This window comes from Candidatus Hydrogenedentota bacterium (assembly GCA_013359265.1).
GTDB lineage: Bacteria > Hydrogenedentota > Hydrogenedentia > Hydrogenedentales > SLHB01 > JABWCD01.
The window spans coordinates 115,344-230,686 of sequence record JABWCD010000003.1 but is presented as its reverse complement, the minus strand read 5'-3'; the positions used below and the strand labels follow the sequence as shown (position 1 = coordinate 230,686).

105 protein-coding genes and 1 pseudogene (1 of these 106 only partly in view) are annotated in these 115,343 nt (G+C 60.8%); 58 read left to right on the top strand and 48 right to left on the bottom strand.

Features of this window, described 5'->3' with window-relative positions:
• The 3 genes in view from HUU46_03225 to recQ are tightly spaced (at most 6 nt apart) and all read left to right on the top strand, a layout consistent with a single transcriptional unit that may run on beyond the window.
• Positions 1-111, top strand: partial view of a hypothetical protein gene (locus HUU46_03225; protein ID NUM52635.1) — the final stretch only. 1,251 nt of this gene lie to the left of the window's left edge; the window shows 111 of its 1,362 coding nt (coding positions 1,252-1,362); the start codon falls outside the window, past its left edge; it ends in the stop codon at positions 109-111.
• 6 nt (positions 112-117) lie between these two features.
• Positions 118-1,176, top strand: coding sequence for a DUF2920 family protein (locus HUU46_03220; GenBank protein ID NUM52634.1), 1,059 nt, complete (start codon positions 118-120; stop codon positions 1,174-1,176).
• On the top strand, positions 1,169-3,319 hold the full coding sequence (gene recQ, locus HUU46_03215; protein ID NUM52633.1) for a DNA helicase RecQ: 2,151 nt from the start codon (positions 1,169-1,171) through the stop codon (positions 3,317-3,319). The genes HUU46_03220 and recQ overlap by 8 nt, the downstream gene beginning before the upstream one ends.
• 83 nt (positions 3,320-3,402) lie before the next feature.
• Here the strand turns inward: recQ and HUU46_03210 are convergent, their stop codons facing one another.
• Complete coding sequence (locus tag HUU46_03210) at positions 3,403-5,415, bottom strand: right-handed parallel beta-helix repeat-containing protein (GenBank protein ID NUM52632.1); 2,013 nt, start codon at positions 5,413-5,415, stop codon at positions 3,403-3,405.
• 2 nt (positions 5,416-5,417) lie between these two features.
• The gene (locus tag HUU46_03205; protein NUM52631.1) at positions 5,418-6,689 is read right to left on the bottom strand and encodes a Gfo/Idh/MocA family oxidoreductase; all 1,272 of its coding nucleotides are present in this window, start codon (positions 6,687-6,689) and stop codon (positions 5,418-5,420) included.
• A gap of 255 nt (positions 6,690-6,944) precedes the next feature.
• Between HUU46_03205 and HUU46_03200 the strand changes: the two genes are divergently transcribed.
• Positions 6,945-7,295, top strand: a complete 351-nt coding sequence (locus HUU46_03200; GenBank protein NUM52630.1) for a hypothetical protein — start codon at positions 6,945-6,947, stop codon at positions 7,293-7,295.
• Between the two features lie 121 nt (positions 7,296-7,416).
• Here the strand turns inward: HUU46_03200 and HUU46_03195 are convergent, their stop codons facing one another.
• The 4 genes from HUU46_03195 to HUU46_03180 form a co-directional block, all read right to left on the bottom strand.
• Positions 7,417-8,202, bottom strand: a complete 786-nt coding sequence (locus tag HUU46_03195; GenBank protein NUM52629.1) for a hypothetical protein — start codon at positions 8,200-8,202, stop codon at positions 7,417-7,419.
• Positions 8,192-8,986, bottom strand: coding sequence for a hypothetical protein (locus tag HUU46_03190; GenBank protein NUM52628.1), 795 nt, complete (start codon positions 8,984-8,986; stop codon positions 8,192-8,194). Before HUU46_03190 ends, HUU46_03195 begins: the two co-directional genes overlap by 11 nt.
• A gap of 13 nt (positions 8,987-8,999) precedes the next feature.
• Positions 9,000-10,748, bottom strand: coding sequence for a carbon starvation protein A (locus HUU46_03185; GenBank protein NUM52627.1), 1,749 nt, complete (start codon positions 10,746-10,748; stop codon positions 9,000-9,002).
• A gap of 62 nt (positions 10,749-10,810) precedes the next feature.
• Positions 10,811-11,734 carry a redoxin domain-containing protein gene (locus tag HUU46_03180; protein NUM52626.1) on the bottom strand — a complete coding sequence of 308 codons (924 nt, stop codon included), beginning with the start codon at positions 11,732-11,734 and terminating at the stop codon, positions 10,811-10,813.
• 267 nt (positions 11,735-12,001) lie between these two features.
• Between HUU46_03180 and HUU46_03175 the strand changes: the two genes are divergently transcribed.
• A complete protein-coding gene (locus HUU46_03175) occupies positions 12,002-12,616 on the top strand; it encodes a TetR/AcrR family transcriptional regulator (protein ID NUM52625.1) in 615 nt (204 codons plus the stop codon).
• A gap of 40 nt (positions 12,617-12,656) precedes the next feature.
• On the opposite strand, the gene HUU46_03170 is transcribed toward HUU46_03175, so the two are convergent.
• The gene (locus tag HUU46_03170; GenBank protein NUM52624.1) at positions 12,657-12,911 is read right to left on the bottom strand and encodes a hypothetical protein; all 255 of its coding nucleotides are present in this window, start codon (positions 12,909-12,911) and stop codon (positions 12,657-12,659) included.
• A 275-nt stretch (positions 12,912-13,186) separates the two neighbouring features.
• On the opposite strand from HUU46_03170, the gene HUU46_03165 reads away from it, so the two are divergent.
• Together HUU46_03165 and HUU46_03160 are read left to right on the top strand one after the other, a co-directional pair.
• Positions 13,187-13,534 (top strand): hypothetical protein, encoded by a 348-nt coding sequence (locus HUU46_03165; protein ID NUM52623.1) that lies wholly within the window; start codon positions 13,187-13,189, stop codon positions 13,532-13,534.
• Between the two features lie 143 nt (positions 13,535-13,677).
• Positions 13,678-15,051 carry a sigma-54-dependent Fis family transcriptional regulator gene (locus tag HUU46_03160; protein ID NUM52622.1) on the top strand — a complete coding sequence of 458 codons (1,374 nt, stop codon included), beginning with the start codon at positions 13,678-13,680 and terminating at the stop codon, positions 15,049-15,051.
• A gap of 6 nt (positions 15,052-15,057) precedes the next feature.
• On the opposite strand, the gene HUU46_03155 is transcribed toward HUU46_03160, so the two are convergent.
• Positions 15,058-15,441 carry a DUF721 domain-containing protein gene (locus tag HUU46_03155; protein NUM52621.1) on the bottom strand — a complete coding sequence of 128 codons (384 nt, stop codon included), beginning with the start codon at positions 15,439-15,441 and terminating at the stop codon, positions 15,058-15,060.
• Between the two features lie 344 nt (positions 15,442-15,785).
• On the opposite strand from HUU46_03155, the gene HUU46_03150 reads away from it, so the two are divergent.
• Entirely contained in the window at positions 15,786-16,961 is a 1,176-nt protein-coding gene (locus HUU46_03150; GenBank protein ID NUM52620.1) for a hypothetical protein, read from the top strand.
• A gap of 15 nt (positions 16,962-16,976) precedes the next feature.
• On the opposite strand, the gene HUU46_03145 is transcribed toward HUU46_03150, so the two are convergent.
• Positions 16,977-18,170 (bottom strand): hypothetical protein, encoded by a 1,194-nt coding sequence (locus HUU46_03145; GenBank protein ID NUM52619.1) that lies wholly within the window; start codon positions 18,168-18,170, stop codon positions 16,977-16,979.
• Between the two features lie 958 nt (positions 18,171-19,128).
• Between HUU46_03145 and HUU46_03140 the strand changes: the two genes are divergently transcribed.
• Both HUU46_03140 and HUU46_03135 read left to right on the top strand, forming a co-directional pair.
• The gene (locus tag HUU46_03140) at positions 19,129-20,289 is read left to right on the top strand and encodes a hypothetical protein (protein ID NUM52618.1); all 1,161 of its coding nucleotides are present in this window, start codon (positions 19,129-19,131) and stop codon (positions 20,287-20,289) included.
• 186 nt (positions 20,290-20,475) lie between these two features.
• On the top strand, positions 20,476-21,057 hold the full coding sequence (locus tag HUU46_03135; protein NUM52617.1) for a hypothetical protein: 582 nt from the start codon (positions 20,476-20,478) through the stop codon (positions 21,055-21,057).
• Here HUU46_03135 and purU read toward each other — a convergent pair whose 3' ends face one another.
• A complete protein-coding gene (gene purU, locus HUU46_03130) occupies positions 21,058-21,909 on the bottom strand; it encodes a formyltetrahydrofolate deformylase (protein ID NUM52616.1) in 852 nt (283 codons plus the stop codon).
• On the bottom strand, positions 21,909-22,178 hold the full coding sequence (locus HUU46_03125) for a hypothetical protein (protein NUM52615.1): 270 nt from the start codon (positions 22,176-22,178) through the stop codon (positions 21,909-21,911). The genes purU and HUU46_03125 overlap by 1 nt, the downstream gene beginning before the upstream one ends.
• A gap of 155 nt (positions 22,179-22,333) precedes the next feature.
• On the opposite strand from HUU46_03125, the gene HUU46_03120 reads away from it, so the two are divergent.
• Together HUU46_03120 and HUU46_03115 are read left to right on the top strand one after the other, a co-directional pair.
• A complete protein-coding gene (locus HUU46_03120) occupies positions 22,334-22,954 on the top strand; it encodes a hypothetical protein (GenBank protein ID NUM52614.1) in 621 nt (206 codons plus the stop codon).
• Positions 22,929-23,486: a hypothetical protein gene (locus HUU46_03115; protein ID NUM52613.1), complete on the top strand. Its 558-nt coding sequence runs from the start codon at positions 22,929-22,931 to the stop codon at positions 23,484-23,486. Before HUU46_03120 ends, HUU46_03115 begins: the two co-directional genes overlap by 26 nt.
• 307 nt (positions 23,487-23,793) lie before the next feature.
• Here HUU46_03115 and HUU46_03110 read toward each other — a convergent pair whose 3' ends face one another.
• The gene (locus tag HUU46_03110; GenBank protein NUM52612.1) at positions 23,794-24,753 is read right to left on the bottom strand and encodes a hypothetical protein; all 960 of its coding nucleotides are present in this window, start codon (positions 24,751-24,753) and stop codon (positions 23,794-23,796) included.
• 217 nt (positions 24,754-24,970) lie between these two features.
• Here HUU46_03110 and HUU46_03105 point away from each other — a divergent pair, with 217 nt between their 5' ends.
• The 8 genes from HUU46_03105 (at position 24,971) to HUU46_03070 (ending at position 30,618) form a co-directional block, all read left to right on the top strand.
• Positions 24,971-26,302 (top strand): sulfatase, encoded by a 1,332-nt coding sequence (locus HUU46_03105; GenBank protein NUM52611.1) that lies wholly within the window; start codon positions 24,971-24,973, stop codon positions 26,300-26,302.
• Positions 26,303-26,322: 20 nt separating this feature from the next.
• On the top strand, positions 26,323-27,300 hold the full coding sequence (locus tag HUU46_03100) for a Gfo/Idh/MocA family oxidoreductase (GenBank protein NUM52610.1): 978 nt from the start codon (positions 26,323-26,325) through the stop codon (positions 27,298-27,300).
• 15 nt (positions 27,301-27,315) lie between these two features.
• Positions 27,316-28,293 (top strand): Gfo/Idh/MocA family oxidoreductase, encoded by a 978-nt coding sequence (locus tag HUU46_03095; protein NUM52609.1) that lies wholly within the window; start codon positions 27,316-27,318, stop codon positions 28,291-28,293.
• Positions 28,294-28,377: 84 nt separating this feature from the next.
• Positions 28,378-28,575 carry a DNA-binding protein gene (locus HUU46_03090; protein NUM52608.1) on the top strand — a complete coding sequence of 66 codons (198 nt, stop codon included), beginning with the start codon at positions 28,378-28,380 and terminating at the stop codon, positions 28,573-28,575.
• Positions 28,575-28,967 (top strand): type II toxin-antitoxin system death-on-curing family toxin, encoded by a 393-nt coding sequence (locus HUU46_03085; GenBank protein ID NUM52607.1) that lies wholly within the window; start codon positions 28,575-28,577, stop codon positions 28,965-28,967. Before HUU46_03090 ends, HUU46_03085 begins: the two co-directional genes overlap by 1 nt.
• A gap of 6 nt (positions 28,968-28,973) precedes the next feature.
• Positions 28,974-29,186, top strand: a complete 213-nt coding sequence (gene thiS, locus HUU46_03080) for a sulfur carrier protein ThiS (protein NUM52606.1) — start codon at positions 28,974-28,976, stop codon at positions 29,184-29,186.
• A complete protein-coding gene (gene thiE, locus HUU46_03075) occupies positions 29,186-29,836 on the top strand; it encodes a thiamine phosphate synthase (GenBank protein NUM52605.1) in 651 nt (216 codons plus the stop codon). The genes thiS and thiE overlap by 1 nt, the downstream gene beginning before the upstream one ends.
• 17 nt (positions 29,837-29,853) lie before the next feature.
• Complete coding sequence (locus HUU46_03070) at positions 29,854-30,618, top strand: class I SAM-dependent methyltransferase (protein ID NUM52604.1); 765 nt, start codon at positions 29,854-29,856, stop codon at positions 30,616-30,618.
• Between the two features lie 29 nt (positions 30,619-30,647).
• Here the strand turns inward: HUU46_03070 and HUU46_03065 are convergent, their stop codons facing one another.
• From HUU46_03065 to ftsY, 4 genes are all read right to left on the bottom strand, one after another.
• Entirely contained in the window at positions 30,648-31,661 is a 1,014-nt protein-coding gene (locus HUU46_03065) for an HDOD domain-containing protein (GenBank protein NUM52603.1), read from the bottom strand.
• A gap of 10 nt (positions 31,662-31,671) precedes the next feature.
• Entirely contained in the window at positions 31,672-33,567 is a 1,896-nt protein-coding gene (gene tadA, locus HUU46_03060; GenBank protein ID NUM52602.1) for a Flp pilus assembly complex ATPase component TadA, read from the bottom strand.
• A gap of 128 nt (positions 33,568-33,695) precedes the next feature.
• The gene (locus HUU46_03055; GenBank protein NUM52601.1) at positions 33,696-34,721 is read right to left on the bottom strand and encodes a diguanylate cyclase; all 1,026 of its coding nucleotides are present in this window, start codon (positions 34,719-34,721) and stop codon (positions 33,696-33,698) included.
• A gap of 647 nt (positions 34,722-35,368) precedes the next feature.
• On the bottom strand, positions 35,369-36,298 hold the full coding sequence (gene ftsY, locus HUU46_03050; protein ID NUM52600.1) for a signal recognition particle-docking protein FtsY: 930 nt from the start codon (positions 36,296-36,298) through the stop codon (positions 35,369-35,371).
• 140 nt (positions 36,299-36,438) lie between these two features.
• Between ftsY and HUU46_03045 the strand changes: the two genes are divergently transcribed.
• The 4 genes from HUU46_03045 to HUU46_03030 all read left to right on the top strand — a co-directional run bounded on the left by HUU46_03045 (position 36,439) and on the right by HUU46_03030 (position 40,047).
• Positions 36,439-37,485 (top strand): prolyl oligopeptidase family serine peptidase, encoded by a 1,047-nt coding sequence (locus HUU46_03045; protein ID NUM52599.1) that lies wholly within the window; start codon positions 36,439-36,441, stop codon positions 37,483-37,485.
• Between the two features lie 167 nt (positions 37,486-37,652).
• The gene (locus tag HUU46_03040; GenBank protein ID NUM52598.1) at positions 37,653-39,266 is read left to right on the top strand and encodes a long-chain-fatty-acid--CoA ligase; all 1,614 of its coding nucleotides are present in this window, start codon (positions 37,653-37,655) and stop codon (positions 39,264-39,266) included.
• A gap of 89 nt (positions 39,267-39,355) precedes the next feature.
• On the top strand, positions 39,356-39,670 hold the full coding sequence (locus HUU46_03035; GenBank protein NUM52597.1) for a nucleotidyltransferase domain-containing protein: 315 nt from the start codon (positions 39,356-39,358) through the stop codon (positions 39,668-39,670).
• Entirely contained in the window at positions 39,667-40,047 is a 381-nt protein-coding gene (locus tag HUU46_03030) for a HEPN domain-containing protein (protein NUM52596.1), read from the top strand. Before HUU46_03035 ends, HUU46_03030 begins: the two co-directional genes overlap by 4 nt.
• A 38-nt stretch (positions 40,048-40,085) precedes the next feature.
• Here the strand turns inward: HUU46_03030 and HUU46_03025 are convergent, their stop codons facing one another.
• Positions 40,086-41,408 carry a hypothetical protein gene (locus HUU46_03025; GenBank protein ID NUM52595.1) on the bottom strand — a complete coding sequence of 441 codons (1,323 nt, stop codon included), beginning with the start codon at positions 41,406-41,408 and terminating at the stop codon, positions 40,086-40,088.
• 92 nt (positions 41,409-41,500) lie between these two features.
• Positions 41,501-43,333, bottom strand: coding sequence for a hypothetical protein (locus tag HUU46_03020; protein ID NUM52594.1), 1,833 nt, complete (start codon positions 43,331-43,333; stop codon positions 41,501-41,503).
• 100 nt (positions 43,334-43,433) lie between these two features.
• Between HUU46_03020 and HUU46_03015 the strand changes: the two genes are divergently transcribed.
• The 4 genes from HUU46_03015 (at position 43,434) to HUU46_03000 (ending at position 49,298) form a co-directional block, all read left to right on the top strand.
• Positions 43,434-45,734, top strand: coding sequence for a hypothetical protein (locus HUU46_03015; protein ID NUM52593.1), 2,301 nt, complete (start codon positions 43,434-43,436; stop codon positions 45,732-45,734).
• A gap of 83 nt (positions 45,735-45,817) precedes the next feature.
• The gene (locus HUU46_03010) at positions 45,818-46,771 is read left to right on the top strand and encodes an SDR family oxidoreductase (protein NUM52592.1); all 954 of its coding nucleotides are present in this window, start codon (positions 45,818-45,820) and stop codon (positions 46,769-46,771) included.
• Positions 46,772-46,917: 146 nt separating this feature from the next.
• Positions 46,918-47,682, top strand: a complete 765-nt coding sequence (locus HUU46_03005; protein ID NUM52591.1) for an ABC transporter ATP-binding protein — start codon at positions 46,918-46,920, stop codon at positions 47,680-47,682.
• Positions 47,679-49,298, top strand: a complete 1,620-nt coding sequence (locus HUU46_03000; protein NUM52590.1) for a hypothetical protein — start codon at positions 47,679-47,681, stop codon at positions 49,296-49,298. Before HUU46_03005 ends, HUU46_03000 begins: the two co-directional genes overlap by 4 nt.
• 101 nt (positions 49,299-49,399) lie before the next feature.
• Here the strand turns inward: HUU46_03000 and HUU46_02995 are convergent, their stop codons facing one another.
• The gene (locus tag HUU46_02995; protein ID NUM52589.1) at positions 49,400-49,615 is read right to left on the bottom strand and encodes a hypothetical protein; all 216 of its coding nucleotides are present in this window, start codon (positions 49,613-49,615) and stop codon (positions 49,400-49,402) included.
• Positions 49,612-49,935 (bottom strand): annotated as a pseudogene (locus HUU46_02990) (DUF4258 domain-containing protein). Before HUU46_02990 ends, HUU46_02995 begins: the two are co-directional and overlap by 4 nt.
• Before the next feature lie 103 nt (positions 49,936-50,038).
• On the opposite strand from HUU46_02990, the gene HUU46_02985 reads away from it, so the two are divergent.
• The 9 genes from HUU46_02985 (at position 50,039) to HUU46_02945 (ending at position 60,035) form a co-directional block, all read left to right on the top strand.
• Complete coding sequence (locus HUU46_02985) at positions 50,039-50,848, top strand: RDD family protein (GenBank protein NUM52588.1); 810 nt, start codon at positions 50,039-50,041, stop codon at positions 50,846-50,848.
• A 12-nt stretch (positions 50,849-50,860) separates the two neighbouring features.
• On the top strand, positions 50,861-51,457 hold the full coding sequence (locus HUU46_02980; protein NUM52587.1) for a hypothetical protein: 597 nt from the start codon (positions 50,861-50,863) through the stop codon (positions 51,455-51,457).
• Positions 51,458-51,459: 2 nt separating this feature from the next.
• On the top strand, positions 51,460-52,500 hold the full coding sequence (locus tag HUU46_02975; GenBank protein ID NUM52586.1) for a hypothetical protein: 1,041 nt from the start codon (positions 51,460-51,462) through the stop codon (positions 52,498-52,500).
• On the top strand, positions 52,497-52,829 hold the full coding sequence (locus HUU46_02970; protein NUM52585.1) for a rhomboid family protein: 333 nt from the start codon (positions 52,497-52,499) through the stop codon (positions 52,827-52,829). The genes HUU46_02975 and HUU46_02970 overlap by 4 nt, the downstream gene beginning before the upstream one ends.
• Positions 52,826-54,610 carry a DUF4129 domain-containing protein gene (locus HUU46_02965; protein NUM52584.1) on the top strand — a complete coding sequence of 595 codons (1,785 nt, stop codon included), beginning with the start codon at positions 52,826-52,828 and terminating at the stop codon, positions 54,608-54,610. The genes HUU46_02970 and HUU46_02965 overlap by 4 nt, the downstream gene beginning before the upstream one ends.
• Positions 54,594-56,069, top strand: a complete 1,476-nt coding sequence (locus tag HUU46_02960) for a DUF4350 domain-containing protein (GenBank protein NUM52583.1) — start codon at positions 54,594-54,596, stop codon at positions 56,067-56,069. Before HUU46_02965 ends, HUU46_02960 begins: the two co-directional genes overlap by 17 nt.
• A 330-nt stretch (positions 56,070-56,399) precedes the next feature.
• Positions 56,400-57,365 carry a MoxR family ATPase gene (locus HUU46_02955; GenBank protein NUM52582.1) on the top strand — a complete coding sequence of 322 codons (966 nt, stop codon included), beginning with the start codon at positions 56,400-56,402 and terminating at the stop codon, positions 57,363-57,365.
• Positions 57,362-58,708: a DUF58 domain-containing protein gene (locus HUU46_02950; GenBank protein NUM52581.1), complete on the top strand. Its 1,347-nt coding sequence runs from the start codon at positions 57,362-57,364 to the stop codon at positions 58,706-58,708. Before HUU46_02955 ends, HUU46_02950 begins: the two co-directional genes overlap by 4 nt.
• Positions 58,709-59,030: 322 nt before the next feature.
• Positions 59,031-60,035 carry a stage II sporulation protein M gene (locus HUU46_02945; GenBank protein NUM52580.1) on the top strand — a complete coding sequence of 335 codons (1,005 nt, stop codon included), beginning with the start codon at positions 59,031-59,033 and terminating at the stop codon, positions 60,033-60,035.
• A 46-nt stretch (positions 60,036-60,081) separates the two neighbouring features.
• On the opposite strand, the gene HUU46_02940 is transcribed toward HUU46_02945, so the two are convergent.
• Entirely contained in the window at positions 60,082-61,005 is a 924-nt protein-coding gene (locus HUU46_02940; protein ID NUM52579.1) for a sugar phosphate isomerase/epimerase, read from the bottom strand.
• Between the two features lie 234 nt (positions 61,006-61,239).
• On the opposite strand from HUU46_02940, the gene HUU46_02935 reads away from it, so the two are divergent.
• The 5 genes from HUU46_02935 (at position 61,240) to HUU46_02915 (ending at position 68,905) form a co-directional block, all read left to right on the top strand.
• On the top strand, positions 61,240-63,609 hold the full coding sequence (locus tag HUU46_02935; GenBank protein NUM52578.1) for a hypothetical protein: 2,370 nt from the start codon (positions 61,240-61,242) through the stop codon (positions 63,607-63,609).
• Between the two features lie 76 nt (positions 63,610-63,685).
• Complete coding sequence (locus HUU46_02930) at positions 63,686-66,034, top strand: protein kinase (protein NUM52577.1); 2,349 nt, start codon at positions 63,686-63,688, stop codon at positions 66,032-66,034.
• Between the two features lie 137 nt (positions 66,035-66,171).
• Positions 66,172-66,615 carry a hypothetical protein gene (locus HUU46_02925; GenBank protein NUM52576.1) on the top strand — a complete coding sequence of 148 codons (444 nt, stop codon included), beginning with the start codon at positions 66,172-66,174 and terminating at the stop codon, positions 66,613-66,615.
• A 132-nt stretch (positions 66,616-66,747) separates the two neighbouring features.
• Entirely contained in the window at positions 66,748-68,259 is a 1,512-nt protein-coding gene (locus HUU46_02920) for a carboxypeptidase M32 (protein ID NUM52575.1), read from the top strand.
• Between the two features lie 340 nt (positions 68,260-68,599).
• On the top strand, positions 68,600-68,905 hold the full coding sequence (locus HUU46_02915) for a hypothetical protein (GenBank protein NUM52574.1): 306 nt from the start codon (positions 68,600-68,602) through the stop codon (positions 68,903-68,905).
• A gap of 158 nt (positions 68,906-69,063) precedes the next feature.
• Here HUU46_02915 and HUU46_02910 read toward each other — a convergent pair whose 3' ends face one another.
• Positions 69,064-70,659 carry an alginate export family protein gene (locus HUU46_02910; protein NUM52573.1) on the bottom strand — a complete coding sequence of 532 codons (1,596 nt, stop codon included), beginning with the start codon at positions 70,657-70,659 and terminating at the stop codon, positions 69,064-69,066.
• Between the two features lie 494 nt (positions 70,660-71,153).
• Positions 71,154-71,771: a class I SAM-dependent methyltransferase gene (locus HUU46_02905; protein NUM52572.1), complete on the bottom strand. Its 618-nt coding sequence runs from the start codon at positions 71,769-71,771 to the stop codon at positions 71,154-71,156.
• A gap of 1,675 nt (positions 71,772-73,446) precedes the next feature.
• On the opposite strand from HUU46_02905, the gene HUU46_02900 reads away from it, so the two are divergent.
• From HUU46_02900 to HUU46_02885, 4 genes are all read left to right on the top strand, one after another.
• Positions 73,447-74,202, top strand: coding sequence for an HD-GYP domain-containing protein (locus HUU46_02900; protein NUM52571.1), 756 nt, complete (start codon positions 73,447-73,449; stop codon positions 74,200-74,202).
• 127 nt (positions 74,203-74,329) lie between these two features.
• Entirely contained in the window at positions 74,330-74,749 is a 420-nt protein-coding gene (locus HUU46_02895) for a hypothetical protein (GenBank protein ID NUM52570.1), read from the top strand.
• A 1,485-nt stretch (positions 74,750-76,234) separates the two neighbouring features.
• A complete protein-coding gene (locus HUU46_02890) occupies positions 76,235-76,621 on the top strand; it encodes a hypothetical protein (protein NUM52569.1) in 387 nt (128 codons plus the stop codon).
• A 1-nt stretch (position 76,622) separates the two neighbouring features.
• A complete protein-coding gene (locus HUU46_02885; protein NUM52568.1) occupies positions 76,623-77,156 on the top strand; it encodes a hypothetical protein in 534 nt (177 codons plus the stop codon).
• Positions 77,157-77,277: 121 nt separating this feature from the next.
• Here HUU46_02885 and HUU46_02880 read toward each other — a convergent pair whose 3' ends face one another.
• Entirely contained in the window at positions 77,278-78,834 is a 1,557-nt protein-coding gene (locus HUU46_02880; protein ID NUM52567.1) for an alginate export family protein, read from the bottom strand.
• An 832-nt stretch (positions 78,835-79,666) separates the two neighbouring features.
• On the opposite strand from HUU46_02880, the gene HUU46_02875 reads away from it, so the two are divergent.
• The 3 genes from HUU46_02875 to HUU46_02865 all read left to right on the top strand — a co-directional run bounded on the left by HUU46_02875 (position 79,667) and on the right by HUU46_02865 (position 81,996).
• Positions 79,667-80,485, top strand: coding sequence for a flagellin FliC (locus HUU46_02875; GenBank protein NUM52566.1), 819 nt, complete (start codon positions 79,667-79,669; stop codon positions 80,483-80,485).
• A gap of 267 nt (positions 80,486-80,752) precedes the next feature.
• Positions 80,753-81,568, top strand: coding sequence for a flagellin FliC (locus HUU46_02870; GenBank protein NUM52565.1), 816 nt, complete (start codon positions 80,753-80,755; stop codon positions 81,566-81,568).
• An 86-nt stretch (positions 81,569-81,654) separates the two neighbouring features.
• On the top strand, positions 81,655-81,996 hold the full coding sequence (locus tag HUU46_02865) for a flagellar protein FlaG (protein ID NUM52564.1): 342 nt from the start codon (positions 81,655-81,657) through the stop codon (positions 81,994-81,996).
• Between the two features lie 75 nt (positions 81,997-82,071).
• Here HUU46_02865 and HUU46_02860 read toward each other — a convergent pair whose 3' ends face one another.
• From HUU46_02860 to HUU46_02845, 4 genes are all read right to left on the bottom strand, one after another.
• A complete protein-coding gene (locus HUU46_02860; GenBank protein ID NUM52563.1) occupies positions 82,072-82,794 on the bottom strand; it encodes a CDP-alcohol phosphatidyltransferase family protein in 723 nt (240 codons plus the stop codon).
• A gap of 9 nt (positions 82,795-82,803) precedes the next feature.
• Positions 82,804-83,079, bottom strand: coding sequence for a SelT/SelW/SelH family protein (locus tag HUU46_02855; protein ID NUM52562.1), 276 nt, complete (start codon positions 83,077-83,079; stop codon positions 82,804-82,806).
• A 122-nt stretch (positions 83,080-83,201) separates the two neighbouring features.
• Positions 83,202-83,828: a hypothetical protein gene (locus HUU46_02850; protein NUM52561.1), complete on the bottom strand. Its 627-nt coding sequence runs from the start codon at positions 83,826-83,828 to the stop codon at positions 83,202-83,204.
• Positions 83,829-84,072: 244 nt separating this feature from the next.
• Positions 84,073-84,564, bottom strand: a complete 492-nt coding sequence (locus HUU46_02845; protein NUM52560.1) for an RNA methyltransferase — start codon at positions 84,562-84,564, stop codon at positions 84,073-84,075.
• 171 nt (positions 84,565-84,735) lie between these two features.
• Between HUU46_02845 and HUU46_02840 the strand changes: the two genes are divergently transcribed.
• The 4 genes from HUU46_02840 to argS all read left to right on the top strand — a co-directional run bounded on the left by HUU46_02840 (position 84,736) and on the right by argS (position 89,157).
• Positions 84,736-85,737 (top strand): type II secretion system F family protein, encoded by a 1,002-nt coding sequence (locus HUU46_02840; protein NUM52559.1) that lies wholly within the window; start codon positions 84,736-84,738, stop codon positions 85,735-85,737.
• 102 nt (positions 85,738-85,839) lie between these two features.
• Positions 85,840-86,886, top strand: coding sequence for a type II secretion system F family protein (locus HUU46_02835; protein ID NUM52558.1), 1,047 nt, complete (start codon positions 85,840-85,842; stop codon positions 86,884-86,886).
• Complete coding sequence (locus HUU46_02830; protein NUM52557.1) at positions 86,876-87,421, top strand: peptidylprolyl isomerase; 546 nt, start codon at positions 86,876-86,878, stop codon at positions 87,419-87,421. The genes HUU46_02835 and HUU46_02830 overlap by 11 nt, the downstream gene beginning before the upstream one ends.
• Positions 87,422-87,450: 29 nt before the next feature.
• Entirely contained in the window at positions 87,451-89,157 is a 1,707-nt protein-coding gene (gene argS / locus HUU46_02825; GenBank protein NUM52556.1) for an arginine--tRNA ligase, read from the top strand.
• A 101-nt stretch (positions 89,158-89,258) separates the two neighbouring features.
• Here argS and HUU46_02820 read toward each other — a convergent pair whose 3' ends face one another.
• The 14 genes from HUU46_02820 to HUU46_02755 all read right to left on the bottom strand — a co-directional run bounded on the left by HUU46_02820 (position 89,259) and on the right by HUU46_02755 (position 104,240).
• The gene (locus HUU46_02820) at positions 89,259-89,963 is read right to left on the bottom strand and encodes a M50 family metallopeptidase (protein NUM52555.1); all 705 of its coding nucleotides are present in this window, start codon (positions 89,961-89,963) and stop codon (positions 89,259-89,261) included.
• 18 nt (positions 89,964-89,981) lie between these two features.
• Complete coding sequence (locus HUU46_02815; protein ID NUM52554.1) at positions 89,982-90,692, bottom strand: hypothetical protein; 711 nt, start codon at positions 90,690-90,692, stop codon at positions 89,982-89,984.
• Positions 90,693-91,137: 445 nt separating this feature from the next.
• Positions 91,138-91,887: an LPS export ABC transporter ATP-binding protein gene (lptB, locus tag HUU46_02810; protein NUM52553.1), complete on the bottom strand. Its 750-nt coding sequence runs from the start codon at positions 91,885-91,887 to the stop codon at positions 91,138-91,140.
• Positions 91,888-93,831: an LPS export ABC transporter periplasmic protein LptC gene (lptC, locus tag HUU46_02805; GenBank protein NUM52552.1), complete on the bottom strand. Its 1,944-nt coding sequence runs from the start codon at positions 93,829-93,831 to the stop codon at positions 91,888-91,890.
• Positions 93,828-94,604, bottom strand: a complete 777-nt coding sequence (locus HUU46_02800) for a type III pantothenate kinase (GenBank protein NUM52551.1) — start codon at positions 94,602-94,604, stop codon at positions 93,828-93,830. Before HUU46_02800 ends, lptC begins: the two co-directional genes overlap by 4 nt.
• Positions 94,605-94,607: 3 nt before the next feature.
• A complete protein-coding gene (locus HUU46_02795) occupies positions 94,608-95,348 on the bottom strand; it encodes a biotin--[acetyl-CoA-carboxylase] ligase (protein NUM52550.1) in 741 nt (246 codons plus the stop codon).
• Positions 95,341-96,174, bottom strand: a complete 834-nt coding sequence (nadC, locus tag HUU46_02790) for a carboxylating nicotinate-nucleotide diphosphorylase (GenBank protein NUM52549.1) — start codon at positions 96,172-96,174, stop codon at positions 95,341-95,343. Before nadC ends, HUU46_02795 begins: the two co-directional genes overlap by 8 nt.
• 121 nt (positions 96,175-96,295) lie before the next feature.
• Entirely contained in the window at positions 96,296-98,935 is a 2,640-nt protein-coding gene (locus HUU46_02785; protein ID NUM52548.1) for a hypothetical protein, read from the bottom strand.
• Between the two features lie 594 nt (positions 98,936-99,529).
• Positions 99,530-100,231, bottom strand: a complete 702-nt coding sequence (locus HUU46_02780) for a hypothetical protein (protein NUM52547.1) — start codon at positions 100,229-100,231, stop codon at positions 99,530-99,532.
• A gap of 137 nt (positions 100,232-100,368) precedes the next feature.
• Complete coding sequence (locus HUU46_02775; GenBank protein NUM52546.1) at positions 100,369-100,560, bottom strand: hypothetical protein; 192 nt, start codon at positions 100,558-100,560, stop codon at positions 100,369-100,371.
• A gap of 6 nt (positions 100,561-100,566) precedes the next feature.
• Positions 100,567-100,953 carry a hypothetical protein gene (locus tag HUU46_02770; GenBank protein NUM52545.1) on the bottom strand — a complete coding sequence of 129 codons (387 nt, stop codon included), beginning with the start codon at positions 100,951-100,953 and terminating at the stop codon, positions 100,567-100,569.
• A gap of 116 nt (positions 100,954-101,069) precedes the next feature.
• The gene (locus HUU46_02765; protein NUM52544.1) at positions 101,070-101,768 is read right to left on the bottom strand and encodes a hypothetical protein; all 699 of its coding nucleotides are present in this window, start codon (positions 101,766-101,768) and stop codon (positions 101,070-101,072) included.
• Positions 101,769-101,969: 201 nt separating this feature from the next.
• Positions 101,970-103,244: a hypothetical protein gene (locus HUU46_02760; protein NUM52543.1), complete on the bottom strand. Its 1,275-nt coding sequence runs from the start codon at positions 103,242-103,244 to the stop codon at positions 101,970-101,972.
• 132 nt (positions 103,245-103,376) lie between these two features.
• Positions 103,377-104,240 carry a tetratricopeptide repeat protein gene (locus HUU46_02755; protein NUM52542.1) on the bottom strand — a complete coding sequence of 288 codons (864 nt, stop codon included), beginning with the start codon at positions 104,238-104,240 and terminating at the stop codon, positions 103,377-103,379.
• Between the two features lie 78 nt (positions 104,241-104,318).
• Here HUU46_02755 and HUU46_02750 point away from each other — a divergent pair, with 78 nt between their 5' ends.
• From HUU46_02750 to HUU46_02740, 3 genes are all read left to right on the top strand, one after another.
• Positions 104,319-104,732, top strand: a complete 414-nt coding sequence (locus HUU46_02750; GenBank protein ID NUM52541.1) for a YjbQ family protein — start codon at positions 104,319-104,321, stop codon at positions 104,730-104,732.
• 169 nt (positions 104,733-104,901) lie between these two features.
• A complete protein-coding gene (locus HUU46_02745) occupies positions 104,902-105,849 on the top strand; it encodes a glycosyltransferase (GenBank protein ID NUM52540.1) in 948 nt (315 codons plus the stop codon).
• A 30-nt stretch (positions 105,850-105,879) separates the two neighbouring features.
• A complete protein-coding gene (locus tag HUU46_02740) occupies positions 105,880-106,869 on the top strand; it encodes a GNAT family N-acetyltransferase (protein NUM52539.1) in 990 nt (329 codons plus the stop codon).
• A 207-nt stretch (positions 106,870-107,076) separates the two neighbouring features.
• Here HUU46_02740 and HUU46_02735 read toward each other — a convergent pair whose 3' ends face one another.
• Together HUU46_02735 and HUU46_02730 are read right to left on the bottom strand one after the other, a co-directional pair.
• Positions 107,077-108,393 carry a glucose-1-phosphate adenylyltransferase gene (locus HUU46_02735; GenBank protein ID NUM52538.1) on the bottom strand — a complete coding sequence of 439 codons (1,317 nt, stop codon included), beginning with the start codon at positions 108,391-108,393 and terminating at the stop codon, positions 107,077-107,079.
• Between the two features lie 66 nt (positions 108,394-108,459).
• On the bottom strand, positions 108,460-109,371 hold the full coding sequence (locus HUU46_02730) for a decaprenyl-phosphate phosphoribosyltransferase (GenBank protein NUM52537.1): 912 nt from the start codon (positions 109,369-109,371) through the stop codon (positions 108,460-108,462).
• Positions 109,372-109,434: 63 nt separating this feature from the next.
• Between HUU46_02730 and HUU46_02725 the strand changes: the two genes are divergently transcribed.
• Positions 109,435-110,364, top strand: coding sequence for a tyrosine recombinase XerC (locus tag HUU46_02725; protein NUM52536.1), 930 nt, complete (start codon positions 109,435-109,437; stop codon positions 110,362-110,364).
• 14 nt (positions 110,365-110,378) lie between these two features.
• Complete coding sequence (locus HUU46_02720; protein ID NUM52535.1) at positions 110,379-111,473, top strand: hypothetical protein; 1,095 nt, start codon at positions 110,379-110,381, stop codon at positions 111,471-111,473.
• Between the two features lie 117 nt (positions 111,474-111,590).
• Here HUU46_02720 and hemH read toward each other — a convergent pair whose 3' ends face one another.
• The 4 genes from hemH to ndk form a co-directional block, all read right to left on the bottom strand.
• Positions 111,591-112,616 carry a ferrochelatase gene (hemH, locus tag HUU46_02715; protein NUM52534.1) on the bottom strand — a complete coding sequence of 342 codons (1,026 nt, stop codon included), beginning with the start codon at positions 112,614-112,616 and terminating at the stop codon, positions 111,591-111,593.
• A 183-nt stretch (positions 112,617-112,799) separates the two neighbouring features.
• Positions 112,800-114,089 carry an adenylosuccinate synthase gene (locus HUU46_02710; GenBank protein ID NUM52533.1) on the bottom strand — a complete coding sequence of 430 codons (1,290 nt, stop codon included), beginning with the start codon at positions 114,087-114,089 and terminating at the stop codon, positions 112,800-112,802.
• A gap of 11 nt (positions 114,090-114,100) precedes the next feature.
• Positions 114,101-114,547, bottom strand: coding sequence for a DUF1844 domain-containing protein (locus tag HUU46_02705; GenBank protein NUM52532.1), 447 nt, complete (start codon positions 114,545-114,547; stop codon positions 114,101-114,103).
• 199 nt (positions 114,548-114,746) lie between these two features.
• A complete protein-coding gene (gene ndk / locus HUU46_02700; GenBank protein ID NUM52531.1) occupies positions 114,747-115,202 on the bottom strand; it encodes a nucleoside-diphosphate kinase in 456 nt (151 codons plus the stop codon).
• Between the last annotated feature and the right edge of the window lie 141 nt (positions 115,203-115,343).

The window sequence follows — 115,343 nt, the reverse complement described above, 5'->3', positions numbered from 1 at the left end:
TTTTCGTCGAGCGAAGGGTTCAACGACGCGCAGGACTGGTGCTGGGTCGCGCCGAACGTGGAAGAGCCAATGAAGCGCGCGATGGCGGAAGCGCTGGGCGTAGCGAAGTAGACCTCTATGCTGGCCGAGATCGTCGTCGCGTGGATTTGCGTGAGCGCCTTTCCGCCATTGCCCGTCCACGACGATACAGTTACGTTGCCCGCGCAGAATTGGGAATTCGCGCCCGGCCCGCGTGAGATTGCGGTTTACATTCACTATCCCGGCGGTGGTCTCCGGAATGTAAATCCGTCGACCGGCTTGATGCTTTGCCTGCACAATTGGGGCGGCAGTGGATCGGATGGCGCGCCGAATCCTGCGCAGGTTGCGGATCGGTACGATGTGATCGCGATCGGTGTGGATTATCTGCAGAGCGGGAAGTGGGACCCGGCGGCAGGCTTGCCGTACGACTTCGGCTATCTGCAGGCGCTCGACGCGTTGCGCGCGCTGCACTACGTGTTCCAGTCGCTCGACGACGCCAAGACGCCGTTCGCGCGCGGGCGCATCTACGCGACGGGCGGGTCCGGCGGCGGCAACGTGGCGTTGATGGCGAACAAACTTGCGCCGCGGACGTTCGCGTGCGTGGTGGACATTAGCGGCATGGCGAGACTGACCGACGACATAGCGTTTGGACTGCCGGGCGGAAGCGAACTGAACGCGGGGTACTCGCGCGACCCGAACTCGATCGCGTACCTCGCCCGGCACGCTCAAGAACTGCGCGACATCGGAAATCCACAGCACCTCGCTGATACGGCGCGACTACGGACCCATACAAAGGTAGTCATCGTGCATGGCGCGGACGATGCGGTTTGTCCGGCGGAAGACGCCGTTCGAATGGCGAAGAACTTCGAGAGCGCCGGCGTGAGCGTCGATCTGCGCGTCATAACGCAAGACGATATTGATGGTGATGCAATCACGGGCACGGGCCATGCACTGGGCGATCGCACGAAACTGTTGTTCCGGTTTGGCGATTCATACATGCGTCCCGAATCGAAGCACATGCGCGCGATAGGGGGAAAAACGGACTTTGAACTTCGCGACGTTGTGCGGCTCTCAGTGACAGGCGGCACATACACGATCGATTATGCCGAGGGGTATCCGGTCTCCCGGTTTAATCCGTCGAAGGCTAACGGTGAATGAGCGCGCCGTGTTGATCAAAACGCTAAAACGCTACTGGGGCTACGACACGCTGCGCCCGTTGCAGGGCGACGCGATTGCGTGCGCGCTCGACGGGCGCGACTCGGTCGTAGTGCTGCCGACGGGTGGCGGCAAATCGCTTTGTTTCCAGTTGCCGGCGTTGGTGCGTCCGGGCATGGCGATTGTCGTGTCGCCGTTGATTTCGTTGATGAAGGACCAAGTCGACGCGTTGAAGGGGAATGGCGCGCCGGCGGAGTGCATTCACAGCGGCATGACGCTGGGCGAGAAGCAGGCGGTCGATCGCGCGATACGCTCGGGCGCGGTGAAACTGCTGTACGTGTCGCCGGAACGGCTGGTGCAACCTCAATTCATCGAATACGTCCGGGCGTTCGGCGTGTCGTTCATTGCGATCGACGAGGCGCATTGCATCAGTCATTGGGGCCACGACTTTCGTCCGGAGTACCGTCAACTGCGCGTGCTGCGCGACGCGTTTCCGGGCGTGGCGCTTCATGCATTCACCGCGACGGCGACACCGCAGGTACGCCGGGACATCATTGTCGAACTCGCACTGAAAGACCCGCACATCATCGTGGGGTCATTCGATCGGCCAAACCTCGTGTATCGTTCGGTGCGGCGCGAGGCTTTGATCACGCAGGTGCGCACCGTGATCGACAACCGCGCCGGCGACTCGGGCCTGATTTATTCCATCAGCCGCAAGAGCGTCGACGATCTGTGCGCGAGCCTGCGCGGGCTCGGGTACAAGGCGCTGCCGTATCACGCGGGGATGACCGATGCGGACCGCAAGCGCAATCAGGAGGCGTTCTCGCGCGACGAGGCGAGCATTATCGTCGCGACGGTCGCGTTCGGCATGGGGATCGACAAGTCGAATGTGCGGTACGTAATTCATGCGGGCCTGCCGAAATCCATCGAGCATTATCAACAAGAGACGGGCCGCGCCGGGCGCGACGGTCTCGAATCGGAATGCTGGCTGTTCTATTCGTACGCAGATTTCATGCTGTGGAAGAACATCATCGAAAAGGAAAACGGCGAAGGCGCGGCAGTGGCGCTGGCGAAGCTGGAGGATATGCTGCAGTTCGCCAAACGCCATCAATGCCGCAGACGAGCCGTGCTCGCGTATTTTGGCGAACGGTACGAGAAGTCGAATTGCGGCGCGTGCGACGTGTGCCTCGACGACACCGAGGCGGACGCACAGTCCGCGGACATTGCACGGACGATTCTCGGTTGCGTACGGCAGATCGGGGATTACGCGGGGCCGACGTTCACAATGCAGGTGCTTGCGGGGTCGAAGGAGGATCGCGTGGTGTCCAGCCGTGCGTCGCGGTCGCCGTCGTATGGTGCGCTGCGCAACGATACGGAAGCGACGATACGCAACTGGATCGAACAATTGGTGGACCAGGGCTACCTCGTCAAGTCTGGGCAGTACAATATTTTGAGCGAAGGACCGCGCGCGGCCAATGACCCGGAGCTTGCAGGTGCGCGGTTGACAACGGCTGCCAAGCCCGCGGCGCGCCTCCGCAAGCAGGCGGCGAAGCCGGGGCATCCGGTCGATCGCGAGTTGTTCGAGCGGTTGCGCGTGTTGCGCAAGTGCATCGCCGACGAACGGAGTGTCGCGGCGTTTCTCATTCTGAGCGATGTGTCGCTGAACGACATGGCCGTGAAGAAACCCGTCACGCTCGCGGCATTGCGCAATGTGAGTGGCCTCGGCGAGCGCAAGGCCAAGGATTTTGGGTCGATGTTTGTCGCGGCGATTCGAGAGTTTTGCGAGGCGCGGGGAATCGAGGGAGGCCAAACCGCTGCGCTGCCGGCGCGTGCGCCAAAGCCGGCGAAGCTGAATTCACAGGACGCCGCGAACAGGCTGTTCGCCCAACGGCGGAGTATCGAGGACGTATGCGAGGCGATGCAGCGCGCGCGGACGACCGTCGAGGCCTACCTTGCCGTGTACGTGGACTCGGCCGGGATTTCCGACCCCGAACCGTGGGCCAGCGTCGAGACGCTCGAGCGCGTACGCGCGGCCGCGGCGGACTCGGAGGACGGACGGCTCAAACCGATTTTCGACAAGCTGAACGGGGAGGTGCCGTACCTGCAGATTCGGGTATGTCTGGCGTGCATCCGGAACGGCGGTTGAAATTCTTGGGCGCAAGAGAATACAAGGCTCGCAAAGAGGAGGAATCCACAGATCCTGCCATGCGTCGTGTACGGCTTTATGGGTTAGTTCTTGCGGCCGATCTTCTCAATCGGAATCGGTTTGAAACCGAGCGCGATGACGGGCGAATCCGGTTTGAGCGTGAAGTCGAGTTTCGCAGCGTCTACGAACCCGGGGTCGCCTTCGGTGAAGTTGTCCTTGATTTCGAGGTAGGGCGTTTCTTCGGTGAGGCCGTCGGTGAGATCGAGCCAGTTGGAGCCGACGTTGATGTTGCGAACGACTTTGTTCCCTTTGGCGAGGGCGGGTTCGTCGGTCAGGAGCGTTTTTAGTTCGGGGTACTTGTCGGTGTAGGGAGGCAGATCGCCGTTGACGTCCTTCATGCGGTCGAAGAGCGTCGTGGTTTCGCCGTTGAAGTAATTCTTCGCCCAGCCGATCCCGCGCTGATCGATGTGTACGCCTGTGCCGCAGTCGATGAAGATGTTGTTCTCGATCGTGTTGTCGCGTCCGCCGCCGACGAGGACGCCGCGCCGCGCGCCTTGGCAGATGTTTCCGTAGACCATGACGCCGCTGGTCCAGTCGTCGAGGTAGACGGCCTGCACGTCGCCGTGGCCCAATTCGTGCATGAAGTTGTATCGGACGATGTTTCCGCGCTGCGTCCAGTCGCGGCCCATGTAGAACGCGCCCGCGTCGTGCGTTTCCATGCAGACGTGGTGAATTTCGTTGTACTCGATGATGTGATCGTTTCCGCCAAGGCCAATGGCCATGTGCGGCGCGTTGTAGATGAGGTTGTGCGTGACGGTATTGCCCACGCCGTTCACGTGGACGGCGGCCGTGTAGGTGCGCGCGCGGCGCCCGAAGTCGTGAATTTCGTTGTTGTCGGCGAAGAGCCGCGCGGGCGTCAGCGTGGCGCGGTCGCCGCCGGAGATCGAGACGCCGCCCGCGCCGAGGTTGTACATCACGCAATTCGCCACGCCGTTGTCCGTGCCGCCGCCAATACTGATGCCCGAGTCGCCGAGATTCGCAAAGGTGCAATTCTCGAACCGCACGTGGTTGCTGTTTTGCACCACCGCACCCTCGCCCCGCGTAAACTCGATCGCGAAGCCGCGAATGGCGAGGTGGCTCGCGCCCTCGATTTTGAAGATGGGTTGCTCGGCGAGGGAGACGTTTAACACGTCGTCATCGTTGGGAGGCCAGACATAGAGCATGCCCGCCGCACGATCAACGAAGTACTCGCCGGGCCTATCCAGTTCTTCGAGAACGTTCAGGACAAAGTAGCGCGCGCCTTCTTTATATCCGTAGACACCGTGCGGAGGGACGGTCGCGATTTCTTTCGTTTCCAGATTGATTGACGCGACTCTCTCGCTCGAATCCGCCCAGTCCCAGGTCCAATACCCATGCACCCAGATGTCGTCGTGAATCGTCCAATTCTTGGGGCGATCGCCATCGTAGGTGAACTTGCCGCCGTCTTTTCCCGCGGGCACAGCGGCGATCTTCGCCCAGTCGTCGTTAGGCCACCGTGCAAGCGTGAGGGGCTCACCGTCCGCGAACACTTCGAGCGGGGCAATGCCCGCGCCAAGACCGAAGCCGATCCGCTTGAGCGTGCCGTAGTCCGAAATCCCGGCAGTTTTCAAATCGTATTGGCGCACTTTTCCGCGCGCATCGTCGGAGGGCAGTCGCCGCGCAATGTCCTCGCCAAGAGGCACCGGCGCGGAAAGTGCGCGGCCCCCGGAAAGGACTGAAGCGCCGTCGCCGTAGGCCGTGTACACAACTGGCGACTGTTCCGACCCGCCATCCTGCGCACTCAGGTCGAACGATGCCGTGCGCTCATACGTTCCCGGAAGCACCCGGACCTCGATCCGTCCCGGTTTCAGCCGCGCGCGCGGGCGAATGTCGCGAAGGAGGTCGCGGGCGCGTTCGAGCGTGGCGACAGGGCCGTCGGAATTCTCGGCATTTGGCGCCTGCGCCGTTCCGGACCACGCATCGTTTCCATTCGGCGCTACGTAGACCACGAGCGCCGGTTCATCGGCCACACAACACAATGCAAAAAGACAAAGCCCAACAACTGCGGCAGATTTCATTACTACACCTCGACCAATTCGTATCCCTTGCGGTACTCGCGCGTGAAAAGTTTGTTCGCCTCGTCGTCATTGATACATTCGACTTTCTCGGTGTCGAGATTGAGCTTGCGCCCGACGCGGGTCGCGACGTTGCCGAGCAGCGACAACTGCGACGACAAGACGCCTTCGGAAATCGGCGCGTTGAGTTTCGAGGGGTCGTTCGCTTTGACACAATCGAGGAAGTTTCGGACGTTCGCGGCGAGATCGGGCCCCGTTCCGAAGAGTTTTGGTTCCGCATCGATCAGTTTAACGGTCGTGCCGTGGCGCCCGATTTCGAGCGTTCCCTTGTCGCCGTAGTACACGACCCCGTTGTCGTGGCCTTCGAGCAAGTAATCCGTCCAGAGACGCATTTCGAAGATGAGGTAACACTCGTCGTATTCGTAGGTGACGATCTGCGTGTCGGGGGTTTCGTGATCGTCGTCGTAAAACAACTGGCCGCCGGACGCGCTCACCGCTTTTGGCAGGCCAACGCCGAGGCCCCAGCGGGCGACGTCGACCTGGTGCACGCCGTCGTTGCCGATGTCGCCCGTGCCGTAGTCCCAGTGCCAGTGCCAATTGTAATGAAAGCGGTTCTCGGAGAATGGCCGCACCGGGGCCGGGCCGAGCCACATGTCGTAGTTGAGGCCGGCGGGTGGATCGCTGTCGGGCTTGCGCCCTATTGACCCGCGAAACTGGTGGTTGATTGCTTTGGCCACGCGCACCTTGCCTATGACGCCGTCGCGCAGCATCTTGACGCCCTCCTGCGTGGACGGCGTGCTGCGGTATTGGGTGCCATGCTGCACGCAGAGGCCGGTTTTTTTCTGCGCGGCGGCGAGGAGCACGCCTTCGCGCACGTTGTGGCAGCAGGGTTTCTCGACGTACACGTGCTTGCCCGCCTTCAATGCCGCAAGGGCAACGGGCGTATGCCAGTGATCGGGAGTGGCGATGCTGACGCTGTGAATGCTCTCATCTTTCAGCAGTTCGCGAAAGTCCTCGTATTGTTTTACGGGGGCCTTTCCGGACAGCGCTTTTGCGATCTGCTCGCGCCGCGCCGTATCAACATCGGCAATGGCAACAACGTCGCAATCGTCCATCGAGGAAAACACCTTTGCATGGCTTCCACCCTGCCCGCCCGTGCCGATGACGGCGTGCCGCACACGATCGCCCGTTGCGGCCTGGGAGACGGCGGAAGCCGCGTACATCGCCGCTGCGGCGCCGGACGACTGAATGAAAGAACGGCGAGATAACATTGGCATGACACAGTGCTCCTTTAGATAGAGTTGGCTGCAAGCCCGAACCACTATACGACACCAATGGCGGGGCGTGCTACGTACATTTTTCGGAGGGGAAAGTCGTCTGATTTCGGTAGTCCATTGTCACGAATCGCTATCGTATTAATGAAACTCGAATTGATAAACGGTAACCTGCTAGGCTTGCGCTATGAGACGTGACGGTTGGGCAACGTCGCACCGAGTTTTCAACGTGGTAACTTAAGAGCGGGAGTAACAATCATGGCAAAGAAGGCGAAAACTTCCAAAAAGCGGGCCAAGCGCCGCAGCGGCGAACAGGTGCAAGAATTGCTGTCGCAAGTGGAGGTCCTGAAAAAGGCGGGTGAGCCGTTGATGAAGGCGCTTGCGAAACTTGGCATATCGTACAGCAACTACAACTACTGGGTGAAGAAGCGCGGCGGGACGGGCGCGGGCCGCGGTAAAGGGCGCGCCGCGGGCGGTACACGAGGCGGTGTATTCTCCGTGCTCGATGAAATGCGCGCGAACCGTGCCGCGCGACACGAGTTGGAAAAGCAGATGCGCGCACTCGATACGAAGTTCAACCAGCTTAAGTTCAAACTCAGCCGCAGTTAGTATGGTCATTCCATAGGCCGTTTCAGCGCCCTTGTAGGGAACGCAGGGGCGCTGTTCTTTTGAAACTGGAACTCGACACAAGTAACGGGAGATGTCGCACAGCCGAACACGCAAAACGTAGTTACAGTTTTCCTTCGCGCTTCCACGCCGCGACGGTGCGTGATCGGCGGACGGCCTGCGCGGCCTTCACGCGGGCGAACCAGACATCGAACGGGGTATCGTTGCCGGGAAGCATCGCGCGCACGAACGGGGCAAGGTCATCGTCGCCGCAGCGATCGATAAATGAATCGTACAATTGCACGTGTAGCTGGAACCGGCGTGATTCATCCAGGTCCTCGCCCAAGACAATTCCATCCAGGTCGATGAAAAAGAACTTCTCTCCGTCGGGGGTAAGTATGTTTTTCCCCGCCAAGTCAGTATGAATTGCGCCTGTCGCGGTTAACGCGTTCACGGCATCGGCAATTCGCTTCAAATATTCGTTCAGGACGTCGGGCGCCCCGCCGCGGCGCACCAATTCATCGTAGTAATGTTCGACATCCCGGCAACCGCCGATGTACTCGGTGATTGTTGCGTGCCGCCAGATTAGTCCCGCGCTGCCCCACTCGACGTGCGCGACCGGCCGCGCCGCGGGGATTCCGTGGTCCGCGAGGAAAAGCGCGGCGCGCCAACCGCGGCGATATCGGGCGCGCTGGGCGGTGTGTTTAATCAATTGAACAATGATCGGGCCTTCACTCGATTTGATGACGAATGCCCCGACGCGTTTCGTGCACGACTTCTCGTTGCGCTTCAATATTTCGCCGGGCTGGTTAACGACATCGCGCACGGCTGCAAGCGGAACGTCCACGCGGCGCCATACGCGCATCCGGCCGGTACGTTCAAAGACAACGCTGTCCGTTTCAGGTGACATGTGCGCCCGCGCGACGGTTCAGCGCGTCCGACAGCGCGCCCTTGATCTCGTATGCCGTCTCGAGCCAGGCGGGCACGTCAAGTGGTCCGTACCCGCGCAGAATGTGCTCGAAGTCTGTCACGCGCAGTCCGCGTTTCAGAAAGGAGCGGCGCAGCCGCAGCATGTTGCGCGCGCGGTCGAGTTGCGATACTGCGGTCACGCGCGCGTTGTCGAAGTCAACGAAATAGATCGATGGTCCGCCGGAGGCGTCGCGCGCAACCAAGATATTCCCAACATGCAGATCGGCGTGGTACACGCACAGGTCGTGCATGCGGCGAATGAGTGCGCCGACGGTTTCCAACAGTTTCGCGCTCGATTCATCCTGATTCGCCAAATACTCGGCAAGGTTTCTGGCATCGATGTACTGGGTCGCGATCGCGCCGGTGTACAGAAGGCTTCGCCGCTTCCACACGACGCCCAGCGGATCGGGCACGGGAAAATCCGCGTTGAATAGACGGTTCAGGATGTCCCATTCGTGCAGGGGCCGGTTCGTCAACGTGCCTTCGCGGAAGTGGCGCCCCACGATGCCCCCGCGACGGTATTCGCGCAGAATCCCCTTGCGGAGCAGCACGGGGAACGTGTAGAGCCCGCCGCGCCCCATGGCCTTCATGGGTTCGCAGCGCCATCGGTCCAACAGCGCGCGCATAACGGTGGCGTGCTGTGCGCGAGTGGCGAAGCCGCGCTCGTTGCCGCGCTGAAACGTGCAGTATCGCTCGAAGGTCTTGTCGCCGGGGGAATCGGCCACAGTGCGCGGCCCGTCACGCGCCGAGCGCCGGCGCGGGTTGCGGCGAAATTGGCGCGCCCGGCGTCGCGCGGAACGACCGCGCCGCCTCGACCAGTACGAGCGCGGCGAGTGCTACGAGAACGAGCGCGACCCACGGCACGGGATCGCTCGGGATGCCCTTCGATTTCCAGTCCGGCGTGAAGAAGCCGTTGCGCACGAATATGAGTAGCGCCCATGTGCTCATTACGTACATGAACGCGGTCGGCGCGCCGACGACCCAGAACACCCAGCGGGCACGGTAGGTGCGCCACAACCACACGGTGATGCCGATGAGCGTGAGCGCGGCGAGCAGTTGGTTGCTCGCGCCGAAGAGGCCCCAGAACACCTGCCAGGCGGGCTTGGCCTTGCCGCTCACGGGATCGACGTGTGACTGCATGACGAACAACATCGGCGTGCCCGCGGTAATCGCGGTAGCGATCCAGCGGCCCGCGCTGTCCTTCAAGCCGGTTAACTCTTGAAGGATGTATCGGCCCAGCCGCGTGCAGACGTCGAGCGTGTCGTACACGAACGTGGTGAACGCGAGCATACCGAAGGCGAGACCCACGGATTCCGGAATGCGCATCACGCCAAGAAACGATGCGAGCCCCTTCGCGTAAATGAAACTTGGCTCCTTGATGCCCGCGGCCTGTTCTTTCGTCAGCATCATCACGCAGCACAGCGACACGACAGCGACCATGCCTTCGAGCAGCATCGCGCCGTAGCCAATTACCTTTGCGTCGGTTTCCGCGCGCAACTGTTTCGACGTGGTGCCCGAGGCGATGATCGAGTGGAACCCGGAACACGCGCCGCACGCGATAGTAATAAACAGGACCGGCACGAGCATTGAGCCGTTCGCGGCAGTCCACCCGATGAATGCGGGATACTCCGTCGATTTGCCGCCGAGCAGCAGGCCCAACGCGCCGCCGCCCAGCGCGAAGTAGAGGAAATATCCGCCCAGGTGCCCACGCGGTTGCAGCAGGAACCACAGCGGCACGAGCGACGCGACGAAACAATACGCGAGGAGGATTACGTCCCACGCCTTGTGCGCCTGGTCCTTCGACAGATTCAGCATTTCGCCGAGATCGAAGGGAATGCTTTGGCCCAGCACGATGGACAATGCGACCAGCGGAAGGAAGATAATTGTCGCCCACCCGAGCGACAAGCGCGTGTAACGCAGCAGCAATCCCATGACGATCGGCAGCGCCAAGTACATGAGCGACGAACTGGCGACACCTGCGCCGCTGAACGTCTGGTTATTGTCCAGCGTCAGATCGTTCACAAACGACGCCGCAACGATGTCCGTGAACGCGACGACAATGTACACCAACGCAATCCAGATGAACGTGAGAAACAAGACGTAGGACCGGCGCGACATGTGGACGCGGACGACTTCGGCGATGCTGCGCGCCTTGTGCCGCACGGACGCGACGAGCGCGGTGATGTCGTGCACACCGCCGATGAAGATGCTGCCGAGAAGAATCCAGATCAGCGCGGGGACCCAGCCAAACATGATCCCCGCGAGAATCGGCCCCACAATGGGACCGGCCGCCGCGATCGCGGAGAAGTGCTGGCTCATGAGGAACTTGGGCTCGATGGGCGCGTAATCGATATCGTCGCGCAACTCGACGGCGGGCGTCACGGCGTTCGCGTCGAGGCGCAGCAGGCGCGCGAGCATGCCGCCGTATACGCGGTAGGCAACCACGAGCAGCACGCCGGAGAAGAGCACTATGGGCAGCAGATACATCGAGATTCCCAATCGAACGCCGAATCTCGAAAATATAGCACTCGACTACGCGGGCGGCAAAGTTACTTGGGCGCCTGGCCGTTCTGATACGAATCGAGCGTCTTCTGCAACTCGGCTTTCATCTGCTCCGAACTCGCCAATGCGACCGCTTTCTGCTGATGCGAAATCGCGCCCTTGACGTCGCCCGTTTCGTACAGGGCCCGCGCATACGTATCCATTATCGCCGCGTCCTTTTCCTTCGAACCGTCAACAGCAACCTTCGCCATCCGCAGCGCCAGCGGATAATTGTGCAGCGACTTGTTCTCGTACGTGAGCAGCGTCCAAGCGACGGCGTTGAGCAGCCGCGGCTCATCGGAGTACGTCTTCAGAATCTCTTCGGCTGACGCGTTTAGTTTGTCCTTGTCGCCGGCGTTCATGGCCGTCTCGAACCGGCCCATCGTTTCCATCATCTGCGCGCGCCGCGCCTCGCGCTGCTTGGCTTTCTCGACGGTGTACGACCCGTCGAGCACGCCCTCGATCACTTCCTCGAGTTCGGCCATGGGATGGCCCACCCACACAATACGCGCCTGTTTGTCGATCACAAACGCCGTGGGAATTCCCCGTTGGTCGAACGCGTCCATGTACTTCTCGTGCGTCTTCCGCGACGGATCGATCGCTACGGCATAGTCCATCGCCGCGCCCTGCTGCTCGACGAACGGACGCACCGTATCGGCCTCCTCATCGCTCACTCCGATAAACACCACGCCCTTGTCCTTGAACTTCTTCTGCAGTTCAGTCAGGTGCGGGATACTCACCCGGCACGGCCCACACCACGTCGCCCAAAACTCAACCACGTAGATTTTGTCCCCGGGCGCGATTGTCACGGGGGCGCCCTTCACCCATTGATCAATGGAAAGCGCCGGGGCAGCCATGCCCAGCTCGGCGGCCATGGCTGGCGCCGCCGCGGCGAACAGTGCGGCAACCAATGTCGAGATTCGGATTCGCATATCGAAAGTGGCCTCCATAAGTGGAAACACCCGTAGGGCGACAGTGCTACCCCGCGGGATATGCTCCATCGGATCATACATTCTGGGCACGATTCGTTCCATGTCGGCCGTAATTCGCGATCCTGCCGCGTGCAAGCCCGTCCTGGTTCGGCTATAATGGCGGCGGTTGTGCAGGTTGGGGTGTACGTATTCATTTCCACGTTTCGGACGAATTGGACGAGGGATAGACGGTCGAGTCTATCGACTGGTCGGTCTACAGGAGTATCGATGCCCACACGCGTAGTGAAAGTACCCGATGAAGTGAGTTCCGCGAACGAAGCCGAGCGCAGGTTGTTGTCGAGCGCATTGGGCCTGTTTTCGGAAAAAGGGTATGAAGGCACCAGCATCCGCGAAATCATCGAGCGCGCCGGCGTCACCAGGCCCGTGCTCTATTACTACTTCGAGAACAAAGAACACCTGTTCCGCCGCCTTGTCGAATCGTGGTTCGCCGAACTTGTCGAGGACATGGACCGCGCGTTGGACGGCGTCACGGGCCTGCGCGAACAGTTGAAAACCCTCATCGTCAACGTGTTCGAGCACGCGGAGCGATCGCCGCACGTCGTCCGACTCATCTTCCACACGTTTTTTGCGCCGCGCCACGGAGCGCCCAAACTCGATCGCGACGGGTTATGGGAGTCCCGCTATACGCGCATCGCTAGAATCATGCAGGCGGGGATCGATTCCGGCGACTTCGCCGGACGCGACCGCGACACCCTCGCGATGGCGTTCTGCGGCATGATGGACATGCACATCATGGTGAAGATCAACCGGCCGCACACCACACTGTCGAATGAGTTGGGCGAGGCGCTCGTCGATCTCTTTCTGGAAGGCGCCCGTTCGTAATCGCCGCGGCAGCGCCGCTATCCGCGTAACGGTCGATACGTCACAACTGGTTTAGTGGAATCGCCTCGTCGATGAGCATGATCGGGATGTCGTCGCGGATGGGGTACATATAGGCGCGGTCCTCGCGCACAAGGCCGGCATCGATACGCTCCTCGATGGTTTCGCCGGCCCGGTTCTTCAGCGTGCGCCTTTCGATTGCGGCGTTGGCGCTCGCGACCAGGGCATCATCGGCCAGGGCCACCGGCGTCTTGTTTTCCGGGCATACGAGAATACTCAACAATTCAGCATCGACCATGTTCGTGCACCTTCGTTGATCTTGCCGGATCACGCAGCCGCACAATCCCAATCGTGCTCGTGCTCGTAATCGTGCTAGTAATCGTAATCGATCGTTTCGACCGCGCGCCAATATCAGTAAGCCGTAACGACCGCCCAACTAGCAGTTGACGATATTCACGCCCCACTCAAACTAGACGGGAGCATCGATTACGATTACGATTACGATTACGAGCACGAAGAATGCAGGTTCCATCGTGGCTTCGGCCTTACGTGCTCGGCTGCGGGGTAGGTCCTATGCGTAAATGCCATCGGTGCGGGGCGGAATGGGACAGCATCAAACGGGTGCCCGGGGTGAAGGAGTTTTGCGAGAAGTGTTCCGCGTATCTTCATTGTTGTCTAAACTGCAAGCACCATAATCCCGCCTACCACAACCAGTGCGCCATCCCGAATACCGACTGGGTTGGCGATAAGGCCGGCGCGAATTTCTGCGATGAGTTCGAGTTCAAAGACGCGACGGCGCCCGCCCAGTCAACTTCAGCGACCCAGACCGCCCGAAACGCTCTCGATGGGTTGTTTGGAGATACGGCGCCACCCAGCGAAGCGGAGAAGTTGGATCAGTTCAAGAAGCTGTTCGGAGATTGAGCGGGCCGTCAGAATTAGCATTTTATAGAATTGTTTTTATTGTTTTATTGAATGTGCGAACCTATTTTTATGGAAACAGTTGACAGAATTCCGGTGCGGTGGTAAAGTCACGCGGGGGATTGTGCCCTGGGAGATGGATGACCGTGGCGACCGTAACTTCGCGCCGACATATGCTCGTCGTGGACGATGAGCCGGGCATGCGCCAGATGCTCGAAGGCACCTTCAAGGATCGGGGGTTTGCCGTCACCACCGCGTCGAACGGCAGCAAGGCAATCGAGGTCATTAAGGAGCAGCGGTTCGACGTCATCATCACCGACCTGAAAATGCCGGAGCGAGACGGCTTGGCGGTGCTTCGCTCGGCGCGGGCGTCCGCCTTCGACAGCCCCGTCATTATCATCACCGCGTACGGCACCATCGACACCGCGGTCGAGGCCATGCGCTTGGGGGCGCGCGATTTCATCGCGAAGCCGTTCAAGCTCGCGGAAATCGAGCTTAAGGTCGACAAGATTCTCGGCGAGCGCCCGGTGCGCGAATACGAACAGCGCACGCCGCTCACGCCGACCACCGGCCGCCAGATCGTCGGATACAGCAAAGAGACAAAGCAACTCCTGAAGATGATTCAGAAGATCGGGCCGAGCCGCAGTTCGGTCCTGATCACCGGTCCGAGCGGCACGGGCAAGGAGTTGGTGGCGCGCGCGATCCACGACGCAAGCCCGCGCAAGGACCTGCCGTTTGTCGCGTTGAACTGCGCCGCGCTCGCGCCGGGAGTGCTCGAGAGCGAACTCTTCGGTCACGAGAAGGGCGCGTTCACCGGCGCGCTCAGCCAGCGCCAGGGACGGTTCGAGCGCGCGCACACGGGCACCCTGTTTCTGGACGAGGTCGGCGAAATCGATCCGAACATCCAAACGAAACTGCTGCGCGTCTTGCAGGAAGGCGAATTCGAGCGCGTCGGCGGCAATCAGACGGTCCGCGTGGACACCCGCATCATCGCCGCGACCAACCGCGACCTGCGCGAAGCGATCCAGTTGGGCACGTTCCGCGAAGATTTCTATTACCGGCTCAACGTGTTCTCGCTGCGCGTCGAACCCTTGCGCGCGCGGCCCGACGATATCCCCGCCCTGATCGATCATTTCCTGAAGAAGTTCAGTTTCGAGCTGGGCAAAGAAGTAAGCGCCGTCGAAGACGATGTGATGAGTTTCTTCATGCGTTATCCGTGGCCGGGCAACGTGCGCGAGTTGGAGAACGTGCTCGAGCGCGCGGTCGTGCTCGCGGAGGGCGCGACCATCACGCGCGAAGTAATACCCCCGGACATGTTCTTCATGCAGGAAGAACTCGAACCCGATGCGAACGCGCTGCCGGAGACCGCCTCGCTCGTCGAACGCACCGACCACCTCGAATCGGAGATGATCGCCGCCGCGCTCAACCGGTTCCACTGGAACAAGACCAAGGCCGCGGACCACCTCGGCCTGAAACGCACGACGCTTCAATACAAGATCAAGAAGTACGGGTTGAAGTAGGCCGTTTCATTTTCGCCGCTTGGGTTGCGGTTCGTCGGTGCTCTCTTCCGGAACATCATCCTCGGCGAGTGTCACAAAAATGTCCGAGACAATTTCCTGCCCCGCCATGCGGTTAATGCGGCCGATGATGTCCCACTTGAAATAGGCGAACTTGCTGACCCAGACGGAGCTGTACGCTTCGACGTGTAGCGTCCTGTCCTTTACGGCAACGGGATGGCCGTGGGTACACAGGCGTTTGCCGGCGAGGCTTGGCCACTCCTGCCAGATTTGCGCTTCCTTGAGGCGCTTGCCGAGTGCCGTGGATTTCTTCAGCGACGCCAGAATATCGGCGACGCCGGTTGGTTTCGAGGTTTCTCTCGGAGTCAAACTGCGTTTTCGTTTTGCGGCCACGTCCGCCCCCCTCGATTCACGGTCATTGAATGCAGCAGTTCTGAACACGATTGCACGGCGAAGATTCGGTTGCACCGTTACCGCGCTCGTATTCCGGAAGAATTGTATATGAAATGTTCCGCCGAGTTCCGGCAATATGCAGACAAGAGGTCACGAGGCGTGGCGTAGCACGAGCGTGATTGAGATTGGTCGGGGTGAAAGGACGTAACCGGCCAAAGCGACCGCGTTGGTGAAGGGCGTGGTCGATGATTTCAAAGGTAGCTGGATTGCGATGACGATTATGAGCACGAACGCAATTACGTGACTTGTCAATTTTGGAACAGTTACGAATGGGAGCGGCCCAAATGTCGGTAGTCAGCGCATGCCACATGGATGACGCGGCCGCATTCGCGGCGCTGTGCGCCGACTTGCGTTCAGCCCACCCCGAACTGCGTTTCGATCGGTTTGAGCTTGCGGGTGGGGACGCCGAACTACGCGTGGCGCACGGTGGGGCGCGAGTCTATTGGATATACCGCGGAGAGGGCGAGGTGTTCCTTCCCGGCGGATATTGCACGAAAGAAGGCGATGGCCATCGCCTGCCGGGAGTGTACCGTCCGGAACCTGTCGACCCGGTGTTTGCGGCGGTGTTGAATACGGTGCGCGCCAACCTCGGCAGCGTGCGCCCGGAAGCGCGGCCCGCGATAGATGCGATCCTCGCGCGGCAGACAGACACGGGGTACGTCGGGGATTACGCGAACGACTTGTGGAAACTCGAACACGCGCCGCGCCCGTGGAGCGACGATAACGTGGTCGAGCGCGCAATCGAGTCGCTCTGGAAACACTGCGCGAAGGCGGGATACTCGCGCAAGACGGGCGGCTCGTACGAACGGGTCATGGAAGGCGACCAACTGGCCGTGTCGGGCAATAGACCGCTGCGCGTTCGCGGATCGTTCGCATGTCTGACGGTGGAAAAACCGGACACCCAGGCGAAGCACATCCCGTCCGTCATGCGGCTTCGCTATCTCCGCGACAGTTCCGGCGGCTGCAACTTCGACTTCGATCCGTTTCGCCGGTTGCCGCTGACGTGGCATATGACCAAACCGGGCGAGCGCGGCGACGGCATCAACTTTGTGAACAGCCACGTTGTGAACATCGCGAAGGAAACGTCGCCATCGCATTTCCACCCGCCGACTGCGACCGGCGGCGGCAAACCGCAACACGAAATCTATCTCGTGCTCGATCCCGGCGCGTACGGGTTGAGCACGTACGGCCGGCAGGCGCAACTCTACACGTGGCCGAGTTTGCGCGAGTTGGACCGCATGGTCGCGTATGACCTGAGGCCCGGCGACTTCGTGCACATCCCCCCGGGCGTCGGTCACAGGGGCATCGACGTCTTCGTAAACGTCATCACCGTCCCCGGCTTCAAACCGCACAACGAGTACTACATCGATGCAGACTTGCGGGATTGCGCAGCAGCGTCATACAACGCCGATCTGGCGGGCCTGAAGAACTACGACGATCTGCTCACGCTGATCGCGTGAGTCGCAAATGCGCGTCTACTGCGACTGTCCGCCCCCCGCCTGTGCGCGGCGCTGAAGCAATTGCTCGAATTGCCTGATGCGCGTGTCGAAGAAGCTGAACAGTTTTTCGTACAGTTCCTTGTTCGCGGCGGCAATGAGCGAGCGATGGTTCGCGACGCTGCTGTCGAGCAGCAAGACGTCGTCGAGACTGTTGCCGAACGCGTCTGTCACGACGCAACCGGCTTCGCGCGCGATGAGCAACGACGCGGCGATGTCGTATGGAGCGATGCCGAGCACGGCGCCGCGGCCCGCGTTGATGAACGCGTCCTCGACGATATTGGGAATGTCGCGCAGGAAACGGTTCGCGAAATCCACGCACGCGTCGTACTGGCACGTCAACAGCCGCGTCAGGCTGTACGACGTGCTGTTGCACGCGAAGAATCCGCCCTTCAGGCTTGTGAGATCGATCAGCTTTGCCGCGGTCGGGAAGATCAGTTCCGCCGGGCGTGCGGGCACCGTGAGCGACCACGACATGGTTTCGAGATCGGCGCTCTTCGACAGCTTCGGTTTCTTGATCGCTCCGTCGGCAAAAATCTTCGCGCCCTTGCCGCGTTCGGCGTAGAACGTACGCTGGTGGAGAATTTCCATCACGCAGCCGTTGTCGATATCGATGATGCGCGGACGTTCGATGACGCGCGTGCTCGCCACGGAGATGACGCAACCCTCGAACCCGCTTTTCGCCGCGCGCGACCCGTCGATCGGGTCCACGACGAGCAGGTGCTGCGGCTGGCCGGTTGTGAAGGTTGCGTACCCCGCGTCTTCCGAGTAGTACGCGACCGGCATTTTCGCCTCGCGCAGAAAGGTGAGCAGCGCCTTTTCAGCGACTTTGTCGAGTCCAAAGGTCGTATCGCCGCTCTGGGCGCTGCCGACAATCTCCCGGCCTTTGGCCTGGCGCACCAAGGGTTCGACGGCGACGCGCACGGCGTTGGCCACGTCGAACAGGAATTCGCGGGACAGTACCTTCGCCCGCGGATTGGCCGGGCGGCCCGGGGTGATCAAGGATGGGCGCGAAATCGGCGTCGCGGCGCGCGGTTTCGGCGGTTCGAGTTTTGGGATGGGGCGAAGCTGCAACGACCCCTTTTCGGTCTTGGCCGCCGGCTTTGGCGCCGCTGCTTTGGCTGACTTCTTCGGAGCGGGTTTGGAGACTTTCTTCGCGGATTTCTTGGCCACGTTCTTGCTCAACTTCTTTACAGGTTTAGACTTCGAGTTCTTGCCGGGCTTCCTTGCGGGGGCCTTCTTTCTGGGTGGCTTCGACTTCCTGGCTGCTACCTTCTTTATTATCTTCTTCTTCGGTCTCTTCGCTGCCATGGCTTCTGTGGGGGCTCCCTCTGTACGTTGGCTACCGGAATGTACGCGTTGCGCGTGGCGACTTGCTAAGGCGCCGGCCGCCTGAACTGCCCGTGATTGCGGTGCCGCGATTTATATATTCCCATTCGCACCCTTCCCGCACGCCGCGCTCCCCCCAATAGGCAGGTCAGCCAGACCCTGCTCGCCGCGATGCGTCCCGAATGGCGTAATGCATTTGTTTTCAGATACTTCCAGTCTAGATCGTACCAGTAATCCTTCACACACGTGCTTAAGACCAAAGTGGCCCTAACGCCGACCGCTCCATCCAGATCCCATTAATTCAACCAAAAGCGAATGATTCACCCGACTGGGTCCCGAAACCGAGGCACACGTCGCGATAAACGCCTTTGCACCAAGCGTTTGCGACGCATATCCCAAGACTCCCCAAACGCGGCGCGCAGCACGCCGATGGGGTCTCATATCAACGCAACACATTGCAAATACGCGAGTTACGATACGAGAACAGTTCGCGGCAGTGTCGAACTGCTTGATGACCGATTGTGAGACGGTCAAGACCGGCCTCCAACGTGTAAAGAGAGTACTGCTCGCGTATCACCCAAACTCGCCCTAGTTTAGCAGTTTTGTTTGGGGTTGTCTACTCAGCTTCGTGCCGAGACCTCTCGGAAAGTGGCGCAGCCCTCCGATTACCGCGTCGCGTAATCGATTACTTTTCCTACACTTGCGTACACACGTCCGATTCGGCGCCGATGGACAATCGCTTTTTCAATGGCGCAATCCGCGGACGAAAAGACATAATGCGTTTACAAAGCAGGTGTGGCCATTGAAGTCACTTTGGGAAAGAACGAACGCGCCGATCTACGTCCTCGCATTCACGATGATTTCGTATGCCGTCTTCATCGCGGTTCGGCTGGCGACGCACGATTGGGATGCGTCCTACTTTGTAACGGCGGGTGACGCCGCAACGAATCCAAAAGACGCACCGAAGGCCTTATACGTCCAGCGCGATTCCGCCGGCCACGATGGCCAGTTCTACTACCGTCTCGCGCTCGATCCGCTCACCGATCGCGTCACCGACTACGGGATTACCCTTGACCTCCCCGCATACCGGCAGCAACGCATCCTGTATCCGGTCATCGTGAATCTTCTCTCGCTGGGTAATGTATCCGCCGTACCGTTCTGGATGATCGCGGTGAACTACGTGGGCATCTGCGTCATCGCATGGGTAGGGAGCAACTACGCGCGCGCGTTGGGGCTGCACGCGGGGTGGGGACTTGCATTCGCCTGCTACCCCGGTTTCGTGTTGTCGCTCGCACGCGACTTTGCAGAAATCATCGCCGCGGCGCTGCTACTCGCGATGCTGTGGCTCGTGCGGGCGCGACGCCCCGCGCGCGCGACGCTGTTCGGCGCGCTTGCCGTTCTGGCGCGCGAGACCACCGCGCTGACTTCCGCGTCGATTGCGTTGGCCGGCGGATGGCGCTCGTGGAAGACCCGGTCATGGGACGCGCGCCTTTGGTTGGCCGTACCGATCGTGGTTGGCGTGGCTTGGCAGGTGTACTTGCGATTCAACTGGGGGCACTTCGCGTCGAGCGATTCGGGAACCTTGAGCCTGCCGCTGGTCAGTTTCGTGACCAGCCTTGCCGACAAGATGTCGTTTTCAACGGGACAGGAGATTGCGGGCTTTGTTCAAATGCTGCTCGTCGCCGCGTTCGCCGTGGCAGCCGGCTTCGCGCTGAAGGGGGCAACCGCCGAGCCGCATGAGAAGATCGCCTGGATTCTGTACGCCGCACTAGCGTGCGTGGTGAGCGGCAATGTCTGGTCCGAGGACTGGTCGTTCCTGCGCAATCTCTGGGAACTCTATGTGTTCGGCGCGATCATCCTGATGACGTCGAATTCCCGGGCGAAGACGCCGCTGTTCGCGTGCTGGGGCGCGATGTGGGTGTTCGAGTACGCGCTGCGGCTGGATTTGCACAAGGCGATCTAATCGGTCGTGCAAACTGGAATGCTCGAGTCGTCGTGAAGGGGAGCTTTTCGGAATAGCTCGATCACGGAGGCACTGTGCTATAGTCGTTGCGCGATCAGGGGTGGGCCGGCAACCAGCCGGTGACGGCAGGGTAGAGTTTTCCGTGTGGCTATTACGGGGATCGAACCGCGCAAAGGGGACCACGCCATGAACGATAACGAACCTCGTCCCTCGCAACTTGAACTGCCCGACGCGCCGGACACCGACGCAGGGCCACCATCGCTCGAGGCGAATGCACAGCCCACAAATGACCCGGCGGTCGCGTTTCACAACCGCGTTGCGGCATTGAAACAGACCGGCGACAACGGCGCGAACTGGTTTTATTGGGTCGCCGGGTTGTCCCTCGTGAACACCGGAATCAATCTCTTCGGCGGCGGAATCTATTTCGTGGTCGGTCTGGGCGTGACGCTCATCGTCGACGTCTTCACCATGGAAGCTGTAAACCAAGAACCGGAAATTGCGGTAGCGGCGAGGGCGATCTCGATCGGGTTCACGTTGTTTGTTGCCGTGGTCCTCTGCGGTTTCGGTTGGTTGTCACGCAAACGCATCCTGCCGATATTTGCCGTCGGCATGGTGTTATACGTGCTGGATGGGTTGTTGTTCGTCCTGTTTCAGGATTGGATGAGCGTCGCGTTCCACGCGTTCGCGCTCTACTCGATGATCGGCGGTTTCATGGCCTACCGCCAGTTGAACATCCTGCAGCGGGAGATCGCGCGCGCCAGTACGTAGCTACTGAAAAACGATCGTCCGGTTTGCGTCGAGAATGATGCGGTGCTCGACGTAGGCCTGTATGGCATTCGCGAGCGCGAGCTTCTCGAGGTTCCGGCCCTTGCGGCGCAGGTCATCGATGGTGTCTTTGTAATACACGCGATCGACCATCTGTTCGATGATCGGCCCCTCATCCAATTCCCGCGTGACGAAATGCGCCGTCGCCCCAATGATTTTCACGCCGCGGTCGTGCGCCTGGCGGTACGGGTCCGCGCCTTTGAACGACGGCAGGAAACTGTGGTGGATGTTAATGATGTCGCGGCCGTAAACCGTCAAGAAGTCGTCGGACAACACGCGCATGTAGCGGGCGAGCACGCAAAAGTCCGTTGCGCCGCGCAGCAGCGGAAGCATCTGCCGCTCTGCGATGCGCTGCGTCTCCGGCGTGACGGGAACGTGGTGGAACGGAATGCCGTAGCGCTCGACCAACTCGCGGCAGTCGGCGTGGTTGCTGATGACGAGCGGAATGTCCACGCGTAATTCGCCGCTGCGCTGCCGGTGCAGCAGATCGAACAGGCAATGGTCCTGCTTCGACACGAGGATGCCCATGCGCATGCGTTCCGTGCCGTAGTGCAGGGACCACGCGGCGCCGAGCTCTTTCGCCACCGCCGCCCAATCCTGCTCGAACTGCGCGCGCGGGACCTTGTCTTCGTTTAGTCCGAATTCGAGGCGCATGAAGAAGCGCCCACCCTCGGGATCGGTCGAGTGCTGATCGCTGTTGATGATGTTCGCGTCGTGCCGGAACACGAAGTCCGACACGCGCGCGACAATGCCCTTTTTGTCGGGACATTGAATCAATAGGACGGTCTGCGTCATCACGGCTCCGTCGGTTGTTTGCGTCGTTTGCGCGCGCCTGTTGGGCGCTGCTTTGGATGAGGGTATCGTTCGGGCGCAAGCTCGTGCTGGCGCAAACGGATCTCCCCCTCGATACGGTACGCTATTGCGCCGAGCGCCGCCGCGCCGAATTCCTCGTCGCTCTTCCTGCACGACGCCGCCAACTCCATGCACTCGTCCTGAATGTCGTAAAGGCGTTTCAAAGCCGCGTCTCCAAGAGCGTCGCGGTTTGTGTCATTGGGCTTGGTCATGGGTGCGCGTCAGTCCTGCTCGAAAAAAGGCTCGTCCTCTATTCTAAACACGTCGCATATGGCGATTCACCGCTGAATTATCGCGCTACCACCCATGTTATACTTAAACGGCTTGAATCGGAGACATTTGCCAGATTAGGCTTTGCGGGCCGAACATGAGAATCCCCAATCTATCTACGAGTGAATGCCTGAATCTGACCGCTTGCGGTGAGCTTGCCGAGGACCGTCCGGAACTCGCCAAATACCTTGCGAAAAAGAGTCGAATCGTCGCGACCTTAATGCAGGGCGAGACTCAAGTCCTCGTGGGAGTGATTTCTGGTGGATATAGCGAAAAGCATTTTCACGTCGACATTGCTCGATCTAGCTTCTTCCCGGCATCCCGCATCCCAAAGGCGACTACTTCGATTGAAGAAATCGAAGAGCTCTATCGGCGATTTGAAGGAGTCAAGGTACAAGTCTCCATAATCGCGACCTTTGAAGTGCCAATAGCTGACCTTCCGGAGAACGGATTGATTCGAGGTTTGACTCAGGATTTTCGATCCGGCGATCTTGGAATGCGACTACTAAGAGGCGGAATTGACATACGCGGTGGAGCGCTCGAATCCTTTGATTGGGAAGTGCAGCGCGGTCTCGAAAGGGTGCGCGTAACTATAGAAGCGCAGCGTTCGGAAACGATCGATGATAACTACTTAGTTCGGCTAGTGGAGTGGTCTGAGATTCAATTTGGTTTAATGGTCAAAGGTGTTAGCAGTGGCAAGACCAAGACACATAGCTGAATTCTTCCATCCAGAACCTGAGAATCAAGACGACTGGCTTGCCTCCGATGAGTGCAAAGAGCCGGAGGAACTCTTTCCTCAATCGAGATTCTTGTTGGTGAATCCCGTAACCGAACTTGAAATTCCGGGATTGTTGCAAACAATGGCCCAGACTCTACTCAGCGAGTGGCAGAGTAGGGTGCCGATGCACGTTCTCTCGAATGATGTGGCCATGCTTAAGCGCGAAGTTGCGGAACTTCGGAATAGCGCCCAGATTTCGTTAACGATTCAATCGCTTGTTCCGGAGGCTTTCGAAATAATCGCTCCTATTCCAGTAGTCGTGCGAAATTTCGATGAAAGCTACGTCGCAACATTTTTCGACGCCAATGTAAATGCCTCCGGCGATACGGATGTCGAATCGGTGCAGAATCTGAAAGATATGCTGGTGGCCTCATACGAACTTCTGTTCAGCCATGATGATGACGATTTGGGCGCAGAGATGTTGCGAAAGAAGCAAGTTCTTGCGAATTTCATGCGGCCGGTGAGCGAATGAGTATTTCCAAAGATGATGCGGAAGCGATCGCAAGGAAACTTCACGCTGTTTTGGATTCACGAAAAAACCGACCCCACGCGCTTGCAAAGATTTACCACGAAAATCGACTAATCGCGCACTTTGGCATTAGGCACGGGTCTTCAAGAAACGCCGGTCACGGTCACATACCTAATGATCTTCATGTCTCGTTTCGCGACGTAAAGATGCTAGCTCAATGCCCAATGTCCCGTGAGCAATGGATTGAAAAGCTGCGGGAAAAAGGCAAAATCTAGTCCTGCTATCCAGGTTTTCGTTTCGTTAACTTACCCTACCCTACCCGCCGGAATTTCGTGACGCGGCCCTGCGGAATCCATTCGACGCAGTAGAGGTTGCCGTCGTGGTCCCACATCGCGTCGTGCGGGGACGTGAACTTGCCTGGCACGCGCTTCTTCATCGCGATGTCGGGCCACTTGTCGATCTTGTTTGCGCCGGGTGTGACGCCGATGTGCGTGATGAGGTTGTTGTTCTTGTCGAAGATCGTGACGCGGCCAAAGAGATCGGGAACTAAAAGATCGTCGCCGCGTTGATCGAAGTGGCAGGGGAAGAGCAGATCGTTTGTGACGAACTGGAGGTGCTTGCCCTTCAGGTCGAAATACTGCAGGCGCACATTCGCGCGGTCGGCGACGACGATCTCCGGTTTCTCGCCGCGCGTGTCGACGTGAATGCCGTGACAGCAGTTCATTTTGCCGGGTTCACTCCCCTTGCCGCCCCACGAGCGCACGTATTTGGCGTTCTTCTTGTACTGATGAATGTAGCTCAGGCCGTATCCGTCGGCGATGTAGAAGTCGCCATTCGGCGCGATCGCAATATTGGTCGGCACGTACCGTTCGGGGCGATCGTACACGCCCGCCTCCTCGGGATACGGCAATTCCCACACTACTTCGCCGTCCAGTGTAGTTTTCACGCACCGGTGTTCGTCCGTGAGCGCGAGATACAGAAACTCTTCGCTGCCTTCGCGATTCAGTTCCAGCCCGTGAGCGCCTTTGCAGAAATCCGCACCCCAGGCCTTGACAAATTTGCCCTTGCCGTCGAACACGACCATCGAATGACCGGTCGGACTCTGATTATGAACGTAAATACGGCCGTGCGAGTCCTCGACGATGCCGTGCGTATTGCCGAACTTTATCTTGTCCGGCAGCTGTCCCCAGCCTTCGACCAGTTCGTAGGTGTGGTTGCCCACGCCCTGAATCTTGCCCGCCGCCCGCAACGCTCTCTCGGTTTTCGCCACCGTATTTCCCCTTCCGCAAAGCTACCCTGCACCGCCGTCAATTGTATGGGGCGCAGTCCGCAGGCCGCAAGGATCGCGCGGGTCGATTGATCGCGGGCGCGGTTGCTTGCGATACTGCTCGAATATCCGCGCCGAATGGGAGGGAAGGGCCATGCTCACGCGCCGAGCGTTTTTGAACAACGCGTCTGCAAGCGTGGCCGCGACGGCATTCGCTTCGATGCGGGGTTACGCTGCGGCGACGAAGCGCCCAAACGTGCTTTTTCTCCCCGTGGACGATTTGAACGATTGGATCGGTTGTCTCGGCGGGCACCCCGACGCGAAGACGCCGAACATTGACCGGCTGGCTTCGAGGGGCGTGACCTTCACGCGGGCGTACTGCGCCGCGCCGCTGTGCAACGCGTCGCGCACGGCGATCATGACAGGCCTGCGCCCGTCGACGACCGGGGTCTATTACAACAGCCAGCCGTGGCGGCCGGCGGTGCCGGACGCGGTGACCCTGCAGCAGCATTTTCGCGCGAACGGGTACCGCGTATTCGGCGGAGGAAAAATCTCTCACGGCGGGTATGAAGAACCGCAGCATTGGGACGAGTACTTCAAGCGGCCGGGCGACCCGGAGCCGCCGAAGAAATTGAACGGGTTCGCCGGCGAGAAGTCCAACTTCGATTGGGGCGCGCTCGACGCCGCGGACGAGGACATGGGCGACAGGAAGCTGGCGGACTGGGCCGTTGGCAAGTTGAGGGATAAACACGAGCAGCCGTTCTTCCTTGCGGCGGGGATGATTCGTCCGCACTTGCCGTGGTACGTGCCGAAGAAGTATGTCGATATGTTTCCGCCGGACAAGGTCACAATTCCAAAGATTTTGGAGAACGATCTGGATGACGTGCCTGCCACCGGGAAAAAGTTCGCGCGCGTTGGCGATCACCGCGCGGTGATCGAGGCAAAGCAATGGACCAACGCGGTTTCGTGTTACCTCGCTGCAATCGCTTTCGCGGACGCGTGCGTTGGCCGCATACTCGATGCGCTGTACGACAGTCCGCACGCGGACAACACGATTGTCGTGCTGTGGGGCGATCACGGCTGGCACCTCGGCGAGAAGACGCATTGGCGCAAGTTTGCGCTGTGGGAAGAAGCGACGCGCAGCCCGTTTATCTGCGTTGCGCCGGGAATGACCACCGCGGGGTCGCGCTGCGATCGGCCGGTCAGCTTGCTGGACATCTATCCGACGCTGATCGATGCGTGCGGGCTTCCCGGCAAGGAAGGTCTTGACGGAAGGAGTTTGGCACCGTTGTTGCGCAAGCCGGACGCGCCGTGGGAACGCCCCGCCGTGACGACGTACGGTCGCAACAATCACGCCGTGCGTTCGGAGCGGTGGCGCTACATTCGCTACGAAGATGGCGGCGAAGAACTGTACGATCACGAAAAAGACCCGCTCGAGTGGACGAACCTGGCAGGCAAGCCTGAGTCGGCGGATGTGAAGAAGGACTTGGCGCGATGGCTTCCGACGGTGAATGCGCAGGACGCCGCAAAGGGAAGTGGCGGTAAAGAGTAACTATTGGCGAAAGGGTAGCTATGCGGTTGGGAATTATTGGTTGCGGCGTGCTGGGAAAATTTCACGCGCCGTGCGCGGACAAGGCGGGCTTTCGGATTGTTGCGTGCTCGGACCCCGTGCGCGAGAACGCGGTGGCCTTGGCCGGGCAGTACGGCGCGAAGGTCGTGGACGATTCGCCCGCCTTGTGCGCGTTGCCGGACGTCGACGTCGTCGCGATCTGCACGCCGACGCCGTACCACGCGGCCTATGTCGTCGAAGCGGCGAAACACGGAAAACACATTTTCTGCGAGAAACCGTTCTGCCGCACGCTGGCGCAGTGCGACGAAGCGCTTGCCGCGGCGACGAAAGCCGGCGTGAAACTGTTCGTCGGTCACGTCGTGCGCTACTTCCAGGAGTTCTGCCTGATCAAACAGCAGATTGAAGACGGCAAGGTTGGGAAAGTAGGGACGATACGGACGTTCCGCGGCGGGCAGAGTCCGCTTGGAGAGGGTGCGTGGTTCCGCGATTTCGAGAAGAGCGGGGGCGTCACGCTCGATTGCATCATTCACGATTTCGACTGGCTGCGCTACGTCTTCGGCGATCCCGAACGCGTGTTTGCGCAGGACCTGCGCGAGCGCATTGACGAGGGCATCGACTACGCAATGGTCACGTTCCGCATGAAGAGCGGCATCATCGCAACGGTGACGGGATCGTGGGCGCACCCGAGCGGGTTCAAGGTGAAGGTCGAAGTGTGCGGCGACAACGGCATGATCGTGTTCGACAGCAGCGAAGCGCCCGTCGCGTCGCAACTGCGCGGCGAAGGCGGCATGGCGCCGGGCGTCGTGCTGCCCGCGAGTCCGGTGAACGATAGTCCGTACTACCTCGAATGGCTCGATTTCCACGGTTGGCTCGAGGGCAAACACGAACCGCGCGTTACGCCCGAGGACGCCGTGTGGGCCGTGCGTATGGGCCTCGCCGCGATCGAATCCGCGGAAAAGCGGCAACCGGTTACGTTCTAGGGGAAAGGCACAATGATCAAACTTGGCATCATGAGCTTCGCGCACATGCACGCGTACAGTTACGCAACGAGCATTGCGCTGGTAGACGGCGTAGAACTCGCGGCGGTGTGGGACGATGATGTCCCGCGTGGCATGGCGGCGGCGGAACAGAACAACACCATGTTCATCGTGGATCGCGATGCGTTTTTGAACTCCGATATCCACGGCGTGATTGTCTGTTCGGAGAACGTGAAGCACCGCGAGATGGTCGAGGCGGCAGCACGCGCGAAAAAATGGATACTGTGCGAGAAGCCGCTCGCGACAACCGTCGAAGACGCACAGGCGATGATTGACATCTGCAAGAAGGAAGGCGTCGGGCTGGGCACGGCGTTTCCGTGCCGGCACGTGCCGCCGCTGGTCGCGGTGAAGAACGACATTGCGGACGGAAAATACGGCGCAATCTATGCCGCGTCGTGCACAAACAACGGCAGCTACCCGGGCGGTTGGTTTGCAGACGAGACGCTCTCGGGGGGTGGCGCGACGATGGATCACACCGTGCACGTCGCGGACGTGTTGCGCTGGATGCTCGGCAAAGAGTTCACGCACGTCTACTGCGAGAACGGCAACCTCATCCGGCACGGCATCGGCACGGACGATTTCGGCAGCCTTCACCTCGAGATGGAAGGCGGCATCAAGATTAACCACATTGCCAGTTGGAACCGCGCGAAGAGTTTTCCGACCTGGGGCGATGTCACGATGGAGATCATCGGCGAAAAAGGCGTCGTCTCCGTGGACGCGTTCAACCAAAAGATAAACCTCTACAACGACGACGCGATGAAGGGACAATGGGTGGGCTGGGGCGACAACTGCGACGTGGGCCTCGTCCGCGATTTCGCCGATTCCATCCGCGAACGCCGCGACCCCGCCGCCTCCGGTTACGACGGCTTGAAAGCCGTGGAAGTCACCGTCGCTGCCTACAAGTCGGCGAAGAGCAAACGGCGGGTTACGGTATAATAAGAAAGGACGATTCAAGTCGCTAGTGGTCGCGCACGGGAGTGCCAGGCCAATTTTCCTGAATTGAAAGAGGCACGAGAGCAGATGACAGAGCTTACAGTAACTTTGACCGATGAATTTGCAGATCGACTGCGCGCGCGTTCAGCAGAGTTGGGAGTCACGCCCGAAACGCTTGTAACTGCGAGTGTCGAAGATCTGCTTGATCGCCCGAGCGACGAATTCCGCGAATTAATGGACTATTTGATGGCAAAGAATATTGAATTGTACAAGCGCCTCGCATAATGCGGTTGCTCACGTTTGATGAAGTATTGTTGCTTTACTATCGCATTATGCGCGAGACCGGAGGCGCAGCGGGTCTACTCAACGAAGGTGCCGTAAAGCTCGCTCTTGCCCAGCCCAAATTGACGTTTGACGGCGAAGACTTATACCCGACTCTTGCATCAAAAGCGTCGGCAGTCGGACATTCTCTAATCGCCAATCATCCATTCATGGATGGGAACAAGCGGATTGGTCACGCCGTCATGGAGGCGGTGTTGCTTCGAAACGGATACGAGATCACGGCGTCTGTCGGAGAACAGGAACAGGTGATCTTAGAAGCTGCGCAGGGAACCTTAAGCCGAGTTGGTTTGTCCGAGTGGCTCGAAACGAAGATGCAACCGCGCAAGAAGAAATGATTTGCCGTGACGTCTCTGCTTGACATCAACGTTAACGGAGAAAAGCGAAGTGTAGCTTCCTCCGTTACCATACTGCATCTGATAACCGCCGCCGGCCTCAATCCCGAATCTACCGCCGTACAGCGCAACGAGGAGATAGTCCCGCGATCCGCGTATGCGGAGACGATCCTCCAAGAGGGTGACGTGATCGAATTGGTCCGCTTTGTCGGGGGCGGGTGATGACACACGCACAGCGCATGGCGCGGTTCGCGGAAGCGGATTTGTACGTCGTGATCACGGAATCGTTCTGCGCGGGACGCGCCGCGCTTGACGTGTTGGACGCGGCGCTCGATGCGGACGTGCGATTGATTCAGTTTAGGGAGAAGAACCTCGGTGACGGCGAATTGTACCGCCGCGCAACGGCGTTTCGCGGGCGGACTGCGGCGTACGGAGCGTTGTTGATCATCGACGATCGCGTCGATATCGCCCTGGCCGCCGGCGCGGACGGCGTTCACCTCGGACAATCGGACTTACCCGTGGCCACCGCGCGTTCGATAGCGCCCGAGTTGATCATCGGCGCCTCGACCCACAATCTCGACGAAGCGCTCGCCGCGCAGGACGCCGGCGCGAGCTACGTCAACATTGGCCCGATCTTTTCGACGCAGACGAAAAGTGTGTCCGGCGGCGCGATCGGGCCCGAAGCGATCGACGCCATTCGTCCGCATCTGCGAATACCGTGGACAACGATGGGCGGCATCAAGCTGCACAATGTTCATCAGGTGATTGCGCGTGGCGCGCGGCACATCGCCGTGGTCACGGCCGTGACGGAAGCGACCGACGTGCGTGAGGCCGTGCGCGCCTTGCGCGAATCAATCGCGCGGGCGCGCTGACCCGAGGCGGTCCGAAGATGGCAGGCGTCTATGATTCCCCGGAGTACTACGAGATCGCGTTCTCGTACCGCGATATTGCGCGCGAGGTGGACGTCTTCGAAGAATGCACCCGCCGGTACTCGCGCGTGCGTGTGTCGCGGGTGCTCGAGATTTGTTGCGGTCACGCGCCGCACATGGAGGAACTATCCCGGCGCGGATACCACTACATCGGCCTCGATCGCAGCGAGACCATGCTTGCGCGCGCCACCGAGCGATCGCGCCTCTGCGACTGCCGCGGCGAATTCCTGCGCGCAACGCTGACGGACTTTGCGATCGAAACGCCCGCCGATTTCGCGTTCGTCGCGCTTGCGTCGCTCTACGTGACAAACACGGCGGAATTGCAGGCCCACTTCAATGCAATGACGGATGCGCTTCAGCCGGGCGCACTGTACCTGCTTGAATGGTGCGTCGACTTCGACCCCATGGTGGACGTGGTGGATTCGTGGGAAGTCGAGCACGACGGCGTCCGCGTGCGCGCGAGCTACTGGTCGCGCAGCGTAGACCGCATCGAGCAACTGTACGAAGACACGCTGCACCTGGAGGTGGACGATTCTGGGCGCCAATTCACGTTGGAAGACAAATCATTGCGGCGGCGCATCTTTCCGCAAGAATTCTTGGCGTTCGTTCGCGATCGAACGACATTCGAATTTGTCGGCTGGTGGAACGACTGGAACCTGGAGCAGCCGCTCACCGGGGAATTCGCGGTTGATCGCCCGATCATCCTGTTGCGGCGCAGGCCGTAGGGAACTGCGCGCAGCCCCGTACGCGCGCGTCAGGCGGCCTGGCCGCTGATCTCGAGAAGGGCCGCGAGCTTGTCGTCGAGATCGGCGCGAACCATCGCGAGCTTCATGTCGGTCATCCCGAGCGCCCGTGCGCACGGCAGGCTCAACATGGACGATATCTGCATGCCGAGCCCGTACCCCGACGCTTCGGCGACAGCCTCGGCAAGCGCAACAATATTCGCAAGCACACGCTCCGACTCGTCCGGCACGTTCTCAGCGTTGCGCAGAAAGTAGGTCGTCATGCGGAACTCTGGAGGCAGGTTCCACTTGATCACGACGTGCAGTCCAACCAGCGGACTGAAGCCGGCAAACACCTCCTCCAGGAGTTCCGGCGAATTCCGCAGGTCGGCGAGGACGCCGCGATACTGGTTCACGATGATATCGAGCAGGACCACGCGGCCGATGTCATGGATCAGGCCCGCGACAAATAATTCATCGGCGCGCGGCTCCGCCAGGACGTTTGCGATTTCGTACGCGCAATGGGCAGTCGCCACGGCATGCCGCCAAAGTTGCCGCATGTGGTCGCGAAACGCTTCGTTGCCCGTGATATACAGGTTGCCGTTCGCCACGGCCTGGACGGCGTTTGCGATCGTGCGGGTGCCGAGCCGAGCGCACGCGGCGTTCAGGTCCTTGATCTCCTGCAAGCCGCCGTACATCGCGCTGTTGGCAAGCTGGAGAATGCGAATCGCGATAACCTGATCCTGGCGGATGATATCCGCGAGGTCCGACATCGACATATTGGGATCGCGCAGCATCTTCATGACCCGCTGCGAAATCTCGGGCAGGACGGGAAGTTCTTCGAGCGATTTCGGAAGCGCCGCGAGAATCTCGCCGCCTATCGATCCGGGTTTGGCAATATCGCGCACGTCCTGTGCGCCATTCGGTGCGTGCGCCTTCGCGCCGTGCGATTCGGAAAGGTATGGATTCATGCACACCGGGCAAATCCCAAGCCCGGCCGGCGGCGGGTTATCGATTGGCGCGCTGCAGAAAGGACATGCAATCATCGGGGCCGCCTCATTGCGTCATTTGAAGTATCTGCCGCAGCGACCGCGTGTCGAACGTGCGTGGCGTCTGCGACAGGACTTCGTCAAATGTGGTAAAACCGCGCACTACTTTTGCGATCCCGTCTTCCCGCATGCTGACAAGCCCGGTCGTTTCCGTGCTGATGCGGCGGATGACGTGGGCCGGGCGCTTGGCAAGAATCGCTTCTTTCACTTCGTCGTTGAGGATCAGCAGTTCGTACACGGCGATGCGCCCGAAGTAACCGGTGTAATTGCAGGTTTTGCAGCCACGTCCCTTCTTCATCTCGAGGTCGCGCACGTCCTCGACTTTCAAACCGACCCGCTCGACCTCGGTCTGTGTTGGCGAGTACGGCGCAATGCACAAAGAACAAATCCTGCGCAGTAGACGTTGGGCGACGACGGAGATAACGGTCGAACTAATCAGGAAGGTCTCGATCTGCATGTCGATCAGACGCAACAGTCCGCCGATTGTGTCTTCCGTGTGGAACGTCGAATACACCTTGTGCCCGGTGAGGGCCGCCTGGATTGCGGTTTCCGCGGTAATTCTATCGCGGATTTCGCCCAGTACGATAATGTCCGGGTCCTGGCGCACGATTTCGCGCAGCGTCGTCTCGAAAGTCCGCCCGATCTTGTCGTAGATCGAACATTGAATGATCCCGTCGATCATGTACTCGACGGGGTCCTCGGCGGTGATGATCTTCGTATCGACCGTGTTGCTGTACTCGAGGCTCGAGTACAGCGTCGAGGTCTTGCCCGAACCCGTCGGCCCGGTAATCAGGACAACCCCGGTCGGGATGTCCAAAACATCGCTGCGGTACCGTTCCCGCATGGAGGGACACATTCCCAGGCTCTCGAGCCCGACGATACCGGTCTGTTTGTTGAGAATGCGCATGACGATCGACTCGCCGTGCACGGTAATGTAGATCGACAACCGCAGATCGTATTCGCGCTGGCCAATCTTGAAGAAGAATCGCCCGCCCTGGTGCCGTTGGTGCTCGGTGATGTTGCACTCGGCGAGCACCTTGATGCGCGAGTTGATCCGCGGCAAGAGGTCCTTGGGCAGGTCCGTCTTGTACACCAACACACCGTCGATGCGGTACCGCAAGCGAATCTTTTCCGACATCGGCTCGATGTGAATGTCGCTGGCGCGATCGTCGATCGCGCTCGAGATAATGTGTTCCACGAGTTGGATGATCGAATCTTCCTGCGATTCGACCCGGGGCTTCTTGCCGTCGGTCTGCCGTTCCGTGCGAAAGCGCCGGTAATCCTCGATGGTTTGTTTAATCGCGTCCTTCGGCCCGAGTGCAACATCGAACCGGCCCTTGAACAAGTCCTGCACCGCGTGGAGCGCGGTTTCGTCCTTGGGATCGTTGATGATGACGGTCACGCGCCCGTCCTCGCTCTTGCTGAACGGCACGAACAGGTTCTTGTCCATGTAGTCCGGCGAAATACCCTGCAGGACCGACGCCTCGATCATGGCGAACACCGGCTCGATGTAGGGTATGCGCGCCTGGCTGGCGAGGTTTTGCAGCAATGTCCGCTCGTTGACCGCGCCCATTTCGATGAGCGCCTCGCCCAACTTGAGCCCGCGGTCCTTCTGCATGCGCAACGCGAGCGTGAGGTGTTCCGGCGTAATGAGGCCCTGCTCGACCAGCATGTCGCCGATGCGCATGCCGCTACCGTGCTTGTTGATGGCGTCGCGGATGGCCTGCTTCGTGGCGTAGCCGAGTTCGATGAGCACGTCGCCGAGCTGGCGCTGCTGTTCGAGGTGCTTTTGGATGCGCAGCGCCCGATCGAGTTGCTCGGGCGTAAGGACACCGTCCTTGATCAGCGCTTCGCCAATCAAGGAGCGCGACTGCTTCTCAACGGTAGCCCGCGAACTGCTCATACCACACTAACCACCGTGGGTTTGACCGGGTCGGCCCAACGTTCGAATTGCGCGGACCAAGCTCCACTCCTGTTCAAGATTATGAAGGAACCTGCTACTCAGCGCGACGTTTACACGTTGGCGCTGACTTAATTTGCTATTTTGACTCTGTTTCTACCCGTATGTTTTGCCAAGTAGAGCGCCTTATCGGCGCGTTCAAACAACGAGCTTGCGTTATCGTGCTTCTTTGCGGACGTGACGCCAATGCTGATTGTGATTCTGGGCAACAACTCGCTGCTGCTCACAACCTCCAGGCGGACGTTTTCAATCGCCGCGCGAATGTGTTCGGCTACGATAACCGCTTGATCCGTCGATGTTTTGGGCAGTAAGACCGCGAACTCCTCTCCGCCGTATCGCGCGGCGAAATCGGCCCCTCGTATCTGTTCCGAGATCGAGCGGGCCACGATTCGCAGTACCGCGTCGCCCACCAAATGGCCGTGCTGGTCATTCACCTTCTTGAAGTGATCGACGTCCAACATCAGTACGGAAAAGCTGTCTGCCGTTTCGCGAAATCCCTCGAGCGTTTCCTCAAGCCTCTTGTCCAGCGCCTTTCGATTGAACAGCGCTGTCAGCGAGTCTTTTAGGGCCTCCTTTTTTGTATTCTCCAATTGGGTCTGAAGGCTCTCCGCACGGGCCGATTCCGCTTCCAGCCGTTGCTGCAACTCCTTGGTAGAACTCACCATCGTTTTCGTATGCTGCATGAGTTCGCCGATTACGAGCTGTACCGCCGAGAGGTCCTTCGTGCCTTCCAACTGCGCGTACAGCGCGTTCAATTTGTCGTGATAGCCTGCCGAAGAACTTGTCGCTTGCAGTAAGCTGCCAAGAATGTTCGTCACGATGGTCCGCGCTTCATCGGTAGCGCGCTCGACAACTTCCGGGTCGTGTTGACTCGCAAAGTATTTGTCATACAACGAGTCATGAACTTGGTCCGTTAGAGGACGGTCCAGTTCCATGAGGCGGTTTATATCTCGCACAAGGTCTGCATTGTTGCCCTGAAAGTATCCATACCACACAGTGTAGTTCTTTGGGTGCAGCGCGATGCTGCACTTCGCCATGTGTGACAGGGCGTTCTTGGCGCTAGACGCGACCTCTGCTTCCGCTTTGCCCGTGGTCATTCTCCGCTCCCGTTTCGATGATCCGAGCCAGTTGGACGCGCGAAACATATACCATACCGGGAATAAAGTCCAGTGCGCTAACTCCGCTCCGTTATTTGAGTTACGTAGTATAATTCTAAATGTGTAATTTTCGGCATGTTTAGATGCTTTACATGGTGCGCAGGCGGAATCACTCACCGTACAGACCCCGAACCGCGCTATTAGTGACAATAATGTAGAAATCGGGCGTATTCTGGAGTAGGATTAGTGCTAAAAGACACAGAATCGTGGAGGATACGTCTGGAAATGGTAGATCCGGCGCCAGACAGTGGCGTGGTCAAGGTGAGGCCAGTCGAACGCCCGATTGGTATGCATCTCGCGAACCAATACGCGCGTCACACCGGACGCAGCGAGGCCTCGATGACCGGTCAGGGAGAATGCTCCTCTCTCCAAGCTTTTTCCCGCAACTACATAGACACGGTACGGGCAATCTTTAACGGCGAGACGGAAGCGGCAATTGTCGCGCTTGGACTCGAGGGTGAGGACTGTTTATATCCGGCAGAGGCGTGTTGGTGTGGGTGCAAGAGCCAATTGCGGTTGTTTTGCGATCGGTAGTCCACACGCAATCGACGAAAGGGCTTCGTTCACGCGTGTACCAGCCGGCGAATCTAAGCGAAGAGCGCTTCGACAAATTCTTTGGCGTTAAAGGGTTGCAGGTCGTCGATCCCCTCGCCAACGCCTATCAGCTTTAAGGGTATTCCGAGTTGCTTCTGTATCGCCACGGCAATCCCGCCCTTGGCGGTGCCGTCGAGCTTTGTGAGCACAATGCCGGTCACGTTGAGCGCCTCGGTAAAGACCTTCGCCTGCTGCAACGCGTTCTGGCCGGTGGTCGCATCGAGCACGAGCAACACCTCGTGCGGCGCGCCCGGTATGCGCTTCGCCATTACCCGCTGCACCTTTTTCAATTCTTCCATCAGGTTCACTTTGGTGTGCAGGCGCCCTGCCGTATCGACCAAGAGACAGTCGATGCTGCGCGAGACGGCGGCGTCCGCGGCGTCGAACGCGACGGCCGCCGGGTCCGCGCCGTCCTGATGTTTGACGATGGGCACACCCGCGCGCTCACTCCAGATCGTTAATTGCTCGACGGCCGCCGCGCGGAACGTGTCCGCCGCGCCGAGCATCACGGACTTGCCCTCCGCCTTCAGTTTGGACGCGATCTTTCCCGTAGTGGTCGTCTTGCCGGAGCCATTGACGCCCGCGATAAGGGTGACGTGCGGGCCGTCGCTCGAATGCCAGGTCAGGGTGTGGTCGCCCGGGTCGAGCAGTTTCACGAGTTCGTCTTTCAGGAGCGCAACGAAGGCGTCCGGGTTCGAGACGCGCTGTTCGCGCGCGAGCCGGCGCATGTCCTCGATGATCGTCAGAGTGGTTTCGACACCGATGTCAGCCTGGATCAGAACTTGTTCAAGTTCTTCCAGGAGGTCGTCATCAATAGCGGAGCGCCCCGCGAAAAGTCCGCGCACGTTCGCCACGAAACTTTCCCGGGTTTTGGACAACCTATCGCGCAAGCGGCCGAAGAAGCCGCGCTTTTCTTCAGACATGTGCCCCCAAGGACGTCCCCGAAAACGCGAGCAACGTACATTCCAAAGGATTGGATAGTCAAATGTTTACTAAGCATACAGGGATTGACGCACACTCCCCGCTCTGGTAGAACCCTCTCACGAAACTGGGGAGACTGTACATGTCCCTGACCGCCTTAATCCTGGCAGCCGGCCTTTGCGGCGGACCCGCTCCATTCTACGCGGACAAACTCGATCTATCCATCTACGAAGACGCCGCCGGCGCCCATGCCATCAAGTCCCCGCAGGATTGGCGGATTCGGCGTGACCACCTTATCGAGAATATGCAACTCGTCATGGGCTACCTGCCGCCCGACCGGGCGAAAGTGCCGCTGGATATCCAGATCGAGTCGGAAGCGGACACGCCGAAATACGTGCTGAAGAAGCTGTCGTACGCGGTGGAAGCCGGCGACCGTGTTCCCGCCTACCTGTTGCTGCCGAAGGACATTACAGGCAAGGTCCCCGCGATGCTATGCCTCCACCAAACCAACAAATTCGGCAAAGGCGAACCGGCGGGGGTCGATGGGCTTGCCAATCTTCACTATGCAAAAGAACTGGCCGAACGCGGCTACGTCTGCCTTGCGCCCGATTATCCCCGCTTCGGCGAGTATCAGATCGACGTGTACCGCATGGGCTACGCGAGCGCCTCGATGAAAGGCATCTGGAACCACATGCGGGGCGTTGACCTCTTGCAGAGCCTGCCTGAGGTGGATGGCGATCGCATCGGCTGCATCGGGCACTCGCTCGGCGGGCACAACACGCTCTTCGTGAGCGTGTTCGACGAGCGCATCAAGGTGGCGGTCACGAGTTGCGGGTTCACGCGATTCGCAAAGTATTACAGCGGCGATTTAACGGGCTGGACCCACCGCGGCTACATGCCCCGCATCGACGCCGTATACGGGAAGGACCCCGCGCGGATGCCGTTCGATTTTCCGGACATCCTTGCGTCGCTTGCGCCGCGGTATGTGTTTATCAACGCCCCGACGCGAGATGCGAATTTCGACGTGACGGGCGTGCAGGAAAGCGTCGATGCGGCCAAGAGGATTTTCGCTCTGTACAAGGCGGCGGATCATGTAGTCGCCGTGCATCCCGATTGCGAACACGATTTCCCGGAGGACGTGCGGGAACAGGCGTATCGGTTCATCGACGGCGCACTGAAGTCGAGGTAGTTTCGACAGGCATACGAACGGGTAGGTCGCGGCAAAATCCAGGCAAGGTGTGTCTATTTCGACCGCAGTTGTGACGAAACCTCGCCCGACGCTCGCGCCGATTGCTCAGGAGGCCCGCGTATCTTATAGTGACTCCCTCACTACGGGCTGCTGCAAGGAGTCGTTTCATGACAGGCTACGAGCATGTCTGCCGGACTCATCTCACGCCGCTCACGTTCATCGAGCGGAGCACGGCGGTGTATCCGGACAAGGTGGCGATTGTACATGGGAACAGGCGCTACACGTACCGGGAATTCGGCGAGCGCGTCAACCGGCTGGCGTCGGCATTGCGCAAGGCGGGACTGAAGAAAGACGACCGCGTCGCGTTTCTCTGCGCGAACACACCGCCGATGCTGGAGGCGCACTTCGGCGTGCCGCTGGCGGGCGGCGTGCTGGTGTGCATCAATACGCGTCTCGCGCCGAACGAGATCAAGTATATTCTCAACCACTCCGGATCGAAGTTTCTTTTTGTCGATACGGAGTTCACGAACCTCATCCTTCCCAATCTCGACAAACTGGAGACGGTCGAGCGCATCGTCAATTGCGCCGATCTGCCGCACACGACCCGTATCGACGCTCCGGAGTATGAGGAGTTCATCGCGGCGGGCAGTCCCGAGCCTGTGCCATGGGTAATCGAAGACGAGATGGACAGCATCTCGATCAACTACACCAGCGGCACCACGGGCATGCCGAAGGGCGTATTGTTCTCGCACCGCGGCGCGTACCTGAACGCAATCGGCGTGGGTCTCGAGTCGGGCCTGCGCCATGAGAGCGCGTATCTCTGGACGCTGCCGATGTTTCACTGCAATGGTTGGTGCTATACGTGGGGCGTCGTGGCGCTCGGCGGTACGCACGTGTGCATGCGCAAGTTCGAACCGGAGCAGTCGTGGAAGCTCGTGAAATCCGAGGGCATCACGCATTTCAACGGCGCGCCGGTCGTGCTCATCGCGCTCATTAACTCGCCGTCCCGCCCAGCGCGCGTCGAAAAACCAATCACCGTCACCACCGGCGGCGCGCCGCCGTCGCCCACGCTCATCGGCAACATGGAAGAAATGGGCGTCAAGCTCGTCCACATCTATGGCCTTACGGAAACCTACGGGCCGTATACCATCTGTGCGCCGCAGGAAAACTGGCGGCACCTGTTCCTCGACAAACGCGCGAAACTCATGGCGCGGCAGGGCGTACGGTTCGTCATCGCGGACGGCCTCCGCGTCGTCGACGAAAATATGAACGATGTGCCCGCGGACGGGCAGACGATGGGGGAGGTCGTCATGCGCGGCAACCTCGTGATGAAGGGGTACTACAACGATCGCGAGGCGACGGAGAAAGCGTTCCGCGGGGGATGGTTTCACAGCGGCGACGTCGCGGTGAAGCACCCCGACGGCTACATCGAACTGCGCGACCGGAGCAAGGACATTATCATCAGCGGCGGCGAAAACATTTCCTCGATCGAAGTCGAGCAGACGCTCTACCGCCATGCCGCGGTGCTCGAATGCGCGGTCGTCGGCGTGCCACATGAGAAGTGGGGCGAAACGCCGAAGGCGTTTGTCACGTTAAAAGACGGCAAGACCGCGACTGCCGACGAACTGATTGCGTTCTGCCGCGGCGAGATCGCGCACTACAAGTGCCCGACGGCCGTCGAGTTTATTGCATTGCCCAAGACGAGCACCGGCAAAATCCAGAAGTACGTCTTGCGCGAGAAGGAATGGAAAGGCTACGACACGCGCATCAAGGGGGCGTAAACCATTCCCGGGTAAACCTGCACGCACGATTGCCAATCGGTATTATTGCAACTGCGCTAACGTCGTGAGACCCACATGAGGACGTACCGATGAAGACGGCCGAGCTACACGCGCGAGTACGAGTGGCATTGCGCCATTCGTTTGGAGATCGCCTGCGTCAAGTGGTCCACTATGGGTCGACGGCCCGTGGAGATGAGCGATCGGACAGCGATGTGGATTACCTCGTCGTGATCGAAGGGCCGGTGCGCCTAGGCGACGATCTCGACAAGATTGTGCAGTCGTTGTACCCGATTCAATTAGAAATAGATAGACCGATCCACGCGATGCCCGTGGACGAACTGGATTTCGAGGCTGGTGCATACGGACTGTATCGGGCAGCGAAACGGGACGGCGCTGCGATATGACCGAGGAGGCGGCAGAGTTATTGGCTCGGGCCAGAAAAGCCCTGGAAACCGCGCATGCATACACCGCCGCCGTCGCTGACGCCGCGGCATCGCGAGCATATTATGCGGCCTTCTATGCAGCGTCTGCTTGGCTTGCAGACCGCCAAGAGTCGTATTCAAAGCATTCCGCTGTCGAAGCAGCGGTTCATCGGGATCTTGTGCGACCGGGACATTTGCCAGCCGAATTAGGCGCTCACTACTCGTGGTTGAGCGCGCTGAGGAACACTGACGACTACGGCGTAAAGCAGCATGTGAGCGCGGAGGAAGCGAATACGGCAACTCGACGGGCGAAGTTGATCGTAGAGGCAATAGCCGGTCTAATCGACTCCCACGCGTAAACTGCGGATCCGTTACCGGTGACTGAATACACTCTAACTCACCCGAAATCGCCATGGCGGTGTTCGAGCCGCGCTTGCAGTTCGTTGTAGCAATAGGTCCAGCGCCGCGCGTAACCGCTTTTCTGGATTGAATCGTCCAAGATGATCGCGGGGTCAAAACGAAGATTTCCTTCGGAGATCGTGAAGCCGGATTTTCGGAAGTACTGGAAGAGCCCATCCAGCCGCTCTTTCCACTCCGGCGCATCGCCCGGGTCGGGAACCACGCTGTATCCGTCGCCCGCGAGTTCGCGCGCGCGATGCGTAAGGGCGTCGCGAAACGCCTGAACGCCGATGGCCGATTCCGATCGCATGGCGAGCGCGCGCAAGGCTTCCGCGGCGATTTGGCTCACGGGCACCGGCGCGTCGCAGTGGATCAGGTGCTCGATCCGCGCGTTGAACGCGTCCTTCGGTCCGCCACGCTCGGCGGCGACGGTCCTGCCGAACGTGACGTACGCGAGTGCGCGGCCAGCGCGCATCGGATCGTACGTGATGTTCATCGGGATCAGTTCCGCGTCGCGTTTCATCGCGTTCACAATCTGAAACACACCGGAACGCACGCCCGCGGGTGTGCCGTCGCGCGTGATGATGCCCTGCGGCGCGATGAACACGGGCCGCCCGCTATCGGCGAATGTGGCGAAGGTCTCGACGAACAGTCGTATGCGCTCCCTGTGCCGTCCCCACGCTTTCTCCAGATAAGGCTGCCGAAGAATCGAGAATTCGTGAGACTGGTATAGCGCGTTGCGGTGGCGAAACGTCAACACCGATCGGATGCGCGCGTTCGCCTCCGCTCCCGGCAGGTACGAACCGATGTCCCCTCCCAGCACATCGCGCAACGGGACGTTTCCGTGGTGCCTGAGGACGTCGTAGAGGTGCGCGATCAGCAGCCGCGTCCGCGCGTGTACGACGGGGTGCCCGCCGATCCACGGCATGAACGGCGCGATGCGCGTTTGAAAGAGCAGGTAGCTGAGCCAGCTCGGTTGCTTCACTACGTACGCGCCGAGAAACCCCGGTTGAAACACGTGCTCGCCCATCACATGCACGCACGTCCGCAAGATGGGAATCATACCGGGAATGGCAAGGCACGCGGCAAGGATTACGACAGGGTCATCGTCCGTGAGATGGTTCACGGCGATAATGGGAATTGCGCTCGTCGATGGCGCTGACACGCCGCGCAGGCGGATGTCGAAGCGTTTCCGAATTCCCGCGGCCAGCCGGTAGCCGATGAAGCGCCGGTACGCCAGCTTCCAGGAAGGGATGGACGCAAGGTAGTCCGCCACGACGGGGTTCAGCGGTACTGCGGTGTTCGACTCGGTTTCGTTCACCGTGACTCGGGCCCTTGGTATCGAGCGTGCCTTGCGAAGAGAGAACTATGAATGCCCGCCCGCCGGGTGTCAAACGAAGGCTGGGAGCGCGTTCACGACTCTGGCGACATTGCCAACCGAAACATCGCGCGGATGCCCTCGACGATGGTCCGCCCCGGCAGTGTCACCGTTTCGCCGACGGCCGGAAGCGGGAACGGCTCGAGGTTGCGTTCGCCGAAGCAGAACCAGCGGTACGACGGGTCCTCGAGCGGCCGGTTGAACACAAACCGGATGCGCCTCGGCCGTGCGTCTTCGGTCAATTCGAGCACCGTCGCTTCGAAATCCGCGTTCCGCGCGATTCGGCCCACCCACCACGGATCGCTCGGCCCGTGAAATGCAACACCGAACGGTTTCGGGAAGAACCCTTCCGGCACGCCAATCTCCAAGGTAGTTGCGTCCGTTCTACGGACGATCACTTCGCCGAGGCCCGCGTTGAGTCCCCAAATGTGCCGCGGCACAGGCGCGCGCCGCGACGACTGGACCGCGGGAATCGTGATTGTATACGCGTCGACTTTCGGGTTTACGACGATGATGCTGTCGTCCTGAATCGATTCCTCCAGCGGCAATCGCCTGATTCCGGAGTCCACGAGCAGTCCGAACAAGCGCACGCTAGTCGAGTTGAACGGAAGGCTCAGCGGCCCGATGAACGCGTGTGTGAAGATCAAGAAGATCGCCATGCCGCGCACGAATCGCAGCCGGCGTGTTCTGGGCTGTTCGTTCCAACGCGCAAACGCATACTCGAGGAAATGCCCGACCAGTGCCATGCCGCCGATACCCGCGGGGCATAACAACCGGTCGTTTGGCACTGTCGCGCACACGGGCGGCAACGACAGCACCATCCCCAGCGCCCAGAACCGCGCCAGCTTCGACTCGCGCAGGACGGGAAAAAACGCAATCGCGAACAACACGATCATCACATAATCGAACGCGTGCAGAATGTATTGGTAACGCTGCGGCACAACCACGTATGCATTCGACGAGAGGATGCCGAGTTGCGCCTGCACGAGCGCGGGCAGATTCAGCGCGATGTCCATGGCGAACCCCGCCGGGTTGCGGAACGGATCGGAGTAGAGTCCGCTGTGGCGCGTGCCGTACCCCTGCGTCACGTAGATCGCGAGGTACGCGGCGAATATCACACCGTAGGGGACGAGCGAAAGCACGCGCGTACGGAGCGGCCCGGAGTCACTACAAAACGCGTACGCAACCAGGTATCCAAACACAAACACCGTGGCTTCGCCGCTGGCGAACCCCGCGACGAGGGTAATCACCGCGCCAATCACCGCGCGCGGCGATCCGCTGCGCCGCCACGCGTCGTGCGCCAGCAGCGTGAGCACGCCGAACAGGCACGTCAGCACGGCGTTGCGCCCGGAGAGCCATCCCGCGGGAATGCCGTGCGTGTCGTCCGCGGCGTACATCAGCGCGGCCAGGCCGGCCACCCAAGGCGTCATGCCGAAACGACGGTACGTCAGCGCGACGCACGCGCACAGTGCCGCATACATCAGCATGTTCTCGACATGCATCAGCCACCAGTGCGGCTCGAGGTACCAGTAGTCCAGTGCATGCGTCAGCGACGTCAGCGGGCGGAGAAAGGACAATCGCAAATCCGGCGTGGACCACCACGGGAGTAGTCCCCAATCGATGCGCATTGCGTTTCGGTCCACGTCGCCGTCCGCGAACGTAAATACGCGCCACCACGAACTGCCAAGATCGGGAATGCCGGGCTCGGCATGCGCCGTCATGCGAAGGAAATGATCGTCGGCCTGGAGTCCCAGAAACAACGACGGAGATATGAGCAGCACGCCAAGCAGCGCCGCCCACACAACGATGCTTCGCCGCTCGAGCAGCGGCTTCAGCGCGCGGACACGCGTGAGCGCTTTCGCAATCATAGGCAAATCCGTGGGAGAATCGGATTCATCGGGCCGTTTCCATTCACCGTGCAACGTTGGGCCGCGCAGCTACACCACGAAACAAGTTGAGGAGTGTACCATGAAGTCCAGACGATTCGGTCACCGCCGGAATGCAGCGCGAACAGCGTGCGGCGTGATGGCGTTCGTACTTGCGTGCGCCTGCCGAGCGGAGTTTGCGATACCCGTCGTTGACGCGCTCACGCTCGAGCACGGCCGGTCGCAATCGTTTAAGGCCGCCATCCCCGCGCCGCCGGAGGGCAGGCGCATCCTGCTTACGCTCTTTGCGCGCGTCGATTTCGAGAAGGTCGCGGGGTACAACAACGCGATGCGCATTGTCGTCAACGGGAAAGCGTTGACGGGTGCGCAGCTTGTCAACAAACCCGCGCGCGTCAAGGCGCGCTCCGGTGATGTCTACTCGATGGCTGCGGGCGAATTGTTCTCCGTCTACTACAGCCCGGACTTCACCAGCCCGGATACGGACCCGCACTACGGCCTTGCCGCGGACATCCGCCCCTGCGTGTTCGAATTCGACATCACCGATCTCGCGAAGGAGGGAGAAAACGAGATCACGTTCACGCGCGCCACCGGTCCAGTGACGAATCCGCTGGTCATCGGCACGGCGCAGATCACATGGCGTGATGCGCAACAGGCCAAACCGCCGCGCCGCCCCGCACCAACGGGCCCGCTACCCATCTACGAACCTCAAGCGGAGCACAAGACAGGGTTCGAAATGATCGATGAGAAACCCGGAACTATTGTCGTTCGTGTTGGCGGCGATTCGTTTACGGTGCAAAGCCGGTTCTCGGTACCCGGCGGCGGTTGGGCGTCCGGTGTGAACGAAGCGTTCGACTATTCGCGCAACGTGGAGCAAAAGGCGGAGACAATTGTCGTGAAGGAGACCTTCACCAACAAGACCGGCAAACCACTCGGCATTATCCAGCAACACACCTGCTCGCTCGGCGGCGCGCTGAAACGCGCCTGGCTCTCCGGTCTCGAACAGCCCGACCTCGCGGGAACGATGACGCAGCCCACGAACCCCACAACCTACGGCGCGACAGACAGTACGGGCATCGGCTTCATTCCGCTCAGCGACGCGTTTCGCGTGCACGCAACGAACGCCATCGAGAATGGAACGCTTGCGCTGTCGGACAACTTTCTCGTCATCGCCCCCGGCGCCACGCACACGGCGGAATGGGCGATTGTGCCAACCGCCACGCCCGATTACTGGGCCTTTCTGAATGCCGTGCGCCGCCTTATCGACGCAAACTTCACCATCGACGGGGGTTTTGCGTTTCTGCGCAGCGGCCCGCCGGTGATGCAATGGACGGACCAACAGATAGCGGACTTCATTCGCATGAAGGACGTGAAATACACCTGCGCCTCCAACGATTATCCGCGGTACAACGGGCACTACGCGCACGGCACCGCGTTCCAACGCCTCGACCATTCCCAATACATTGTCGCGCGGGATCAACGCCGCCGCGTCGCGCCGAACTCGAAGTATCTCGTCTATTTCCATTGCTTCATTGATGTGGCGGAAGACGCGCCCGAACTCTTTCCCGATTCGCGCCTGATCATGCCCGACGGCGCGCACGCGACCTATGGCGAACCGCACGACAAAATCTATTTCCCGACCGAATCCAATTCGTTCGGGAAGGAGATTGGGAAGAATGTCGATGTCATTCTCGACAAGATCGGCGCGGACGGCGTGTATTGGGACGAACATGAGTACAGCCGCTACCACTACCATTACGGCGAGCCGTGGGACCAAGTCTCCGGGGACATCGATCCGACGACACATGAGGTCACGCGCCTAAAGTCTTCCGTGACGTTGTTGACGGAGCAGTGGCGGCTCGCGCTTGCGAAGCGGATCCTTGCGCGCGGACCTATGATCGGCAACGGCCCGGCGGTCACGCGCGCTCGCGCCGCACTGAAGTTTCCGTGCTTCGTGGAAACCGGCAGCATCACCAATTGCACCCAGGCGCACCTGCACTCACCTATCGCGCTTGGCGATCATCTCACCGAGTACAGCGAGCAGGACGCCTACGCGACTATGGCCGCCGCGCTCGATTACGGCTGTGTCTACCACTGGTACAACGACGTGACGGTTGTCCCCACGCACCACACCCTTACGAAATACATGTATCCCTTCACGCCCATCGAACTGCACGAGGGATACGTCATCGGGCGGGAGCGCATCCTCACCAACCGCAGCGGCCTGTTTGGCTGGGGCGACAGTGCGAAGCACGAAGTCCACATCTTCGACGACACCGGCAGCGAGGTCGAATCCTTCACCGCCCCCCTCATCGAACGCGACGGCAAGACCTTCACCGAACTCCGCCTCGCGGAAGGCTGGACCGCGGCAATTGTAAGGCGTTGATAATGCATCTTATGTTGCATCCTAACTACCTCGCTTCCTAACTACTCGTTACCTGGCTATAATCCGCATCCGGAGGGCCATTCGTGTCGCGCATTCTCGTTACCGGCGGGGCCGGTTTCATCGGCAGTCATCTTGTGCATGCGCTTGTTGGGCGCGGCCACGACGTCCGCGTGCTCGACGACTTTTCGACGGGCCGCCTGTCCAACCTGTTCGGCATCGTCAATTCGATTCACCTTGTCGAAGGCAGCATTACCGATCGCGAAATCGTGCAGAAGGCCGTGGACGAGATTGACTACTGTTTCCACTTCGCCGCGCTGCCGTCCGTGCAACGATCGATTGCCAGTCCCGACGCCACGAACGGCGTGAACGTCACCGGCAGCGTCAACTTGTTTCTTGCGTGCCGCACCGCCGACGTGAAACGGATCATCTACGCATCGTCGTCATCCGTCTATGGAGCGGCGAACGCCGGGCCGCTCGCCGAAGACCGCCCCTGTGCGCCCATGTCGCCCTACGCCGTCTCCAAATTCGCCGTCGAGAACTACGCGCGCGTATTCGCGGCACTGTACACCATGGAGATCGTTGGGCTTCGCTTCTTCAACGTTTTCGGCCCCAAGCAAGACCCGAACTCGCCCTACGCCGCGGCGATTCCGCTATTCATTAGCGCCATCCGCGCGGGTCAGGCGCCCATCGTATTCGGCGATGGCAAACAGTCGCGCGACTTCACCTACATCGACAACGTCGTGGATGCGAACATCCGCGCGATGGAAGCGCCGAGTCCTCTGTCCGGTATTTTCAACGTCGCCTGCGGCGCGAGCACCAGCGTGCTAGAGATTCTGCGCATGCTTGGCGAAATTATGAACGTTACCGTGCAGCCCTCCTTCGAGCCCCCTCGCCCGGGCGAGATTCCGTGGTCGCAGGCGAGCATCGCCAGGGCGCACGATGCGTTCGGTTACACGCCGGCCGTCGGCGTGCGCGACGGTTTGTCGCGCACAATCGAATGGACCACCGGCCAAGGCGCGGAAGAACCGGCCAAGTAACTTCGCCTTTTATGTATTCGCGCGCGACACCGTGGGGCGCGGAACGGTAATTCCGCTTCTACTGTGCCCGTGACTCGATCCGCGCAAGCTTGTGTTAGCGTCACACGCAATGGCACCATACTTCGATTCTCATTCTCCGTTATTGGGTGCGCACTACCGTGATCCACGTCCAAAATTTCAACAAAACGTATCGCGACACCGTCGCGGTCAACGATCTCAGTTTTGAGGTGAACCCCGGCGAAATTCTCGGCCTTGTCGGTCCGAATGGCGCCGGTAAGACGTCCACGCTCCGCAGCGTCGCGGGCATCATTCCGCCGACGAGCGGCACGCTCACCGTGGCGGGGCACGATATTGTGTCCGACGCCATCGCGGCGAAGCGCAAGCTCGCCTACGTACCGGACGACCCGAAATTGTTCGACACCTTGACGATTTGGGAGCACCTCGAATTCGTCGCGATGGCGTATCGCGTGGCGGATTGGCGGGAGCGCGGCGAGGCGCTCCTGCACCGGTTCGACCTCACGGCGAAGCGCAGGACCGTCGCGCAGGAGCTCTCCCGCGGCATGCGGCAGAAAGTCGCGATCTGCTGTGCGTATCTTCACGACCCGCAGGTCATCATGTTCGACGAACCGCACGTGGGCCTCGATCCGCGCGGCATCCGCACGATGAAGGACTCGATCCTCGAACGCGTGCAACTCGGAGCGTCCGTCGTCGTCAGCTCGCACCTGCTCGAACTCGTCGAAGATATGTGCACGCACCTGCTCATCCTTCACAAGGGCAAGCGCATCTATTTCGGCAGCATGAGCGGCGCGCGCACCGCGTTTACCGGAGTCGGGGGCGACGCGTCCCTCGAAGAAATTTTCTTCCACGCCACGGAAGGCAGCGCCGAAACGGCCGAATCCGGCGTCTCATGATCGATCCCGCGCTGCTCTTTCTTATCCGCTTGCGCTGGCGCGCCATGCTGCGCAAGACCGTGCGCGGCGCGAAGTCCCGCCGCGGCATCGTCATGTTTATCCTCGGCATGTTGCTGGTCGTGCTGTGGATTGCGCCCGCCGTGTTTCTCGCGATGCGCGGCGAGAAAGGCGACGTACAACAGTTCAGCGCGTTCGTTCCGCTCGGCTTGCTGGGCATGTGCATGCTCTCGCTCATGACCTCGACAGGCGAACGCGCAATCTACTTCTCGCCCGGCGAAGTCGAATTCCTCTTCCCGGGGCCGTTCGGCCGCCGCGAAGTGCTCGCGTACAAGCTCCTTGGCACGGTGCTGAACGTAATGATCGGCGCGCTCATTTTCTCGGTCATGGCGCTGCGATTTACGTCCACGTGGATCGCCGCCTACGTCGGCGTCGTCCTTTCGCTGGTGTTCATACAGTACTTCACGATGGCCGCGCTGCTCGTCAGCGAATCCTTCTCGCAGCGCGCGTACACCCGCGGCCGCAAACTTCTTGTCTATGCGGTCGGCGTAATCGTGGCGGCCGCGGCGGGCCGCGTTCTTGCGGCGCGCGGCGAGGCGGGCCGCGAAAGTTTCGTCGTGTTGCTCCGCGAATCGCCGTGGCTGGGCTACGTGCTCGCGCCCTTCGAGCCGTTTGCGCGCGTCATGACCGCAAACGCGGTCTTCCCCGACATGCTGCTGTGGGCGGGCGTCTGCGTGGCGATGAACGCCGTGCTATTTGCCATCATCGTTTTGATCGACGCGGAATACCGCGAGACCGCCATTCGCGTGAGCCAGCGCATCTACACGCGCATGCAGCGCGCCCAACGCAGCGGCATGGCGCAGACCAACGTCACCGCGGGCGGCCGCCGCGTGCCGCACCTGCCGTGGCTCGCGGGCGCCGGCCCCATTGTGTGGCGCCAATGCACGAACGTCGTGCGCAACGGCCGCAGCGTGTTGCTCATGATGGTGCTGTTGAGCGTGGCGATTGGCGTGCCCGCCATGCGCGGCGCGGAAGAGCACAAGAACCTGCTGCTGCTTTCCATCGGCATGTTCGCATGGCTCACAATTCTGCTTTCGATGATGGTTCGGTTCGATTTCCGCACCGACATCGAGCAGATGGATTGGCTCAAAGTGCTCCCGATCGCGTCCACGTCGCTCGCCGTTGGCCAGCTTACCGTGCCCACGCTGCTTTGCACGGTCATGCAGACGCTTCTCGCCGCGCTCGCCGCGTATTTCATGAAGATGCCGGAGATTGTCCCAATCGCACTTGCGTTCGGCCTGCCGACGAACCTCATGCTCTTCGGAATCGAGAACACGATGTTTCTGCTGATGCCCACGCGCACCGCCGCGTTCAGTCCCGGAGACTTTCAGGTGTTCGGACGTCAATTGCTGTTCATGCTGGTGAAAGGAATCTTCATCAGTATCGCCTGGGTCATCGCGTTTTTTGCCGGCGCCGCGGTCTCGCTGCTGCTCGGCGACAACCGCATCGTCGGCGCCGCCGTGGGGTGGGTAGTTCTAATGACGTTTGCTATCGCGACAGTTCCCTGCGTGGCCTGGGCGTTCCGCCGCCATGACGTAAGCTTGGATACACCGGCGTAGGCGTACTGCGTCACCGGTAGCTTGGGTTAAGTGCCTGGTGGAGCGAAAGGCGCGGATAGATTAGTGACGCCACTGAAATCGACGGCGTACAGCCAAAGGAACTACGACGCCACCGGTGTCAGCGTGTACACGCGCGCGCACGCGGCCGCGGCGCGAACATCTCCGTTGCGAAGTGCGCTGCGTACCGAATCCAGCTTGTTCGCGTCCTCAACGGTCAAACAGGGCGACCAGCCCTCGTCGGTTTCAATCAACTCCACGTCGACCTCGGCCACGTAACGACCTTCATGCACCAACTTCGTATGTTTACGCGTCTTCATAGTTTTCTCCGGCGAAAGTCGTCAGTCCACTTTATCGGGTCAGGCCGATACGCCGTCACAAGCACTACGGGCGAACTCGTCCCACGCGGTATACCCCACACGGCATGGACCGGCTGGCCGGCGTGGTCCCGCTGCAACACAAGTATACACGGTCATTTCGGGTACGTTGGGTACTCCTCGATCACGTGCGCGCGATCGACTCCGTCCAGGAGTTCTGCAACCAGAATTCCATCTTCGGCCAACTCAACGTAACCATGCTCCGAGATGCGCACGTCGCCCGATGCTACCAACTGTTGAATCGTAGCGAGGAAGTCCTGCATGAATTGAACCTGCCAAGATTCTACCAGACCGTGAGTATCGCGCGCCCGCTTGAGCGCCCAATCCCGCTTCGCTATGCTGGTGGTGGTGCATGGCGCAGGGGCCATGCATAATCCGCGAAAGGACGCCACGCCCATGCCTTGGTACTACGCGCAAAACAATCAACGGTTCGGTCCGTATACCGACCAGGAATTCTCCAATATGGTCGTGCAGGGAACTGTCACGCAGGACATGCTCGTCTGGCGCGACGGCATGGCGAACTGGCTGCCCTTGAGCCAGGCGCAGCCCGCGCCGGGAGGCGGGATGGCGAGCGCGCCCTCCATGGGCGCGGAGGCCGCCATGGGCCAGTCGGACCGGCCGATGGTCGTGTGCAGTTCGTGCCACCGCGCGTTCCCCGAGGACGAAGTCATCCAATACCAGGGCGCGTACGTGTGCGCCGCGTGCAAACCCGTCTTCGTGCAGCGCCTGCGCGAGGGCGCGCCCATGGTCGGCGAGATGCGCTACGCCGGGTTCTGGATTCGGTTTGCCGCGTACTTCCTCGATGGAATTATCCTCGGCATCGTGAATTTCATCCTCGGCATGATGGTCGGCCTTGGCGCCGCCGTCGGCGGGGACAACAACGACGCCGTGGTCGGCATGCAAATCGTGCTGAACCTCGTTAGCTTCGCACTTGGCATAACCTACTACACCTTCTTTAACGGACGCTTCGGCGCCACGCCGGGCAAGATGGCGTGCGGGCTCAAAATCGTCACGGCCGAAGGGCAACCCATCACATACCTGCGCGCCTTCGCACGATACTGGGCGCTCATGCTTAGCGCGCTTACCCTGATGATCGGGTTCATCATCGCGGCGTTCGACGACCAAAAACGCGCGCTGCACGATCACATCTGCAGCACCCGCGTCATCCGGAAATAGTCCGGGCTGCGTATGGGCGCCGCATCGCTCACGTGTGATCGCTGCCGCACGCGGCTGCCGGCGACTGCGTTGAACACGCAGGACCTCGTCGCGTGCCCGGCATGCAGCACGCCCCTTCGCTTCCTCGTGTTCCCCGCGTACTACCGCGCGCACGCCCCCGCGCAAAAGGGCGAAACGCTGATGGTCGAGGGGGAGAGCAGTTGCTTCTACCACCCGACGAAAAAAGCCGTGGTACCGTGCGACGGATGCGGCCGGTTCCTCTGCGCGCTGTGCGACGTAGAACTCGACAACAAACACCTCTGTCCAAAGTGTCTCGAAGCCGCCAAAGAGAAGCGTACGATGGACTCGCTTGAGCACGAGCGGTATCTCTACGACGCGCAGGCGCTGACACTTACGGTAGCCGGCGCAGTTGTGTTGCCGTGCATGCCATATGTGACGGTTTTCTTGGCGGCAGCCGCTTTGTACTTGTGCATACGATATCGACACAAGCCACGGAGTATTGTGTCACCTGGAAGGGCGCGGACAGTTGTAGCTCTGGTTCTCGGGATTGTAGAGCTTCCAGTTGCGGTTGCCTACTTGGGACTCATGTTTTATGGGGTCTTCTACTGAACATGAGCGCTGCGCCACAAACCTCAATCAATCACGAGTACAATCGGCTGCCCGGAAGGGCAAAGCGGCTGTTCGGCCTCTTTGTCAACGAGAAGCAGCGCCTCTACCTCGGCGGCGACCATCTCCTCGTCGCCACGAATTCGTACAACTACGAACGCTATAAGCGGTTCTACCTGGCAGATATTCAATCGCTCACGATTCAGAAAACAGGCGCGGGCGCGGTGCTCAGCTTCATCCTTGGAATCATCGCCGGGCTGTTCGCGACGTTCGCCGCCGCGGGCTACGCCAACCAGTGGGACCCCGTCGCACAAGTCGTCGTGTTGATAATCGGCGGCATGTTTCTCGGCCTCCTGCTCATCAACACGGCGTTCGGACCCACCTGCCAGTGCCATATCCTCACGGCGGTGCACGAAGAACCGCTCTACTGCCTCGGCCGCTTGTACACCGCGGAACGCGTCGTCGAGTACCTGCGCGCGGTGATCGAAGGCGTGCAAGGAACGGCGGGCGAAATGTCCGCCGCCGCCGCGCAACGCGTCGATCGCGCCGCAAACTTGCGCGAAGCCGCCGCGATGGTGCGAAAGGATTCGGGCCGGCTGCACCTCGCCCTCTTTGTCATGCTGCTGTTCGACGCGATTCTGGGCGCTGTCGTGATTTTCTACCGCGACGCCATTCCACCCAGCGTATCGCTCGTCTCGACCGGTACGGTGTTGGCGTTGGTCCTCGCCTCGGCAATCCGGCAGCAGGGCAGCGACGTCCCGCGGTCGGTGCGCACGCCGATCTGGGTCGCGCTGGTCTTTAACGTAATCATGCTGACTGTCATGCTCTACGTCGCCATTGTTGTCCAAGCACTCCAACAATCTCCGGACGCGGCAGCCGCGGAGGTTGTCCAATCCGGTTTCATCACTGTCGGCAATGCGATCAACTTTATCGTCAATAGCGCGGTCGGCGCTTTTGGCCTCTATAACCTGCGCGTCTGGCGCAGGGCCGCGGCGGTGCAGGCCGAACAGCAGCGCGTTGCCGGCGGCGAAAGCGGACAGGCGTGAGCACGCTCGCACACCAGCGGTGCCGCAACCACGCGCAGCGCGAGGCCGTGGCGCGGTGCCCGGAGTGCCGGCGCTACTTTTGCCGCGAATGCGTCACCGAGCACGAGGACCGCGTCGTGTGCTCCTCGTGCCTCGTGAAACTCGCCGGCGGCGACGCCGAAAAGAAATGGCGAATCAGCGGCGTTGTGCAGTTCGGCCAGTTTGCCGCGGGCCTGTTCCTGCTCTGGATTTGCTTTTACGTTATGGGCCGGCTCCTGCTCAACATCCCGTCGGAATTCCACGACGAATCGTTCTGGGCGGCCGACACACTCACGCTTGGTGACGAATGAAAAAGCGGCGGCCCAAAGACGGCATGACCCTGCTCGAGATTGCCGAGGCCTCGCTCCACCAGGTGCGCCTCGCTCCGCTCGACGTGCTCACGCCGTACTATGTCGGCTCGCTTCCGTTCGTGCTCGCGTTTCTCTATTTCTGGGCCGACATGGCGCAGGGTGCGTTCGCGTACCGCCATGTGGACACGTCCGCCCTTGCCGTCGCCGCGTCGTTCATCTGGATGAAATGCTGGCAGGCCGTATCTTGCACGAAGATGCGCGCCAACCTCGCAGGCAGCGACACCGGCGCGTGGAGAATTGCGCGCATCGTGCGGCTCATATCTACACAGACGCTCATTCAGTCCACTGGATTCTTTGTTCTTCCCGTGGCATTCATCCTGATGGTGCCGTTTGGTATGGTCTACGCCTTCTACCAGAACGCGACGGTCTTCGGAGCGGACGAAGATAACGGCGTCGCCGCCATCGCCAAGCGCGCGTGGACCGAGGCGCGCCGCTGGCAAAAGCAGGGTCTCCAAGTGATTTGGCTGTTCAGTCCATTGCCGCTTATGGTCGGTGCGGGCATGATCCTGGCCATGGTGCCCATTGCGCAGGTAGTTTCGCCTGACTGGGGCCAGGTCTACGTCGGCGCGTTGATCACGATGTATTGCATCATTCTCGTGCCGCTCAGCCCGATCGGCATGCTCGTCGCATTTAACATCGGGATTCTGATCATCGCCCTTCCGCAACTGTTGAACTCGATGCTTGGCATCGATCTCATGGTCACCATGGGCGGCAACTACTACAATTCGACCTTCTTCGCCATCTGCGTCGGCGTCGCATCACTCTGCCTCGATCCGGTAATGAAAGCGGCGTACGCGTTGCGCTGTTTTCATGGCGAGTCGCTCAGTTCCGGCGAAGACCTGCTCATTGCGCTGCGCCGCGTCATCGCGTCAAAAGGCGCGCACATGGTTCTCCTGATCGCTGCGGCGTTGGCGGCGTCAATTGCACTTCCCTGCCCGGTGCACGCACAGGAAGCGGGCCGGTCGGCGCCCATCGTGCAGCCGCGGGAACTCGACGAGGCGATTGCCGCCGAATTACAGAAGGCCGAATACATCTGGCGCATGCCGAAAGAAATCCCCGAAGACGCATTCAAAGACAATTTCGTTACGCACTTTATCCGGGCGGTGCAAGAGTCCATCGCGGACCTATTCAAATGGCTCGTTGATTTCATCAAGTGGCTGGTTGAGGCGCTTTACGGCGGGGACCGGCGGCGGGGAGCGTCGAGCGGTTCTGCGGACGCGTGGGTGAACACCCAGCGGACTCTATGGTTCCTGGTGTTCGGCGCGCTGCTCGCCGCCCTCGCCATCATTGTGTATCGCATCTACAAACAGCGCAAGGTGCAGCCGATCGCCGCTGTTGCCGCTCCCGTGCTCGTCACGCCGAACCTCGAAGACGAAGACGTGTCCGCGGACGCACTCCCCGAAGACGGTTGGCTGACCCTCGCACGCGACTTGATGGAGCGCGGCGATCTGCGGCTTGCGATGCGCGCACTGTTCCTGGCGTCGCTCGCGGTCTTGTCCCACCGCGAACTCATCCGCATCACGAAAGCGAAGTCCAACCGCGAATACCTCCGCGAACTCCAACGCCGGAGCCACGCGGCGCCCGCGGTACCACCCATCTTCGAGTCAAGCATCCGCGCTTTCGAGCGCGTGTGGTACGGCGATCACGAAGTGGACCGGTTCGCGTTCAGCGAATTCAACGCGGACCAGGAGAGGATTCGTACGCTTGCGAAACAGCAATAGGCTATACCTGCTCGCATTGCTTCTGGTCATCGCCGGGTTCGCGTACGGCGCGGCGACGCTGTTCCTCGCGCGGTACTCGCGCGGCGACGTCTACGCGCCGTATTCGTCGTACCGCGCGGACCCCCTAGGTACGAAGGCGCTCTTCGAAGCGATGCATTCCGTTCGCGGCGTCCACGTTACGCGCAACATCGAACCGCTCGATCGGCTCGCGCGAAACCGCGCGGTCACCCTGTTTCTAAACGGGATGACCTTCGGGTTCGTCGGCACGCAGGAAATCGAGGCCGGCCTCGCCGAAGCGCTCGATGACGTCATGGCGCGGGGCGGCCGCGTAGTCATTTCGTTCGCACCTGTCGTCATGGATGTCTCGTATCGCGAAAAAATGGACAAGGATTTCCAGGAGCGCATGGACGAACGCTGGCGCCGCAAGCCCGCGAAGAAGGACGACGAAGAGTCCGTCGGCGATCAGAAAGCCGAGAAGGGTCCGGAAACGGAGAAACCCGAAGCCGAACCGGCCGGCGCAAACGATAAGAAGCGAGAAGAAACGATTATCGAGTTGCCGGACAAACCCAATGCGGACGACACCTCGAACAAAGAGGAACAGGAAAAAGAAAAACAGGACGAAAAAGACGGCGAGGATGAAAAGCGCAATCGGGACCGCTACGCGGAATATGAGGCCTTTATGCCGCGGACGGTCAGTTGGGACAAACAGTGGGGCGTGCAACTTCAGTTCGACAGCCTCGAGCCCGACCCGTTAACGAACACGTTCAAATCCAAAACCGCGCGCCGCGCAATCGACGCGCCGGTGCCCGAGCAACTCCCGGTGCGCACGACGTTGCGCTTCGCTCCGTCGTCAGAGGAATGGCGCGCAATTTACTCCGTTGGCGAAAAGTCTGTGGTTATTGAACGCCCGGTAGGCGAAGGCACGCTGGTGCTGGTCGCGGACGCCTACCTCCTCAGCAACGAAGCGATGCGCGCGGAACGCCATCCCGATCTGATCGCGTGGCTGGCCGGGGCAAATCCGGCGATCGTGTTCGACGAGGTCACGCTCGGTACGGAGCGCACGCGCGGCCTGGCGTCCCTGCTGTGGCAATACCGATTGCAGGGGGTCGTCGCAACCCTCATCCTCATTGCCTTGCTCTATATTTGGAAGAACGGCCAACCGCTCGTCCCGCCGTTCCACGACGCGCTGCCTACGGATGCCTATGCCTACGTCGGCAAGGACAGCGCGTCCGGTTTCACGAACCTGTTGAAGCGAAGCGTGCCCTCGACGCAAGTCCTGCGCACCTGCCTCGCCGAGTGGGAAAAATCGTTTAGCCACCGCTCCGCCGATCTCGCCGAATCGATCCGCGACGCGAAGGCGATTCTGCTCCGCGAGGACAGCGTGCCCGCGAAACAACGCGACGTGGTGCGCGCGTACAAGGAGATATGCGCGGCATTTTCGAGACATCGGTTGGGGTGAGGTTGTTGTGAGAACGAAAGCAATGGGACGCATCGGACGATCGCGAGCGCGACGATTCCGCACCCGCAACTGTGACGTGCGTGATTCGATCGTTTTACAGGACCAATTCTCCGCGACAGTTCCTCGCATTGCGAGATTGTCGACAACGCGGAGCCATCTGACCAATGGGCTTCACACGCGAGCCCGAGCATTCGACCGAGCTTTTGGGTCTCACTGCTCCTATTGGTCTCATTGCTCCCATTGAACTTGCGCGATTCGACTGCGACGACGCGGACGATTACGATTGACTGGCATTGGTGCTGAATACGGCCGTCTACCAAGGAGAACACGGTGCAAGCGGAACTGGACCATCTTAAAGAGTTGCTCACTCGCACGCGGCAGGAAGTCGCGAAGGTCATCATCGGCCAGGACGACGTGGTGCAGAAGTCGCTCATTGCGATCTTCACGAACCACCACGCGCTGGTCGAGGGCGTGCCCGGCGTCGCGAAGACTCTCCTCGTGCGCACGCTCGCGCACGTGCTCGGGTGCGACTTTTCACGCATCCAATTCACGCCCGATCTCATGCCCGCGGATATCACCGGCACCAATGTGTTCAACCTCCAGCAGAATCAGTTCACGCTGTTGAAGGGGCCGGTTTTCACAACCTTTCTGCTCGCGGACGAAATCAATCGCGCGCCGGCGAAGACGCAGTCCGCGCTGCTTCAGGCAATGCAGGAGCGCCGCGTCACCATCGATCGCGACACACACATGCTGCCCGACAATTTCACCGTCTTCGCGACGCAGAACCCGATCGAATACGAAGGCACCTATCCGCTTCCCGAGGCGCAGAAAGACCGCTTCATGCTTAAAATATCGATGGGCTGTCCCTCGCGCGACGAGGAACTTTCCCTTGCGGCGCGCACGCTCGGCACGGATTCGCCCGAAGCGACGCTCGCCGCGGGCAAAGTCAAACCCGTCATGACCGCGGACGACCTCACGCGGGTGCGCGGCTACCTCGGTCACGTCACCGTGCGCGAAGAACTCGTCGGCTACGTCGTGGACATCGTGCGCAAGACGCGCACGCACAACAGCATTCTCGTCGGCGCCGGCCCGCGCGCTACGCAATCGATTCTCCTGTCCTCGCGCGTTCAGGCCGCGATGAACGCACGCGACTTCGTTACGCCCGACGACATCAAGGACATGACGCCGCCGGTCATGGAGCACCGCCTCATCCTGCGGCCCGAATTCGAAATCGAAGGATTGACCGTGCCCGAAGTGATAACCCGCATTCTCGAAGAAGTCGCGGTGCCACGATGATAGTTCCGCGTACACGGCTCCTGTTCTGGATCGCGATCGTCGCGTTGCCGTTCGCGTTTATCGCCGTCGCGGAACCGGCCGCGCTCGGCGTCGCGTTCGCGCTGATCGGCGGGCTGGCCGTCGTCACACTGATTGACGCGGCGCTGTCGTACGGGCGGCTGCGCGGCATCGGGTTCGAGGTACCGGAGATCGTGCGTCTTACCAAAGACCGCGAAGGCGAAGTGCCCATCACGATCCACAACGATACGGCGCGCGAGCATTTGCTGCGCGTCGGGCTCGCGTTCCCCCGCGAAATCGTGACGGAGCGACCCGACCTGCAAACCATCGCGCCCGCGGGCGCCGCCGCTGCGCGCATAAATTGGCCGATCACCCCCGTCCGCCGTGGCAACTACGTGCTCGATACGGTTTACGTCGAGGGCGTGTCGCCGCTCGGCTTGTGGGGCGTTCGCGGATCGCGGCGCGTGCGTTCGGAATTGCGCGTGTATCCGAACCTGCTGAGCGAACGCCGCAGGCTCGCGGCCATCTTCTTGAACCGCGGCTCCTTTGGCATCCACGCACAACGCCAGGTCGGGCAAGGCCGCGAGTTCGAAAAGCTGCGCGAATACATTCCCGGCGACAGCTTCGAAGACGTACACTGGAAAGCGACCGCGAAGCGCGGCCGGCCCATCACGAAGATGTTTCAACTCGAACGCACGCAGGAGGTCTATGTCGTCGTCGACACATCGCGCCTCAGCGCGCGCACCGTCCACATGACGACCAACGGGACCGAAGGCGACGTGAGCTATCTGGAACGGTTCATCACCGCGTCCCTCATCCTGGGCATGGTTGCCGAACGCCAGGGCGATCTCTTCGGCCTCGTCACCTTCGGCGACAGGATTCACAGCTTCGTCCGCGCGAAGACGGGCCAGGCCCACTTCAACGCCTGCCGCGACGCGCTCTATACGCTCGAGCCGCAACTCGTCAATCCCGATTTCGACGAGTTGTTTACGTTCCTGCGTTTGCGCCTGCGCCGCCGCGCGATGCTGTTGTTTCTTACCAATCTTGACGACACCGTCCTCAAGGAAAGCTTCGCTAGAAACATCGAGATGGTGCGGCGCCAACACCTGTGCCTCGTCGGCATGATGACACCGCCCGGCGTGCGCCCGCTGTTCACCGATCCCAACGTCGAGACGCAAGCCGACATTTACCAGCATTTGGCTGGGCACATGATGTGGCACGATCTTCGCGAAGTCGATCGCGTGCTACAACGCATGGGCGTTGGCTTCTTCCTGCTCGACAACGAGCGCATGTGCGCCGAAATCGTCACGCAATACACCAATGTTAAGCAAAGGCAACTCATCTGATGAAGAGGGTTGCGCAATTCGAGAAGTCGGGCGATCGGGCCCGCTCTTTTTGCATTTTGGATTTTCGATTCTGGATTGAAGAATCCACCCGATCCGCGCTCCATGCGTCACCTGGGTGCTTTCACGCTCACACGGTCTCGATGAGTCCGTTATCGGCCTTTCTTCTCGGGCTCAAATCGTTTACGTTCCTTTTGTCGTTTACGTCCTTTCACCTGGTGCGGATCTGCGCAAGGTCCGTTGCTTCGTCGATCGCCTTAATCCCTAATCCAAAATCCAAAATCCAAAATTGTCGACTCACCACCGCCGTCCCGGAGCGTTCTCGATGATCATCGATCTCCAGCGCTTTCTCCGCGATGAGCGCCCCTACTGGGCCGAACTCGAGAAGTCGCTCGAGCGCATGGAGCAGGACTCGACCTACGAGCCCGATCTGCTGGCGGCGCGGCGCCTGCACTACCTCTACGAACGCGCTTCCACGGATCTCGCCAAGTTGAAAACGTTTGCCTCCGAACCCGATCTCACCCGCTACCTCGAAAGCGTGGTCAGCCGCGCATACGGACACATTCACGAAGTCCGCGGGCGCCCGCACCGGCTCGCGCCGGTCTACTGGCTGTTTGTCACGTTGCCGAAAACGTTCCGCAAACACGGCTGGGCGTTCATGCTATCCACAGCTATCACACTCGCGGGCATGATGCTCGGCGGCGGCGCGCTCGCCTTCGATCCCGGGGCGAAGGACGTGCTCCTGCCGTACCCACACCTCAGAATGGATCCGCGCGAACGCGTGCGCATCGAAGAAAGAGAGCGCGCCTTCGATCTGCGCGCGGGCACCAAGGCGCAGGGCACGAGTTTCTACATACAAAACAACGTCAGCGTGTCAATCCGCGCAATGGGGTTCGGGATTTCCTGGGGCATCGGCACCGTGCTGCTGCTTTTTATCAATGGCGTGCTGCTTGGCGCGGTCACCGTCGATTACTTCCTCGCCGGCGAAGGCACCTTCCTCGTCGCATGGCTCCTGCCGCACGGCGCGTTCGAGATTCCCGCAATACTGCTCGCGGGCCAAGGCGGAATCCTGCTTGGCCGCGCGATGATCGGATGGGGATCGCGTATTTCGTTGCGCGGAAGGCTACGCGAGATTACGCCCGACCTCGTCACGCTCGTGTTCGGCGTATCGCTCATGCTCGTATGGGCAGCGATCATCGAAGCATGGTTCTCGCAATACCACGAACCGGTCGTTCCGTACTGGGTCAAGATCGCCTTCGGCAGCATCGAACTCATACTGCTCGCCTCCTACTTCGCCCTATCCGGCCGCTGGGTGAAGGAAGAGATTTAACTAGGGACAGCCACCTATTATTTGATGAAATAATAGGTGGCTGTCCCTAATTAATGTGGCTTGCCGCTTCTACTGCGGGCCGCCAATATTCGACCGACTCCTTCAAATCCGACACCACCGTATAATCCGTGGGCCACCGTTCGCGGTGGCTGATCTCGAGCAGCAGGGTGCACTCGTCGATTCCCGACTCCCGCATTGTCGCGAGGATTTCCTCCGGCACGATCTTTCCCTGCTCGTTGTACTTCGCCGTGAACGGATAGTGCCCGCCCTTATCGCGTAGACTCTGCTTGATGTGAATGCACGGCGACACCGTGCCAAACGCGCGAATCCACGCGTGCGGGTCTGTGTCGCGCGGATCGGTGGACTGCAAATCCCCGTGGTCCACGTCGAGGCACGCCCGCATCGGAATCGCAAAACCGTCCGCGCACCGCCGCAAAACGTCTTCGGTAGCCGTGATGGTCTCCGCCACCTCGCGCGGGACGGACATCGGTTCGAACAACAGGTACTTCAACCCAATTTCCGCGCCGAACACGGACAAGTCGCGCCACGCGTCGACCGCCTGACCGATCCGCTTCTCGCGCATCGCAGGGTCCGCGTTGTCGCGCACGCTCATGATCCCGAAGTGGCTGCCCGCCCCCTCGGCCCCCAGGTCGCGCGATATCTTGAAAAACTTCTTGAACCAATCGATCCACACCCGTTGCACCTCGGAGTTCGGGTGCATCAGGTGGTTGACGCGGGTGAACTGCGACGTAAACGTGGTCTGCACGCGAACGCCTTTCCGCGCGCACAGCCCGGCGATCGTCTCCACCTCCCGCGCGACGAGGTCCCCCGGCAGGAACGGGTTCAGCAGGTCCGCCGTAAACTGCACAGTATCCAGTCCCAACTCGTCCGCCACGATTCCCACCCAGTCGTCGGGCTCCGGAAACCGGTTTATTGCGAACCCGGTACTAATCCCCAATTTGACTCGCATGTCGAAACTCCGCTTTGGAACGAAAGAAGCCGGAATCCTCCTATAACCTCCCCTTGGTTGGCAACCATAAGCGCGCCGCGAGATCGGCCACAAGCCTTTGGAAGCAGCGCTCATTCGACGCACCAGACCTGGGCCGTCGGCAGCCCCCATACCCCACAAGCGCCGCATGCTATTCATTTCACGCTACTTATGCTATACTACGTCCGTCGCTCGCGGGGCGGGAGCACCTCTGCGGTGTCAACTGATAACAACTTGGAATCCCTTGACGCGGAGCCGTCTGCCGGTCGTTCCGAGATTTCCGGTGACGACCTGGTTCGCGCTGTGTTCCCCGAGCACCCGCGTTGGCCGCTGGTTACGGCATCGATTGTCGCGACAGTCGTTGCCGTCGTCGCAAGCGTCCTCGCGGTCAAAGGCGGCGTCGTTTTCGGCCCGTGGCAGGGCGCCTATCTCGACCTCAGCTTTCCGTATCGCGCGCCGCTGCTTTCCCTCTGGTACACGCGCGCGTTCGTCGCCATTCCCTTCCTCGACCGCGCGTCGTGCACTGTCGCCGCGTCGGTGGTTGCAGGCGCCCTTTCGTGCGGCGCGCTCGCGACGGTGACGGCCCAGGCATTGCGCGGCAAAGTTCCCGATGCGGCGATTGCGCTCTGCGGCGCCGCCGCAGGCAGTTTTCTGGCGTTCACGCCGGCCTGGATGCGCCTTAGCACCAGTGCGTCTCCCGCCGTCCTGACGGTACTACTTGCGCTCATCGGCATCGGATTCCTGCAACACGCCATTCACGTCACGGGCGCGCGCTGGCTCTTCTACTCCGGTGCGTTGCTCGGGCTCGCGTCTTCGAACGATCCGTCGTTCGCCATTGTGTACCTCGTCGCGTTGCTTGCCGCGCTCGGCGAGTTGGGTGAACACGTGCGCGTCACGCGCATCTTCTCGCCGATGCTCGGCGGTTTCGCGCTGACGGCGTGTATTCCGCTGGTCCATTCGTTCATTTCCGGCGAATCGCTCTCCGAATTCGCCGCGCACGCTATGCACACCGCGTTTCCAGCTATCGGGGACGGCATGCCGCAATTCGGGTTTGGGCTCGAGTTGCAGCCGCAATTCTCCTGGGGCATTCTCGGTGCGACGATCGCCGGCCTGACCGCCCTATTTATCCGCGGCATGCGCGGCGCGGCCGTCTCCTGGGCGATGATCTTTCTCGCCATGGGACCGTTCTGGCCCGCGCTGACCAATCAACACGTCTCGCCGTATGTCCTGCGAGACACTCAGGCCGCCGCCGGAATCGCGTACGCGGGCGTGTGCGTTGCCGCGGGCTGGGGGATCGCCTGGATCGCGCGCATGATGATTCGCGTTCCGGGCCGGACCATTTCGATCGCAATCGCGATACTCGCCGCATCGATCGTCTTGCTCGTATTCCAATATCGATCCTTGCCCGCCACGAATGGCGTAACGGCGGACGCCGTAGGCATGGATATACTCGATAGCTGCGCGGCGGACGCGGCGCTGGTTGTCGGCGACTCGAGAACCGCATCGCTGCTGCGAACGCTACAGATTTCCGGGGGCGTGCGTCAGGACGTCATCGTCATACCCGTCCACGCGTTCGAACAATCGAAATGGAGGGAACACCTCCACCGAAAGTACGCCGGAAGACTCGATGTCCCCGGCGAATTTCCACCGGTCGAGGCCTGGAAACGCTGGCCCCTCGAACGCCCCAACGAATTCGCGGAACTTAACATTCGCCTGAAGCTCGGTTCCGTACGCGACAGCGACTTTCTCGATCTCATGCTCTGGGAATTCATGCGTGACAATTTCACACGCAGCCCGGTTTGTTTTGCGGGCGTGTCGACCGCATGGCTCACCGCGCGCGGTAAACGGGACGGCGTCGTGTTGCACTACCCGCGCGACGGCGTGAACGAGTCCCGCCCCGTCGACGCCGTCGTTCCGGCCAAGTCCGGCAGCCGCTATTTCGACCCTGAGTTCGACAAAACCGTTGTCGGACTGCTTTTACCCCTCGCCGAAGCCTATCGCCGTCAGGACAATGCCGCCGAATCTGCGTCCATCGCGGAACTGGCGCGCGCCTACGGCGCGAACGACGCCGGCGCATGGCTTACCTCCGCCCGTGCGGCCGCGCGCGCGGGACAGCGCGAGAAGGCGCAGGAGTACGTAGCGAATTTCATCAGCCTCGCCGAATCCGATGGCGATATGCAGGTCTCCATCGATTTGATTGCCGAAGACCTGCACCGCAATAGCATCGCCGTGGAGTTCAAGTCAGGCAGCCTCGCCGCCCACGATTCCTTCGACACGCGCCAACGGCGTGACGCCCTCGCGGCGCAACTTTGGAACCTCGACGAATTGAGCGTCCTCTCCGACACGTACACCAAAGCGCTCCTTGACGGGCAAGGCGGTTTCGATCTCTTGTACGAGGGCGCCGCCGCCGACGCCCAACTGGGCAGACTTACCGCTGCGCGCACCCTGTTGAATCAGGCCGCGGAAATCGATCCGCTGGCGATCTGGCGCCAACTCCAGGTTGATGGCCGATTCAAACTTCTCGAAGTCGACGACCCCACGCTGCACGATTTGCCGCGGACGAAAAGCCAGATCCCCTCCTTGTGACGCGACCCCGCCCTCGTAGTATGATGGCTGCCTTGTTGGTGGCGAGCCGCCCGCCTTGGGCATGGGGATGGCGCGAATGGGTCTGATCAGTTGGTATTGGAACGACTTTCTAGGCATGACAATCCTGCTGCCGATCTTTCAAAAGATCGGTTTTAACGCGTCTGCGCTCCCGGGTTTCATCATTCCCCTCATCAAACTCGTCCTCACGCTTGTCTTCCTCTATGTCATCCAACTGATCCTGCGTCGCGCGATTAAGGTCCTGCGCGGCGGCGGGTTCCGCGGCGACTCGCTGATTGATTCCGCGGACGTCCGCGCACTGCAGAATGCCGCAGGCGGCAACGAATTCCAGCAGACCCTCATGGCCGCGCGCGACATTGACGCCACGATCGCGCCTCTGAAAAAAGCCAAGAACTACATGCGCATGGCCGAAGTCTACGCCTCTATGAACCGCCACAAGGAAGCCGCGAAGTGGTTCCGCAAGGCTGGCGACCGCAAGCGCAGCGCCATGGAACTCGCAAAGACCGGCAACACGCTCAAGGCCGCGAAAATGCTGATGAAAGAAGGCGACTTCGGCAACGCCGCCAACTTCTTCGCGGAGAAGGGCAAATTCGTCGAGGCCGCAAAGGCCTACGAGCGCTCGGGCCTCATCGCGAAAGCCGCGGGCGTTTACGCCAAGGCCGGCAGTTACGGCCCGTCCATGGAAGCCTACAAGAACTATTTCTCCAATCCGAAAGACACCGCCGACGCACAACTCGCCGCCGCGGACGAGTGCATCAAGGTCCTCGATACCGAACCGGGCAAATCGAAGATCTCCGCCGACCAGCGCAAGGGTCTGGTGCCCCTGCTCGCCGCGCAGTTCGAAACCGCAAAGCGCTACGATCACGCGGCGACACTGTATAAGGAAGTTGGCAACTTCGATCGCGCCGGTGAAGTTTATCTGCTCGCGGGCAAACTCGAAGACGCAGCAAACTGCAAACGGCAGGCAGGAAAAGAAAAGGAAGCGGCGCAAATCGCCGGCCGCTTCCATCAGGCCAAAGGAAACTGGCGTGAATCCGCCACCGCCTACGCGCAGGCCGGCGATTTCATGAATGCGGGCGAAATGTTCGCGCGCGCTTCCGACGCGGTGCGCGCGGGCGAGTGTTTCGAACGTGCGGGAGAAGTCTATCGCGCGGGCGTGGCCTATGCGCACGCCGCACGGTACGAGCCCGCCATCAAGGTCCTGCAAAAGCTCCCGGAGAACCATGCCAACTTCGATCAGTCGCGCGCGCTCCTCGGCCGTTGCTTCTACGAACTGCACGACTACGCCCACTGCGCCGCCGCGCTCGAGAACCACTTGCTGGGCAAACGCGTAGACACCGGCAACACCGAGTACTTCTACATGTGGGCGCTCGCCCTTGAACAACTCGGCAAACTCGATGAATCGCGCGACATTCTCCTCAAAATCCGCACCGTAAACGTCGGCTTCAAGGACGTCGCGACGCGCATCTCGAACATCGCGTCCCGCATTTCCATGGCCGCGCAAAGCGGTCAGAACATCGTCGGCGCGGCGACAGTCTATACGCCGCAACCCGGCTCTGCCGCTCCGGGCGCCGCGGCCGCCGTCGCCACGCAAGTCATGCAATCCGTCGAATCGAACCTGGGCGGGCGGTATGTGCTCGAGAAGGAACTGGGCCGCGGCGGCATGGGCGTCGTCTATCTCGCGAAAGACTCGCAACTCGAGCGCCCTGTCGCGCTCAAGTTTCTTGGCAACCTCGTCGACAGCTCCGAAGAATTCCGACAACGCTTCGTCCGAGAAGCGCGCACAGCCGCGAAGATTTCGCACCCGAACATCATCGCGATATACGACATCAGCGCCAGCGTCGGCAAAGCCTACATCGCGATGGAATACATCGACGGGCCCAGCCTGCACAAGTACCTCTCCGGCAAGGGCGGGCTCAAACCGAAAGAAGCCATCAACGTCATGGTGCAGGCGTGCAGCGCGCTGTCCGCTATCCACGAGGCCGGAATCGTCCACCGCGACATCAAGCCCGACAACATGCTGATCGCCAAAGGCGGACTCATCAAACTGACCGACTTCGGCCTCGCCAAGGCCGACGACTCGCGCATGACGCGCACCGGCGTCGTCATGGGCACGCCCAGTTACATGGCCCCCGAACAAGTCCTCGGCAAAGACGCCGACGCGCGCAGCGACATCTACTCGATGGGCCTCGTCATCTACGAGTGCCTCACCGGCGACACGGTATTCATGGGACAGGACGTGCTCGAACGGCAACTCAAAGAAACGCCCCCGCCACCGGGCGAGAAGGTGCAGGGCGTGCCCGCCGAACTGGACGCCGTCGTCATGAAATGCATCGCAAAGGACCCCAACGAGCGCTACCAGACCGTCCGCGAACTGATCGCCGCGCTCCGCGCTGTGCCGACCTGATGCGCATGCGACGAATGTAATCAAGACAAACAACGACTCGACGTGCACAGAGTAGGTCGAGCACGCCGGGACATGCAAAACTGTGCGAACGACAGTCCCATCCGATTCGCCACTCTACCCCGCAGAGGATCACGATCATGCAAACTGAGGGCAAAGTCGTTGCTATCGCGGTGCGCACCAAGCCACTCGGACCCATGCGCGAAATCCCACGCGCGATGGCCGCGCTCGGCGGCGGGATTCAAGGTGACCTCGAAGTCAAGCCGCACCGCGGCATCACCCTGATCTCGCGCGAGCAGTGGGACGATACCAAGCGCGTCCTGGGTGCTGACCTTGCGTGGCATACGCGCCGCGCAAACGTACTCGTCGAAGGCCTCAACCTCTCCGAACTCGTCGGCCTGACTATCCGCCTCGGCAGCGTCGAGCTCCACATCCACGGTGAAACAAAACCCTGCGGCCTTATGGACTCGCTCTATGACGGTCTCCGGGCCGCGCTCGCACCGGACATGCGCGCCGGCGTCCACGGCCAAGTTATTTACGCCGGCGCCTTCGCGGTCGGCGATCCAATCACCATCGTCGACTAAATCCAGAATCCTGCGCCACCACTTTCGATCGTTTCCGTCCCTTACGTCATTTCCAATCCGTCCCTTCGCGCTTTACATACGCCTCCCAAACCTGCTACGAAGTAGACTCTTTTCGTTACGAAAGGCAATACCATGTCCAAAGAGTCCCCCACGTGCGCGACGCAACTGCGCGAACGCATCAACGCCGTTGCCGACATCAACTCCGCGCTTGCCCTCTTGCAGTGGGACCAGGAAGTTTTCATGCCGCCGAAGGGCGCTTCCGCGCGCGGCATGCAACTCGCCACCTTGTCCGCCCTGGCGCACCGCGAGTTCACCAGCGCCGAAACCGGAAAGCTGCTCGACGAATGCGAAACCGTTGCAGGTTCATTGCCGGAACCTGACGAACACCTCGTCGCGGTCGCCCGCTACGACTACGAACGCGCGCGAAAGCTCCCCGAGAAGTTTGTCCACGAGTTCGCGAAGGAAACCAGCGCCGCCTACGTCGCCTGGGTGAAGGCCCGGGAGACATCCGATTTCGCGCAGTTCCAGCCGCATCTCGAACGCCTCATCGATCTCTCGCGCCGGAAAGCCGAGTTCCTCGGCTACATCGGATCGCCGTATAACGCATTGCTCGAAGATTTCGAGCGCGGTATGACCGCCGAGCAACTCAAAACGGACTTCGCCAACCTCGCGGAAAGGCAAAGCCGGCTCGTTGAACGCGTCCTCGCGTCCCCGCGCAGGCCCGATGCCTCGTGGATGACGGGCCAGTGGGACGTGCAGGCGCAATGGGACTTCGGGATGCGCGTCCTGCGCGATCTCGGTTACGACCTCGATGCGGGCCGCCAGGACAAATCAGTACATCCGTTTTCGACCATCTTCGCGATCGACGACGTGCGCATTACCACCCGCTTCAGCAACGACGAATTCTTCTCCTCGCTCATGGGCACCATCCACGAATGCGGTCACGCGCTCTACATGCAAGGGCACAGCAAGGAAGATGCGCGTACGCCGCTCGCGGACGGCGCGTCGCTCGGCATGCACGAATCCCAATCGCGTATGTGGGAAAACATTATCGGCCGCAGCTTGCCGTTCTGGAAACACTACACACCGATCCTTCGCGAGCATCACAAGGGCCGCCTCGACGAAGTAACGCCCGAACAAATCTACGCGGCAATCAACAAGGTGGAGCCATCGCTCATTCGCGTCGAGGCCGACGAGTGCACCTACAACCTCCATATTATCGTTCGGTTCGAGATCGAAGTCGCTCTCATCGAAGGGGACCTGCGCGCGCAGGATGTCCCAGAGGTGTGGAACGCCACGATCAAACGCTACCTCGGCCTCGACGTCCCCGACGACGCGCACGGCTGCCTGCAAGACATCCACTGGTCGCACGGCGCCTTCGCGTACTTCCCCACCTACGCGCTCGGCAATCTTTACGCTGCGCAACTCTTCGAGAAAATCGAACGGGATCTCCCCGGGCTGTGGGGCCGCGTCGAGTCCGGCGACTTCGCCCCGCTTCTGGCGTGGCTCCGCGAAAACGTTCACCGGCATGGCCGCCGTAAACTCGCCACCGACCTCCTGCGCGAGATCACCGGCAACGCCCCGACCTCCGAACCGTTTCTCGCCTACCTTGAACGCAAGTACGGCGAGCTATATGGCGTGTAGCAATTCGCCAAAACTGCACAGCCATTTCTCATTCCAATTCAATCTGAACAGGGACTCACGGCCCACCGGTAGTTTTGGTCGCCTACGTCCTTTACGTCCCTCCACCTTCCCCCACCTGCACAAAGTGACCAGCTTTGTCGATCACCGCGACAATTCTGTTCTCCGCGGGCCCTCCCAAAAGATGCCGCAGAAGGCTTAAATGCTGTCAGCGTTCGACTTGCGCATTTACGGCCCGGTGGCACGCCCTATGCTCTACCCAAGTCGCTCGTTGACATCGACAAACCTCCTTCCGGAATTAATCCGGCAGGTTCCGAACCAGCGAATGAAAGGGACACGGCCCATGTTCAGAAGCGCGCTCCACGTCACCAAGGCCGACGGCAAGAATGACACCGTCGGCAATGCGCCCGAGATTGCGTTGAGACTGAGCAAAGAAGCCGTCGACGGCGACGATGCCGGGCGCTGGATAGCCTCCCTCCTTCAGGGGTGTTCGCTGCTTTACCCTCATGGCCGCCTGGTGCTCGTATTCGCCCCGGCGTCCGCCCCCGGCACCGACCTGTTGGGAGAGATTGAACGCCACCGCAGAAGCCTCGAAGCGCGCGGCGGCTCGCTCCGGGTGACCCTCCCCCCGAAACCCCGATTCACGTAGCTGCAAATCGCCTACGCGCGGGCCAAAACCGCGTCGCCTTAATCGCCGTCTCCCCGACTACACCCATTGCCCCCAGGCTTCTCGGCCCCCTGCCAAAAAAAACATCGGCCCCCGCAACCTTGCGGCTGCGGGGGCCGTTTGCTTATGCGTTTATCCGATTAGAAGCAGAGCTTCGTTTCGACAAACACGTAGTCGGAATCGTCGTCGCCGGTGCCGCCGTTGAACAGCAGACCGTTACCGGCCGAGAAGTTACCGTCTTGGAGACCGTCACCCACGAACAGGTGCGCCCAGCCAACCTGGAACGAGAGGTCTTCGCTGTAGTGATAGGTCACGTACAGGCCGACTTCCCAGCCCAGTTCGTCGTCATTCTCTTCATCCAGGAACGACAGCGCCGGGGCAATCGGAATCTTCAAACCGCCAACCGAGAAGTTGATCGGTTCGGAGAACGACTCAAGCGTCTTGAAGTACGAGATCGCCAGCAGCGCCTCGACGCTTTCCGTCGGGTGGACACTCACGCCGCCACGGATCACGTAGGCGTTCGAGAGGTCCGTATTCTCGATGAACTCGGAGTACTCCCAGTTCGAGAACAGACGGTTAAAGCTGACGCTCGACTCGGGGCTGTCAAACGGATTCAGCCATTCCCAGAAGCTGATGCTCCGCTCGTCTTCGCCATCGAAGTACGCGCCGCCCAAGTACACACGCGGCGTCCACGCAAAGTCGAAGGTGTAGCCAACTTCAAGGTTGGCGCCCCAGAGACCGTCGAATTCAGCGTCGTCATCACCATACAGGAACGGCTTGAACAGGAAGCCCTGCTGACCGGCATCACCAAACTGGTACGCCGCTTCGGCTTCGAAATCAAAGGCACCAATCGTGCCGGCTCCGCGGAGGCCAACAGTGTGGAGGTTGGTCACATCATAGTCGTCAAGGCTAAAGATGTCCTCCAACCACTCGATCGGCGCGATGAAGTTCGTGTCGTTCAAGCTACGGGCGTCACGGACCCACAACCAATAGGCGTCGATCGTGATGTTCTCGAGGCCCTTGTAGCTGCCGTAAATACCCGCGAAGGACACGTCTTCGTCTTCTTCGTTGATGCCGCCTTCAACAAGCGTCGTGTAGAACGCGTCGACGCTGAACACGTCGGTCGCGTACGTCAGACGAACACCGTCGAACGACAGACCGGTGAAGAACGCCGCCGTGTCTTGCACACCGATCAACCACTCGCTACCAAAGCTGAGCTCCTGGCGACCGATGCGCGCGCGAAGCGGGAATCCCCACATCTCGTTCGCTTCGATGTACGCCTGGTAGATGCTCACATCGCCGGTACCGGCCAAGTGACGGCCATCCGCGCCGGTGATGTAGTTCGAGCGGAAGTCCTCGCCCCAGATGTCGTGCTCATCCAGCTCGATGAACGCGGACACTTCATTCGTGAAGTCCGCCTTCACATTCAAGCGGGTACGCTGCTCGACGAAGCTCAGGCTGTTGCTGTCACCATCGTCCCACGCGAACGAGGAAACGATACCCGCGCCATTGAAGGCGCCCGAACCGATCGGACGGTTCGGCAGGAAGAAATTCGGCCAGATGATTTGCGTGCCGGCCAAAGCGCCCGGCACGTTGCCATCCGGCACGTAGTTCGAATAGTAGCTGCCGCGGATCCGGATTTCGCCGCCGACCTGCACGTTCTGCAATTCCGCAGACGCAGGGATGGCCGTCACGATCAGGGCCGCCAGCATTACGATCATCGCTGCTTTACGCATTGAAGATCTCTCCTTTGTCTATCCTATGTCAGCCCCCGGCGGAAAACTCCGAAGCGCCCCGCCGCAGGCCAAACGTCCACTTCATATCTATACGTCACATCCTTGCGCGATCTCGGAGACCTTCCACTGGTCCAGCTTGCATCCCTCCTTCCTTGCTCCGTTGTGAGATCGCAATTGATGGAATTGTTGCTATCGAAATGGAATTACTGCTATCAAAAACGTGAAACCCCTGAAAAAGATCAGGCACACTGCTAGCGTGTGCCCGGAAAAACTGGACGAAGCTTAGCACAGACACCTTCGCGTTGCAAGCGAAAACTAGGTTTTAGATTGGGTGTTTCGGGCAGCAAGAACTGTGCCTGCGTGACCGTTTGCGCATCGAAGTTCTCTATCGGCTCACGGGGCGAATTAAGCCAACTTTCCGGTGCATGATTGCTCGTACGTGATCACTGAAACACGCACCGGCGTCTAACCCCAACCCCCACAAGAAATGCGGGCTACTCTCTACATGCGACTCCCTGATAGAGGTATCCCATGAACTTCGGAACTCCGCGCAGGTAGTAGTTCTCGATCGTCTCGAACCGGAAATGGTGAGACAGAATCAATGTTCGTATGTCGCGGTTCAAGTGGCATCCGTCGCTAATTATTTTCTGAACCGGTGTCAGACGATGTTGCCATCGCCGGGTCCTTTCGTTGTCCGCAATGCCGTGTTCGACGAAACGCAGTGTCCCCCCGGGGCGCAGGATGCGGTGGATTTCGCGCAGCGCCCCTTCCACGTCCGGAATACTGCACAACGTCCACGTGCACACCACACAGTCAAATGACCCGTCGTCGATCGGCAGGCACTCGCCGCTCACGGTCAAATGCGTGACCTCAATGCCCGCCGCCTCGAACCGCCGCCGTGCCAACTTGCGCATCCCCACATTGGGGTCCGCCGTCGTCAGGCGTTTCACGCGTGCGGGGTAATGGGGAGAGTTCAGCCCAGTGCCCACGCCGATCTCGAACACATCGCCGGACACACCCGAAAGTACAGCGGCGCGCACCGGTGCCAATTGCGGGATCGACATGACTGTGTCCATTAGTCGAGGGAAAACATGGCGCGAATATAAACTCATGCCTACTTTCGTGTTGAATCCTTTCCCTTGCAGCGAAAAACTGTGTGGATTCCTGCTCCTCCTGTACCGCTGCATGTTCCTGTTGTGGCATGCGCTTCACTGCCAACGCCAACGCTCTTCGTGAACGAGAGGACTGCCACCGGTTGCCGGCGTCGACTCATCGCGAATTAAAGGCCGTGCCACAACCGGTGGCGGCTCGCCAACTCGGACACTCGCGCCGCAAAGTACGCGTTGTGGGACTCAGTGCGAAGCAAAGTCCCCGAGCCGACGGCAATTCGAACAACTATCCGATCGAAATCACCTCCTTCCCCCCGAACTCGCCAGCCTGAACGGTGGGTGTCGCGCGATGCTGGAAATGTCCAACCTGAGCCATGCGTTCAAACCTCCGATTCACGACCGGCGTGCAACGCCCCGTGTGCGCGGTGAAAATGGTGGCCCGCTCCTAAATCCGTAAATTGCAGCAACTCCTGAAGGTTCCTGCCAAGTCCGCAAAGAAACAACGCACCGCCACACCGTTCCAAGCTGTTCTTCAGGCACAGAAGTTCTGGAACGATCTCCACTGATACGTGCCCAACTCGATGAAAATCCACGACAAGGTCCGCGGTGGGGTTGGCGCGCGCTACGCTCTCCAGTTCCTCCATGACACACCCTATCGTGTACCACTCCGTAAGACTCGGCGGCCGAAGCGTTGCGCGTACCCGTTTGTGCTCGGCCGTTGCCGATCCATTGCGGGAGAGGTGCTGAATTTTGACCAATCCCCGATGTTCCATTTTCCATCACTCCCGCCGCCACCATCTCCAATTGTGGCACGATACGGTTCCTAACATCGTTGATGCGCTCACTCCGCACGGGGCGAAACGAAGACGTGATCGTCTTGCGCTACAACCAACTCCCTACAAATGAGCCATGCAAGCGCTATCCTGCAACGACCCTTGCTAACCCCCACGCCAAGGCACAAACGCTCCGTGGACGTCGGTCCGTTGGTTTCGATGAACCGAACGATCGCCTGACTCGTCTCGAACAGCGATCCGTCCGATTTGTCTTGCATTTCCGAATCCCCCGTCGAATCTATCCGTCCCCACGCATATGACGTGCCAGCATCCAATTACGACAGTTTTCCACGTAAGGACAATGTACGAATGGGCTAAACCTCGCGCCCAGATGTTCCGAACACACTACCAATCGACAGTAACTGACGAGAGATGAGACCAGAAGTTGATCGGAAATAAAATGGAACGTACGGGTACAACGTTGAAACCGGCGAATACTTGGCAATTCCACCGATCAGCACCGATGGCAGGAGAATTGCTCGTTTCGATGCACAATCAACGCGTTTGTCGTTGAGGACTCGCCGGCAACACGTCGCGTGCGGCGGCGGACTGCAAGCAAGGCGGGCTGGAAGGGTTCTCACCCATCAGGGAGAAATCGCATGTCACGATGGTCAAACTCACGGGTCGCCATTACCGTGGCGTCTCTTCTCCTTGTGACGGCCGCACACTGGCTTACACCTAGTGAATCCCATTCGCACGCATTTCACGCAGTCCACGTTGTGCTCCAGAAACTGCACGCCCTCCCGATTATCCTCGCGGCTGTGTGGTTTGGACTTGGCGGCGCCTGCGCTGTTGCCGCTCTCACAACGGCCCTTTACACCCCATACATACTCGAGATGTGGCCCGTGGAATCCGGCGGCAGAATCGACCAATTCGGAGAGCTCGCCACTGTCTGGATAATGGCGATTCTGGCGGGAACACTGGCCACCTTGCAGCGTAGGGCGCTCGAACATGCCGCGCAGATGCACGAGGGAGCACTAACCTCACTCGTCAACGCGCTCGACGCGCGCGAGCGGAACACTCGACTTCACTCGCAGCGCGTGCGCGCATACGCCGTGCGACTGGCCAAGCAAATGGGCATCCGAGGCAGCGACGCCACCATTCTTGGCGAGGCAGCGCTGCTTCACGATGTCGGGAAAATAGGGGTGCCCGATTCGATATTACTCAAGCCGGGAAAACTGTCCGACGAAGAATGGACAGTAATGCGCCGACATCCCGAGTTTGGATTTCGGATACTTGCTTCCGTGCCCCGCTTGGGCGAAGCGGCCCGAATCGTATTCGCGCACCATGAGCGCTACGACGGAACAGGTTACCCCAATGGCCTGTCCGGCTTGTCGATTCCATTGGGCGCTCGCATCTTTTCCGTTGTGGATGTCTTTGACGCATTGACGTCAGACCGGCCCTATCACGAAGCATTGAGCATTGGCAAGGCCATTCGTGCAATCGACGAAAAAGCCGGGTCCGACTTCGACCCGGAGGTCGTGCGGGCGTTCAAATCGATTCCGGCCTTTGAATGGCGTCTGATGGCCGATTCGGTTAACGCTCCGGTGACTGATAATCCCCGGATGTGCCCACCAGATACTGACCAGGGAAGCATTTAGTATCTGTCGTATGCGCGCGCAAAGCCCCAGCCCAATCTACGTAAGTCTTTTATTACAAATTTGTTATAGAGCAACGCAATCATGGCATCCTTGTTGCTCTTCCACCAGCAGAGGGAGGACACGGGAAATGGTACCGGCCAGGATACGAATCGCGGGTTTGGCGGGAACACTCGGAGCAATCATGGGGATAGCCGCGTATCACGTTTCGGACGAACGATCGCTTGAACGGGACTTCAAACAGATTTCCCGGCAGAAAGTCGTCGAAGTCGTAGACGCCATTCCCGCAAAATGGCAGGTGTACGCCGAATGGTCAAACAACGTGCACCGGGGCATTCCGTTCTTCGGCACTCCCTCCGCCGAAATTGCCATGACGCTCGATGTCCGTGGACCATCCGGTACTTTGGCTACGCAGAACTTCGACTTCTACTTCTCGCGCAAGAATGCGCGCTGGACCGAGATTACATGTGCTGAAGACAACCATGCCGCGGACAATGGCGGCATCTCAGTTCCGCAATCACACAATGAAAACCAAAGCCATGCGCACTAGCGGTGGACAGGTAACGCCCGAATCGTTCAACCAAAGGAGAATCGACATGAAATCGCTAAAGAGATTCTTACGACTGGCGCTCGGCATGGTCGTTGCCGGCATTGTCGCACTATTGAGCATCGCTGCATCCGGCTGTACCACCACCGGGTCCGGTGGCGGTGCCGCTCCACACGAACACGGTCAAGAGGGTAAAGAGCACCCAAACCGGCCGCGCTGATTTCCGATGGTTGCGGCGCCTTGGTTCCTCGCTGACAGCGACTAATGAACGTGCAGCCATGATCGCGAATACCGGCAGTATCAATTTGATTGATGCCCCGTCAGGAGATAGACACGGGAGGCCGGTCATTCAACTCTCCGTGCCGGTGAATGGTGAGGACGATTCTGGCGCCATCGAATGGGCAGAATCGGTTATTAAAGCGGCATCGCTCCTCTATCCGCACGCACGGATCGACGTGAACCTTGACGGGAATGCCAGATTGGATCCGAGACTGTTACCCGCGATCGAGTGCTGCCGCCATCTCGTGGAGGCGCGCGGCGGTTCCTTCCGCGTTCTGTGGTCGTATCCTGCTCCAACCCGCGTCAGCGGTTGGCCCCAACAAGCCGCTGCCCCTGTCGCTCATGTCGCCGGGGGCAGCGCATTTAACGGATCACCCAGCTAGGACAACCGCTTCGATTATGCCGCCTCACGTTCACAGTGGCGATCACCTGCTTGCTTTCAAGACGAATTCGTGTGTGCCACGCTGGCTACGCTTGGCGCGTCCGTGGGGAATAGCATATCGTTCCGCGTGTTCATTAAAATGAGTGAAGCTGCGGGAGAAATTGCAATGCGTTTCCCGGCCCCAATACGGTGCATCCCTTGTCCGTCGAACAAGAGAATGTGCTTGACGGCGCTCATTGTCCCGTTCATTCCGCTTTTTCTTCAGGCGAACTACCTCTGCGTCGCGCATGCTCCGACCAAATGTATCTGTGCGGGCGAGTCCGCGTCACACAAACTCGATCACCACAAGGCCTCTGCGCACGATCATGGCAAAGAACCGCGCGGACACGGTGAGCCAATCGACTCAACCAATCAAGATGGAGATGGTCCGGCTGCACCCTGTTTCTGTAGCCCAATGAATATCGGGCCATCGCGCATGTCGGTCGCCGATCCAACCCGGGTACCCTGCACGCATATCGCAGCCGTTGACGCCATGTCGGCAACCACGCTCGATGCGCCGCGTGCGAATACGGCGGCATTCGCATACGAACACGGCCCGCCTGCATATCTTTCTTCGAAACGCCTTTCTCCTCGTTCCCCGCCGACGGTAATCTGACGTTCGCGTGGTAGGTGATTCGTTCAGGCTGAGTCGCCTGCCAAGACGCGTCCGATGATTCTATTTCAAACGTTGCAGGTTGCCCTCTCGCGCATTCTGTCAGCGGGGTGGGCACCGCCGGTCCGTACGCAAAACTAGGTTACCAACCCGATTTCACGTAAAGGAGCATACAATGAAAAAGTGTGTCGCAATTTCTTGCGCAATTCTCGCCGTAACCATCGTGTTTGCCGATGAAGGCCATGAACAAAAGGCAAAACAGGCGGGCGGAACGGACGTCACCGTCACCGGCGAAATCCTCGATATGGCGTGCTACATCGATCACGGTGCAATGGGCGCAGACCATGCTGACTGTGCCAAGACCTGTATCGAAAGCGGACTGCCCGTCGGCATCAAGGGCGATGATGGAAAGACCTACCTGCTCATCGGCGAACACAAACCCATTAACAAATCGCTGATAGCCCATGCGGGTAAAACGATCACGGTTCGCGGTAAAGCGGTCAGCCGCGACGGGTTCAACATGATCGAAAACACTGAAATCGTGCCTGCGAAAGGCAAGTAACATGGAAGAGTTGCGTCAACTGCTTCAAAGTCTCAAGCAACCCGAGTACGTCCATGTATTGCTGAATCCACTGCCGGTCTACGCGCTCTCGATGGGCGCCCTGGCGTTGGTCATTGCGTTGTTGATGCGAAGCAGGCCGGCACAGGTGGCCGCGTTGATCGTGGTGATCATCGGTTTCGCTTCGGCGTATCCCGTGCTTCACTACGGTCAACGCGGTTATGACCGCGTTTACGCGATGTCGAACGCCGACGCACAGGAATGGCTGGACCTGCACATGTGGCGCGCGGAAACGTTTGTCTACGTGTTTTACGCAGGCGCGTTGCTTGCCGTTGGGACGCTAATTGCCATGCGGAAGTTCCAAAGGGCCGCAACGCCCCTCGCGATAGTGACATTGCTCGCGGCGCTACTCTCCGTTGCCGTTGGCGGATGGATCAGCCACGCGGGAGGTCAAGTGCGCCATTCCGAGTTCCGCGAAGGGCCGCCACCCCACGCTGTCGAACACGACGCGGAACATGACCACCATCGCGAAAGCTGAAGTATCGTGCCGCCCTTCTAAGTGAGTCCTTCGCTGGAAGCAGGCGCCTAGTGAACCCAAAAACACCGGCCCCCGCCGCACCACAGCGCGGCGGGGGCCGTTTGCTTATGCGTTTATCCGATTAGAAGCAGAGCTTCGTTTCGATAAACACGTAGTCGGAATCATCATCACCGGTACCGCCGTTGAACAGCAGACCGTTGCCGGACGAGAACTGACCGTCTTCGAGGCCATCACCCACGAACAGGTGCGCCCAACCGACCTGGAAGCTGAGGTCTTCGCTGTAGTGATAGGTCACGTACAGGCCGACTTCCCAGCCCAGTTCGTCGTCATTCTCTTCATCCAGGAACGACAGCGCCGGCGCGATCGGAATCTTCAAGCCGCCAACCGAGAAGTTGATCGGCTCAGAGAACGACTCAAGCGCCTTGAAGTACGAGACCGCCAACAGCGCCTCGACGCTTTCCGTCGGGTGGACACTCACGCCGCCACGGATCACGTAGGCGTTCGAGAGGTCGCCGAACTGGTCTAGGAACTCGGAGTACTCCCAGTTCGAGAACAGACGGTTAAAGCTGACGCTCGACTCGGGGCTGTCAAACGGATTCAGCCACTCAAGGAAGCTGATGCTCCGCTCGTCTTCGCCGTCAAAGAACGCGCCGCCCAGGTACACACGCGGCGTCCACGCGAAGTCGAAGGTGTAGCCAACTTCAAGGTTGGCGCCCCACATGCCGTCGAACTCTGCATCGTCATCGCCATAGAGGAACGGCTTGAACAGAAAACCTTGCTGGCCGGCATCACCAAACTGGTAAGCCGCTTCAGCTTCGAAATCAAAGGCACCAATCGTGCCGGCTCCGCGGAGGCCAACAGTGTGGAGGTTGGTCACATCATAGTCGTCCAGACCAAAGATGTCCTCCAACCACTCGATCGGCGCGACGAAATTCGTGTCGTTCAAGCTGCGGGCGTCACGAATCCAAAGCCAGTAGGCATCGATCGTGATGTTCTCAAGGCCCTTGTAGCTACCATACACACCCGAGAAAGACACGTCCTCGTCTTCTTCGTTCACGCCGCCTTCAGCAAGCGTCGTGTAGAACGCATCGACGCTAAACACGTCGGTCGCGTACGTCAGACGGACACCGTCGAACGATAAGCCGGTAAAGAAGGAATTGGTGTCATTCACGCCAATGAGCCACTCGCTGCCGAAGCTAAGCTCCTGGCGGCCAATGCGCGCGCGAAGCGGGAAACCCCACATCTCGTTCGCTTCGATGTACGCCTGGTAAACGCTCACATCACCGAGACCGGCAAGATGACGGCCATCCACGCCGGTGATGTAGTTCGAGCGGAAGTCCTCGCCCCAGATGTCGTGCTCATCCAGTTCGATGAACGCGGACACTTCATTCGTGAAGTCCGCCTTCACATTCAAGCGGGTGCGCTGCTCGACAAAGCTGAGGCTGTTGCTGTCCTCATCGTCCCACGAAAAACGCGAGACTATGCCGGCACCATTAAACGGACCACCGCCACCGATCGGACGGTTCGGCAGGAAGAAGTTCGGCCAGATAATCTGAAAGTTGGCCAGTGCGCCGGGCACATTGCCGTCCGGCGTGAAGTTCGAGTAGTAGTTTCCGCGAATCTGAATCGACCCGCCCACCTGGACGTTCTGCAATTCCGCAGACGCCGGGATGGCCATCGCGATTAGGGCCGCGAACACTGCGATCATCGCTGCTTTACGCATTGAGGATCTCTCCTTTGTCTATCGTATGTCAGCCCTCGGCGTGTACCTCGACAGGACTCGCCCAAGACTAAACGTTTACTTCGGAATCTATGCCTTACATCGTCGCGCGATCTCGGAGACCAGTCACTGATCCTGATTGCATCCCTCCTTTCGTTCTCCGTTGTGAGACCGCAATTGATGGAATTGTCGAGATTCGACTTTCCGCTGTCTACTTCATTATCCCCAGGTCCGGTAGTACCCCAAAATCGTTGGCAAGATTATCAAAACCGATGAGGATTGTCAAGCGCGGCCTACCCGTTTCATGGGGTTTAGGGCAACCCGCTTGCCTATATATTGTGGTTTCGACACCACTTTTCGCCTAAAGTCCAGTCAAGAAGTATGTTATCCCGCCTTCGCACATCATTGCAAATTCCACAATTTAGTCAATTAATTACTATTATTCCGTATACCCCGCAAAAATCTTAAAATTTTTCTCTAAAGTTTCCCCTAAAGTTGCCGATAGAAACGACGGACATGCTGAAGTGGGTCCTAAGCGAACCACAAGAGCGGTCCCGGCGCTGGGCCGAGTTTAAGGGAATTCGACCCGCCGCCAGACGTGCTGCGAGCCCGTGGGCGAACCGGTCAGGGATGGCCGCCGCCAAGACTTGCGGCGTGAAGAGACGTAGACGATAGAGTCGCCCCTACAGGGATGGGGCGGCAGGCCCGGCGAAAGGGACGCCGGGCCAGGCAACAGGGACGTACGTGCGCACGGATGCGCGCGGCCAGCCACTCACGGAGGGAACTTGCTATGGGACTCAGGATCAACACGAATGTCGCCGCGCTGAATGCGGCCCGCACGCTGCAGCGCTCGACGCAGTCGTTGAACATCAGCCTCGAACGCCTGTCGAGCGGGCTCCGCATCAACCGCGCGAAAGACGACGCCGCGGGCCTCGCGATTGCCGAAGGTTTTCGTTCGGTCGTTTTGGGCGCCCAAGTCTCCCAGCGTAACGCGCAGGACGGCGTCAGCCTCGTGCAGACCGCCGAAGGCGCGCTCAGCGAAACCACCAACATTCTCCAGCGTATTCGCGAACTCGCGGTGCAGGCCGCCAACGGCACCAACAGCGACGCCAACCGCCGCTCGCTCGACGAAGAAGTCGTGCAACTCCTTGCGCAGATTGACGACATCGCGCAGGACACCGAGTTCAACGGCATACGCGTGTTGAGCGCCGCGCAATCCGTCACGTTCCAGTCCGGTCCGCAGCAGGGCCAGACGCTGGTAGTCGCCGTACAGGGCGCGTCGACGCGCGACCTCGGGGTCAGCGCCGTCCGCATCTCGAGCGTGGCGCAGGCCGTCGGCGCGCTGAGCACGATCGACTCCGCGATCCGTTCGGTGTCGTCGCTGCGCAGCACGCTAGGCGCATTCCAGAACCGCCTCGAATTTACGATCAACACCTTGGCCATCCAGGAAGAGAACTCGGCTGCGTCCGAAAGCGCGATCCGTGACGCGGACATCGCCCGCGAAACGATCCGCTTTACGCGCAACCAGATTCTGGTCAGCGCCGGCACATCGGTCCTCGCCCAGGCAAACATCGTTCCGCAGACCGCGTTGCAGTTGCTGGGCGGTTAAGAGTTCATCCGAACGCAGCGCGCGCCCGACTTGGCGCGTGCTTCACGAACCATAACCCAACTGCGAGGACGTTGGCCGTCCGGACCACCCTCCGGACGGCCAACGAAACCTCGACACGACAGGGAGGTAACAGCGTGATCTAAGAATTATCCGCGCCGGGGCCGGGATTTCCTCGACGCGGACTGTGCCCTCACAAGGCCATGACTGCATCAGAACCGGTATCCGGGGTAGGGATGCCCCGCAACACCACTCAAGGAGGGTAAGACTATGGGACTTCGAATCAATACGAACGTGGCGGCGCTGAACGCCGCCCGCACGCTGCAGCGCTCGACGCAGATGTTGAACGTCAGCCTCGAACGCCTGTCGAGCGGGCTCCGCATCAACCGCGCAAAAGACGATGCCGCCGGCTTGGCGATCGCCGAAGGCTTTCGCTCGGTAGTCGTCGGCGCACAAGTCGCCCAGCGCAACTCGCAGGACGGCGTCAGCCTCGTGCAGACCGCCGAAGGCGCGCTCAGCGAAACCACCAACATTCTCCAGCGCATTCGCGAACTCGCGGTGCAGGCCGCCAACGGCACCAACAGCGACGCCAACCGCCGCTCGCTCGACGAAGAAGTCGTGCAGCTCCTTGCGCAGATTGACGACATCGCGCAGGACACCGAGTTCAACGGCATACGCGTGTTGAGCGCCGCGCAATCCGTGACGTTCCAGTCCGGCGCGCAGCAGGGCCAGACCCTCGTCGTCGCGATCCAGGGCGCGTCGACGCGCGACCTCGGCGTCAGCGCCGTCCGCATCTCGAGCGTGGCGCAGGCCGTCGGCGCGTTGAGCACGATCGACACCGCGATCCGTTCGGTGTCGTCGCTGCGCAGCACGCTCGGCGCATTCCAGAACCGCCTCGAGTTCACGATCAACACGCTGGCCATCCAGGAAGAGAACTCGGCTGCGTCCGAAAGCGCGATCCGCGACGCGGACATCGCCCGTGAGACGATTCGCTTCACGCGCAACCAGATTCTGGTAAGCGCCGGCACCTCGGTCCTTGCCCAGGCAAACATTGTCCCGCAGACGGCGCTGACGTTGCTCGGCTAACCGCGCGCCGCGCGAACCGGAATAGACTGCCATGGCGCCCGCTTCATTAGGCGGGGTGCCGCGGCGGCCATCCTGGGAGTAGACCAATGGGAGTGCCCAGCATCTCGGTACAGGAGCTGCGCATCAGCGCGGTTCCGCCGGCAGCTTGGGCGCGATCCGGCGGCGGCGTTGAATCGCCGCCGAAGGAAGCGGCCCCAGCGGCGCGGGAAATCCGCGCCGTATCGGGCGAAACCCAGCGGCCGGCGCCGGAGAGCTTTTCCGATACGACTGGCGTGCGACTGCGCGTGGATCGGGAAACGAACCGTATCATTGCGCAGATCGTAGACGAAGACGACAATGTGATTCGCCAGATTCCGCCGGAGGATGCGCTCCGAATCGCAGCGCAGACCCGCGAACTCCTGGGCCTGTTGTTTGACCAATCGGCCTGACAACACGCCCGCCATACTCAGCCGCGCCCCGGCCACCGTCGGTGTCCGGGGCGCTTCCTTTCCCGGCGCAAACTGCTACGCCGGATTCTCTACCGTGCGAAGCGTCCACCAGAAACTGAAGACCACGTAGTACGCGACGTACGAAAGCGAAAGCCAAACCAACCACCGGCTCGGGTCCGGAATCTGAAGGATCAACACCACCATGCACACCGACCATGCGATCGTCAGCGCCAGCGTCAGCCTGCGCAGCCGGACCGTGCGCGACGGATAGATGTACTTGATCGGAACGAACACAAGCACCGTACACGTCAACACGATCCCGAAATTGTGCTCCGGCGCCCAGTCGAGCAGTGCGATGTACAAGACCACGACGTTCCAGTACGACGGCCAGCCCTTGAAGTAGTGGTCCTCGGTTTTCGCGTCGATCTGGCAGAACTGATACGCGGAAGACAGCAGCATCATGGCCGCCGCCGCGGCCGATCCGATCGGCGTGAAGTACCCGCTCCCGTACACAAACGCGGCAGGCACGATCACGTACGTAAAATAATCGACGATGTTGTCCAGCAGCGCCCCGTCGATAAATGGAATCGTTTCCTTTACGCGAACGTAACGCGCGAGTGTTCCGTCAATCGAGTCGATCGCCGTCGCGATTGCGAGCAGCAGAAAGAATACGTTCCAATGCTGGTGCTGGATTTCCCGCAGTGCGACGACACCGATTACCGCCCCGCTCGCCGTAAGCCCGTGTACCAGCCACGCCGCCGCTACGCGGGCGATGGATGGCTTGAATCGCTCGTGCATCGTGTCCGGTCACCGATCCGAGTGGCCGAGGTCCATGCCCGGCGCAATCCGGTCGCGCACGCGCTGTTTCAATTCCTTTATATCGGGAAACCGCCCCTCGACCTTGCGCGACCAGACCGTTTCCGCATTCACGCGCACGTCAAACACGCCGCCGATGCCCGGCACCAACGCGACTTCGCCGATCGATTTCTCGAATGTCGTGAGCAACTCCTGCGCCATCCACGCCGCGCGCAACAGCCACCGGCACTGTGTGCAGTACTCGATCTCGATCCGCGGTGCCGCCACGTCATGCTCCTTGCCACGAACGGCCAGTATACCGCACGCGCCGCGCCGCTATCCGGTCCTGCAACGAACGGGCCGCCCTTTCTTCTCGAAAGGGCGGCCCGAATTCAGCCCAATGGCAGGACTTACTGCTTCTTGTCCTCCGCGCCGCCGCTCACCATCGCGATGTACTTCGCCGGCTCCGCGCGCAGTTTCTTCTCGCAACCCTTGCAGCACAGCGAAACCATCTGGTTCGCGATGACGACGTTCAACGGATCGCCCATACTGCCCAATTCTTCACCGGACACCGGGCACTTCTTCGACGCATAGGCCGCCTTTTGCTTCTCGATCACCGCCGTGTCGAGTTTCTTCATGTTGCCCGCAACGTCTTTCTTGAAACCGTCCACGCAGTCCGCACAGCAGAACCGCACAAGGCGATTATTGATCACCGCGTCAACGGCCTTGTCGCCGAGTTTCTCGCCCGACATGATGCACGTGTCCAACGGATACGCCGGCTTTTCCTTTTCGGTAATCGCCGCGTCCGCCTTGCTGATGACCGACGCCGCGTCGGTATCGAGCTTGCCCTTGCAGTTATTGCAGCAGAACTTGAACTCGCGGCCATCCTTGACCGCCGACGGCGAATCGGCCGTCAATGTTTTGCCGGAAAGCGGACACTTGTCCAGCGGATAGGGATCGCCCACCACGGCGTCCGCCGCGAATGCGGGCGACGCGACCGCCATAACCAACGCCATTGCCAAAACCGATCGAAGCATAATGGTTCTCCTTAACAGGTTGAGTTGCACCAGGACGTTCCGCACCCGTAGTAATATCACATTTAGGAGCGTTCCGCCACGATTTCGTCTTGTCACCGAGGCAACACGTTGCTGCCAGCCGGAACGACAGCAAGCGAAATGCCAATCGCCGCGCGTATCGTAACTGCTTGTGGCGCAACAAAAATCGGCCAAGTCCGCGGCGCACCTCCGGCGCAAATCCGCCAGCTTCTGGCGAATCCGGGGTTCAGCCTTTGGCTGCCGGCGCCTCCCACTGCCGCAAGATTTCGTACATCACCACGCCAAATGCCGTCGCGACATTGATCGTGTTTTTGTGCCCGCGCATCGGAATGTGTACGACCGCGTCACACAACGCGACAGTCTCGGGCGCGATCCCGGTCACCTCGTTTCCAAACACGATCGCGACAGGACGCGGCCATGCAAACGCCGTGTGCCCAACGGCGCCATCAACCGTTTCGATTGCCACGCAGGCAATGCCCTCTTCCCGCAATTTGGCGATCGCGCTCCCTGTATCGGCGTGGTGCGTCCAGGGCACGTAGTCCAGCGCCCCCAGCGCCGTCTTCTCCAACTTCCTGTTCGGCGGATACGACGTCATGCCGCACAGATGCATGTGCGCAACCGCGCCGGCGTCGGCCGTGCGGAAAATCGATCCCACGTTAAACGCGCTGCGCAGGTTGTCGAGCACGACATGAATGGGATTACGCGAGATCGCAGGCATGTCTTCTCGCGCTGTCCGCAAATAATGCGGCTCGCGCGCCATGGCGCTCAGGACATCGCCGTATATATCCTGCCGTCCCCTCGCTGTCATAACACCCCTTGCTCTCAATCGTTCCGTCCACTTCGCCAGGCCCGCAATCCTTCATTATACTCATCGCGCAAAGGGGGACCCGTGGGCCTGCTCTCGCGAAAGCTCGGCGTCAAGACGATGGCGCACTTCTGTCGCGTGCTCGCGCAAAGCAGCACCGGCTTCGTGCAGATCGAGCGCGCGCTCGAACTCGCCGCCGGCCCGGGCGCACCCGCCGAACTGCGTCGGACCGTGCCGCCCATTCTCGATCGCATCAAGCAGGGCGGCTCTTTGTCCGAAGCGTTGCGCGTGCAGCAGCGTTATATTCCCGACGATTTTCTCGAACTCGTCTCCGCCGCCGAGCGTGGGGGAAAGGTCGAGGTTGCATTCCAGCATCTGGCCCACGACTACGAACTGCGCCTCGAATTCATGCGCTCGATGGCGCGCCAACTCACCTACCCGCTGCTGTTGTGGATTTCGTTCCATGTCATTTCATTCTGGCAAGGGTTGATGACCACGGTCGAAAGCGTCGAGATGTATACGTTGAGATTCGCGTGGGCCACATTCCTCTCGTTGTTGCCGCTGCTGGTTGTTTACCTCGCGTTGCGGCATTTCGGCCTTCTCGACAAACTCTGTTACGCCGTCGCGTCGCGCACCTGGCCGTGGCGCGGCATCCTGCACAGCATCGCGCTTGTCCGGTTCTTCCGCTGCCTCGCGATGCTGCTCGAGGCGGGCCTCGCCGTGCCGCAGGCCATCGAACGGTCCGCCGCGACCACGGTCAATCCGCGCGTCCGCGCCAAGCTCGCGCAGGCGGTCCCGCTCGTGCAGCAGGGGGCCAGCCTCACTCGCGCGCTCGAAGCCACTGGCATGCTCCCGAACCTTGCCGTCGAAATGGTCCGCACGGGCGAGTTCGCGGGACGCCTCGAAGACCTGCTGAAGAAGACCGCCCAATACATCGAGGAAGGCGCGTACCACTACGTGCGGATGCTGCAATACACGTTCTTCGCGCTCCTCATTCCCGCGATACTGGTGCTGATCATACTGCGCGCCTTGGCAACGCAAGTCGTAATGATATTTCTCCAGGTTCGTGACATGCTCAGCGGGTGAGGGTCGCACGGGAACCCCGCCATTTGCTATAGTTCTTGCCTTGATTGCCGGGCGCCGTGGAGTCCGGCCCCGGCTGCAAGGTAATGTAACGCGGTAGAGTTCATGGGCCTTTTCTCGTCACAAATCGCGCTCAAGAAGGTGGTACCCCTGTGCCGCCAGCTCGCCACGTCGTACGACGCGGGCATTCCCATCCTGCGCAGCCTCGAACTTGTCATCCGCAATCAGAAGGACAAGAACGTCCGCGACGTCTTCGAGCGCATGCATTCCTCGATCGGCAACGGCTCGACCTTGGCGGAGGCCGTGCGCGCCGAGAAAAAGTATTTGCCCACCTTCTTCATCGAACTGCTCGCCACCGGCGAAAAAGGCGGCAAGATCGATATCATGCTGCGCGACCTCGCGCAGTATTTCGAAGACCAACTCGAGATGCGCCGCGAAACCATCCGCGCGATGACGTATCCGATCATTCAACTCATCGCGGCATGGTTCATCGGCACATTTGCGCTCGGTATCATCGGTGGAATCAAAGACGTATTCACGCAGCGCGGAGGTTCGGGCTTTAGTTTCGACGCCTATATCCAGCAATACCTGCGATTTCAGGGGGGCGCGCTCCTCATCTTCGGAATCGTCTTCGCCGTCTGCGTGGTGCTGTCGCGCGCCGGCCTGTTCGGATATGTATGGGGCCTTTTTGCGACCTACATGTGGCCCATGTCGCGCGTCACGCGCATGTTCGGCCTCGCGCGGTTCTTTCGGAGCATGTCGCTGCTCATCGGCAGCGGTCTCCGTATCGACCACTGCATCGAAAACTCCGCCACGGTGACCGGCAATCCATATATGGAAAAGCAGTTGCTCAAAGCGGTGTCACCGGTGAAAGACGGCGCCACGCTCGTCGAAGCATTCTCGAACGTTAACGTCCTGTTGCCGCAATCCCGCGAGATGCTGCACGTCGGCGAGGTATCGGGGCAGCTCGAAGCGGCGTTACGCAAAGCGTCGGAATACCACCTCGCCGAGGCGATGCACGCCGCCGCCATCGCCCGCCGTGTATTGGGCGTCGCCATTTCGCTAACGGTTGCCGGTTTGGTGGGGTTCGTCATTATCAAGTTCTACCTGACATATTTCTCGATGATCGAAGGAGTAATGAATGACCTCTGAGAAAAAGTCGCTGCACCTCGACATCGAGCTCGAGAACGCCGAAGAACCTCGGGACTACACGAAACTGGTATGGCTTGGCGTGATTGCGTTGTTTGTGGTCTTGGGCACGATACTTTACTTATATTCCGGCGCAAATCCGCAGGTCTCGACCGTACGCTTGCGCCACATCCTCGTTAAGTTTGACGAGAAGGACCCGGCGCAACGTGCGCAGGCGCTCACCCGCATTCGCGAGATTCGCAAGCGCATTCTTGACGGCGAGGATTTCGGCAAACTCGCCCGCGACAACTCGAACGATCCGGGCAGCGCAAGCAAGGGCGGCGATCTCGGCTACGTTACGAAAGGCATGCTGGCCCAAGCCATCGACGACTACATTTGGACCGCGCCCATCGGCCAACTGAGCGAGATTATCCACACGCAATTCGGGTTTCACGTTGTCGTTGTCGATGACCGGCAACTCTCGAAGGTCGACGAATTGGCCGAACAGCAACGCGCCGCGTCCCCCCAGAACGCCGCGGACGGCGCCGCGAACCCATAGCCGCTACACGCAGGACGGCCACTTCGCCTATGCACACGTATGACTCATTGGCGGCGCCCATTCTCGCCGCCTTTCCTCAACTCACGCGCGAGGACCTCGTCTTCGCGCCCGCGCCAAAAGTCGAAATCGCGGACGTCGCGCTGCGCACATTCGAACCCGCGAAAAAACTGGGCATGGCCCCGCCAAGACTCGCCGCGGCCATCCAGGACGAAGTTACGTTCGGCGCGGACGTCGTCGGCGTCACGCTCGCGGGCCCATACGTAAACTTCAAACTCGATCGCAACGTGTTCGGACGCGGAATTGCCGCGCGCATCCTCGCGGACGGCAAGCGGTACGGATCGAACGCGAGCGGCGCCGGCAAGCGCGCCCTCGTCGAGCACACCAGCATCAACCCGAACGCAAGCCCGCACGTAGGCCGCGCCCGCAATGCCATGATCGGCGACAGCCTCGTCCGACTGCTCCGCTTCGAGGATTTCGACGTCGAAGTCCACTATTACGTCAACGACATCGGCCGCCAGATCGCGCTGCTCGTGTTGGCGTGCGACGACCCAAGCACCCTGACCTTCGACGAGATGCTGAACGTGTACGCGCAAGCGCATGCCCGCTCGGAACAGGACAGCGCGTTCGCGGAGGCCGGCTTCGAACTCCTGGCGAAAATCGAACAGGGCGACGCCGAGGTCAAGAAGAAGTTCTATGCCGTCACCGAACTCTGTTTGCAGGGACAGTTGGCCGTGCTCGCCCGGCTCGGCATCCGCTACGATCGGTTCGATCGCGAATCGGACTTCGTGAAGGACCCGCGGCTCGATGCCGTCCTCGCGGCGCTGCGCGAGAAAGACGCCCTATTCGAAGACGAAGAGAAACGCCTCTCCGTTGACATGTGCAAGATCGGTTATCCCCAGCATCCGGACAACGAGCACCGCTACCTCGCCCTGCTTCGATCGACCGGCAGTTCGATGTACGTGTACCGCGACATGGCCTACACGATCGAAAAGATGTCGAAGGGCGCGGACCTTAATCTGATTGTGCTGGGCGAAGACCACAAAGTCTACATGCAGCAGATTGCGCTCATGCTCGCCGCCGCCGGCATGGGCGCGCCCGAACCGATCTACTATTCGTATATCCTGCTCAAAGAGGGCAAGATGTCCACGCGCCAGGGCAAAGTCGTCCTGTTATCCGATTTCCTCGACGAAGCCACCGCCCGCGCCGCCGAACGCGTGGACGAACAGTGCAAGGACCTGGACGCCGGCGAGCGCAAAACCATCGCGGAACGCGTCGCCGTCGGCGCGATTCGATTCGCCATCCTCCGGGTCGGCGCGAACAAGAACGTGATATTCGATTGGGACGCGAGTCTATCCTTCACCGGCGACACCGGCCCCTACGTGCAATACTCGTGCGCGCGCATCTCGTCCATTCTGCGCAAACTCGAAACAGCCCTCCCCGCGACGCCGCCGGACAACTTCCCCGTCGAGACCGACGCCGAATGGGCGTTGCTCTCCAAGCTCGCGGCGTTCCCGGATGTCGTCGCAAACGCGGCACATACGCACAGCGTCGCGCCCATCGCCCAGTTTGCGCTCGAGACCGCGCGCGCGTTCACGACCTTCTATCACGAATGCCCCGTTCGCGACGCGCCCACCGAAGCGCAGCGGATCGCCCGCGGACTCATCTGTTCCGCCACGCGCACCACGCTCGAAAACGCCCTGCACCTGCTCGGCATCACCGCGCTCGAACGCATGTAACACGGCCGGCGCAATGTCCGGGCTTTGCGCGGCTGTACTTTTCCCCAACGACCTGAAGACCTTATAGGCCCCTTGAGTCCTTTTGGTTCTTTCAATCCGGACTATACCCGCTCCACCGGCGGCGCATTCTGCGGCGTGCGCCGGCACGCCACGACGATGACCCGCACCGCCAGCGCGATCGAGATCGCAAACCACCCCACGCCCCAAATCCACGCGGGAACGCCCGTCGCGTTCGCGAGCAACACCGCATCGGAGACCGCTTCGGGCCGATCCAGGATATCGCTCTTGATATCGAGCACCGCGTACATGCAACTCGTCAGGCCGATGGCCGTCAACATCGTCTCGTGGACAATCGGCTTAAACAGATATGCCGATCCGATCAATACCAGCCCCGTGATTAGTCCGAACCCAAACCCGAACCCGATTACCGGCCGCACCCAAACGATTGTGACGAGCAGCAGCAGCGCGCCCAACAACTCAACCGCAATCTGGCTTCCCCTCGTGCGCGTCGCCACAAGCAGAATCGCGCCGCCCCACAGCAGGCTGCCCAAATACCCCGCGGAGATGGTGAGAAAGGGCGACCCGCCGCGCGTGACACAATGCCCGCCCTCCTGCGCGTTCATCTGAATTTCGACGATTGACCCGCCCGTCGCAATCGCCGCGAGGCCGTGGCTGAGTTCGTGAAAGAAGACGACCAGCAATCGCAGCGGGTACACCGCCCACGTGTTCCACAACACCGTGATGATCACGATAAACGTGACCAGCCCGGCCGCCTGCGCGAAATCAATCTTGCCGCGCGCCGGCATTTTGCGTTACCGCGTTCGTCATTTCTTCAGCAGCTTCCGGATGTTTGCGGCGTTCGCTTCCCACGCGCAAGCCCGCGCGTAGTCCGGATACGCGCGCTCGATTCGCGCAAACTCCCGCGTGTGGATGCGGCGCCGCCCCGTTTCGCTCTCTTCGATGCCGAGATGCGCATGCAGCATTTCGTGAAACACGATGTACCGAACGAAATACGCCGGTACGAACGATTGATCCAATACAGGGTGCAGCCGGATAAGGTTGTCGTCCACCGTGTAACTGCCGAAACGAATCGTGCGCTGCCGCCGCCGCGCGCCGTTGCCGCGCTTGCCCCACGTGATCGCCGCGGTGATCGTGTTGCCGAAGTGCGCGCCGTTTACCTCATCGAAGAGTTTCCGCAAATCGTGATGGACGCCCCGCGCCTGCACGGTCGTTACACGGCGCGCCTTCCGCCGCATGCGATGCCGGTTCTCGCGAATGTACGCATCGATTACCGGCGCGCCCGAACGCGACTTCGGACGCTTCACCCATGCCGCCACCGCGCGCACGACTTCCGGATCGGCGTCGAGAAACATGTGGTGCAACCGCACGCGCACGCCGCCGAATACGGGGTCCGGCGCGACGGACATGACCGTGCGCGAATTGTCCGTGATCATGAGCCGAAGCGGCGATCCGGTTAGCGTTGCGAGGTCGTGCTCGAGTTCGGTCTCGTCGCGCAAGGAAAATTCAAGTTGCATGCCGCCATTTCACCCGATTGAACGCGACAATTCAACGTGAACGGCGAACGCTACGGAACTGCACTAACCGGAAGGAAGCTATGAAGGCCGTGGGGCCAATGATTCAAACTCAACAGGTCCCAACACTAATGCCGATGGAGTCCGCAGAAGACTTGTCACCGCGCGCAACGAAGTCTGGGGCGTTTCAAGGTCGGCTGCACCGCGTGCTCGTGCTCGTGAGTCGTCATCGTACTCGCACTCGATACTCGAAAAGATCGAGTACGATGACGAGCAGAAGCACGAAACAAACAGCGTGATCAAGCTTGAACTGCTCTAGAATGAACTCCCACCAAAATACCGCCAATAGGTATGACGCCAACAACCTATCGGCAACGCAAGCCCGCGAGTCCTATTGCTCCCATTGCTCCCATAACTCCCATTCTCCCACCCCCCCCCAACACCGCCCCTACATCGTAAACCGCTCGCCCAGGTACGTCCGTCTCGCAATCTCGCTCGACGCGATCTCGTCCGGCGTGCCCGCAACCTGAATTTTTCCTTCCCCAATGATGTACGCGCGATCCGTGATCCCCAGCGTCTCACGGACATTGTGGTCCGTGATCAGCACGCCGATGCCCGTGCGCTTGAGCGAGCGCACGATGTCCTGCAGTTCCGCCACGGCAATCGGATCGATCCCCGCAAACGGTTCGTCCAACAGAAACACCTTCGGGTGCGTCACCAGCGCGCGGCAAATTTCCGTGCGTCGCCGCTCCCCGCCGGAAAGTGTGTACGCGGGCGCGTCGGCGAGGTGCGCGATGTTCAGTTCTTTCATCAACTCGTCAGCGCGCGCGCGCCGTTCCGCGGTCTTCAACGGCATGTGTTCGAGCACGGCCAGCAAGTTTTGCCGTACCGTCAGCCGCCGGAACACCGACGCCTCCTGCGGCAGATACGCCATGCCCTCGCGCGCGCGCCGGTACATCGCGTACCGTGTCACGTCCACGCCATTGAAAAAGATTTTCCCCGCGGTCGGACGCAGCATGCCGACGACCATGCGAAACGTCGTCGTCTTGCCCGCGCCGTTCGGACCGAGCAGCCCGACCACCTCGCCCGCGCCCAGCTCGATCGCCACGTCGTTCACAACGGCGCGGCGCTTGAACTTCATCACAAGTCCTTCCGCGCGCAGCAGCGGCGTCCCGGCGGAGTCGGTCGTAGAAATCATTTACTGCTTCGCCGATTCGGTCGTGGGCTTGGCTTGGATGCGGCTCGCCACAAACCCCTTTGTGGTCCGCTCGCCGGTGGCAAGGTTGTACGTGATTCGCGTCGCCGTTGCATCCTCCGTACCCGGCGACGCCAAACGCACGTTGCCGTCGAACGTGAGCAACTGCTTTTCCAAATCCAGCTCGCCGGTATCGGATTGAATACGCGACGTTTCGCGCTGCACGTCCACGCCGCCGCCTATGGAAACGCGCTCCGGACTCGCCGATTCCTTCCCGTACGCGAACGTGAGTTCCTGCGCCTTCAACGTCATCGGCGCTTCCTTTGGATCCGCTGCGTGCATCGTCAGCGAAACGCCGCCACGCATCCAGTTCAATTGCTGTCCCGTCAGTGAGACCTCCGGTGCGGACTCAATGTCCATCCGCGAATAGCCGGTCTTCTTCTCGCCGTCCTTCGCCGGTTCATCGCCTTGTGGCTCCGTCCCCATGACAAGGCCCTTCGCCGTGACATTGGTCATGAGCGCGTCGCCCGATTCGATGTTGAAGGTGACCTTGTCCGAATCGAACCGCTCCAACTGCGGCAAACTGCCATTCACCTTGCCGGAGAACACGAGTTGTTTCTTCGCGAGATCGAAATCGCCGCGCTCTGCGCGGATTGCGCCCTGCGGTCCGTCCACCCGCACGCTCCCGCGCATGGCGATTGCCGTAGGCTGCCCGCCGTCCCCGCTCCACGAGAAGATCGCCTCGCCCGCGTTCAGCTTCATCGGCTTGCCGCCTGCATCGCGCGGTTGCAGCGAAATGGAAACGCCGCCGCTCATGTTCTTCACCTGCCCGCCCTGCGACACGACGCGGCCCGCCCGCTCGATGTTCATCGTCGAAAAATCCGCCGCGCCGCTCTTCGCCTCGCCGCTCGGCGCGCCCATCGAGATTCCGCGCGCAACGAGATTCGACATTTCCGAATCGCCCGACTTCATGTCGTAGACGATACGTTCCGCGTCGAACGACTCGATCGAGTCCGACTTGCCCTGTACATTGCCGGCAAACTCGAGCGTGTTCTCCGCGAGATTAAGGTTTGCAGTGTTCGCGGTCACGAGGCCTTGCGGACCGTCAACGCTCACGCCGCCATCGAGTCCTATCGATTTCGGTTTCGTGCGCTCGCCCTCGTCCCACGCGAACGCGATCTTCTCCGCGGCAAGCACCATCGGTTTCGCGCTCGGGTCGGCAGCGCGCAACGCAATCTCCACGCCACCGGCGATGTGCTGCAACTGCCCGTCCACAAACTCGCCCAGACCGCCCTTCTTCACTTCAATCGATTCGAACGCCCCCGGTTCCGCGCCCGCCGCCGCGTCGGCTGCCGCTTGCGATTTTGTGCTGACAACGCCGGAAAGGTTGGGCAGGCGCAGCGTCTTCGTGTCCGTGTTGTACTCCATGCTCGCCGCCTGGAGTCTCGTTTCGCCGTCGCTCACGATCACGCGGTTTGGGGTGGCCGCGGTCTGTGTCTCGTTCGTCCACACCACGTCCTGCATCTCGACGCGCTGCGTGCCCATCGAGCACACGACGTCACCGGTCAGTTTCGTCGTCTTCGTGTTGTCGTCGAATTCGCCTCCGCCCGCCTCGAACCGCGTCTCCGTGCCGTCCTGACCGTACGCGACGGCCGTCGCCTTCTCGACGAAGTAAACGTTATCCGTGGTCATCGAGAAGCGTTCCGCCTCGAGTTCGAAGCTCGGCTTCTGCGGTTGGTCCGAATCGAGCACGTCCCGGAAATACCGCAGCTTCGTGCCGCTGCTCGTGGCGACAGTGTCCTCGGGCGCCGGCATTGGAGGCGGCGCGGGTTCCGACGCGGGTGGTGCAGCCGCGGATGACGCCGCCGGCGCCTCCGCCACTTTCTCGGACGATCCGCACGCCGCTACGAATAACGCCGTGCAGACGATCAAGTAGTTTCGCTTCACACCGCCGCCTTTTCGTTCCTGACGAAAACGGCCCGCAATCCCTTCAATGTTAGAAGTGGATCGACGTGGTCAATGCGCCGGCACAACGGCCCGATAAGCGGCGCGAACCCGCCCGTCGCAATCACCTTCGGGTGCGCGTGCATCTCGTGCGCGATACGCGCCACGAGGCCGTCCACCATGTCCGCGTTGCCGTAGGTCAGCCCCGCGCGAATGTGCGACACCGTGTCCTTGCCGATCACGTGATCGGGCGTGGCGATCTCGATCCGCGCGAGTTTCGCGCACCGGTCGAACAGCGCATCCGCGGATATCTGCACGCCCGGCGCAATCACTCCTCCCAAATACTCCGCATTCTCAGAAATGACCTCAAACTTCGTCGCAGTCCCGAGATCGACCACGATCACCGGACCGCCGTATTCCTCCGCCGCCGCGACCGAATTCACGATGCGATCCGCGCCGACTTCTTTCGGGTTCTCGACCTTGATCGTGATTCCCGTGCGCACGCCCGGCACGACGAACACCGGCGTAACGTTGAACAAGGCCTTGCACACGGCCTCGATGGTCGGGTTCACCGGCGGCACTACGCTCGCGATGCAGCATCCGCCGATCGATTGCGCCGCGACGTCTTCCTGCGTCAACAGCGCGTTCAGCATCACGCGCAACTCGTCGGTCGTGCGCCCGGACGTCGTCACAATCCGCCAATTCGCGACGAGCGACTCGCCGTCGAACAAACCAATCTTTGTGTGCGAATTGCCCACGTCCATCACGAGGAGCATGGCCTAGGCGCCCTCCAGTTCCACAATCTCGCCGAGCATCACGCGCTGCAAACCGCCCGCCGCGCGGACGATCAGCGCGCCGTCGCGGTCGATCGCGTCCACCACGCCCTCGCAACGCGTCCAGCGCACGCGCCGCCCCACGACGTCGCACGCGTCCGCCCACTCGGCGAAGACCGTGTCGACGTTGCCCGAGCGAATCACCATAACCCGCTCGTCAAGGTGCGTCAAAACGTCGCGCAACAACTCGCCGCGATCGCAATGAACGCCGGTTGCCGCCTCGATGGATGTCGCGCGGTGGCGTACGTCTTCGGGAAAGTCCTCGATCATGTGGTGTACGTTGATGCCAATGCCCACCACGGTGCGACCTTTGCGCGTCTCGACCAGCACACCGCAAAACTTCTTGCCGTCGATCAGCACGTCGTTCGGCCATTTCAGTTTCGCGTCCGCGAATGGCGCCACCGCGTCGCGCACGGCCAGTGGCGCCGCAAACGCGAGGCCTTCGACGGCCCCCTCGAACGCCACGCTGAAGTACAGCCCCATTCCCGGCTTGCTGTGCCACGCGCGCCCGTGCCGGCCGCGTCCCGCCGTTTGCGTTTCCGCGACGATGACCGTGCCGTCGCCGCCAAGCCGCAGCGCACAGTCGTTCGTCGAGGTCGTCGTCTCGTATACGATCACCCGCGAACCGACCACGTGCGTGATCAGCGGCGTCGCGAGCAAGGGCGGTTTTCGCAGCAGGTCAGGCATTCGTGATCTCGAGCGACAAGTCGATCGCCGGCGCGGAATGCGTCAGCGCGCCGACCGAAATGATGTGCACGCCCGTCTCCGCGATCGCGCGCACCGTATCGAGCGTCACGTTCCCGCTCGCCTCGAGCACAATGGGCTTGCCTTTCGCAAGCGCCACCGCCTCGCGCATTTGCTCGATGGTCATGTTGTCCAGCAGCGCCACGTCCGCGCCCGCTCCGATCGCCTCCGCCAATTCCGCCATCGTCCTCACTTCCACGCCCACGCTCATAAGGTGGTGCGACTTGTCGATGGCTGCCAGCACGGCGTTCTTCACGCCGCCCGCCGCGGTGATGTGGTTCTCTTTGATTAGAATGCCGTCGTACAACGCGAACCGATGGTTCGATCCGCCGCCGTGGCGCACCGCGTCCTTTTCGAATTGCCGCAGCAGCGGTGTCGTCTTGCGCGTATCGCAGATGCGTACGCTCAATCCGTTCACCTTCGCCACCAACGCCGCCGTCAGCGTCGCGACTCCCGAGAGCCGCTGCAAAAAGTTCAGCGCGACCCGCTCCCCGGAGAGCACCGCGCGCGTGCCGCCCTCGAACGTCGCGATGTCCTGCCCTTTCGAGAAGCGCGCGCCATTCTCCAGCGCCCGCCATTCCGACACGCCGGCGTTGAGTTGGTGGAAGACCGCGCGAAACACGCCAATGCCGCTGAGCACGCCATCCTGCTTCGCGTACAGCCGCGCGCGGCACCGCGCGTCCTCCGGCACCGTCGCCTCCGTCGTGACGTCGCCACGCCCGATGTCCTCGAGCAGCGCATCACGGATTACTGAATCTAACCCTAACATGGCTCCTGGCGGCCGCAATCCGCCGCGGCAGAGTTGGCGCGTCGCGGAGAATTAACTGAGAATTCCGGCCTGATCGGAATAGATTAGCACGCGTAGGCCGGGGAAAGCGACGCAACCACACCTATATCGTGCGGTTACCGCCGTCCTCTTCGAGGGGCGCGAGGTCGTCCAGCGGGCGCAGCACCGATACGCCGCCGGGGCCCCACGTGTCCGCTTCACCGCCCGCGGGGCGCGGGGCGGGCTGCGGGCGTGGCCGGTTGTTGTCGTCGGGAACGGGCTGGTTCGAGCCGAGCGCGGCGAAAAACGCCTGCCCGCTCTGCATCAGGTTGCTTGCCACCTGTTCCATTTGCCGTTGCAGGTTTTGAGCGGTTTCCTTGAGCGACTCGCGTTCCTTCTCAAGCCGCGCGACCCGGCCCTCGAGTTCGCCCGCGAGCGACTGCGCCGCCGCCGCGTTCCGCTTTAACGCATCCACTTCGCTGGCGCGTTCCTCGAGCGCGCGTTCGGCCTGTTCGAGTTTGCCGCGCACGGCATCGCGCTCCGCGCGCAACTTCGCCGATTCCGTCTGGAACTTGTGCCGCTGCTCCTGCGCCTGCGCCAACGACGCGCGCAACTGCTCGCGGTCGCGCTCGGCATCGAGGAAGGACGCCGCCGCGGATTCCCGCGACTGCACCAGTTCGTCGATCTGGCCGCGCGCGGACTCGGACTCCCTCCTGACCGTTTCCAGTTCGACGCGAAATCGCTCGCGCTCGGCGTCGACTTCCTCCGCCTCGCGCCGCGTCGATTCGAGTTCCTGTTGCAGCGCGCCCAATTGCGCATCGTACTCCGCGCGCAACCGCTCGCTCGATGCGGCCAACTCCGCGCGCTCGCGCTCGAATTCCGCGCGCAACGCATCAATCTGCGAAACCGCCTCGTCCGCCTGCGCCTTCACGGTCGCCAACACCTCGGGATCGACCGCCGTGCGCGCATGCTGTTCGATGAGCGCTTCCAATTCCTCGATCTGCCGGCGATACGCCGCGCTCTGCTCCGTCGACCGCGCCCGGTGCGATTCCACCTGCGACAACACGGTCTCGAGCCGCCCCACGAGCGATTCTGTATTGGCGCGCGCCTCCTGCAATTGCGCGTTCAGCGACACGACCTGCGCGTCCAACGCGTCGCGCTCGTGCTGGTGCGCCTGCGCGTCGTTGCGTGCATCGTCCAATGCCGTCTTCACGTCGACCAACTCGCTCTGCAATGCGTCCGCGTCCGACATCACCGCGCGCAGGCTGTCGATCTCCGCGCGAAGCCGGCCGGTCTCCTCGGCCGCGGCCGCGATTTGCCCGCGCAATTCGTCCGTCTCGCCGCGCAACGCGTTCGCCTGCGAACGCCACGCCTCCAATTCCGACTGCGTTTGCCGCAATTGTTCGCGAAGTTGTTGGGCCGAATCTTCCTCCTGCGCAAGCTTTGCCGAAAGCGCGTGCATTTCCTGCTGCACCGCGGCGAATTGTTCGCGCGCGACATTGGCCTCGTGGCGCGCCTCCTCGAGTTCCGCGCGCAGGCCGTCGTATTCGGAACCCTTCGCCCGCGACGTAGCGTTCGCCTGCTCGAGTTCGCCGCGCAACAAGTCGAACCGGCTGCGCGTTTCCGTGGCCTCGGACTGCGCCTGCTCCAACTGCGCGCGCAACACGCCCGCCGATTCGCGCTCGGCCAGCAGCGTCGCGCGTATCAATCCCAGCTCCGCGACGAGGCCCTCGACCCGCTCGCGCGCGGATGCCGCCTCGAAATTCGCCTTGTCGATCAGTTCCTGCGCCTCGCCCGCGGCGATCACGTGGCGTCCCGCCTCCGCGCGCGTCTGTTCCAACTGCTCGTGGAGATCGCGCGCCGTATCGAGGTTTTCCGCCGCTTCCATCCGCGCCTGATCGGCCTCTTCGCGCAACGCGTCCGCGAGCCGCTCGAGTTCCTGCACGCGCGCCGCGTCCAGCCGCAGCCGGTCCAGTTCCGCGCGCAAGGCGCCCGATTGTTCCGTCACGCTGTGCGCCGCGCCGCGCAACTGGTCCAACTCTTCCTGCGCGGTCTGCGCATGCTCGCGCGCCTCGGCCAACTTTCGCCCGAGGTCCGCCTTCGCGATGCGTTCCGCCTCCAACTCCGCGCGCAACGCCGCGACGTTCGCCGGCGCGTCCGGCGCCGTCTCCTTGCCGACGCGGTTCAGCAGCGATCGCAGTTCATCGACTTCCTGCTGCTTCTTTGCGAGCTGCGCGTCCGCTTCGTCGCGCACCTGGCGCCGAATCGTTTCGATTTGCGATTCCGCCCCGCGCGGCACAATCTGCACCACCTGGCCCGCGTCGATGATCTCGCGGAACCCTCGCGACAGGTTCTGCAGACGGCCCGGATGCACCTTCGTCGCGAGCACGACGTAATGCTTGTGATCGAGGAAAATGCGGACCACGGCCTCGAGTTCGTCGATGAGGTCCTTGAACTTATCGAGTTGATCCACCAATAGGACGGCGCTCTGCGCGCGCTCCACCGGCGACGGATCGTCGATCAGATGGCGCACCTGGTCCGGGAAATCGAGCGCGGTCACATAGGCGAGGCCCGTCTTCGTGGTGCCCGCGCGGATACGGTTTACAATCGAGTACAACAGGTGCGTTTTTCCGCACCCTTCGTCCCCCAAAAGCACCACCGGACACGGCGCAACCGGCTTCAGTTCCGCGATGTCCTGGCAAACCTGAAACGCCCGTCGATTGGAATCATCGACAAGAAAGGTGCCGAAGTTAAAGCGTTTCATGCCCTTAACGTTCCCCGCAAGCGCCAATTAGGGTAACGGGGATTCTAGCCTTGAATGAGTAAACAGTCAACCCGCAACATTCCCCAGCAATAGCCGTGGCGCCATTCCATACCGGCCCGATTCGACCGCCCGGACCACGAAGGCAATCTCTCGTATTCGCTATCGTCCTGTTCCGAAAATGCACATTTCGTCGCGCGCGCCAAAGGCGCAATGCAACCGTAGCCAGGGGCATCGCCCCTGGAAAATGTCCACGCCCCTGTCACCGCGCGCTGAAAGCGCACTCGTAATCGGCTTCTCGACTTCCAAACGAGGTCGGCCCGATTGCACTGGCCTCAGATTCCGGTAGACTGATTGAGCGATTCGCGCTGCCACGATCAAAGTGTCGTTGGCGCGCCCGGCACCCACTTCGGACGGTCCTGTGAAGGAGATAACCGGCATGCGTGTATGGAAATCATTGTTCTTCCCAGTATTAGCGGTTGCGCTCATCGCCGCCGCCCGCGCCCGCGAAGCGCATGCTGACAAATCGATTCTCTATGCAGTGTACTCTGATCATCGTCGGCCGCAAACACGTTGGCCTGTGACGAAGATACGGCCCTACCCCCGCGCGATCTCCAGCGCTTTGCCCATCGCGTCCGCCGCGGAACGTTCCGGCAGTCGTTCCGGGCGCGACACCGGCGCGGGGGGATACTTCGCGTCGAAGCGGGCTTCGTAGCCGCGCAACTGGGCGTGGATGTCTTCGAGCGTGAGCGGCGCGAGGCTGCGGCGGCACACGTCCTCGTCGAATGCGGCGCCGTCGAGTTCGCGCGCGAGCCCGCAGAGGCGTTCTGTGGCGCGTCGTCGCGCGGCGATTCCGTCGGCAATCAGCCGCGCCGCATCGGTAGCGGAAGCGCCGCCCGTATGGAGCGCCGCGCACACGTCGCGCACGTGGCTCGGCGTCAGCCCGGGTTCGCGCACCGCGCGCAACACGCGGATGCCCTGCGCGCCGTGCAGCATGATGGTCATTTCGTTTTCGCTGATGACCTGCCGGTGATACGTGCCGGCGTCTTCGCGCACGGCGTCGCCGTCACGCTCGAGCCAGGCAATCGGGTGCGCGCCTTTCTCCGATGCGCACACCTCGTTATCGAGCGTGAGCGCGTCCACGCGAAAGCCGGACAGGTAGCCGTCCTGCTCGAACCGCAGATCGAGGTGCGGACCGTCCGCGTCGTGGTGCCGGTGCAGCACGAAGCGCCCGTGCGTTTGATGACGTGTCGCGGGTGCGGACGGTTCGCCGCGCTCGGGGATGATTTTCCAGTACATTGTGATTTGCTCCCAGTGTTTCGCTTGTTGTTCGATTCTCCGTGCTCGCGCGCGTGAGTCGTCATCGTACTCGCAGTTCGGCCATCGATTACGATCGACGAGCACGAGCACAAGCACAAGCACGTGAACATCGCATGCTACGACCTCATGATCTGCTGGAACAGCGTGACCACGACCGCGACAAGGTTCGCGACGAGCAGCATCACGCCCCGCGCGATCGTCATTTCGAGCCGTTGCACGCGGTCCTTCAACTCGCGCAAGTCGTCGCCGAGGTTCGCCAGCTTCACGTCCGTTACCTGCAGGCACGTACACGTCTTCTCCGTTTCCATGCTGCGCTACTCCTTCGCGGCCGGTTCCACCGCCGGCGCGGCGTCCACGGTGATCTCGTCTACGCGCGACGAAATCGCAACGATGACCGGATCGTCCGCGGCAAACCCCGCCAGCATCAGTTTCCGCTTTGCGTCGTCCAGCGCGCTCTGTTTCTCGGCGTCGCTCGGCTTCGGCAACAACACGGTCTCAAACGCAGTGATTTGTTCCTGCGTCAGGATCGCCTCGAGCGCCGCAATCACGACCTCCGGCGAATTGTCCATCGCCAGCCGCACGCGCTCCGGCTGGCTGAACTTCGCGCCCTGCGCGTGAATCACGCCGCCAACCAACAACACACCCATCAACCCCACCGCCAACACACACAAAACTACCTGCCGAGCCACTCGCGATTTCATTTCATCGACCCTCTGTGTCCTAAGTTTTAACTTCCCGATTCGCTAACTCGCTATTCGCTGCCTCGCTTTTCCTGTCTTGCTTCCTGACTTCCTCGCTCCCTAACTTCCTAACTTGATCACTCCCGCGACCACACGTCAATTGGTTCGTGGAACGTCTTCCGCGCGGCGTCGAGCGCGTCCCGTAACGGCCGCGGACAGGCCCGCGTCGCGACGGCCTCGCGCTGCAACGCGACAAACCCCGTACCCTGCGAACCCGACGACACGACGGAACCTTCGATCACTTCGAGCACGTTGCGCATCACGTAATGACACTGCGCATCGCCGTACGTGCGTCCCGGAACGTGATCGCAGGTGCGCAGGTCCTTCGCGCAGATCGAACATTCCGGCGTCTCGAACGAAAACCCAATCGACGTTTCGCGGTACACGCCGCCCTCGATGTTGAGGATGAAGTCCTCGTTGTCCTTCGTCCGCAACACATATACGTCGGGGCGCACGGTCGCGCGTTCGCCCTCGCGCGCCACCTGCGAGCGGAAGAATGTGCCCCGCGGCAGCGACCCGCGCAGATCGTGCCGCTCCATCAGCGGACGGCCCGGTGTCATCGCGTTGATCTTCTCGATTTCCTCGTCCGGGAACCTGCTGAAGTGGCGGTCCACCTGGTTGTGGCATAGATCGAGCGTGAACACGGCAAACTCGTCCGCGGTCAACGGGCGCAGCGCGTAGCGGTTCACGTCCGCGATCAATCCGCTCTCTTCCGGTCCGCGCCGCGTGGCGACCAGCGCGCCCTCGCGACGAAAGATGAATGGTTCCAGTTCCATTGCGTCAAGCCTCCTATACCGATTCACGTTTGCGTGTACCGTGTTTACATCCCCCTGAATCCCCCTTCAAAGGGGGACTCAATACGACGCAACCGGCGTCGTCTCACGATTCTTTAAGTCCCCCTTTGAAGGGGGATTCAGGGGGATGTGCATTTGAAGCGGTTTCGTACACGGTTCGTCGCTCCCATTCCTGTTCCGGCGTTAGCCGATTCCCAACAGCTTCGCCGCGGTTTCCTGATTCACAAACCCTTCGTCACGCAGTTGCACCGCGTTGGCAATCTCGCGGCCGCGCGCCTGCGCCTCGCGCAACACGTCCACGGTCCGGTTTGTACGCATGTTCACGCGCGCCTGCGCCTCGCCCCACATCAGCGCAAGTTCGAAGTTGTAGAGGCGCTCGAGGATGCGTTTGACGCTCCGGTTCACCGCTTCCACCTGCCGGTTGATGATCTCGAACTGCGCGGTGCCGTAGGTCTCCGTCGTGCCGTAGTTGCGCCCCAGCAGAATCGGCATCAGGTGCATGCCGGTAATGATTTGTTCTTCGATGGCCTTGTGGTTTTCGTAGAAACTCTGCGCGTGCTGATCGCCGCGCAACAGCGAGACGCCGACGTTGTCAAACGTCATTATGTTCTGGTCGGTTTCAATCCCGGACAGCTTCTCGCGCAGTTGGCTGAATTCCTGTTTCACGCGTTGTTCGAATGCCTCGACGGATTCGCCCTGCTGTTTCTCCTGCGGCGTATAGCGCACGTGCAGTTTCGACCAGCCCGCGTTGTGCGTGGCCTTCGCCATGTCCTCGATCAGGCGCTGCTGAATCTTCACGATGAACGGAATCGACCGCAGCATCGAACGCCCGTAGGGGTTCGTGCCGTCGCGATCGAGACCCACGTAGATGAACCGCTCGCGCGGCAGTTTGATCGCTTCGCCGTCGTGGACCTGGTACGGCTGCAAGCCACCGTCTTCTCGGCGGAACCGTACCGTCCACACGTCCACCGGCACCACGTCGTGGATGCTCTCGCGGCTCTGCGACAGCACAATCTCGAGCGCCGCCGCGCCATACGTGAACAGCGAAGAATAGAACACGTCGAGCAGGCCGTCCATCCCGCGGTCGCCGCCGTTCACCCGCGTATCGAGTTCGCGCAACAGCCGTTCTGCCCGCGCCTTCGCTTGGTCCGACGACGCGCGCAGAATCTCGATGTCGTAGCCCGTCTGGCAGAGGCGCTTCCATGTCCAGACCGCGTCGGAGATATCGGGAATGGCGTCGCGCAGAAAGCGGTACACCGGCAACATGAAAAACGGCGTGTCGTTCGCCAGGCCGATGTAATTCCCCGCGCCCCAGTCCCACGCCGCGCGGTCCTCGGGCAGCGACAGGCTCGCCGTCCGCGCACGGGTGTCGTGCTCGGAAAATGTGGCGACCGTCGGCGCGATCGCGTTTGTGCGCGGCCTCCGTTTCCTGCGCATCCAATCCAACCAACCAGGCATACCGTAACCTCCGTGGTTTCGCGAAGGCGTTAAATGCCTTCATTTCATATGCCCACGGCGTTGCACTTTTTGGGAGGAGTCAGGAAGTCAGGAGGCGGGAAAGTCAGGTAGCAAGATGGAAGTCGATTGGGGCTATTTCGCGCGGACCAGCAGCCTGAACGCATCGTCGTGACGCACGGCGTCGAAGTCCGAGTCTTGCCGTGCTTCCGCGCGGTACGCGGGGTCGAATTCGATCGCGCACAGCAGCAGCGGCACCACCTCGCTGTGGTGGCCCTGGCGACTCGCAAGGCACGCGAGGTTGTAGTAGGGCGCGGGATGGTCTGGTTCGAGCTTCAGCGCAAGCCGGTATTCCGCCTCGGCCTCCTCGAACCGATCCAGCGCGGCGAGCAGGTTTCCGTAGTTGTTGTGGCCGGCAACGCTGTTGGGTTCGAGTTCGAGCGACCGCTTTGCTTCGGCTTCCGCTTCCTCCATCCGGCCCATCAGCCGCAGCAGTATCGCGAGGTCGTTGTGCGCGCGGCCCCAGTTCGGGTCAAGCTCGATGGCCTTGCGGAACATCGCCTCCGAATCCTCCGGCCGGCCCATGGAATGCAGGACGATGCCGAGTTGGTTGTAGCCCCACTTCCAGTCCGCGCGCAGTTCGACCGCTTTTCGAAACGCTTTCTCCGCGCCCAGAAAATCGCGTTGCGCGCTCAGTTGCACGCCCAACGCATAAAACGTATCCGCCGTTTCGAGTTTGCCGGACGACGCCATCTCCGCAACGCCCTCGACCAGCAGGCGCGTATTCGGACGGCGCGCCTGCGGGTCGATCTCGAGGCACGCCTTCATCGCGTCGATCAGGATTTGCATCTGCGGTTCGGTGAGGCGCGACGTCACCACCGCCATCGGGCGCAGCTCGCCGTTCGCCGCCGGCGCGCGCACGTCGCGCACGACCACGATGAACGCCGCCGCGACCGCGACGCAACCCGCGAGGACCCATATGACTCGGTGCGATCGCATAGAGATTCCGCGTGCGTCTTCGTATAATCCGCCTTGTGCTGCGAAATCATAGCAAAGGCTTTGCAGAGGGAACGAATCATGAAGTTTGCGACGGAATACCTGTGGTTCAATACGAAGAAGCACCGCGAATACATCAACATGACGGACACGGTGCAGGAGATCGTCACGAAAAGCGGCATTCAGGAGGGCATGGTGCTTGTCAGCGCGATGCACATCACCGCCGCGGTCTACGTAAACGACGCCGAGTCGGGCCTCATCTCCGACATTGACGAATGGCTCGAAGGCATCGCGCCGTTCAACCCCGACTACCGCCACCACCTCACCGGCGAAACCAACGGCGACGCGCACCTCAAGAACCTCGTCATCCACCACCAGGTCATCGTCCCCATCACCGCGGGCAAGCTCGATCTCGGCCCCTGGCAGCAAATCTACTACGCCGAGTTCGACGGTCAGCGGAAGAAGCGCGTCATCGTCAAGGCCATGGGCGAGTAATCGTAAACGTCAAACACATCACACACTCGCTCACGGCAATTTTCCCCGTCCGACTTGTCCGACATGTCTGGCGTGTCCGACGATTCCTTGCCCGGTGTCTTGCTTCCTAACTTCCTAACTTCCTAACTCTTTGATCCCATCGCGCACCCCATAGTATCGTTCGTTCGCCATGTCTCAGGGCGACCATACATCAACCGGCGCGCCGGAAATATCCGTCGTCATCCCCATTTTCAACGAGGAACCCAACCTGCGTGAGTTGCACCAGCGCATCATTGCGGCGCTTGACGGCATGGGGCGCACGTTCGAAATCGTCAGCGTCGACGACGGCAGTTCCGACGGCAGTCTCGCAACGTTGAAAGCGATCCGCGCGGAAGAACCACGCGTGCGCATCGTACAACTCGCGCGCAACTTCGGCCAAGGACCCGCGACCTACGCGGGCTTCCAATACGTGCGTGGCAGCATCGTCTGCATGATCGACGCCGACCTCCAGAACCCGCCGGAAGAACTCCCGAAGTTGATCGCAAAGATCGACGAAGGATACGACTGCGCGAGCGGCAAGCGCACCGGGCGTCACGAATCGTTTACGCGGCGGCTCGGCTCGCGCGCCATCAACGCCATCGTCCGCGCGACCACGCGGACCACGGTCCAGGACCTCGGCTGTGCCATGAAGGCGCTCCGCCGCGAAGTCGTCGAGCTGCTGGTGCGCTTCACGCACCACTCGCGCTACCTCCCCGTCGATATCGCCTGGCTTGGCGTGCGCATGATCGAAGTCGACGTTGCGCAACACGAGCGCACCGTCGGCGAGAGCAAGTACGGCCCATTGAAACTGATCCGCACCACCTTCGATTTGGTGACGGGGATAACGTCCGCACCGCTGCAATTCTTCAGTCCGCTGGGATTCACGTTTGCATTCATCGGCTTTCTCATGGCCCTGCGCGTGCTCTACGTGCGTTTCACGCAAGGCGACATCAACCAGCTCTCCGCCGTCGTCGCCGCGTTCTTCGTTTTGTCCGGCGTGCAGCTCATCGCCACCGGCCTCATGTGCGAATACATCGCGCGCATATACATCGAGGTGCAGAACCGACCCTACTTCGTCGTGAAGGACGTCGACGGGTGAAGCACGTCAAACGTATTGCGATACTCCGCCATGTCTCTTGAACTTGTCCCGCGCGGCACTCCGTTATTTGACGCGATTCCGCAAGAAACCGTCCGCGCGTGGATTCTCGAGCGCAACAGCCTGCCATTCCGTAATGTACCCGGCATAACCGAGGATGGGTGGGTCGCGTATCATCTCGACGATATCCGGTGCGCGCACGAGAAGGATGGCGCACTCACATATTTCGATCCGGCCATGCCCTGCCTCATCATGGCGCGGCAGCTCGCCTGGGACACCGAAGTGCTCGGTATCCCATCCATCTCACTTGATCATTTCTTGTTTCCCTCCGGTACGGAAACGGATGCCGCCGTCGCCCGGCTGAACGAAGTATGCAGGCAGTGGCGTGACGATGGACTGCGGCTGCTGATTCACAAGACGTCGCCCGCAAACCACGCGGTGATCGCCACAATGGCGCCCGCGGGCTTCGATCTGTTGTGCAACCACATCGACTACTTGTCCGACGGCGAGAAAGCGGCTGCCCTATATACGCCACTCGACGGGTTCGAGTTCGGCCCGGCACGTGCCGACGAAGTGGAGGACGTAGCGCGCTTGTCACAGAACAATTTCGCGCCAATGGACCGGTTCAACATCGATCCGGTTGTTCCGCGCGACCGCGTGCCGGTTGTCTACTACGAATGGGGGCGCAATGCCTGCCGCGGGTTTGCCGACCTCGTGTGGGTCGGCCGCTACGAAGGACGTGTCATCGGGCTGACCTTCTGGTCCCACCGGCCGCGATTGAAGCAGATCGCGGGGGTCGCATGCGAGATGATCCAATTGGCTGCAGTTGATTCGAGATACCGCGGAAAGGGCGTATTCCGGCGACTACTGGCGTCGGTGCTCATGCATCTCAACGCGAGCGGCACGCGCTGGGGCACCATTCCCACGAACGTAACAAACTATCCCATGCAACGCAGCATTCAGGCGGTCGGCTGCGTCATCCACGATTCGGTCTTCACCTTTAGAAAAGACCTGCAGCGATAGACGCCGCGTTGAATGGCGCGAGTATAGCGCCGCCGGTTTGTACGGACCGGGGCCACATCCCCCTAAATCCCCCTTCAAAGGGGGACTTTAAGAATCGCAAATCTAAGGTATTGGTCCCGTGTTAAGTCCCCCTTTGAAGGGGGATTTAGGGGGATGTAAAGGAGCACTTCAACTGCAAACAATGTGCAAACTCATTCCTGAATCGGCCTATTGCGCGCCGATGCGCATGCCGTCGGGGATGACCGCGCCCTTGAGCACGACGACAATCCCGTCACGGATAGCGTGGCCGAGGCCGTCCGAGTCGGGCAGGTTTTCGCCGCCCTGAATGACAACGCCCTTGCCGATGCGCGCGTTCTTGTCGATAATCGCGCGCACGATGCGCGAGCCTTCGCCGATCCCGATCGGCACGGGGCCCTTCACCGCGCGCTCTTCTTCGTAGTAGTCCGCCCCCATGATGATGCTGCGCTCGATGACAACGCCCGATTGCACGATCGCGCGCACGCCGATCAGCGAATGCGTAATCGTCGCCTGATGAATCATGCAGCCTTCGCAGATGACGGAATCCCTGACCTGCCCGTTCGCAATTTGTGCGCCCGGCAGGTACCGCGCGCGCGAGTAGATCGGTTGGCCATTCTGATGGAACCGGAATGGCGGGTTCGGCCCGACCAACTCCAGGCAGGTATCGTAATACGACCGGACCGTTCCAATGTCTTCCCAAAATCCGGTGAACAGGTGCGAATGGACGTGGCGCGGCGCAAGCGATCGGGGAATGACGTCGCGCCCGAAATCAATCCAGCCCGGCTCGGTGCGGAGAATGTTCTCGAGCACATCAGCCTTGAAGAAGTACACGCCCATCGACGCCAAATACGCCCGGCCCTCGGCCTGGATGCCGCGCTCGGCAAACACCTCGCACGGCGTGACCAGCGCATCGAGCTGCTCGTCGGTTTGCGGCTTCTCGACGAACTCGACGATGCGCCCGTCCGACTCGACCTTCAGAACGCCGAACCCGCGCGCGGCCTCGCGCGTGACAGGCAACACGCCGACGGTGATGTCCGCGTCACTGTTGACGTGTGTCTCGAGCATCTCGCGGTAGTCCATGCGGTATAGCTGATCGCCGGAGAGAATCATGAAGTGCGACGCCTGGAGGTGATCGATCTCGCGCAGGTGCTTCCGCACCGCGTCGGCCGTGCCCTGGAACCAATCACCGCTCTCCGCGCGCTGCTCCGCGGCAAGAATCTCGACAAATGCGCCGGAGAAATTGTCGAACTTGTACGTATTGTTGATGTGACGGTGGAGCGACGCGCTGTTGAACTGCGTCAAGACGAAGATGCGCTTTACGCCGGAGTGAATGCAGTTGCTCAGCGGGATATCGACCAGCCGGTAGCGCCCGCCGAGCGGCACCGCGGGCTTCGCGCGCTCGGCCGTCAGCGGATACAGCCGTGTGCCACGCCCGCCGCCGAGAATCAGCGCGACGACTCTGTCCGTGATTTCAGCGATACTCGCCTTCTTCCGCTTGCCCTTCATGTTCGCACCCCGTTTGCACCTGTCCCCCGCCAAAGGGACAACTCGACCCGCGCGCCGCTCGCCGGGTTAGATCAGGCTGCGCCCGTAGATGATCGCGACGTTCGTCAGCCCCCACAGCAGCACCGTCGTCAGCAACGGGACGTCGCGGACGAGTGTGCGGCTCGGATCGCCCCCTCCACTCTTATGATGAACCAAATAGAGGTAACGGAACAAGCCGTACACGACGAACGGCAGCGATACGTAGAGTTTGTCGGTGTGCAGCCGCTCGACCACCTCCGGGCTGCACGTGTAGATCGTGTACGCGAGCAGCGTCGTCGCCGCGAGAATGACCATCAGCGCGTCGAGGTACGGCACGGAGTAGTGGCCGAGGACTTCGCGGTGCTTGATGGCCTCTTCCTCGAGCAGCCCGATTTCGCGGCGGCGCTTCCCGAGCGCGAGAAACAGCGCAAGGAACAAGGTGCAGACCACCAGCCAGTTCGAGAATTCGACGCTAATCACGAGCGCGCCCGCGATCCCGCGGATCACAAAACTGATCGCGATCGCCATGACGTCCACCAACATGATGTTCTTGAGCACGAACGAATAGGCGAGGTTGAGCACGAGGTAGCAGATGACGGCGCCGGCAAATTCGACCCGCAATGCGAACGCCACGATCAGCGCACATGCTCCCAGTACCAACAGCATTGCGACGGCCACCGGTACGCGCAGAGCGCCGCTCGCGATGGGCCGGTTCTTCTTCTCCGGGTGCGCACGATCTTTCTCGATGTCAATCAAATCGTTTAACAGGTAAATCGTGCTGGACGCCGCGCACATGACCAGAAACGCGACGACGCTGCGTGTGACCTGCACGGCGTCGCCCAACTGCAATGCAAACACGAGCGCGCCGAAAACTACCAGGTTTTTCGGCCATTGATAGACGCGTAACGCGGTGACGAGCGTGCCAATCATGCGGATGTTCTTACTGTAAGCACGCGGCATTCTGTAGGACACGCCCGAACAATTCAAGACCCCCGCGAACGCGTGGTAAAATGAGCGCAGACGATGAGCGACTCCGCGACAACCTTGTTCGAGAACCATCTCTCCGCCGAGAAGGGATTCTCGCTGCACACTGTGCGGGCGTACGTGAAGGACCTCGAGCAGTTCTGCGACTACGTGGTCGCGGGGCCCAACGCGTTCGACCGGCCAGTCGAGGAACGCCCGGAGGCGTCGCTCGATGCATTGCGGCGCGCACAAAAGACGGACGTGCGCGCCTTTCTCGCGCACGTGCAAACCGCCGGCGGCACCTCGCGCACGTCCGCGCGCAAGCTGGCTTCCATCCGCGCCGCGTACCGGTTCTTCATGCGCACCGGCGCGGTCGACGTGAACCCGGCCGAGGCCCTGCGATCGCCAAAGCTGTCGCGCGAACTTCCCGATGTGCTGAGCATTCCGGAAGTGACTGCCCTGCTGGAAGCGCCGGATACAAACGAGCCACTCGGCCTGCGCGATCGCGCGGTGATGGAAACGCTGTACTCGAGCGGAATCCGCGCGGCGGAATGCGCCGGGTTGCGCATGGGCCAGATGGACCTGTCGAGTGGCGTAATGACCGTCCTGGGCAAGCGCAACAAGGAACGCATTGCCTATCTCGGCAGTTGCGCGCGAAGCGCGATCGAGGCATATCTGCGCGTGCGCGCCGAGTTGGGTGATCCCAATCACGATCGCGTATTCGTCAACTTCCGCGGCGGACCACTGACGACACGAAGCATTCAACGGATCATCGAACACTATGTGCGCCAGGTATTGCCGAACCACCGCGACATTTCCCCGCACACGCTACGGCACACGTTCGCAACGCACATGCTCGACGCCGGCGCGGACCTGCGCGTGGTGCAGGAACTGCTCGGCCACGAAAGCCTGTCGAGCACGCAGATATACACCCACGTCAGCATCGAGCGGCTGAAAGAAGTCTACCGCCAGTCGCACCCGCACGCGTAGAATATCCCGCAACGATGAGCGCGACTACTCAACAAATGTTCCCCTGCCGCCAGTGCGGCGCGAAGCTCGAGTACCAACCCGGCACGAGCGCGCAGGTATGCCCATACTGCGGCGCGGAAAACGCCATCGCGCATTCCGCGGAGCCGATCGAAGAGCTGAACTATGTCGCCGCGCTCGACGCCGCGGCAAACAGCGCCGAGACCATCGACGTCATCACCGTGAAGTGCGACGCGTGCGGGGCCGAATCGACAAAGGCGCCGCACGTGACATCCGGCCAGTGCCCCTTCTGCGGCGCGAATATCGTCGCGACCGGCGCATCGACGAAAAAGTTCAAACCGAAGGCATTGCTGCCATTCGACATCGATCACAAGCGGGCCCGCGAACTATTCCAGCAATGGATTCGAGGCCTGTGGTTCGCGCCGAACGCGCTCAAGAAGCTCGCGCGCCAGGACAGTCCAGTCAATGGATTGTACTGTCCGTATTGGACGTACGACTGCAAGACAACGACCACCTACTCGGGCCAGCGCGGCGACGACTACTGGGTGACCGAATCGTACACGACGCGGGTGAACGGCAGAACGGAACGGCGGACGAGACAGGTGCGCCGCACGCGCTGGACGTCCGTGAGCGGCACCGTCTACAACCAGTTTGACGACGTGCTCGTCGTCGCCAGCGAATCGTTGCCGCGAAAGTATGCGCAGGCCCTCGAACCCTGGGACCTCGAAAAGCTGGTGCCGTACCAGGACGCTTACCTCGCGGGTTTTCGCGCGGAGAGTTACCAAGTCGATCTGCCGAACGGCTTCGAGCGCGCCAAAGAAATCATGGCGCCAACAATTCACCAAACGATTTGCTCCGACATCGGCGGCGACCACCAGCGCGTTACATCGCAGAACTCTCTGTACGCCGCCGTCACCTTCAAGCACATCCTGCTGCCTGTGTGGCTCAGCGCGTACCGCTATCGCAACACGATATACCGCTTCCTCGTCAATGCCCGCACCGGCGAAGTGCAAGGCGAGCGTCCCTGGAGTTGGGTCAAGATTACGTTGGCGGCGCTGGCGGGCGCTGCGCTGATTGCTGCGGTGGCGTACGGAATTGCGCAGTCGCAATAGGCGCGGAAAGTGCAACGAGACCAACGAGAAACATACGGACAATAAGAATCTAGAGCGGAAAAAAGGAGAACTCTATCCGCTACCCCATTGCTCCCATTCCTCTCATTGCTCCCATTCTTAAATCCTCTCCAGCAACCCCTTCAACGCATCCACCCAAACCGGGTGCGCATTCAAGCACGGAATAAACTGGAATGCCTCGCCACCGTTCGTCAAAAAATCGCTCTTTGCGCGCATGGCGATTTCCTCGAGGGTCTCCAGACAGTCCGCAGTGAACGCGGGACAGATCACCGCGAGCCGTTTCACGCCGTGCTTGGGTAACGTCGGGATCACGACATCGGTGTGGGGTTTGATCCAGGGATCGCGGCCAAGGCGTGATTGAAAGGATATCGAGTACTGCTCGGGCGCGAGCCCGAGTTTCGCTGCCAGCAACCGGCTCGTTTCATAACATTGTGCGCGATAGCAGTGCTGGTTCGCATCGATAATCGCATCGCAGCACGACGTACTCGCCAGGCAATGCGAGCCGGTCTTGTCGCTTTTCTTCACCTGCCGCTCGGGCAGGCCGTGATAACTCATCAACAATAGATCGGGCTTGAACGATTCCAAATACGGATTCACGACCGCAACCCACGCATCGATGAACGACGGCTCCGCGTAGCACGGCGGCAGCACGGAAATCGGCGGTACGTTCCACCGCTTGCCTGCAAGCGCGTAGACGAGTTCGAGCGCGGAACCGTTCGCCGCGGACGAGTACTGTGGAAACAGCGGCGCGACAATCAGCCGATCGATGCCCTTCGACATCAATTGCTCGAAGCCCGCCTCGATCGACGGAGTGCCGTAACGCATGCCAATCGCGAACTCCACGTTCGGCATCTTTTGTTTCAGCGCATCCATCAGTTCGTTTGAAATGACCAGTAAGGGCGAACCCTTGTCCGTCCACACCTGGCTGTACGCATGCGCGGAGGCCTTCGGGCGCGTCCGCAGAATGATTAGGTTCAGCAGTAACCACCGCACAACTGGATTGATATCCAGCACCCGCGGGTCGGATAGAAATTGCTTGAGATAGGTCCGTGTTTCCGGCGCCCGCGGCGCGTCGGTCGAGCCGGTATTGATCAGCAGGACGCCTGCGCGCTCATTTGGATACATTTCGTCGCATCCCTCTGAATCCGCTTCTAATGGGGATTCACGATTTCGCTTCGTGTTGATTCGTGCTCGTGCTCCTACTCGTCATCGTACTCGATCGTCGAATATCGAGCCGAACAAACCACGAGCACGACGACGAGCAGGAGCACGAGTGCGGGAATCAAACCATGCGAATGCTTGTACCGGCTACGCAAACGGGTCGCGGTGCTGAATGGTCTGTTCTCTGCCCGGGCCGACGGAGATCAGGCTCACCGGCACGCCGATGAGTTCTTCGACGCGGTTGAAGTAGGCGCGCGCGGCCTCGGGCAATTCGTCCCACGTGCGGCACGTCGAGATATCGCGCTGCCAACCCGGCATCTCTTCGTACACTGGGCGCACTTTCGCGAGCTTCGCGGTTTCCGCGGGGAAGATTTCAGTGCGTTTGCCGTCGATCTCGTACGCAACGCAAATCTGAATCGTGTCCAGCACGCCCAGCACATCGGGTTTCGTGAGGACGACGTTCGTAGCGCCGTTCAATTGCACCGCGCGGCGTAGCTGCACGGAATCGAGCCAACCGCAGCGCCGCGGGCGGCCCGTCGTCGCGCCGAACTCGTGCCCCGTCGCGCGCAGGAGATCGCCGGTGCCGTTGAGCAGTTCGGTCGGGAAGGGGCCTTCGCCCACGCGCGTCGAATACGCCTTCACGATGCCGATGACGCCGGTGATTGCACTCGGCCCGACGCCCGCGCCGGCGCACACGCCGCCGGCGAGCGTCGTCGAACTCGTGACAAACGGGAACGTGCCGTGATCGAGATCGAGCATCGATCCCTGCGCGCCCTCGAACATCACGCGCTTGCCCTGCCTCAACACGTCGTGGACCATCGTCACGGCGTCCGCGACGAACGGCCGCAGGCGGTCCGCAAACGGTGTCGCGTCGCGCAACACCGTGTCGTAGTCCAACTCGGCCTCGCCGAACGACTGCTTCAAGATCGTGTTCTTGTACGAGAGCGTGTCCTTGAGTTTTTGCGCGAACGATTCAGGGTCGACGAAGTCCGCGAAGCGAATACCGAACCGGTCCGCCTTGTCGGCGTAGGCGGGGCCAATGCCGCGTCCGGTCGTGCCGATTTTCTTGTTGCCGCGAAACTTTTCCTGCGCGCGATCGAGCACGCGGTGATACGGCATGATCACGTGCGCGCCGCTCGAAATAAACAAACGGCCCTTGTAGTCGCAGCCCGACGCGTCGAGGTTGTCGAGTTCCTTGCACAATACTTCGGGATCGAGCACCGTTCCGTTGCCGATGATGCACACGGTCTTGTCGTGGAGGATGCCGCTCGGGATGAGGTGCAACACGGTCTGCTTGCCGTTGACGACAACCGTGTGCCCGGCGTTGTTGCCGCCCTGATGGCGCACGACCATGTCGGCCTGGCTGGTCAGAAAGTCGACGACCTTGCCCTTGCCTTCGTCGCCCCACTGCATTCCGACAATAACGAATCCCGGCATTGCCGTACCTCTTACTTCTTACCGCCGAGATTGCCGAGATCGATCCCGGCCTTCTTCAACTCGGCTTCCTGGACCTGTTGCGCGCGCACGACATAGAACTGCTGCAACTCCGCAATCATGTTCGCGAGCAGTCCTTCTTCCTCGGGCGTCAGGTTGCCCTTCGTCTTCGTGCGCAGCATCATCAGCGTGTCGATGCAGTACTTCGCCTCGACGATGTCCACCATGACCTGCTTCGCGTCGCGCTGCGCAATGAGGCCCAACGCGTACGCGCACTGCGCCGCGAGGCTCTGCAAAAGCCCCGCGAAGGACGGCTCGCCCGCCGGCGCGCCATCGCTGCCGGCGTCGCCCGCATCGCCTTCCGGCGCTTCGGAACCGGCCTTCTTTTGCGCCTCTTCCTTCTCGCGCTGGACCTGGGCTTTCCAGTCCTCGTCGATGAATATCTTCGGTTCGTCCGCCATGGCGGCTACCTCCACGGGCACTAGGCCCGGCCGCTATTTCTTCTTGTGACGGTTCGCGCGACGACGCTTCTTCCGCTTGTGCTTGGCGATCTTCGCGCGCCGCACCTTTCTTCCGCCTGCCATGATGGCCTCCCTTGTTACCAACCGTTCATGCGTATCTGATTTTCGGAGGGCCGGTTAGTACAACCGCTCTCCGCCGCTATCCGTTCTGCATCCACCTGTCGTCGGGCATCGCGTGATCGAACAACTCCTCCGGACGGAAGTAAATCGCGATCTCCCGCTTCGCCGTATCGAGCGAGTCCGACGCATGGACGAGATTGTTCTGAACCGTCAGCCCATAGTCGCCGCGAATCGTGCCGAGATCGGCTTCCTGGCTGTTCGTCGCGCCGTTCAACTTGCGCACGGCCGCCACGGCGTTCTCCCCTTCCCACACCATCTGCACGGTGGGTCCGGACGTTATGAACTCCAGCAGCGAAGGATAAAACTTCTTGCCCTTGTGCTCCGCATAGTGCTGCTCGGCCAGCGCGTTCGACACGACCTGCATCTTCATGCCGACGAGCTTCAACCCCTTGCCCTCGTAGCGCCCGATAATCTCGCCACACAGCCGCCGCCCAAAAGCGTCCGGCTTGATCATTACAAAAGTGCGTTCTACCACGCTCGATTCCTTGCTCCGGTTGACCCGCAGGTACGCCGTGCCGAGGCAAGGCTCGCCCGTATCAACCCCTAACCCATTGGAAAAACCGCGCGCCAGCCGCGCAGGCCAGTAGCGTAACAAATGGCGGCTTTCGGCTGCAAC

Coding starts and splice junctions, on each gene's coding strand:
- HUU46_03220 (NUM52634.1), top strand. CDS start 118: ATGCTGGCCGAGATCGTCGTCGCGTGGATTTGCGTGAGCGCCTTTCCG.
- HUU46_03210 (NUM52632.1), bottom strand. CDS start 5,415: ATGAAATCTGCCGCAGTTGTTGGGCTTTGTCTTTTTGCATTGTGTTGT.
- HUU46_03205 (NUM52631.1), bottom strand. CDS start 6,689: ATGCCAATGTTATCTCGCCGTTCTTTCATTCAGTCGTCCGGCGCCGCA.
- HUU46_03200 (NUM52630.1), top strand. CDS start 6,945: ATGGCAAAGAAGGCGAAAACTTCCAAAAAGCGGGCCAAGCGCCGCAGC.
- HUU46_03195 (NUM52629.1), bottom strand. CDS start 8,202: ATGTCACCTGAAACGGACAGCGTTGTCTTTGAACGTACCGGCCGGATG.
- HUU46_03185 (NUM52627.1), bottom strand. CDS start 10,748: ATGTATCTGCTGCCCATAGTGCTCTTCTCCGGCGTGCTGCTCGTGGTT.
- HUU46_03180 (NUM52626.1), bottom strand. CDS start 11,734: ATGCGAATCCGAATCTCGACATTGGTTGCCGCACTGTTCGCCGCGGCG.
- HUU46_03175 (NUM52625.1), top strand. CDS start 12,002: ATGCCCACACGCGTAGTGAAAGTACCCGATGAAGTGAGTTCCGCGAAC.
- HUU46_03170 (NUM52624.1), bottom strand. CDS start 12,911: ATGGTCGATGCTGAATTGTTGAGTATTCTCGTATGCCCGGAAAACAAG.
- HUU46_03165 (NUM52623.1), top strand. CDS start 13,187: ATGCGTAAATGCCATCGGTGCGGGGCGGAATGGGACAGCATCAAACGG.
- HUU46_03150 (NUM52620.1), top strand. CDS start 15,786: ATGTCGGTAGTCAGCGCATGCCACATGGATGACGCGGCCGCATTCGCG.
- HUU46_03135 (NUM52617.1), top strand. CDS start 20,476: ATGAACGATAACGAACCTCGTCCCTCGCAACTTGAACTGCCCGACGCG.
- purU (NUM52616.1), bottom strand. CDS start 21,909: ATGACGCAGACCGTCCTATTGATTCAATGTCCCGACAAAAAGGGCATT.
- HUU46_03125 (NUM52615.1), bottom strand. CDS start 22,178: ATGACCAAGCCCAATGACACAAACCGCGACGCTCTTGGAGACGCGGCT.
- HUU46_03120 (NUM52614.1), top strand. CDS start 22,334: ATGAGAATCCCCAATCTATCTACGAGTGAATGCCTGAATCTGACCGCT.
- HUU46_03105 (NUM52611.1), top strand. CDS start 24,971: ATGCGGGGTTACGCTGCGGCGACGAAGCGCCCAAACGTGCTTTTTCTC.
- HUU46_03100 (NUM52610.1), top strand. CDS start 26,323: ATGCGGTTGGGAATTATTGGTTGCGGCGTGCTGGGAAAATTTCACGCG.
- HUU46_03090 (NUM52608.1), top strand. CDS start 28,378: ATGACAGAGCTTACAGTAACTTTGACCGATGAATTTGCAGATCGACTG.
- HUU46_03085 (NUM52607.1), top strand. CDS start 28,575: ATGCGGTTGCTCACGTTTGATGAAGTATTGTTGCTTTACTATCGCATT.
- thiE (NUM52605.1), top strand. CDS start 29,186: ATGACACACGCACAGCGCATGGCGCGGTTCGCGGAAGCGGATTTGTAC.
- HUU46_03070 (NUM52604.1), top strand. CDS start 29,854: ATGGCAGGCGTCTATGATTCCCCGGAGTACTACGAGATCGCGTTCTCG.
- HUU46_03065 (NUM52603.1), bottom strand. CDS start 31,661: ATGATTGCATGTCCTTTCTGCAGCGCGCCAATCGATAACCCGCCGCCG.
- tadA (NUM52602.1), bottom strand. CDS start 33,567: ATGAGCAGTTCGCGGGCTACCGTTGAGAAGCAGTCGCGCTCCTTGATT.
- HUU46_03055 (NUM52601.1), bottom strand. CDS start 34,721: ATGACCACGGGCAAAGCGGAAGCAGAGGTCGCGTCTAGCGCCAAGAAC.
- ftsY (NUM52600.1), bottom strand. CDS start 36,298: ATGTCTGAAGAAAAGCGCGGCTTCTTCGGCCGCTTGCGCGATAGGTTG.
- HUU46_03045 (NUM52599.1), top strand. CDS start 36,439: ATGTCCCTGACCGCCTTAATCCTGGCAGCCGGCCTTTGCGGCGGACCC.
- HUU46_03040 (NUM52598.1), top strand. CDS start 37,653: ATGACAGGCTACGAGCATGTCTGCCGGACTCATCTCACGCCGCTCACG.
- HUU46_03035 (NUM52597.1), top strand. CDS start 39,356: ATGAAGACGGCCGAGCTACACGCGCGAGTACGAGTGGCATTGCGCCAT.
- HUU46_03030 (NUM52596.1), top strand. CDS start 39,667: ATGACCGAGGAGGCGGCAGAGTTATTGGCTCGGGCCAGAAAAGCCCTG.
- HUU46_03020 (NUM52594.1), bottom strand. CDS start 43,333: ATGATTGCGAAAGCGCTCACGCGTGTCCGCGCGCTGAAGCCGCTGCTC.
- HUU46_03015 (NUM52593.1), top strand. CDS start 43,434: ATGAAGTCCAGACGATTCGGTCACCGCCGGAATGCAGCGCGAACAGCG.
- HUU46_03000 (NUM52590.1), top strand. CDS start 47,679: ATGATCGATCCCGCGCTGCTCTTTCTTATCCGCTTGCGCTGGCGCGCC.
- HUU46_02995 (NUM52589.1), bottom strand. CDS start 49,615: ATGAAGACGCGTAAACATACGAAGTTGGTGCATGAAGGTCGTTACGTG.
- HUU46_02985 (NUM52588.1), top strand. CDS start 50,039: ATGCATAATCCGCGAAAGGACGCCACGCCCATGCCTTGGTACTACGCG.
- HUU46_02980 (NUM52587.1), top strand. CDS start 50,861: ATGGGCGCCGCATCGCTCACGTGTGATCGCTGCCGCACGCGGCTGCCG.
- HUU46_02975 (NUM52586.1), top strand. CDS start 51,460: ATGAGCGCTGCGCCACAAACCTCAATCAATCACGAGTACAATCGGCTG.
- HUU46_02965 (NUM52584.1), top strand. CDS start 52,826: ATGAAAAAGCGGCGGCCCAAAGACGGCATGACCCTGCTCGAGATTGCC.
- HUU46_02950 (NUM52581.1), top strand. CDS start 57,362: ATGATAGTTCCGCGTACACGGCTCCTGTTCTGGATCGCGATCGTCGCG.
- HUU46_02945 (NUM52580.1), top strand. CDS start 59,031: ATGATCATCGATCTCCAGCGCTTTCTCCGCGATGAGCGCCCCTACTGG.
- HUU46_02940 (NUM52579.1), bottom strand. CDS start 61,005: ATGCGAGTCAAATTGGGGATTAGTACCGGGTTCGCAATAAACCGGTTT.
- HUU46_02930 (NUM52577.1), top strand. CDS start 63,686: ATGGGTCTGATCAGTTGGTATTGGAACGACTTTCTAGGCATGACAATC.
- HUU46_02925 (NUM52576.1), top strand. CDS start 66,172: ATGCAAACTGAGGGCAAAGTCGTTGCTATCGCGGTGCGCACCAAGCCA.
- HUU46_02920 (NUM52575.1), top strand. CDS start 66,748: ATGTCCAAAGAGTCCCCCACGTGCGCGACGCAACTGCGCGAACGCATC.
- HUU46_02915 (NUM52574.1), top strand. CDS start 68,600: ATGTTCAGAAGCGCGCTCCACGTCACCAAGGCCGACGGCAAGAATGAC.
- HUU46_02910 (NUM52573.1), bottom strand. CDS start 70,659: ATGCGTAAAGCAGCGATGATCGTAATGCTGGCGGCCCTGATCGTGACG.
- HUU46_02905 (NUM52572.1), bottom strand. CDS start 71,771: ATGAGTTTATATTCGCGCCATGTTTTCCCTCGACTAATGGACACAGTC.
- HUU46_02895 (NUM52570.1), top strand. CDS start 74,330: ATGGTACCGGCCAGGATACGAATCGCGGGTTTGGCGGGAACACTCGGA.
- HUU46_02890 (NUM52569.1), top strand. CDS start 76,235: ATGAAAAAGTGTGTCGCAATTTCTTGCGCAATTCTCGCCGTAACCATC.
- HUU46_02885 (NUM52568.1), top strand. CDS start 76,623: ATGGAAGAGTTGCGTCAACTGCTTCAAAGTCTCAAGCAACCCGAGTAC.
- HUU46_02880 (NUM52567.1), bottom strand. CDS start 78,834: ATGGCCATCCCGGCGTCTGCGGAATTGCAGAACGTCCAGGTGGGCGGG.
- HUU46_02875 (NUM52566.1), top strand. CDS start 79,667: ATGGGACTCAGGATCAACACGAATGTCGCCGCGCTGAATGCGGCCCGC.
- HUU46_02870 (NUM52565.1), top strand. CDS start 80,753: ATGGGACTTCGAATCAATACGAACGTGGCGGCGCTGAACGCCGCCCGC.
- HUU46_02865 (NUM52564.1), top strand. CDS start 81,655: ATGGGAGTGCCCAGCATCTCGGTACAGGAGCTGCGCATCAGCGCGGTT.
- HUU46_02860 (NUM52563.1), bottom strand. CDS start 82,794: ATGCACGAGCGATTCAAGCCATCCATCGCCCGCGTAGCGGCGGCGTGG.
- HUU46_02850 (NUM52561.1), bottom strand. CDS start 83,828: ATGCTTCGATCGGTTTTGGCAATGGCGTTGGTTATGGCGGTCGCGTCG.
- HUU46_02845 (NUM52560.1), bottom strand. CDS start 84,564: ATGCCTGCGATCTCGCGTAATCCCATTCATGTCGTGCTCGACAACCTG.
- HUU46_02835 (NUM52558.1), top strand. CDS start 85,840: ATGGGCCTTTTCTCGTCACAAATCGCGCTCAAGAAGGTGGTACCCCTG.
- HUU46_02830 (NUM52557.1), top strand. CDS start 86,876: ATGACCTCTGAGAAAAAGTCGCTGCACCTCGACATCGAGCTCGAGAAC.
- argS (NUM52556.1), top strand. CDS start 87,451: ATGCACACGTATGACTCATTGGCGGCGCCCATTCTCGCCGCCTTTCCT.
- HUU46_02820 (NUM52555.1), bottom strand. CDS start 89,963: ATGCCGGCGCGCGGCAAGATTGATTTCGCGCAGGCGGCCGGGCTGGTC.
- HUU46_02815 (NUM52554.1), bottom strand. CDS start 90,692: ATGCAACTTGAATTTTCCTTGCGCGACGAGACCGAACTCGAGCACGAC.
- lptB (NUM52553.1), bottom strand. CDS start 91,887: ATGATTTCTACGACCGACTCCGCCGGGACGCCGCTGCTGCGCGCGGAA.
- HUU46_02800 (NUM52551.1), bottom strand. CDS start 94,604: ATGCTCCTCGTGATGGACGTGGGCAATTCGCACACAAAGATTGGTTTG.
- HUU46_02795 (NUM52550.1), bottom strand. CDS start 95,348: ATGCCTGACCTGCTGCGAAAACCGCCCTTGCTCGCGACGCCGCTGATC.
- nadC (NUM52549.1), bottom strand. CDS start 96,174: ATGTTAGGGTTAGATTCAGTAATCCGTGATGCGCTGCTCGAGGACATC.
- HUU46_02785 (NUM52548.1), bottom strand. CDS start 98,935: ATGAAACGCTTTAACTTCGGCACCTTTCTTGTCGATGATTCCAATCGA.
- HUU46_02780 (NUM52547.1), bottom strand. CDS start 100,231: ATGTACTGGAAAATCATCCCCGAGCGCGGCGAACCGTCCGCACCCGCG.
- HUU46_02775 (NUM52546.1), bottom strand. CDS start 100,560: ATGGAAACGGAGAAGACGTGTACGTGCCTGCAGGTAACGGACGTGAAG.
- HUU46_02770 (NUM52545.1), bottom strand. CDS start 100,953: ATGAAATCGCGAGTGGCTCGGCAGGTAGTTTTGTGTGTGTTGGCGGTG.
- HUU46_02765 (NUM52544.1), bottom strand. CDS start 101,768: ATGGAACTGGAACCATTCATCTTTCGTCGCGAGGGCGCGCTGGTCGCC.
- HUU46_02760 (NUM52543.1), bottom strand. CDS start 103,244: ATGCCTGGTTGGTTGGATTGGATGCGCAGGAAACGGAGGCCGCGCACA.
- HUU46_02755 (NUM52542.1), bottom strand. CDS start 104,240: ATGCGATCGCACCGAGTCATATGGGTCCTCGCGGGTTGCGTCGCGGTC.
- HUU46_02750 (NUM52541.1), top strand. CDS start 104,319: ATGAAGTTTGCGACGGAATACCTGTGGTTCAATACGAAGAAGCACCGC.
- HUU46_02745 (NUM52540.1), top strand. CDS start 104,902: ATGTCTCAGGGCGACCATACATCAACCGGCGCGCCGGAAATATCCGTC.
- HUU46_02740 (NUM52539.1), top strand. CDS start 105,880: ATGTCTCTTGAACTTGTCCCGCGCGGCACTCCGTTATTTGACGCGATT.
- HUU46_02735 (NUM52538.1), bottom strand. CDS start 108,393: ATGAAGGGCAAGCGGAAGAAGGCGAGTATCGCTGAAATCACGGACAGA.
- HUU46_02730 (NUM52537.1), bottom strand. CDS start 109,371: ATGCCGCGTGCTTACAGTAAGAACATCCGCATGATTGGCACGCTCGTC.
- HUU46_02725 (NUM52536.1), top strand. CDS start 109,435: ATGAGCGACTCCGCGACAACCTTGTTCGAGAACCATCTCTCCGCCGAG.
- HUU46_02720 (NUM52535.1), top strand. CDS start 110,379: ATGAGCGCGACTACTCAACAAATGTTCCCCTGCCGCCAGTGCGGCGCG.
- hemH (NUM52534.1), bottom strand. CDS start 112,616: ATGTATCCAAATGAGCGCGCAGGCGTCCTGCTGATCAATACCGGCTCG.
- HUU46_02710 (NUM52533.1), bottom strand. CDS start 114,089: ATGCCGGGATTCGTTATTGTCGGAATGCAGTGGGGCGACGAAGGCAAG.
- HUU46_02705 (NUM52532.1), bottom strand. CDS start 114,547: ATGGCGGACGAACCGAAGATATTCATCGACGAGGACTGGAAAGCCCAG.